At 71.0% G+C, this 113,481-nt stretch carries 103 protein-coding genes and 1 pseudogene (2 of these 104 only partly in view); 47 read left to right on the forward strand and 57 right to left on the reverse strand.

Annotated features, from left to right (window positions below):
- Positions 1–552, forward strand: the 3' end of a protein-coding gene (locus tag PKF00_RS08910) for a tetratricopeptide repeat protein (protein ID WP_271216903.1). 1,254 nt of this gene lie to the left of the window's left edge; the window shows 552 of its 1,806 coding nt (coding positions 1,255–1,806); its start codon lies beyond the left edge, outside the window; its stop codon occupies positions 550–552.
- Positions 553–583: 31 nt separating this feature from the next.
- Here PKF00_RS08910 and PKF00_RS08915 read toward each other — a convergent pair whose 3' ends face one another.
- The 5 genes from PKF00_RS08915 to PKF00_RS08935 all read right to left on the reverse strand — a co-directional run bounded on the left by PKF00_RS08915 (position 584) and on the right by PKF00_RS08935 (position 3,176).
- Complete coding sequence (locus PKF00_RS08915) at positions 584–796, reverse strand: DUF397 domain-containing protein (RefSeq protein ID WP_271216904.1); 213 nt, start codon at positions 794–796, stop codon at positions 584–586.
- A 33-nt stretch (positions 797–829) separates the two neighbouring features.
- The gene (locus PKF00_RS08920) at positions 830–1,042 is read right to left on the reverse strand and encodes a DUF397 domain-containing protein (protein ID WP_271216905.1); all 213 of its coding nucleotides are present in this window, start codon (positions 1,040–1,042) and stop codon (positions 830–832) included.
- Positions 1,030–1,866, reverse strand: a complete 837-nt coding sequence (locus PKF00_RS08925) for a helix-turn-helix domain-containing protein (RefSeq protein WP_271216906.1) — start codon at positions 1,864–1,866, stop codon at positions 1,030–1,032. The genes PKF00_RS08920 and PKF00_RS08925 overlap by 13 nt, the downstream gene beginning before the upstream one ends.
- Before the next feature lie 166 nt (positions 1,867–2,032).
- Positions 2,033–2,506 carry a DUF1203 domain-containing protein gene (locus PKF00_RS08930; protein WP_271216907.1) on the reverse strand — a complete coding sequence of 158 codons (474 nt, stop codon included), beginning with the start codon at positions 2,504–2,506 and terminating at the stop codon, positions 2,033–2,035.
- Positions 2,507–2,609: 103 nt separating this feature from the next.
- Positions 2,610–3,176: a TetR/AcrR family transcriptional regulator gene (locus PKF00_RS08935; protein WP_271216908.1), complete on the reverse strand. Its 567-nt coding sequence runs from the start codon at positions 3,174–3,176 to the stop codon at positions 2,610–2,612.
- Between the two features lie 74 nt (positions 3,177–3,250).
- Between PKF00_RS08935 and PKF00_RS08940 the strand changes: the two genes are divergently transcribed.
- The 8 genes from PKF00_RS08940 (at position 3,251) to PKF00_RS08970 (ending at position 8,514) form a co-directional block, all read left to right on the forward strand.
- Complete coding sequence (locus PKF00_RS08940) at positions 3,251–3,745, forward strand: FBP domain-containing protein (RefSeq protein ID WP_271216909.1); 495 nt, start codon at positions 3,251–3,253, stop codon at positions 3,743–3,745.
- A 157-nt stretch (positions 3,746–3,902) separates the two neighbouring features.
- Entirely contained in the window at positions 3,903–4,172 is a 270-nt protein-coding gene (locus PKF00_RS44635) for a type II toxin-antitoxin system Phd/YefM family antitoxin (RefSeq protein ID WP_369011159.1), read from the forward strand.
- Entirely contained in the window at positions 4,156–4,467 is a 312-nt protein-coding gene (locus PKF00_RS08945; protein ID WP_271216910.1) for a hypothetical protein, read from the forward strand. The genes PKF00_RS44635 and PKF00_RS08945 overlap by 17 nt, the downstream gene beginning before the upstream one ends.
- Positions 4,400–4,912 carry a DUF6879 family protein gene (locus PKF00_RS08950; RefSeq protein WP_271216911.1) on the forward strand — a complete coding sequence of 171 codons (513 nt, stop codon included), beginning with the start codon at positions 4,400–4,402 and terminating at the stop codon, positions 4,910–4,912. Before PKF00_RS08945 ends, PKF00_RS08950 begins: the two co-directional genes overlap by 68 nt.
- 12 nt (positions 4,913–4,924) lie before the next feature.
- Positions 4,925–5,782, forward strand: a complete 858-nt coding sequence (locus tag PKF00_RS08955) for a helix-turn-helix domain-containing protein (protein ID WP_271216912.1) — start codon at positions 4,925–4,927, stop codon at positions 5,780–5,782.
- A 282-nt stretch (positions 5,783–6,064) separates the two neighbouring features.
- Positions 6,065–6,337: a hypothetical protein gene (locus tag PKF00_RS08960; RefSeq protein WP_271216913.1), complete on the forward strand. Its 273-nt coding sequence runs from the start codon at positions 6,065–6,067 to the stop codon at positions 6,335–6,337.
- A 12-nt stretch (positions 6,338–6,349) separates the two neighbouring features.
- Positions 6,350–7,342 carry an ATP-grasp ribosomal peptide maturase gene (gene tgmB / locus PKF00_RS08965; RefSeq protein ID WP_271216914.1) on the forward strand — a complete coding sequence of 331 codons (993 nt, stop codon included), beginning with the start codon at positions 6,350–6,352 and terminating at the stop codon, positions 7,340–7,342.
- Positions 7,339–8,514, forward strand: a complete 1,176-nt coding sequence (locus PKF00_RS08970; protein ID WP_271217041.1) for a protein-L-isoaspartate O-methyltransferase family protein — start codon at positions 7,339–7,341, stop codon at positions 8,512–8,514. Before tgmB ends, PKF00_RS08970 begins: the two co-directional genes overlap by 4 nt.
- A gap of 329 nt (positions 8,515–8,843) precedes the next feature.
- Here PKF00_RS08970 and PKF00_RS08975 read toward each other — a convergent pair whose 3' ends face one another.
- The 9 genes and pseudogenes from PKF00_RS08975 to PKF00_RS09015 form a co-directional block, all read right to left on the reverse strand.
- Entirely contained in the window at positions 8,844–11,438 is a 2,595-nt protein-coding gene (locus PKF00_RS08975) for a bifunctional FO biosynthesis protein CofGH (protein ID WP_271216915.1), read from the reverse strand.
- 337 nt (positions 11,439–11,775) lie between these two features.
- Positions 11,776–12,672 (reverse strand): DNA-3-methyladenine glycosylase family protein, encoded by an 897-nt coding sequence (locus tag PKF00_RS08980; RefSeq protein WP_271216916.1) that lies wholly within the window; start codon positions 12,670–12,672, stop codon positions 11,776–11,778.
- Between the two features lie 50 nt (positions 12,673–12,722).
- The gene (gene manB / locus PKF00_RS08985) at positions 12,723–13,817 is read right to left on the reverse strand and encodes a mannose-1-phosphate guanylyltransferase (RefSeq protein ID WP_271216917.1); all 1,095 of its coding nucleotides are present in this window, start codon (positions 13,815–13,817) and stop codon (positions 12,723–12,725) included.
- A gap of 36 nt (positions 13,818–13,853) precedes the next feature.
- Entirely contained in the window at positions 13,854–14,984 is a 1,131-nt protein-coding gene (locus tag PKF00_RS08990; RefSeq protein WP_271216918.1) for a glycosyltransferase family 4 protein, read from the reverse strand.
- Between the two features lie 89 nt (positions 14,985–15,073).
- Positions 15,074–16,000, reverse strand: coding sequence for a lysylphosphatidylglycerol synthase transmembrane domain-containing protein (locus PKF00_RS08995; RefSeq protein WP_271216919.1), 927 nt, complete (start codon positions 15,998–16,000; stop codon positions 15,074–15,076).
- Positions 16,001–16,034: 34 nt separating this feature from the next.
- Complete coding sequence (locus PKF00_RS09000; RefSeq protein WP_309298384.1) at positions 16,035–16,877, reverse strand: class I SAM-dependent methyltransferase; 843 nt, start codon at positions 16,875–16,877, stop codon at positions 16,035–16,037.
- A gap of 69 nt (positions 16,878–16,946) precedes the next feature.
- Positions 16,947–18,026 (reverse strand): annotated as a pseudogene (locus PKF00_RS09005) (glycosyltransferase family 4 protein); the annotation flags it as partial.
- Positions 18,027–18,956 (reverse strand): glycosyltransferase family 2 protein, encoded by a 930-nt coding sequence (locus tag PKF00_RS09010; protein ID WP_271216920.1) that lies wholly within the window; start codon positions 18,954–18,956, stop codon positions 18,027–18,029.
- Between the two features lie 139 nt (positions 18,957–19,095).
- Entirely contained in the window at positions 19,096–21,252 is a 2,157-nt protein-coding gene (locus PKF00_RS09015; RefSeq protein ID WP_271216921.1) for a hypothetical protein, read from the reverse strand.
- 104 nt (positions 21,253–21,356) lie between these two features.
- Between PKF00_RS09015 and PKF00_RS09020 the strand changes: the two genes are divergently transcribed.
- From PKF00_RS09020 to PKF00_RS09060, 9 genes are all read left to right on the forward strand, one after another.
- On the forward strand, positions 21,357–23,129 hold the full coding sequence (locus PKF00_RS09020) for a hypothetical protein (protein WP_425582268.1): 1,773 nt from the start codon (positions 21,357–21,359) through the stop codon (positions 23,127–23,129).
- Between the two features lie 157 nt (positions 23,130–23,286).
- Positions 23,287–25,032, forward strand: coding sequence for an LCP family protein (locus PKF00_RS09025; protein WP_271216922.1), 1,746 nt, complete (start codon positions 23,287–23,289; stop codon positions 25,030–25,032).
- A 279-nt stretch (positions 25,033–25,311) separates the two neighbouring features.
- Positions 25,312–27,780 carry an acyltransferase family protein gene (locus PKF00_RS09030; protein WP_271216923.1) on the forward strand — a complete coding sequence of 823 codons (2,469 nt, stop codon included), beginning with the start codon at positions 25,312–25,314 and terminating at the stop codon, positions 27,778–27,780.
- A gap of 49 nt (positions 27,781–27,829) precedes the next feature.
- Positions 27,830–28,960 carry a glycosyltransferase family 4 protein gene (locus PKF00_RS09035; protein ID WP_271216924.1) on the forward strand — a complete coding sequence of 377 codons (1,131 nt, stop codon included), beginning with the start codon at positions 27,830–27,832 and terminating at the stop codon, positions 28,958–28,960.
- A complete protein-coding gene (locus PKF00_RS09040) occupies positions 28,945–29,685 on the forward strand; it encodes an acetoacetate decarboxylase family protein (RefSeq protein ID WP_271216925.1) in 741 nt (246 codons plus the stop codon). Before PKF00_RS09035 ends, PKF00_RS09040 begins: the two co-directional genes overlap by 16 nt.
- Positions 29,686–30,057: 372 nt before the next feature.
- Entirely contained in the window at positions 30,058–31,026 is a 969-nt protein-coding gene (locus tag PKF00_RS09045) for an LLM class flavin-dependent oxidoreductase (protein WP_271216926.1), read from the forward strand.
- Between the two features lie 105 nt (positions 31,027–31,131).
- Complete coding sequence (locus tag PKF00_RS09050) at positions 31,132–31,716, forward strand: hypothetical protein (RefSeq protein WP_271216927.1); 585 nt, start codon at positions 31,132–31,134, stop codon at positions 31,714–31,716.
- 135 nt (positions 31,717–31,851) lie between these two features.
- On the forward strand, positions 31,852–32,235 hold the full coding sequence (locus tag PKF00_RS09055) for a hypothetical protein (protein ID WP_271216928.1): 384 nt from the start codon (positions 31,852–31,854) through the stop codon (positions 32,233–32,235).
- A 151-nt stretch (positions 32,236–32,386) separates the two neighbouring features.
- Positions 32,387–32,953, forward strand: coding sequence for a DUF4291 domain-containing protein (locus tag PKF00_RS09060; RefSeq protein ID WP_271216929.1), 567 nt, complete (start codon positions 32,387–32,389; stop codon positions 32,951–32,953).
- A gap of 64 nt (positions 32,954–33,017) precedes the next feature.
- Here the strand turns inward: PKF00_RS09060 and PKF00_RS09065 are convergent, their stop codons facing one another.
- On the reverse strand, positions 33,018–33,893 hold the full coding sequence (locus PKF00_RS09065) for a sugar kinase (protein ID WP_271216930.1): 876 nt from the start codon (positions 33,891–33,893) through the stop codon (positions 33,018–33,020).
- Between the two features lie 389 nt (positions 33,894–34,282).
- Between PKF00_RS09065 and PKF00_RS09070 the strand changes: the two genes are divergently transcribed.
- The 3 genes from PKF00_RS09070 (at position 34,283) to PKF00_RS09080 (ending at position 36,936) form a co-directional block, all read left to right on the forward strand.
- Positions 34,283–34,987 carry a FadR/GntR family transcriptional regulator gene (locus tag PKF00_RS09070; RefSeq protein ID WP_271216931.1) on the forward strand — a complete coding sequence of 235 codons (705 nt, stop codon included), beginning with the start codon at positions 34,283–34,285 and terminating at the stop codon, positions 34,985–34,987.
- A 122-nt stretch (positions 34,988–35,109) separates the two neighbouring features.
- A complete protein-coding gene (locus tag PKF00_RS09075) occupies positions 35,110–35,904 on the forward strand; it encodes an ABC transporter ATP-binding protein (protein ID WP_271217044.1) in 795 nt (264 codons plus the stop codon).
- A gap of 198 nt (positions 35,905–36,102) precedes the next feature.
- Positions 36,103–36,936: an aldo/keto reductase gene (locus PKF00_RS09080; protein ID WP_271216932.1), complete on the forward strand. Its 834-nt coding sequence runs from the start codon at positions 36,103–36,105 to the stop codon at positions 36,934–36,936.
- Between the two features lie 54 nt (positions 36,937–36,990).
- On the opposite strand, the gene PKF00_RS09085 is transcribed toward PKF00_RS09080, so the two are convergent.
- The 7 genes from PKF00_RS09085 to PKF00_RS09115 form a co-directional block, all read right to left on the reverse strand.
- Positions 36,991–37,254, reverse strand: coding sequence for a hypothetical protein (locus tag PKF00_RS09085; protein ID WP_271216933.1), 264 nt, complete (start codon positions 37,252–37,254; stop codon positions 36,991–36,993).
- A 397-nt stretch (positions 37,255–37,651) separates the two neighbouring features.
- Positions 37,652–38,533 carry a glycosyltransferase family 2 protein gene (locus PKF00_RS09090; protein ID WP_271217045.1) on the reverse strand — a complete coding sequence of 294 codons (882 nt, stop codon included), beginning with the start codon at positions 38,531–38,533 and terminating at the stop codon, positions 37,652–37,654.
- Positions 38,534–38,729: 196 nt separating this feature from the next.
- The gene (locus PKF00_RS09095) at positions 38,730–39,497 is read right to left on the reverse strand and encodes a CDP-alcohol phosphatidyltransferase family protein (RefSeq protein WP_271216934.1); all 768 of its coding nucleotides are present in this window, start codon (positions 39,495–39,497) and stop codon (positions 38,730–38,732) included.
- Positions 39,475–40,515, reverse strand: coding sequence for an iron-containing alcohol dehydrogenase family protein (locus PKF00_RS09100; protein WP_271217046.1), 1,041 nt, complete (start codon positions 40,513–40,515; stop codon positions 39,475–39,477). The genes PKF00_RS09095 and PKF00_RS09100 overlap by 23 nt, the downstream gene beginning before the upstream one ends.
- Before the next feature lie 5 nt (positions 40,516–40,520).
- On the reverse strand, positions 40,521–41,255 hold the full coding sequence (locus PKF00_RS09105; RefSeq protein WP_271216935.1) for a phosphocholine cytidylyltransferase family protein: 735 nt from the start codon (positions 41,253–41,255) through the stop codon (positions 40,521–40,523).
- A 103-nt stretch (positions 41,256–41,358) separates the two neighbouring features.
- A complete protein-coding gene (locus PKF00_RS09110) occupies positions 41,359–41,982 on the reverse strand; it encodes a DUF5941 domain-containing protein (protein ID WP_271216936.1) in 624 nt (207 codons plus the stop codon).
- Positions 41,983–42,085: 103 nt separating this feature from the next.
- On the reverse strand, positions 42,086–43,810 hold the full coding sequence (locus PKF00_RS09115; RefSeq protein ID WP_271216937.1) for a CDP-alcohol phosphatidyltransferase family protein: 1,725 nt from the start codon (positions 43,808–43,810) through the stop codon (positions 42,086–42,088).
- A gap of 194 nt (positions 43,811–44,004) precedes the next feature.
- Here PKF00_RS09115 and PKF00_RS09120 point away from each other — a divergent pair, with 194 nt between their 5' ends.
- Entirely contained in the window at positions 44,005–45,417 is a 1,413-nt protein-coding gene (locus tag PKF00_RS09120) for a bifunctional cytidylyltransferase/SDR family oxidoreductase (protein WP_271216938.1), read from the forward strand.
- 71 nt (positions 45,418–45,488) lie between these two features.
- A complete protein-coding gene (locus PKF00_RS09125; RefSeq protein ID WP_271216939.1) occupies positions 45,489–47,285 on the forward strand; it encodes a hypothetical protein in 1,797 nt (598 codons plus the stop codon).
- A gap of 146 nt (positions 47,286–47,431) precedes the next feature.
- On the opposite strand, the gene PKF00_RS09130 is transcribed toward PKF00_RS09125, so the two are convergent.
- Entirely contained in the window at positions 47,432–48,472 is a 1,041-nt protein-coding gene (locus tag PKF00_RS09130) for a glycosyltransferase family 2 protein (protein WP_271217047.1), read from the reverse strand.
- A 65-nt stretch (positions 48,473–48,537) separates the two neighbouring features.
- Between PKF00_RS09130 and PKF00_RS09135 the strand changes: the two genes are divergently transcribed.
- The 6 genes from PKF00_RS09135 to PKF00_RS09160 all read left to right on the forward strand — a co-directional run bounded on the left by PKF00_RS09135 (position 48,538) and on the right by PKF00_RS09160 (position 54,268).
- Complete coding sequence (locus PKF00_RS09135; RefSeq protein ID WP_271216940.1) at positions 48,538–50,058, forward strand: LCP family protein; 1,521 nt, start codon at positions 48,538–48,540, stop codon at positions 50,056–50,058.
- Between the two features lie 64 nt (positions 50,059–50,122).
- Complete coding sequence (locus PKF00_RS09140) at positions 50,123–50,464, forward strand: STAS domain-containing protein (RefSeq protein WP_271216941.1); 342 nt, start codon at positions 50,123–50,125, stop codon at positions 50,462–50,464.
- A gap of 58 nt (positions 50,465–50,522) precedes the next feature.
- Positions 50,523–51,671: a sensor histidine kinase gene (locus PKF00_RS09145; RefSeq protein WP_271216942.1), complete on the forward strand. Its 1,149-nt coding sequence runs from the start codon at positions 50,523–50,525 to the stop codon at positions 51,669–51,671.
- Entirely contained in the window at positions 51,668–52,546 is an 879-nt protein-coding gene (locus PKF00_RS09150) for a response regulator transcription factor (RefSeq protein WP_271216943.1), read from the forward strand. Before PKF00_RS09145 ends, PKF00_RS09150 begins: the two co-directional genes overlap by 4 nt.
- 110 nt (positions 52,547–52,656) lie before the next feature.
- Positions 52,657–53,265, forward strand: a complete 609-nt coding sequence (locus tag PKF00_RS09155; RefSeq protein WP_271216944.1) for a hypothetical protein — start codon at positions 52,657–52,659, stop codon at positions 53,263–53,265.
- Between the two features lie 154 nt (positions 53,266–53,419).
- Complete coding sequence (locus PKF00_RS09160) at positions 53,420–54,268, forward strand: glycerophosphodiester phosphodiesterase (protein ID WP_271216945.1); 849 nt, start codon at positions 53,420–53,422, stop codon at positions 54,266–54,268.
- Between the two features lie 160 nt (positions 54,269–54,428).
- Here the strand turns inward: PKF00_RS09160 and PKF00_RS09165 are convergent, their stop codons facing one another.
- The 7 genes from PKF00_RS09165 to PKF00_RS09195 all read right to left on the reverse strand — a co-directional run bounded on the left by PKF00_RS09165 (position 54,429) and on the right by PKF00_RS09195 (position 64,714).
- The gene (locus PKF00_RS09165) at positions 54,429–55,580 is read right to left on the reverse strand and encodes a hypothetical protein (RefSeq protein ID WP_271216946.1); all 1,152 of its coding nucleotides are present in this window, start codon (positions 55,578–55,580) and stop codon (positions 54,429–54,431) included.
- A 113-nt stretch (positions 55,581–55,693) separates the two neighbouring features.
- The gene (locus PKF00_RS09170) at positions 55,694–58,864 is read right to left on the reverse strand and encodes an amidohydrolase family protein (protein ID WP_271216947.1); all 3,171 of its coding nucleotides are present in this window, start codon (positions 58,862–58,864) and stop codon (positions 55,694–55,696) included.
- 410 nt (positions 58,865–59,274) lie between these two features.
- Complete coding sequence (locus tag PKF00_RS09175; protein WP_271216948.1) at positions 59,275–60,891, reverse strand: alpha/beta hydrolase; 1,617 nt, start codon at positions 60,889–60,891, stop codon at positions 59,275–59,277.
- Between the two features lie 318 nt (positions 60,892–61,209).
- Entirely contained in the window at positions 61,210–61,587 is a 378-nt protein-coding gene (locus tag PKF00_RS09180; protein WP_271216949.1) for a GntR family transcriptional regulator, read from the reverse strand.
- Positions 61,584–62,399 (reverse strand): hypothetical protein, encoded by an 816-nt coding sequence (locus PKF00_RS09185; RefSeq protein WP_271216950.1) that lies wholly within the window; start codon positions 62,397–62,399, stop codon positions 61,584–61,586. The genes PKF00_RS09180 and PKF00_RS09185 overlap by 4 nt, the downstream gene beginning before the upstream one ends.
- A gap of 308 nt (positions 62,400–62,707) precedes the next feature.
- Positions 62,708–63,313 carry a hypothetical protein gene (locus tag PKF00_RS09190; RefSeq protein ID WP_271216951.1) on the reverse strand — a complete coding sequence of 202 codons (606 nt, stop codon included), beginning with the start codon at positions 63,311–63,313 and terminating at the stop codon, positions 62,708–62,710.
- Between the two features lie 237 nt (positions 63,314–63,550).
- A complete protein-coding gene (locus PKF00_RS09195) occupies positions 63,551–64,714 on the reverse strand; it encodes an acyl-CoA dehydrogenase family protein (protein WP_271216952.1) in 1,164 nt (387 codons plus the stop codon).
- Positions 64,715–64,883: 169 nt separating this feature from the next.
- Here PKF00_RS09195 and PKF00_RS09200 point away from each other — a divergent pair, with 169 nt between their 5' ends.
- Positions 64,884–66,185, forward strand: a complete 1,302-nt coding sequence (locus PKF00_RS09200; protein WP_271217048.1) for a UDP-glucose dehydrogenase family protein — start codon at positions 64,884–64,886, stop codon at positions 66,183–66,185.
- Positions 66,186–66,263: 78 nt separating this feature from the next.
- On the opposite strand, the gene PKF00_RS09205 is transcribed toward PKF00_RS09200, so the two are convergent.
- The 4 genes from PKF00_RS09205 to PKF00_RS09220 form a co-directional block, all read right to left on the reverse strand.
- Positions 66,264–66,500, reverse strand: coding sequence for a DUF397 domain-containing protein (locus PKF00_RS09205; protein ID WP_271216953.1), 237 nt, complete (start codon positions 66,498–66,500; stop codon positions 66,264–66,266).
- Positions 66,485–67,312 (reverse strand): helix-turn-helix domain-containing protein, encoded by an 828-nt coding sequence (locus tag PKF00_RS09210; protein ID WP_271216954.1) that lies wholly within the window; start codon positions 67,310–67,312, stop codon positions 66,485–66,487. The genes PKF00_RS09205 and PKF00_RS09210 overlap by 16 nt, the downstream gene beginning before the upstream one ends.
- 336 nt (positions 67,313–67,648) lie before the next feature.
- Positions 67,649–69,154, reverse strand: coding sequence for an alpha/beta fold hydrolase (locus PKF00_RS09215; protein ID WP_271216955.1), 1,506 nt, complete (start codon positions 69,152–69,154; stop codon positions 67,649–67,651).
- A gap of 104 nt (positions 69,155–69,258) precedes the next feature.
- Positions 69,259–69,495 (reverse strand): DUF397 domain-containing protein, encoded by a 237-nt coding sequence (locus PKF00_RS09220; protein ID WP_271216956.1) that lies wholly within the window; start codon positions 69,493–69,495, stop codon positions 69,259–69,261.
- Between the two features lie 514 nt (positions 69,496–70,009).
- Between PKF00_RS09220 and PKF00_RS09225 the strand changes: the two genes are divergently transcribed.
- Both PKF00_RS09225 and PKF00_RS09230 read left to right on the forward strand, forming a co-directional pair.
- Positions 70,010–71,347, forward strand: coding sequence for an MFS transporter (locus PKF00_RS09225; protein ID WP_271216957.1), 1,338 nt, complete (start codon positions 70,010–70,012; stop codon positions 71,345–71,347).
- 239 nt (positions 71,348–71,586) lie between these two features.
- Positions 71,587–72,591 carry a hypothetical protein gene (locus tag PKF00_RS09230; RefSeq protein ID WP_271216958.1) on the forward strand — a complete coding sequence of 335 codons (1,005 nt, stop codon included), beginning with the start codon at positions 71,587–71,589 and terminating at the stop codon, positions 72,589–72,591.
- A 26-nt stretch (positions 72,592–72,617) separates the two neighbouring features.
- On the opposite strand, the gene purE is transcribed toward PKF00_RS09230, so the two are convergent.
- Both purE and PKF00_RS09240 read right to left on the reverse strand, forming a co-directional pair.
- On the reverse strand, positions 72,618–73,121 hold the full coding sequence (gene purE, locus PKF00_RS09235) for a 5-(carboxyamino)imidazole ribonucleotide mutase (protein WP_271216959.1): 504 nt from the start codon (positions 73,119–73,121) through the stop codon (positions 72,618–72,620).
- Between the two features lie 100 nt (positions 73,122–73,221).
- On the reverse strand, positions 73,222–74,379 hold the full coding sequence (locus PKF00_RS09240) for a 5-(carboxyamino)imidazole ribonucleotide synthase (protein WP_271216960.1): 1,158 nt from the start codon (positions 74,377–74,379) through the stop codon (positions 73,222–73,224).
- Positions 74,380–74,693: 314 nt separating this feature from the next.
- Between PKF00_RS09240 and PKF00_RS09245 the strand changes: the two genes are divergently transcribed.
- Complete coding sequence (locus tag PKF00_RS09245; RefSeq protein WP_271216961.1) at positions 74,694–75,185, forward strand: GtrA family protein; 492 nt, start codon at positions 74,694–74,696, stop codon at positions 75,183–75,185.
- Between the two features lie 159 nt (positions 75,186–75,344).
- Here the strand turns inward: PKF00_RS09245 and PKF00_RS09250 are convergent, their stop codons facing one another.
- The 10 genes from PKF00_RS09250 to ngcE all read right to left on the reverse strand — a co-directional run bounded on the left by PKF00_RS09250 (position 75,345) and on the right by ngcE (position 84,614).
- Positions 75,345–76,622, reverse strand: coding sequence for an ATP-binding protein (locus PKF00_RS09250; RefSeq protein ID WP_271216962.1), 1,278 nt, complete (start codon positions 76,620–76,622; stop codon positions 75,345–75,347).
- A gap of 3 nt (positions 76,623–76,625) precedes the next feature.
- Complete coding sequence (locus PKF00_RS09255; protein WP_012888073.1) at positions 76,626–77,294, reverse strand: response regulator transcription factor; 669 nt, start codon at positions 77,292–77,294, stop codon at positions 76,626–76,628.
- Positions 77,295–77,555: 261 nt separating this feature from the next.
- Positions 77,556–78,038, reverse strand: a complete 483-nt coding sequence (gene bfr, locus PKF00_RS09260; RefSeq protein WP_271216963.1) for a bacterioferritin — start codon at positions 78,036–78,038, stop codon at positions 77,556–77,558.
- Positions 78,039–78,053: 15 nt separating this feature from the next.
- Positions 78,054–78,287, reverse strand: a complete 234-nt coding sequence (locus PKF00_RS09265) for a (2Fe-2S)-binding protein (RefSeq protein WP_309298381.1) — start codon at positions 78,285–78,287, stop codon at positions 78,054–78,056.
- A 118-nt stretch (positions 78,288–78,405) separates the two neighbouring features.
- Positions 78,406–79,023, reverse strand: coding sequence for an MBL fold metallo-hydrolase (locus PKF00_RS09270; protein WP_271216964.1), 618 nt, complete (start codon positions 79,021–79,023; stop codon positions 78,406–78,408).
- Positions 79,020–80,105 carry an S-(hydroxymethyl)mycothiol dehydrogenase gene (locus PKF00_RS09275; protein ID WP_271216965.1) on the reverse strand — a complete coding sequence of 362 codons (1,086 nt, stop codon included), beginning with the start codon at positions 80,103–80,105 and terminating at the stop codon, positions 79,020–79,022. Before PKF00_RS09275 ends, PKF00_RS09270 begins: the two co-directional genes overlap by 4 nt.
- A 173-nt stretch (positions 80,106–80,278) precedes the next feature.
- Positions 80,279–81,256 (reverse strand): adenylate/guanylate cyclase domain-containing protein, encoded by a 978-nt coding sequence (locus PKF00_RS09280; protein WP_271216966.1) that lies wholly within the window; start codon positions 81,254–81,256, stop codon positions 80,279–80,281.
- A gap of 139 nt (positions 81,257–81,395) precedes the next feature.
- Positions 81,396–82,301 (reverse strand): carbohydrate ABC transporter permease, encoded by a 906-nt coding sequence (locus PKF00_RS09285; RefSeq protein ID WP_271216967.1) that lies wholly within the window; start codon positions 82,299–82,301, stop codon positions 81,396–81,398.
- Positions 82,301–83,212, reverse strand: coding sequence for a carbohydrate ABC transporter permease (locus PKF00_RS09290; protein WP_271216968.1), 912 nt, complete (start codon positions 83,210–83,212; stop codon positions 82,301–82,303). The genes PKF00_RS09285 and PKF00_RS09290 overlap by 1 nt, the downstream gene beginning before the upstream one ends.
- 10 nt (positions 83,213–83,222) lie before the next feature.
- A complete protein-coding gene (gene ngcE / locus PKF00_RS09295; protein WP_271216969.1) occupies positions 83,223–84,614 on the reverse strand; it encodes an N-acetylglucosamine/diacetylchitobiose ABC transporter substrate-binding protein in 1,392 nt (463 codons plus the stop codon).
- Between the two features lie 64 nt (positions 84,615–84,678).
- Between ngcE and PKF00_RS09300 the strand changes: the two genes are divergently transcribed.
- The 6 genes from PKF00_RS09300 (at position 84,679) to PKF00_RS09325 (ending at position 93,221) form a co-directional block, all read left to right on the forward strand.
- Positions 84,679–85,713, forward strand: a complete 1,035-nt coding sequence (locus tag PKF00_RS09300) for an SIS domain-containing protein (RefSeq protein ID WP_271216970.1) — start codon at positions 84,679–84,681, stop codon at positions 85,711–85,713.
- Positions 85,710–86,645: a BadF/BadG/BcrA/BcrD ATPase family protein gene (locus PKF00_RS09305; RefSeq protein WP_271216971.1), complete on the forward strand. Its 936-nt coding sequence runs from the start codon at positions 85,710–85,712 to the stop codon at positions 86,643–86,645. Before PKF00_RS09300 ends, PKF00_RS09305 begins: the two co-directional genes overlap by 4 nt.
- Positions 86,642–88,108, forward strand: a complete 1,467-nt coding sequence (locus PKF00_RS09310; RefSeq protein WP_271216972.1) for a glycoside hydrolase family 3 protein — start codon at positions 86,642–86,644, stop codon at positions 88,106–88,108. Before PKF00_RS09305 ends, PKF00_RS09310 begins: the two co-directional genes overlap by 4 nt.
- A gap of 6 nt (positions 88,109–88,114) precedes the next feature.
- Positions 88,115–89,368, forward strand: a complete 1,254-nt coding sequence (locus tag PKF00_RS09315; protein WP_271216973.1) for an ROK family transcriptional regulator — start codon at positions 88,115–88,117, stop codon at positions 89,366–89,368.
- A 433-nt stretch (positions 89,369–89,801) separates the two neighbouring features.
- On the forward strand, positions 89,802–91,508 hold the full coding sequence (locus PKF00_RS09320) for a carboxylesterase/lipase family protein (protein ID WP_271216974.1): 1,707 nt from the start codon (positions 89,802–89,804) through the stop codon (positions 91,506–91,508).
- Between the two features lie 66 nt (positions 91,509–91,574).
- Positions 91,575–93,221: an outer membrane protein assembly factor BamB family protein gene (locus tag PKF00_RS09325; RefSeq protein WP_271216975.1), complete on the forward strand. Its 1,647-nt coding sequence runs from the start codon at positions 91,575–91,577 to the stop codon at positions 93,219–93,221.
- A gap of 313 nt (positions 93,222–93,534) precedes the next feature.
- On the opposite strand, the gene PKF00_RS09330 is transcribed toward PKF00_RS09325, so the two are convergent.
- From PKF00_RS09330 to PKF00_RS09340, 3 genes are all read right to left on the reverse strand, one after another.
- Positions 93,535–94,674, reverse strand: coding sequence for a methyltransferase domain-containing protein (locus tag PKF00_RS09330; RefSeq protein ID WP_271216976.1), 1,140 nt, complete (start codon positions 94,672–94,674; stop codon positions 93,535–93,537).
- Between the two features lie 2 nt (positions 94,675–94,676).
- Positions 94,677–95,594, reverse strand: a complete 918-nt coding sequence (locus PKF00_RS09335; protein WP_271216977.1) for a radical SAM/SPASM domain-containing protein — start codon at positions 95,592–95,594, stop codon at positions 94,677–94,679.
- Positions 95,595–95,939: 345 nt separating this feature from the next.
- Entirely contained in the window at positions 95,940–96,215 is a 276-nt protein-coding gene (locus PKF00_RS09340) for an ATP-binding protein (protein ID WP_309298382.1), read from the reverse strand.
- Positions 96,216–96,795: 580 nt separating this feature from the next.
- Here PKF00_RS09340 and PKF00_RS09345 point away from each other — a divergent pair.
- On the forward strand, positions 96,796–97,689 hold the full coding sequence (locus PKF00_RS09345; RefSeq protein WP_271216978.1) for a helix-turn-helix domain-containing protein: 894 nt from the start codon (positions 96,796–96,798) through the stop codon (positions 97,687–97,689).
- A 13-nt stretch (positions 97,690–97,702) separates the two neighbouring features.
- Positions 97,703–97,918: a DUF397 domain-containing protein gene (locus tag PKF00_RS09350; protein ID WP_271216979.1), complete on the forward strand. Its 216-nt coding sequence runs from the start codon at positions 97,703–97,705 to the stop codon at positions 97,916–97,918.
- 665 nt (positions 97,919–98,583) lie between these two features.
- Here the strand turns inward: PKF00_RS09350 and PKF00_RS09355 are convergent.
- From PKF00_RS09355 to PKF00_RS09370, 4 genes are all read right to left on the reverse strand, one after another.
- Entirely contained in the window at positions 98,584–99,006 is a 423-nt protein-coding gene (locus PKF00_RS09355; protein WP_271216980.1) for a type II toxin-antitoxin system VapC family toxin, read from the reverse strand.
- On the reverse strand, positions 99,003–99,233 hold the full coding sequence (locus tag PKF00_RS09360; protein ID WP_271216981.1) for a hypothetical protein: 231 nt from the start codon (positions 99,231–99,233) through the stop codon (positions 99,003–99,005). The genes PKF00_RS09355 and PKF00_RS09360 overlap by 4 nt, the downstream gene beginning before the upstream one ends.
- A 165-nt stretch (positions 99,234–99,398) precedes the next feature.
- The gene (locus PKF00_RS09365) at positions 99,399–99,926 is read right to left on the reverse strand and encodes a PH domain-containing protein (RefSeq protein WP_271216982.1); all 528 of its coding nucleotides are present in this window, start codon (positions 99,924–99,926) and stop codon (positions 99,399–99,401) included.
- Between the two features lie 54 nt (positions 99,927–99,980).
- Complete coding sequence (locus tag PKF00_RS09370; protein ID WP_271216983.1) at positions 99,981–100,805, reverse strand: biotin--[acetyl-CoA-carboxylase] ligase; 825 nt, start codon at positions 100,803–100,805, stop codon at positions 99,981–99,983.
- Between the two features lie 132 nt (positions 100,806–100,937).
- Here PKF00_RS09370 and fdhD point away from each other — a divergent pair, with 132 nt between their 5' ends.
- Positions 100,938–101,828, forward strand: coding sequence for a formate dehydrogenase accessory sulfurtransferase FdhD (gene fdhD / locus PKF00_RS09375; RefSeq protein ID WP_271216984.1), 891 nt, complete (start codon positions 100,938–100,940; stop codon positions 101,826–101,828).
- 55 nt (positions 101,829–101,883) lie between these two features.
- Here fdhD and PKF00_RS09380 read toward each other — a convergent pair whose 3' ends face one another.
- The 3 genes from PKF00_RS09380 to PKF00_RS09390 form a co-directional block, all read right to left on the reverse strand.
- Positions 101,884–104,523: a phosphoenolpyruvate carboxylase gene (locus tag PKF00_RS09380; RefSeq protein ID WP_271216985.1), complete on the reverse strand. Its 2,640-nt coding sequence runs from the start codon at positions 104,521–104,523 to the stop codon at positions 101,884–101,886.
- Positions 104,524–104,588: 65 nt separating this feature from the next.
- Positions 104,589–106,298 carry a hypothetical protein gene (locus tag PKF00_RS09385; RefSeq protein WP_271216986.1) on the reverse strand — a complete coding sequence of 570 codons (1,710 nt, stop codon included), beginning with the start codon at positions 106,296–106,298 and terminating at the stop codon, positions 104,589–104,591.
- Positions 106,274–107,062 carry an ABC transporter ATP-binding protein gene (locus PKF00_RS09390; protein WP_271216987.1) on the reverse strand — a complete coding sequence of 263 codons (789 nt, stop codon included), beginning with the start codon at positions 107,060–107,062 and terminating at the stop codon, positions 106,274–106,276. The genes PKF00_RS09385 and PKF00_RS09390 overlap by 25 nt, the downstream gene beginning before the upstream one ends.
- A gap of 306 nt (positions 107,063–107,368) precedes the next feature.
- Between PKF00_RS09390 and PKF00_RS09395 the strand changes: the two genes are divergently transcribed.
- The 5 genes from PKF00_RS09395 (at position 107,369) to PKF00_RS09415 (ending at position 112,357) form a co-directional block, all read left to right on the forward strand.
- Entirely contained in the window at positions 107,369–108,961 is a 1,593-nt protein-coding gene (locus PKF00_RS09395) for an acyl-CoA carboxylase subunit beta (RefSeq protein WP_271217050.1), read from the forward strand.
- On the forward strand, positions 108,958–109,155 hold the full coding sequence (locus tag PKF00_RS09400; RefSeq protein ID WP_271216988.1) for an acyl-CoA carboxylase subunit epsilon: 198 nt from the start codon (positions 108,958–108,960) through the stop codon (positions 109,153–109,155). Before PKF00_RS09395 ends, PKF00_RS09400 begins: the two co-directional genes overlap by 4 nt.
- A gap of 102 nt (positions 109,156–109,257) precedes the next feature.
- Positions 109,258–110,205 (forward strand): NYN domain-containing protein, encoded by a 948-nt coding sequence (locus PKF00_RS09405; RefSeq protein WP_271216989.1) that lies wholly within the window; start codon positions 109,258–109,260, stop codon positions 110,203–110,205.
- Positions 110,206–110,393: 188 nt separating this feature from the next.
- On the forward strand, positions 110,394–111,797 hold the full coding sequence (locus tag PKF00_RS09410) for a DNA-3-methyladenine glycosylase 2 family protein (protein ID WP_271216990.1): 1,404 nt from the start codon (positions 110,394–110,396) through the stop codon (positions 111,795–111,797).
- Positions 111,794–112,357 (forward strand): methylated-DNA--[protein]-cysteine S-methyltransferase, encoded by a 564-nt coding sequence (locus tag PKF00_RS09415; protein WP_271216991.1) that lies wholly within the window; start codon positions 111,794–111,796, stop codon positions 112,355–112,357. The genes PKF00_RS09410 and PKF00_RS09415 overlap by 4 nt, the downstream gene beginning before the upstream one ends.
- Before the next feature lie 146 nt (positions 112,358–112,503).
- Here PKF00_RS09415 and PKF00_RS09420 read toward each other — a convergent pair whose 3' ends face one another.
- Positions 112,504–113,481 carry the 3' portion of an MFS transporter gene (locus tag PKF00_RS09420; RefSeq protein ID WP_271216992.1) on the reverse strand. The gene runs 192 nt beyond the window's last position, so the window shows 978 of its 1,170 coding nt (coding positions 193–1,170); its start codon lies beyond the right edge, outside the window; the stop codon is at positions 112,504–112,506.

Raw genomic sequence — 113,481 nt, forward strand, 5'->3', positions numbered from 1 at the left:
ATGGAGGCCAGGCGGGTGGAGCAGGCCATCCCCCTGCTCGAACGGATACTGGCCGATCGGCAACGAACACTGGGCGCCGACCACCCGGACACCCTGATCAGCCGCAACGACCTCGCCCTCGGCTACCAGGCGAGCGGACGGCTGGAGCAGGCCGTCCCCCTCCTCGAACAGATACTGGCCGACAACGAGCGGATACAGGGAGACGATCACCCCAACACCCTGACCTACCGCCACAACCTCGCGACCGCTTACCTGACGGTCGAGCGGGCGGAGCAGGCCATCCCCCTGTTCGAGCGGTTGCTGGCCGACAACGAGCGGGTCCAGAGAGTCGATCCCCCCGACACCTTGGTCAGCCGCTCCAACCTCGCCTACGCGTACTGGATGGCGGGACGAGCGGAGGAGGCCGTCGCCTTGTACGAGCAGGTGCTGCCAGATCTCGAGCAAGCACTGGGCAGCGACCATCCGGTCACGCGAAAAGCGCAGGAGAACCTCAGAGACGCCCAGGCCGCTGGACGTCGGAAGAGTTCGTGGTGGCGTCGGCTGATCGACTGACGTCCGCGCCTTTCGCCTCCTCCTGCCGAGGTCAGCCGAGCCGTTCGGCCTTGATGGCCGCGCTGAAAGCGGCCCAGGCCTCGGCGGTGAGGACGAGCGCCGGGCCGGTGCGGTCCTTCGTGTCCCGGACGGCACGGCAGCCGCCGGAAAGGGCTGCGACCTCCACACAGTCGCCCCCGTCGTGACCGGACAGGCTGGACTTGCGCCACCGAGCGGCGGCCAGCTCCCGGCTCAGGTCGTCCATCTGCGCATCCTCTCCTTGGTCGAGCCCGCCCCCTCAGGCCAGGTGACCGGTCTTGATGACGGCGGTGAGCGCGGACCAGGCGTCGGCGCTGAGGACGAGCGCCGGGCCGGTGCGGTCCTTCGTGTCCCGAACGGCACGACGCCCACCGGAAAGCGCGGCGACCTCGACGCAATCACTTCCGTCGCCGCCGGACAGGCTGGACTTACGCCACCGAGCGGCGAGAAGCTCGCGGGTCAGGTCGTCCATCTGCGCATCGTCTCCTTGATGAGGCCGAGTGACTCGCGCCGGGACAGGGCGTCGGCCCTGATCACGCCGTGTCTGCATATTAAGCTTTTTACCTCTTTTGTCCTATCGCTCACTCGGTCTTCGGTGCTCTGGGAATCGATGTAGGCCACGGGCGGAGCCTCATGCGGCATCTCCGCGACGACGAAGCTGCCGAGCAGCCCGACGGTGCCGTAAGCGGCATAGGGAAGCATCTGCAGTGAGATGTGCGGCCTTTCGGCGAGCTCCAGCAATTGCCGCATCTGTTCCTTCATCACCTCCGGGCCGCCCACGGGGCGGTGCAGAACGCTTTCGTCCAGCACCACCCACATCATCGGCGGCCTGGCCCGGTCGAGGAGGCGCTGCCGTTCCAACCGGGCCGCCAGTCGCTCCTCCGCCTGCTCCGGGGTGGTGCCGGGCTCGTTGGCGATCAGCGCCCGCGCGTAGCCCTCGACCTGGAACAGGCCGGGGACCATCGCCAGTTGCCAGACGTGCAGCGACTCCGCCTCGGACTCGAAGTCGAGCCAGGGGCGGAACCAGCGGGGCATCTGGTCGGCCTCCCGGGTCAGGCGGTCGAGCAGGTCGGTCAGCTCCCTGCCCCGGCCCAGGACGGCGTCCACCGTGCGGGCCAGCTCCAGGGTGGGGGATCGGCGGCCGCTCTCGACCATGCTGACCTGGCTGCCCGACAGGTGGATGAGACCGCCGAGCTCCCGCTGACTCAGCCCGGCCAGCAGCCGGATCTTCCGAAGTTCCGCCCCGAATCGAATGCGTGGGGACGCATACGGGTCCGGTTCCGGTGAAGCAGTCATCTCCGGGCTCCTCCCGCCGTTTCCGATCGCGTTCAGGAGATTACTGCGGAGAGTCATCGGAAACGGCGGAATTTCACACGCTGTGAACACGTTGCGAAGCCGTCGGCGCTCTTCTGCGGAGAAACCACCGTGGCCCGGAAAGCGGCCGTTCGAAGACGACGCCGTCTCAGTCGCGCCGCGCCTCGAAATGGAAGCACCCGAACTCGATCGCGCGCACGTGCACCACCGCCACCTCGGGGTCCTCGAACACCTCCCGCAGCGTCGTGTCGGGATCGTCACCGGCGGCCAGGTGGCGTCCCCCCAGGATGTGCCCGTCGGCGGCGTAGGCGCGGAGCATCCGATGCGCCGTGTGCGCCTCGGGCCAGCCCGGCTTCGCGCCGGGGCAGTCCCCCGCGTGCACGAAGACCGGCCCCTGCTCGTCGTAGGCCCCCGGGTCCACTCCCCGCTCGGCCGCCCAGCGACGCAGCGGCGCGTACGACAGCAGCGCGATCCGCTCCCCCGCCTCCGCCTTGCCCAGACAGCAGCGCAACGGAGCCCCGGCTTCCTCGGCGACGAACACGCGCGGCTCCCGGCCCGCGTCGTCCCTGTCCAGCAGCGCCCCCACCGTCTCGGCGTCGATCGCCCGGATCTCATATCCCATGCGCCCATCGTCGTCCGCCCCACTCCCCCGTGCTGGCGGCCCTCGGACCTCGAACTTCTCGCGTCCGCCGCCACCGTGGCCGGGATCTCGGGGCCGGGCGGGGTCAGGGCGACGGCCAGTTTCTGAGGAAGGTGTCGAGGGCGTCCAGGATTCTGGACCACGAGGCCTCCTCCTCGCCCGAGTGCCGGAATCCGCCCGCCGTCTCCAGGCTCACGTATCCGTGGAAGGTGCTGTGCAGCAGCCGTACCGCGTCCGTCTGGGCGGGCTCCGGCAGGTCGTAGCCGCGCAGGATCGCCCGCGTCATCTCCGAGTGCCGACCCGCCGCGCTGGCGGCCGCCGTCTCCGGGTCGAGCTCGGTCTGCATCGCGGCGTATCTCCCCCGATGCTCCTTGGCGTAGTCCCGGTAGGCGTTCGCGAAGGCCACCAGGGCGTCCTTGCCCGCGCGCCCCGCCAGGGCGGCGGCGGCCCTGTCGGCGAGCTCCGCCAGGGCGAGCACCGCCACCCTCACCCTCAGGTCCCGTGCGTTCTTGATGTGGAAGTACAGGCTCGCGTCCGTGACGCCGAACCTGCGGGCGAGCGCCGAGACGGTCACCTTCTCGAAGCCGATCTCGTCGGCCAGGTCCGCCGCCGCCAGGGTCAGGCGTTCGGCGGTCACCCCCGCGCGTGCCATGTGCCACCCTTCTCACGTACTTAGAGGCTTTAAGTGTTTGCTTAATAGTCCTAAGGAAGCTAGCTTCCCCATCTATGAGACCAGTTACCGAAGGCGACATCCGCGCGTCGTTCGTCAATTGCACCAAGGGGGAGGCGAAGCGGCTGGCCGTCCCCAGGGATCTGGCCACGCGCCCCTGGGACGACCTGGACTTCCTCGGGTGGCGGGACCCCGCCTCGCCGGAGCGGGGCTACCTGGTCGCCGAGTCCGGCGACGGGTTCGTGGGGGTTGCGCTGCGGCAGGCCGCACCCCATGCCGGGCACGTACGGCGCAGCATGTGCTCGTTCTGCCTGACCATGCACACGGGAAACGGCGTCTCGCTGATGACCGCGCGCAGAGCGGGGCGCAACGGGCAGCAGGGCAACTCGGTGGGCGCCTACATCTGCACCGACCTGGCCTGCTCGCTCTACCTGCGCGGAAAGAAGGACGTCGGCCCCGGCGGACGGCTCCACGAGTCGCTCACACTGGAGGAGCAGATCGCCAGGACCGCGACCAACCTGGCCGGCTTCCTGGACAAGGTGGTCGGGTGACCCCGCGAAAGACCCGGTGGGCACAGCACCACGCCCACCGGCCCCGCCCCAGAACTCCCGGAGGTCAGCAGGGCAGATCCCGCCTCCGTACGGCATCAACTGTGTTCATGGCCCGATCCTCGGCCGATATTCCGGTTCGGTCGACATCATGGCCGCTATGGAGATCATTCCGATCAGTGAGGCCAAGGACCGGTTGACCGAACTCGCCAACCGAGCCGCTCGCGAACATGACCGCTTCATCCTCACCCGAAACGGACGCCCGCACGCCGTGATCGTGTCCGTGGCCGAATGGAAGTCACTTCAGGAGACGCGGGCAGATCCTGCAGCCGTTCCTTTCAGGCCGCTTGACCCCGGTCGGCATGGCATGCACCCTCAGGGTGGCGATTCGCGCCCCTTGGAGGTGCAGTCTCATGCAATCCCCCGGTAGCGGCGACGGCCTACGGCTTACCTTCTACTGCAAGGACCCCGACTCCAAGACCAAGGACGATTGCCCCAGCTTCTATCGCACCGATCGGGGAAGCTGGGTGGTGCAGGGCAACCGCCAGGGCGAGAGCGTCGCGGTCCAGCTTCACGCCTTGCGGGACGACGAGACATTCGTGGAGATCCCGGAGGCGCTGGCCGAGCGGTTCGTGCATATGTACGTTGAGGAGCGCTATGGAATTGATCTCGGTCAAGCAGCGGTCCGAGTTGCTCAAGGACGTACGCGAGACCCTCAAGCTTGAGCACCGCGACTTCTACGCCGTAGACGCCGATGACCTGGCCCTGTTCGTGGCGGGCGACCTCGACGCCGTGGCCGCTTCTTATCAGGTCTGGGCTGACAGCGTCGCGGAGATGGAGCAGGCCGGAGAGCATCTGCGGCGAGTCCGCGTGATCTCTGAGCCCTTGTCGGACTACCAGCGGATGGCCGTCCAGTTCAGCGGCCCGGCGGTGGACGCGGGCGAGGATCTGCGTTGGCTACCTCGGCGGCTGACCTCCACATTGCCCCTGCCCGGCAATGACTTCTTCGTCCTGGACGGTCACACCGCCTTGTTCAACGTCATGGACGGCAACGGGGACCGCGCCGAGATCCAGCTCTACACCGAGCCCGAGGTGGTCAAGCTGTGCTTGGAGGCCTTCGAGGCCGCGTGGGCGGTGGCCATCCCCCACCGTGAGTACAAGCCGACCTAAGCCGTCCCCGCCGTGCAAGACCAGTCGGCCGAAGCCAGGAAGGCGTTCGGCATCAGGCTGCGGGATCTGCGCCGTGACGCCGGGCTGAACGGCAGGCAACTGGCGGCTCTCACCGGCCTGCACGCCACCAAGATCTCCCGCATCGAGCACGCCCGGCAGAATCCCTCCGAGGAGGACATCCGCGCCTGGTGCGTTGCCTGCGGAGACGAAGGGCTCGTCCCCGAGCTGATCGCTGTTTACCGCGACGTGCAGCGCATGTGGGAGGAGTACCGGGAGGACTTCCGGCGAAAGAGCCAGAAGGCCATCCAAGCGGCCGGAACGCCTCTGTATGAGCGGACCAAGCTCCTGCGCGCCTACGAGGCCATCGTGGTGCCCGGCATCCTGCAGACGCCCGGCTATGTGCGCGGCGTCCTCACCGCCAACGCCACCCTTCACGGCTTGCCGCTCGAAGGCGTGGAGGAGGCCGTCCAAGCCCGGCTGGAGCGCCAACATCTGGTGACCGGCGGCACCGCCCACATGTTCAGCTTCGTCGTGGAGGCCGCCGTCCTGACTTACGCCTTCGGCGACATGGCCGCGATGAACGAGCAGTTCGACTTCCTGGCGCATGTCACTCGTCTGCCCAACGTCGCGTTGGGGATCATCCCTCCTGGCTTCCGCAAGCTCTGGGGCGGCGAGTGCTTCTACATGTTCGACTCCTTCCTTGTGCGCAGCGAGCTGTGGACCGGCCGTTTCCAGACGACGCGGGCCGAGGACATCGCGTTCTTCCTCAAGGCGTTCACGGCCCTTCAGGGGCAAGCCGTCTACGGGGAGGAAGCACGGGCCCTCATCGAGCAAGCACGCGATCTTCTGCAATCTCGTGAAATCTCCTAGCCCTCTGTCCAAGCCCTCGCCACGCTGGGGTCACGACCTCCGCAGCCGCCGAGACCGCCGGCGCGCGGGAGATCACCGAGAGCTGTGTCCCCGGTTCCTGAATCGCCTTATGTCGTGTTCCTGCGCCCGGCAAGACAAGCGTGCACTGCGCTTCCAGCCTTCAAGGGCTACGGCTGGCTCTAGAGGCCGAAGAACGAGATCAGTCGACTGCACAAACGGCCGGCCGACGGCCCGGCGGCCACCTCCGCAAGGTCAGTTGAACCCCCACGAGAAAGGTTCACCATGTCCCAGACCATGACCGAGCTGGACCTGATCACCCACTCCCCGGACGGCGAGTCGCGCGGGCTGATCTTCCGCGTCGGCAACGTCTTCCCGATGCTGCCGACCCGGCACGTCCTGTCCGCTCCGGCCACCCCTGCCGGCGACGCCCGGCCCTGGGGGCTGCGCTTCCTCGTCCTGCCCCCGATCACGGCGGGCGCGCACGAGGGACAGACCCGGGCCACCAGCTCCAGCAATCCGGACGGCACCGCGCCCGAAGAGATCGGCACGGACTGAAGGAGCAGATCCGTGACACACACCGTGCTGATCGTCACCGACGAGACCGATGTGGTGGCCCAACGAGTGGCCGCCGAGCTGGCCGGACGCGGTACGCCCGTTGTCACCATCGACACCGCTGACTTTCCCGGGACGCTGTCCATGGCGGCCACGATCGAGGCGGGCGCCACCTGCTGGGCCGGAACGCTGACCGGCCCGCGCGCCACGTCGCTGAACCTGGCCGAGGTAGGAGCCGTCTACTGGCGCAGGCCCACGCAGTTCGTCATGGACGAGCGCATGTCCAGCCCCGAGTCGGCTTTCGCCTACGGGGAGGCCCGTTACGGCTTCGGCGGCATCCTGATCGCCCTCGGGCAGGGCGGCTGCCTGTGGGTCAACGACCCCATGGCGGCCATGCGTGCCGAGTACAAGCCCGTCCAACTCACCGTGGCCGCCCAGGTCGGCCTGACCGTCCCGCCCAGCATCATCACCAACGACCCGCAAGCCGCCCACACCTGGGCCAAGGAGCGGGACAAGCCGATCATCTACAAGCCCATGTCGGGCGTGTGGCACGCCGACGAGGGACGCATCCGGGCCCTGTACACCTCGCCTGTGGGCGATTTCGACGAGCTCTTGGACCCGGCGTTCGCCAGGACGGCGCAGCTCCTCCAGGAGCAGATGCCCAAGGCGTTCGAGGCCCGCGCGATCGTCGTCGGCACCAAGGTGTTCACCGTCCGCATCGACGCCTCCACCGAGGCGGGCAAGACCGACTGGCGCTCAGACTACGACTCCCTGACCTACACGGCGATCGACCTTCCCGAGGACACCGAGAAGGGGCTCGTGAAGCTGCACGAGCGCCTCGGCCTCGTCTACGGAGCCAGCGATCTGATCTGCACGCCCTCCGGCGAGTGGGTATACCTGGAGACCAACCAGCGGGGAGAGTGGTTCTGGCTGGCCGACGAGACCGGCCTGCCCATCGCCTCGGCCCTGGCCGACATCCTTGAGGAAGGACCTGTGTGGACGAGATGAGCCCACCGGACACGGCCGATGTCCAGGCAATGGCGGGGCGACTGGCCGACGACCTTCGCGGCAGGGGCCTGCTGGGAGATGAGCGGTGGGCGCGAGCACTGGCCGAGGTGCCTCGCGACCTGTTCGCGCCCATGTCGGCCTGGGCCAAGCCGGACCGCTGGAACGAGACGGGCTACCCCATCGACATCGCCACCGACAGCGCGGCCTGGTGGGAGGCCGTCTACTCCGATGCGGCCATCATCATCCAGTCCGACGACGGCGACACCGACCCGGCCGCAGGGAAGGGCCAGTCCAGTTCCTCGGTGTCCGCCCCGGGCGTCGTCTTCCCGTTCCTGGAGCTGCTGGCGCCGCACAAGGGTGACCGGATTCTGGAGATCGGCACCGGATCGGGCTGGACGGCCTCCCTGCTGTCGTGGTGGGCCGGAGCCGACAACGTCACGTCCATAGAGGTTGACCCCGCCGTCGCGGCCGGGGCTGCGGCCAACATCGAAGCGGCCGGGTTCACGCCACACCTCGTGGTGGGCGACGGTCTGAAAGGCTGCCCCGAACGGGCGCCGTTCGACCGCGTCCACGTCACGGCGGGTGTGGCCGACATCCCGGCGGCCTGGATCGAGCAGACCCGGCCCGGAGGCGTGATCGTGCTCCCCTGGCAGCCCGGCGGCGCGACCGGCCACAAACTGCGGCTCACGGTGATCGACGATTCCACGGCCGTTGGGTCCTTCCACGGCCGGGCCAACTACATGATGGTGCGGTCCCAGCGAAGCGACCACGTATGGAACTCCCACCACAGCGAGGATGCCGAGACGAGCGCGACCCGACTGCATCCACGCACCGTCGTCACGGCCGATCTAGGGGCACACCTGGCCGGCGTCGCCCTGGCTCCTGGCGTCGACTGGCTGGTGATCAGCGAACCGGACGGGTACTCGCTGCTGTTGCAGGAGATGGGAAACCCGGAGGGCTCGTGGGCGGCCTGCGACGCGGTACCCGGAGCCGACGACTTCCAGGTCACTCAGTACGGCTCACGCCGTCTGTGGGACGAGGTGGCCGACGCCTACCTCAAGTGGGTCTCGTGGGGCAGCCCCTCAGCCGACCGGTTCGGGCTCACCGTTGAGGCCAAGGGCAATCGGCTGTGGCTGAATCGCCCCGACGGCATGTGGTGGCCACTGCCGTAATTACCGAGGAACTGCCCATCGCCAAGGGTCGACGGACCTAGCACCCGCGATAGCGGCGGGTATCGGCGGCACCCGGGGTTCGTCAGACGCCAGAGTCCGTGTCATCGATCCGGCCCATACTCGTCTCTCCGGAAGACCGGCCGGTGACCGGGGAGCGCGAGGGGTCGGCAGACCCCTCGCCCGGGGTTCGGGGCGAAGCCCCGAGGGGGCACTGCCCGAGCGTGGACCGCGCGAAGCGCGAAGGCTTGCGCGGTCCACGCATGTGAGCCCTTTCCAAAACTGTGAGCCCTTTCCAAAACGGCCCACGTGGACGGGTCCTGATCGGCGGCTCAGACCTGTTCGAGGGGAAGCAGGCCTCGGACGCTGCGGCAGACGCCGTCGCTGGCGGCCGACGCGGCGAGGCGTTCGGCGTCCGGCGTGCCGTAGCCGGTGGTCCGCTGGCGGACGCGCCGCCCGGTGGGGGCGACCATCGCGCCGATCTCGGTGATCGTCTTGAACGAGCCGTTCTCCGAGCCCGCCATCCGGCTGATCGTCTCCTCCATCAGCGTGCCGCCCAGGTCGTTGACCCCGCCCTGGAGCACCTGGCGGCACAGGTCGTCCTGGAGCTTGACCCACGAGCACTGGATGTTGTCGATCGCGCCGTGCAGCAGGACACGGGCCAGCGCGTGCACCGCGCGGTTCTCGCGCGCCGTCGGGCCCGGCCTGGCGATGCCCGCCAGGTAGATGGGGGCGCTGTGGTGGACGAACGGCAACAGCACGAACTCGGAGAAGCCGCCGGTCTCCTCCTGCATGCGGCGGATCAGCCGGATGTGCTGCACCCAGTGGGCGTGGGTGTCGACGTGGCCGTACATCATCGTCGAGGTCGTCGGGATGCCGACCCGGTGCGCGGTCGAGATGACCTCGACCCACTCCCTGGTCGGCAGCTTGCCCTTGGTCAGCACCCAGCGCACGTCGTCGTCGAGGATCTCGGCGGCGGTGCCGGGCAGCGAGTCGACGCCCGCCTCCCTGGCCGCGACCAGCCAGTCCTCGACGGACAGGTTCGTACGGCTGGCGCCGTTGATGACCTCCATCGGGGAGAAGGCGTGGACGTGCATCTCGGGCACCCTGGCCTTGACCGCCCTGGCGATGTCGAAGTAGGCGTCGCCCGGCAGGTCGGGGTGGATGCCGCCCTGCATGCACACCTCGGTCGCCCCCGCCTGCCACCCCTCCCAGGCCCGGTCGGCGACCTGCTCCAGGCTGAGCGTGTAGGCGTCGGCGTCGGTACGGCGCTGCGCGAAGGCGCAGAAGCGGCAGCCGGTGTAGCAGACGTTGGTGAAGTTGATGTTGCGGTTCACCACGTAGGTCACGTCGTCGCCGACCGCCTGCCTGCGGAGGTCGTCGGCGATCCGGCACAGCTCCTCCAGGGCCGCGTCGTCGGCGCCGGCGCCGTTCTGGTCGCCCGCGACGTCGAGGAGGGCGAGCGCCTGCTCGTCTGTCAGCCCCGCCGGGTCGTCGGCGGCCTGCCGCAGCGCCCGCCCGACCTCCCCGACCAGCACGCCGGGCACGGCGGGAGCGGGCAGCCGCTCCTTGAGGGCCTCCCAGTCGCCGTAGACATCGTCGAAGTCGTCGCGGCGGTCGGCGGTGCGGCCCTCGGTGTCGACGGCGGTGTGCAGGTCGACGCGACCGGCGGAGACGAAGCCGCCGTCGGGCTCCTGCCACGGGCGCCCCGCCAGGACGGCGTCCTCGCGCGCCAGGCCCGTCTCGGGGTCGGCGAGGGCGGCGACGTGGGCGCTCAGGCGGGGGTCGAGCCAGGGCTCGCCCGCCAGCACGAACTCGGGGTAGATGGTCAGCCGCTCGCGCAGGGTGAACCCGGAGGCGGCGGTGCGGGCCGCGAGCTCCTCGATCTGCGGCCAGGGGCGCTCGGGGTTGACGTGGTCGGGCGTCAACGGGGAGACGCCGCCCCAGTCATCGATGCCCGCCCTGATCATCAGGTCGTACTCGGAGTCGACCAGGTTCGGCGGGGCCTGCACCCGCATCTTGGGGCCCAGCACCAGCCTGGTCACCGCGATCGTGGCGGCCAGCTCCTGCAGGTCGGCGTCCGGCATGCCGCGCATCGCGGTGTCGGGCTTGGCGCGGAAGTTCTGGACGATGATCTCCTGGAGCCCGCCGTACTCGCGCGCCACCCTGCGCAGCGCGAACAGCGACTCGGCCCGGTCCTCGACGGTCTCGCCGATGCCGATGAGGATGCCGCTGGTGAACGGCACGTTGCTGCGGCCCGCGTCCTCGAGCACGCGCAGCCGTACGGCGGGGTCCTTGTCGGGCGAGCCGTAGTGCGGCATGCCCTTGACCTCGAAGAGCCGCCGCGAGGTCGTCTCGAGCATCATGCCCATCGACGGCGCGACCGGCTTGAGGCGCTGCAGGTCGCGCCAGGTCATGACGCCGGGGTTGAGGTGCGGCAGCAGTCCCGTCTCCTCGAGCACCCGGATCGCCATCGCGCGGACGTAGGACAGCGTGTCGTCGTAGCCGTGCGCGTCCAGCCACTCGCGGGCCTGGGACCAGCGGTCCTCGGGGCGGTCGCCCAGGGTGAACAGCGCTTCCTTGCACCCCATGGCCGCGCCCTGCCTGGCGATCTCCAGCACCTCGTCGGGGCTGAGGAACATGCTCTCCAGTTTGTGCGGGGCGGTGGCGAACGTGCAGTACCCACATCGGTCTCGGCACAGCCGGGACAGGGGGATGAAGACCTTGCGGCTGTAGGTGATGGTTCCCTGCCGCCCTACGGCCTCGAGGCCCGCGTCCCTGACCCGCCCCGCGTGCTGGAGCAGGGTGTCGAGGTGTTCGTCTCTTGCGTGCAGAAGAACGGTGGCCTCTGTGAGGTCGAGAGCTTTTCCGTCACGGGCGCGGGCCAGGGCCCGGCGCATCGCGCTGTCGGTGGGGTTGACGCTCATGACGGCACATTACGACCCGACGCCAGGTGGTCGGGCGGGGGGTGCCTGGTCACGGCCACCGGAGCGCACACGGACACTTCAGAACCTCTTAACCGTACACTCAAGAATATCTAGATAGACGTAAATTAATGCACCTACATATATTTGAGGCGTCCCCCGGAACGTCCCTCGGGAACCCCCGAGACCCGTCAGGAGCCGAAAATGATCTGGTTTCTCCTCGCCCTCGCCGCCGTCTCCGCCCTGGCCCCGCTGATCGGAGCGGACACGCGCGACGGCCGTGACTGGCAGCCCGCCGAGCCCCCGGTAAGGAAGCTCAGAAGCCGGGAGAGAACCCGGGTCAGAACGAGCGATAGTCCCGTGGCGACATCCTCGGCCCGTGGGCGGGCGGCCGCGCACCGCCCAACCTCAGCAGCCTGCTGACCCGGTGGCGGTGCCCCCGGTAGGGGGCCAGCAACCGCAGCATGCCCGCGTCGTCGGCGCGCCGCCCGGTCAGCGCCCAGCCGACCAGCGAGGGCAGGTGATAGTCGCCGACGGAGACCGCGTCCGCGTCGCCGTGCGAGCGCTGCCGCACCTCGGCCGACGTCCACACCCCGATCCCCGGCAGCGCCCGCAGCAGCCGGTCCGCCTCCGCGCTGCCCTCGGTCGCCTCCAGTCTGGCGGCGTACCGGGCGGCGTTCACGATCGTCCTCGCCCGTACGGCCTCCGCCCCCGCCCTGTGCCAGTCCCACGACGGGATCGACCGCCACACCTCGGGCTCGGGGAAGACCCGCATCCCCTCGGGGGCGGGTCCGGGCGCGGGCTCGCCGTAGCGGCGCAGCAGCCACCGCCACGCCCGCCAGGCCTCGTCGGAGACGACCTTCTGCTCCAGCACGGCGGGCACCAGCGACTCGAACACCCTGAAGGTCCTCGCGATCCTGAGCCCCTCGTGGCGCTTGGCCGCGCGCCGTACCGCCTCGTGCTCCGGCGCGAACCCCGAGACGTCGTCCTCCGCGCCGAGCAGCGCGGGCAGCGTCTCCAGCAGCCAGTCGGCCCCGGGACCCCACGCGGCGCCGGTGACCTGCCCGTCCCTGGCCGCCGCCCGCAGTGTGCCGGGTCCCTCAGGCGTCCGGCAGGTGCGCCAGACCGCGCCGTCCGCGGTGCGCCGCCAGGCGGGGTCGCCGCCGCCGTGCCGGAGGGGCTGCAGGGTCAGCCCGAGGTCGAGCGGCCTGTCCGACCGCCACTCCCGCTGTTTCACGAGCGCACTCTCTCACGGACGTCTCACGGGACTCCGCCCGCCCGGGGCGGTCAGACGTCGCTGGAGAAGCGGACCGAGCACTCGGGGAGCACCACGCCCGGCCAGACGCGGCTGCCCGCCAGGAGCTCGTTGCCGGGCCCGACCACGGCGCCGTCGCCGATGACCACGTCGCGCAGGATCGCGCCCGAGGCGATCTCGGCTCCGACGCCGACCACCGAGTCGACCACGGAGGCCCCCGGGTGGACCACGCAGTCGTCGCCGAGCACGCTGCCGGAGATCTGCGCCCCCGACTCGACGACCGCCCTGGCGCCGACGACGGATCCTCCGTCGACCTTCGCCTCCGGGGAGACCCTGGCTCCGGGCAGCGCGAGGAAGTCTCCCGGCGGGCCGGGCAGGGCGGGCGAGGCGAGGCGGCCGAGGACCAGGTCACGGGAGCCCTTGACGAAGGCCGCGGGCGTGCCCACGTCGAGCCAGTAGGAGGCGTCGGCGTAGCCGAGGACCAGGGCGCCGTCCTCGATCAGGCCGGGAAAGGTCTCCCGCTCGACGGAGACGACCTCCCCCTCCGGGATCGTGTCGATCACCGAGCGCGTGAAGACGTAGCATCCGGCGTTGATCCGGTTGGTGACCGGGTTCGGGGTCTTCTCGAGGAAGGCGGTCACCCGGCCGTCCGCGTCGGTCGGCACGCAGCCGAACCGCGAGGGGTCGTCCACCTCGGTCAGGTGCAGCGTGACGGCGGCCCGCCTGGCGACGTGCGTGGCGACCTGGTCGGCGATGTCGTGGCCGGACAGGATGTCGCCGTTGAGCACCAGGACCGGGGCGTCGGGACCGCAGGTCAGCGCCTGCGCGGCGTTCCTGATCGCGCCGCCGGTGCCGAGCGGGGTCTCCTCGGTCATGTACTCGAGCGAGAGCCCGAACGCCGAGCCGTCCCCGAACGCCTCGGAGAACATCTCGGCGCGGTAGGAGGTGGCGAACACGATGCGCCGCACGCCGAACGAACGGGCCCTGGCGAGCTGGTGGGCAAGGAAGGGAACCCCGGCCGTCGGCAGCAACGGCTTGGGCGTGCCGAGCGTCAACGGACGCAGGCGTGTTCCTTGTCCACCGACAAGAAGGATCGCCTCAAGCTCCGGCAAAGCGGTCTCCGTCATCCCGCGAGGTTAACTCACCATTCATCGACGTGACGATTAGCCCAGCTCATCGAGGGCGCGCTGGTAGGAGAGCAGATGCGCCTCCGCGGAGGCCTCCCAGGTGAACTCCCTGGCGCGCGCGGGCCCCGCCTCCGACAGGGCCTGCCTGCGCTCCGGCGAGGACAGCAGCGCGTGCAGCGCCTCGGCGATGCTGGCGTCGTCCGGCTCGGTGTAGGCGACGGCGTCGCCGCCCACCTCGGGCAGCGAGGTGCGGTGCGTGGTGAGCACCGGCGCGCCGCAGGCCATGGCCTCGAGCACGGGCAACCCGAAGCCCTCCCCCGTCGAGGGGAAGGCCGCGACGAGCGCGCCGCCGAGGAAACCGGACAGGTCGGCGAAGGCCAGGTAACCCGGGCGGACCACCCGGACCCCCGAGGGGACCTCGTCGATCGCGGCGTCCACCTCGGCGTCGTGGACGCCGCCCGCCAGCACCAGGACGGGCGGCGAGGGAAGGTCATGGACCGCGCGCGCGAAGCCCCTGATGAGGTTCGGCAGGTTCTTCCTGGGCTCCATCAGGCCGAGGAAGGCGACATACGGCGTGCCGTGCAGGCCGAGCCTGTCGGCCGCGTGCCCGATCTCCCTCGCGGAGGGACGGTGGAACAGCTGCGGGTCCACCCCGTGGTAGGCGACGTCGATCCTGGTCGGGTCGGCGGACAGCACCCTGACCAGCTCGTCCCTCGTCGCCTTCGAGGGGACGACCACCCGCGCGGCGTGGCGGACCGCCGTGCGGGTCGCCGAACGGAAGAAGGAGGCCTTGACCGCGCTGTGCTGGGAGGCGTCGGTGAACCAGGTGACGTCGTGGACGGTCACCACGGTCGGCAGCCCCGAACGCAGCGGCATCGAGTAATAAGGGGCGTGGATCACCTGGGCGCCGACCTGCTGGGCGAGCACCGGCAGCCCGGTCTGCTCCCAGGCGAGCCTGGCGGCGCGGTTGGCGATGCCGAGCGGGCCCGGCAGGATCCTGGCCGAGGGCGCGAGCGCCGCGTAGCGCTCGGCGTCGGCGCGTTGGCACACGATCGCCAGGTCCGCGCCCGCCCGGTCCAGCGCGGCGAGAAGCCCGTCGACGTATCTGATCAGGGCACCGCGATCGGCCGGAACAGCGGCCGCGTCGACGAGCACTCGGGGCGTCAAGGCCGATCACTCCCCTCTGGGTCCACGCGGGATCGTCGTCTCATTTCCCCCTCACTCTATTGCGAGGACCTTCGAAAACGTGGGGCAAATCACACGGGTTTTCCCGTTGTTTGATCGTGCGTGGGATCGACGTCACGACGGGCGGCCAACCCCGCCGTACCAGCGCAGACGAGATCTCCGACGATGATCACGATCCTGGAGCAGAGCGCGACGGCGATCGCCTGCCCCTGGCTCAGGACGGGCGCCAGCACGGCCACCATCGCGACCTCCCTGACCCCCGCCCCGGCGGGGACCACGAACGTCATGATGCCCAGGCACCAGGACAGCGCGAACGCCCCGATCGAGAACACCGCCACCGAGACGCCCGAGGGGCCGAAGTCGCGGATGATCGCCGCCAGGTGCAGGCCGTACGCGGTCCAGCCGAGGAACGCCCAGCCGATCGCGGTGAGCATGCCCTTCCGGGTGAGCGGGCGCTCCAGCGGCTCGCGCTTCAGCTTCCTCAGCCCGAACCCGAGGATCGCGTTGATCACCCGCGGCTCGAAGACCACCGCGAGCACCGGGATCAGCAGGAACACCCAGGCGTACGGCGCGGCGGACCCCGGCAGGGCGGCGAGCAGCGTCACCCCGGAGATCACCAGCCCGCTGCCGAGCTGGACCGGCAGCGTCAGGAAGAACGCCGCCGCGCTGCGCGAGCGGGGCACGCCCAGCTCCCTGCCCATCTCCATCTGGGCGAGCACCGGCCAGAGCGAGCCGGGGATGTACTTGCCGAGCTGGCCGACGAAGAAGACCTTCGCCGCGGGGCGGAACGGCAGCGGCGAGCCGAGGTCGGCCAGCAGCGCCCGCCACGTCATCATCCCGCCGCACAGCGCCGCGACCACCGCGACCAGCGACAGCGCGAGCGACTGCCAGGACAGCAGGGCGAACCCGGCGCGGACGTCGTCCCACTGCCTGGCCACGAACCATCCGCCGAAGCCGAGCGCGACCACCAGGAAGGCGATCCTGACGAAACGTCTCACCGGACCCGCCGTTTCCCGGCGGAGCTCACGCCTCTCACAGCGGGCGGACCTGTTCCGGCGGCTGCGGCAGCGACGCCCCCGCGGGACGGCGGGCGCTCTTGGTGGCCACCCACAGGTAGGTCGGCACCACCGGCAGCAGCGCGCGCAGGACGCCCCTGGGCAGCCGGGACAGCACGCCCTCCGCCACCCTGCCGACCACGCCGGGGAACAGCTCGGACCCGGCGAACTCCGCCGGGGTCGCGAGCACGGGGAAGGTGTAGTCCCACACCCGCAGGCCGCGCACCATCCGGCGCAGGCCCCTGCGGGTCCGGTAGCGCTCGTAGTAGCTGTCGGCCCGGCCGAAGAGCCTGACGTAGCGGTCGGCGAGCGCGGGCGGCAGGTAGGACAGGAACGGCAGCTTGTAGTGCGGCTCCATCACCCCGAGCCGGTTGCCGAGGCCGAGGTAGAGCACGCCGTCGTCGGTCAGCACCCGGCGCATCTCCGCCATGATCGCGTCGGGGTCGACCACGTGCTCGTAGATGTGGTTGAAGACCAGCACGTCGACGGATCCGTCGGGGAAGGGCAGCGCGGTGCCGTCGGCGCACACGAACTCGACCCGCTCGCCGAACCGCGCCGCCGCTTTGCGCAGGCCCGGGACGTCGATGTCGACGCCGAACGTCCTGCTCGCGCCCGCCGCCGCCAGCTCGTCGGCGATGAACCCCGCCGAGCAGCCGATGTCGGCGACCGTCAGCCCCTCCAGGACCCTGTCCTTCCTGCCGAGGAAGTGGCCGAGCACCGCCACGATCTTCGCGGCCTTGCGGCGGCGCTTCTCCTCGTCCAGCATGGCCGACTGGAACTCGGAGTACTCCAGCTGCGCCGCCCGTCCGCCCTCGCCCATCGCCCGTTCACCACTTCTCGTCGACTCCGCCGGGTCACGCCGGACCGTACCGGTCCGCGTCGTCTCGCGCACCAGGGCGTCGAGATAGGCGGCCCAGTAGGGGTCGGGGTCGACGGCCTTGACCCCCGCGCGCAGGCGCTCGGGCTCACCGGGGCGGTAGAACGCGCTCAGCGCGGCCCGCAGGTCCTCGACGGAGCCCGGCTCGACCAGCAGGCCGTCGACGCCGTCGGTGACGTGGTGACCGAGCGTCCCCACCCGGCTGGCGATCACCGGCGTCCCGTGCTCGTGGCCGAGCCACACCTGCTGGCTGGCCGTCCCGCTCCGGTACGGCAGGACCAGCGCGTCCACGTCCTCGAACAGCCCCGGCACCTCGTCGTCGGCCACGTAACCGGGGCGCAGCTCCACCCTGTCGGTCAGCCCGAGCTCGGCGACCAGCGCCTTCGTCTCCTCCAGGCCGCCCCAGAACTCCCCGGCGACCCGGAGCGAGACCCCCTCGGGCAGCGCGCGGATCAGCAGGTCGAGGCCCTTGTAGGGGCGGACGAGGCCGAAGAACAGCAGCCGGTTCGCCACCGCCCTGTCCGCGCCGCCGGTGCTCGCCGCCTCGCCGCGGTCGCGTCCCCCCGCGGGCAGGTGCGGCGCCATCTCGGCGACCGTGACGGGGACGGGTCCGAGCTTCCTGGCCAGCGCGGCCTGCCGTTCCGAGTGGGCGAGCACCCCGTCGACCCGGCGCAGCAGCGCCCTCATCAGCGGCTCGTCGTACGGCTTGCGCTCGTGGGGCAGCACGTTGTGGCACAGGGCGACGACCGGGGTCCTGCGGCGCAGGCCGTACAGGATGCCCAGGTAGGGCGGCACCTGCACCGGGCTGAGCACCGCGAGGATCACCAGGTCGGCGCTCGCGAGGCGGCGGCCCGCGCGCACCCAGCCGTCGGGGCGTCGCCAGTCGAGGTCGCGGCGGACGCCGGGGAACGGGGCGCCGTCCGGGGTGTCGACGGTCTGCTGCCCGGGATAGAGGAAGGAGGGGTACTGCGCCCTCCACGACTCGATCACCACGTCGTGCCCGGCGGCGCGCAGGCGGTGGGCCAGCTCGGTGGTGTGCGCGACCCCGCCGCCCTTGTACGGGTGGGCGGGGCCGACGATCGCGATGCGCATCTACTCGCTCCTGGACCGCACGATGAGGTCGGCCAGCAGCGCCAGCGAGCCGATGAGCAGACCCGACAGGAAGATCACGATGGTGTTGCTGGTCAGGTAGAACCCGTAGCGGACGATGTCGACGACGCCCTTGACCAGGCCGATGCCGACCAGCCAGAGCGCGGGCGGCATGAGGACCTTGAGCGGGTTGAAGTACATCACCATCCGCAGCACCTGCAGGATGTAGCGGTAGGCGTCGGAGATGAAGCTGAACTTGGACTTGCCCGCCCGCTTGCTGTACTCGATCGGCAGGTAGTACACGTCGTGCTGGTTGGACAGGAACGACAGCGTGATCGTGGTGACGCAGGAGAACCCGGGGGGCAGCAGCCGGAGGTAGGGTCTGGCGACCGACTTGCGGAACGCCCGCAGCCCGCTGTTGAGGTCGGGGATCCGCTGACCGGCGAGGCGCTCGGCCACCTTGCGGATGAACCACTTGGCCGGGACCCGCAGAAACTTGTGCGAGCCCTCCTCCGTGGTCCGCGCGCCCACGACCTGGTCGATCGTGTAGTCCTTCTCCAGGATCTCGACCAGCTCGGGGATGCGCTCGTTCGGGTAGGTCATGTCCGCGTCGGTCCACACGACGATCTCGCCGTTGGCCTCCTGCGTGCCGATCCTGCGCACCGTGCCCGAGCCGCCGTTGCGGTGGAAGGCCCGGATGCGCATGTTCGGGAAGCGCGGCGCGGCCTTCTGCAGCCTGGCCAGGGTCTTGTCGGTGGAGAAGTCGTCGACGGCCACGAGCTCGTAGGTGTAGCCACTGCGGTCCATGGCCTCGCAGATGCGCTCGACCTCGTCGATGACATGGTCCTGCTCGTTGTAACAGGGCAGGACGATGGTCACGTACGGCGTTGCGTCCACAGCGGTTCCACTCTTCGGCGTCTCGGGCGTGCTCACGTCGGGCGAGGATACTCTGCCCGGCTCGGGACCGAACGCACTTCGCCTTCTTGCGCGGCCCGCGGGAGCGGACTCGCCCGGCTTTCCTCCTGGCCGGCCCGCGCCCGTGACGCGGGCCTCGCCGGCGCCGGAGCGCCCTTCAGGGGGCCTGCGACCCGGCCGGGACGGCCATCCAGGCGTCGACGGCCATCGACCAGGTGCCGTTCGGCGGGTCGACGAGGGAACGCTCGTCCTGGCGGGCGCGCAGGCTCATCACCTGGACCGGTTCGCCGTACGGGGCGAGCTGGTCGGCTCTGACCGCGAGCAGGACGGGGACGCGGCCGGTGGAGTGGACGCGGCCGACCAGGCGGGTGACGTCGGAGGGGTCGGGGATGTCCGCGTTCTGGCGGAAGGCGACCCTGGCGGTCGGCACGCCGCAGGTGCCCCTGACGACCTGGGTGAGGCGGTCGCCGGTGACCCGTTCGACGATCAGCACGGAGGCGCGGGACGGGATGGCCGCGCACAGCGCCTCGACCGCCGCGCGCTCGCCGCGCTCGACCGGGGTGAAGGCGGTCCCCGCCGAGGTGATCACGGGAGGGACGAGCAGCAGCACCGCGCCGACGGCGACCAGGCCGTTCTGCGCCGCCTGGCCGTACCCCACCCTGCGCGCCTTCTCCCTGACCCAGCGCAGGCCCCAGACCGCGAGCAGGATCAGGCCCGGGAGGACGACGGGGACCAGCCGCCGGGAGGCCCACGGATGGTCGGGGGTGATGGAGGGCAGCAGGAGCGTGGCGGCCGTGGTCCAGCCGACGACGGCCAGCGGCAGCAGCCAGCCGAACCCGCGCCGCCTGACCAGCCTGCGCGTGAGCAGGGCGGCGGCCAGGGTGGCGAGCACGACGACCGGGACGCCGAGGTACCAGATCACCCAGTACAGGGACTCCTCGTAGTAGAGCCTGTACCTGTCGACCGGCAACCCGTTCGACTGCTGGGTGCGCTCGATGAACCCGGCGTTGAGGACGTCCTCCGGGGTGACCGGCAGGCGGGTCACGGTCTGCAGCCACGGCCTGGCCGCGAAGGCGACCACGGCCAGCACGACCAGGCCCGCCGCGACCTCCGGCAGCCACCGGATCCTCGCGGCCCTGCGCAGCGGGGCCGCGAGCCTCGGAGCCAGTACGGCGGCCAGCAGGGTGAGGAGCAGGACCGCTCCGCAGACGGCCAGCAGCGGCCTGACCGAGCCCGACAGGTAGTTCAGGTACGGCCTGGTGAGGAAGTAGGCGGCGGCGAGGCCGAGCCCGGTGCCGAGGGCCAGGCCGCAGAGCAGCGGGACACCGAGCCGTCCGTCCTCACGGCCGCCGATCCGGCGCAGGGCGATCAGCAGCCCGGCGTAGGCGAGCACGGGCAGCACGTCCCGCAGGCCGTCGATCCTGACCAGGACGGCCAGCCCGAACACCAGACCGGCGAGGTCCGCGCCGGCGACGGCGCGGACCGACTGGGCGGAGCGGATCAGCCCCGGCCGCTCGCCCGAGGGGACGGGCGGCAGGTAGCCGAGCCCGGTGATGCCGGAGCGGAGCCTAACCCTGGCGTCGTGCAGCAGGGCGAGGCCGCCGAAGAGCATGATCAGGGACGGCATCTCGCTGAAGGTGGTGCGCGAGGTGTAGAGGACGGGCAGGCTGACCGCGAACACCAGGGCGGCGAGCGGGGCCCAGCGGGCGCCGACGAGCCTGGCGACGACCCCCGACAGGACGAGCACCGCCATGGCGCCCAGCAGCGCGGGGACCAGCAGCAGGCCGGGCAGGCCGCCCAGCCAGTGGCCCAGCGCCTGGATCATCGGCGGGCCCGGCATGAACTGCGGCACGATCGCGCCGCCGTGGTCGTAGAAGCCCATGCTGTCGAAGCGCAGCGCCGGGTCGGGGCCGCCGAAGGCCGCCTCCTGGTAGGGGATGGGAAGCGAGCCGTGCTCGGCCAGCCAGACGGCGTACTGCGCGTAGGTGGCGGGGTCGCGGCGGATGATCAGCTGCTCGCTGCCGAGCAGGCCGTTGAAGACCGCGGAGGCCAGGACGACGGCGATCACCGCGCCTGTCTGCCAGGCGGTCGCCTCGACCGTCTCCGGCAGGCGGCGCAGGCCGTACCGGCACAGGAGGACGGCGGCCAGCAGGCCGAGGGGCAGCACGGCGACCGGCCTGAACCAGCCGAGCAGCAGCAGCGGCAGCCCGGCGAGCAACCAGCCCGCGAGCGCGAGCGCGGGCACGGCCGACAGCACGGCGAGCACCCTGCCCGCCGAGGGTCTGCGCGTGTGATCCGGCCAGCCGATCCTCATGACTGGCCCCGAGCGTAGCGGCAGCGTCCCGGTGCGGCGACGGGGACGCGCGACGGCCCCGCGGGAGCCGGTAGCGTACGCGCAGCGCGCGAAGGGGGCGAACAGTGGGCGGGTGGGCGCGAGGACGACGGCGTTCTCCCAGGCTGCCGGGGGACGGTTCTCCCGGGCTGCCGGGGGACGAGGGCGGCCGACGGCGTCGGCCTTCTCCCGGCCCGCCGGAGACCGGCTGGGCCGGGCGGATCCTGGGGACGCGGGCGGGCGGCCCGGTCCTGCGGCTGCTGGGCAGGAGAGGCGCCGGCCCGGCCCGCCCGGGGACGACGCCGGGGGGTGCGGGGGCCGGTCTGGCTCGGCGGCACCGGTGGTTCCTGGCGGTGCTGGGCGTCGGGGTCGCGCTGCGGGCGGTCGCCATGCTGGGCTACCGGCCCGCGCTCTGGTTCCCCGACTCCTACACCTACGTCGTCACCGCGATGCGGCCCAGGCCCGACCTGGTCCGCCCCGCCGGATACTCGATGTTCCTGCGACTGCTCGAACCGTTCCACAGCTTCGCCCTCGTCGCGCTGGTCCAGCACCTGCTGGGGCTCATGGTCGGCGTGCTGGTCTACGTCACCGCCCGCAGGCTCCGCGCCCCCGGCTGGGCCGCGGTGCTCGCCTGTGTCCCCTCCCTTCTGGACGCGTACCAGGTCGAGTTGGAGCACCTGCTGATCTCCGACACGCTGTTCGCGGCGCTGGTGATGTCGGCGGCCTGCCTCGCCGTCACGGGAGCCCCCGGGGAGGGCCCGGGAGAGGGCACAGGAAAGGGCGCCGCGCGGGCGGTGGCCGCGGAGACGTCGGCGGTCGCGGAGGCGTCGGCGGCGCGGGGCGGGGCGGCAGGGCGGATCCCGAGGGCGGCTCTGGGCAGAGCGGCTCTGGGCAGGGCGGCCGGGATCGGCCTGCTGCTGGCGGCGGCGACGCTGACCAGGACCGTCGGACTGCCGCTTGTCGCGATCTTCGCGGCCTGGTCGCTCTACCGGGCGCGGGGACGGGTGGCGGCCGCCTCGGTGATGCTGGCCGCGGCGGCGCTGCCGATCCTGGGGTACGGGGCCTGGTTCTACGCGACCTACCACCGTGTCGGCCTCGTGGGCGCGAACGGCGCCTTCCTCTACGCCAGGACGATGACCTTCGCCGACTGCGCGGTGATGAAGCCGCCCCCCGACCTGGCCGTGCTCTGCGACCCCCGCCCCGCGCGGCTGCGGCCCCCCTCGCAGGAGTACATCTGGAGCCAGGACTCCCCGCTGGTCAGCCTGCCGGGCATCACCTTCACCCGGGAGAGCGACGCTTTGGCCGGGCGGTTCGCCTCGCTGGCCATCCGCAGCCAGCCGCTCGACTATCTCGGCTCGACCCTCTCCGAGCTGGGCCGCTCCTTCACCCTGGACCGCCCGGTCTATCCCGACCAGGAGATATACGACTACTACCAGTTCCCCGCGACGCCACCGCCGCCGCCGGGGCGCTACCCGGCCATGGTGGGCGCCGAGTACGCCCAGCGCTACGAGCAGGGGCCGATCGGCACCCGCATCGTCGAGCCGTACGCGGGCTGGATGCGGGCCTACCAGCGCGTCGCCGGGCTGCCCGGCGCGGCGGTGCTGGTGGTCCTGCTCGTCCCGCCGGTCGCGGCGGTCGTCAGGAGAACGCGTCCCGTACAGGTCAGGCGGGTGCGTCCGGCCTCGACGGCGTGGGTGCTGCCCTGGGCGACCGCGGTGGCGCTGCTGGTCATGCCCGCGGCGGTCGCGGAGTTCGACTACCGGTATGTCCTGCCCGCCGTGCCCGCCGCTTTTCTCGCCGCCGCTCTCTCCCTGACTAAACCTTCTTTCACTAACATTCCAATAAATGTCCGTATTTGAGTATGCTGGGCGGCCGGATCATCACGGAGGCTGCGGGGGGCGGTCATGACCAAGTTCGCATCATCACGACTCCCCGCGCTGACCTCGTGACCTACTCTTTGGGCGCAATGAGCGAGCTGAAACAGCCCCGGACGTTGCCGCTGAGCGAGGAGATCGCATGAGCGACCACCGGCACGTCGCCGCGAGCGATCGCACCGCCGAACCCACCCAGCCCGGGCGCAGGGCCTCCCGGCGCGCGGGACGGGACGGCGGAACGCCGCAGGGCGCATCCCACGAGTACGGCCCCCGCTACGACGAGCCCCCGAGGGGGCCCGCGGGCCCGGGAGGGCCAGGAGGGTCGAGAGGCTCGGGAGCCTCCGGCGGGGCCAAGCGGCTGGGCGTCGGCGCGTGGGTCAGCATCGCGCTGACGGGCGTCATGGTGGTCGGCACCCTCACCGGCTACAAGTTCTACCGCGACATCGCGGGGAACATCGCCCGCGAGGACGTCGAGGACAAGCTCGGCGCGGACCGCCCGCCGGAGACCGGCGCGCTCAACGTCCTGGTCGTCGGCTCCGACACCCGCGACGGCGCGGGCAACAAGAAGTACGGTCAGCACCTGCAGGGTCAGGGCGAGCGGACCGACACCATCATCCTCCTGCACATCTCCCCGAACCGCGACAAGGCGACCCTGGTCAGCTTCCCCCGCGACTCCATGGTGCAGGCCCCCGACTGCCAGAACCCCAAGACCAAGGCGACCATCCCGGCGGGCCTGCGGCAGATCAACGCGACCTTCAACGACGGCGGCATCGCCTGCACGTGGAAGACGATCGAGGCGTTGACCGACATCCGCATCAACCACTTCGTCAAGGTCGACTTCTCCGGGTTCAAGGGCATCGTCGACGCCCTCGGCGGCATCGAGATCTGCCTGCCCCAGGACGTGATGGACAAGAAGGCCAAGCTCAACCTGACCAAGGGCAAGCACACGGTGAAGGGCGAGACCGCGCTGGCCTACGTCCGCGCCCGCTACTCCCTCGGCGACGGCAGCGACATCAGCCGGATCAAGCGCCAGCAGGTGTTCATCACCCAGGTCATGAAGAAGGCGACCAGCTCCGACCTGCTGACCGACCTGCCCAAGCTGACCGACTTCCTCACCGCGGCGACCTCCTCGGTGACGATGGACCGCAACCTCACCACCGGACGCCTGCTGGAGATCGCGCAGAGCGCGAAGTCGCTGACCGCCAAGGGCCTGAAGTCCGTCACCGTGCCGTGGAAGCCGTACGCGCCCGACCCCGGACGGGTCGAGTGGGCCCAGCCGAAGGCCGACCAGCTGTTCGCCGCGATCCGCAGCGACATCGAGGTCCAGCCGACCGCGACGCCCAAGCCGTCGAGCAGCGGCACCGGCGGCCCGACCGCGGCCCCCGCCAAGCCCGCGATCAAGCCCTCCCAGATCAGGATCCAGGTGCTCAACGGCACCAACACCTCCGGCAAGGCCCAGGAGGTCGCGGACGCGCTGACCGCGCAGGGCTTCGTCGTGACCGAGCTCGGCGACGCGCGGTTGTCCAACGGCGCCGACCAGCCGCAGACGAAGCTGTTGTACGCCAAGAACGCCCAGGACGGCGCCGACTACGCCGCTCCGGTGGCCGCCAAGCTTCTCAACAAGGAGAAGGTCAAGCCCGCCTCGGGCAAGGTCAAGCCCGGCAGCACCAAGCCGTACGTCCCCTCGGGCACGCCGACGCCGGGCACGACGACCGCCGCCGACACCACGGGGACCGCGAAAACCACCGACGCGGCGGTCGCGGACCCCCAGGGCCCGGTGATCCAGCTGGTCATCGGCGCCGACTGGAAGGGCGTCGCCTCCCCCATCAAGATCCCGGACAGCATCAAGGGCGACGTCGTCGACGCCAACACCAATCCCTGCCTCTGACCGCCGGTCCGCCCCTCTCCTGCGGCCCGGCCGTGGGAGAGGGCGAGTCCGGGCGGCGACGGCGCGTCTGACATCCACGGTTCACCTGACGGTCACGATTCGCCGGGAACCCAGCGAAACGCGGTGTGCTCGTGCGACATCGAATGCACGAACGTTTATGGTGGTCGGGTCGGCGAGGTGACCCCCGCCACTTGGCCGCGCCCCCGGCGACCCCTGGGTGGTTTCGCCGGCGTGTCCGACCCTTTCCCCGTCTCCGACAGATAGCTGAGCGTTTTCCTCGTGAGCGACACCCGATCCCCCTCCCAGGTACCGACCCCCCGGGACGACGCCGCCTCCGGCGCCGGAACCGGCAGGTCCGCCGACGGACAGGACCGGAAACCCGCCCCGTGGCCGACGTCGGAGCACGCGCGGCCGTCCGCGGCGTCACAGCAGGCCTCGTGGCCGCAGCCGCCGGGACCGAGCGCCTGGGGAACGGCGGCCCACGAGAACCCCCCGCCGAACGGCCAGGAGGACCAGGGCTCGGACGAAGGCCCCGGGGAGATCACCCTGTGGGGCTACCAGGCCTACCGGGATCCAGAGCCGTCCTCGCCCCCCGGGGCGGGCGCTCCGCCCTCGTCCTCTCCTCCCGGGACGGGCGCCCCATACGCGGCGTCCTCGCCCCCCGGGACGGGCGCTCCACACGCGTCCTCGCCCCCCGGGACGGGCACTCCACACGCGTCCTCGCCCCCCGGGGTGGGCGGGCCGTACGCGGACGACCGCCCCTTCTCCTCACCCGGGACGGGCACGCCGTACGGGGACGACCGGTGGCCCTCCTCCGCGTCGGGAACGGGCGCGCCGTACGCGGACAGCCCTGCGTCTCCCGCCCCCCGGGCGGACACGCCGTACCCCGGCCCCTCCTTCCCGAACGCCTTCGGCTCTCCGGACGAGCGCCAGGTCGACGCCCACCGGCCCGCCACCCGGGAAACGCGTCCGCCCTACCAGGACATGCGCGGGCCCGGCTCCGGCGGGTTCCCCGGCACGGCCTCCGGGCCCGTTCCCGGGGGCGTCCCCAAGGACCCGCTGGATCCGGCCTGGTCTCCCGCCCCGCAGGAGCGGGGAGCGGGTCAGGGGTGGTCGCAGGAGCACGAGGCCGCGCGGGCCCAGGCGTGGACGCCCGCCACTCCCGCCGCTCCCCCCTCGGAGCCTCGCCCCGCGGAACCCCGGGACGTCCCCGAAAGACCCTTCTCCTACTGGGAGAATCCCAGCCGGGAAACCTGGGAGAGCGCCGAGCGCGAGGCCGCGCCCCCCGTCTCCCCCCACGACCACGCCCCGTGGGCGGCCTCGCCTCCCGCCGACGACCGCGCCCGCCACGCGGCTCCCTCCGCTCCAGGCGACCACAGCCGCCACGCGGCCCCGGCCCCGCCGGACGGCGTCGCCCGTCACACGGCCCCGGCCCCGCTCGACGACCGCGCCCGCCACGCGGCCCCCTCCCCGCTGGACGGTCCCGCCCGTCAGGCCCCTCCGGAGGACCCCGCCCTGCGGACCCCGGACGACCACGCCCTGCGGACCGCCCCGTCCCTCCCTGACACCCGCGCCCGACAGGCCGCGCCCCCGCCCTTCGGGGAGCACGTCCCCTCACAGTGGGGCCGCCCCCAGGAGACGGAGCGCGAGCCCGGGCCGCGTCCGGAGGAGGAGCCGTCCGCGCCTCCCGCCAGGAGGAAGCGCGAGCCGTACCTCGACAACGTGAAGTTCGTCCTGATCGCCCTGGTGGTCACCGGGCACTCGCTGGTGCCCACCCTGGCGGCGCACTCGGCCAAGTCGGCCTACCTGTTCATCTACACCTTCCACATGCCGGCGTTCGTGCTGCTCAGCGGCTACCTGGGGCGCAACTTCTGGAACTCGAACGCGAAGATCAACAAGCTGGTCGACACCATGCTGGTCCCCTACGCGTTCGTGGAGATCGGCTACGCCCTGCTGCGCTACGCGCTGGGCCAGAAGTGGACCCTGACGATCATCGACCCGGCCTGGCTGAACTGGTATCTGGTCGCCCTGGTGCTGTGGCGGATCTCCACGCCCATCTGGACGCGGATGCGACAGCCGCTGCTGGTCGCGGTGACCATCTACATGTTGGCGGGCTTCTCCGAGATCTCCGGCGACTTCAGCCTCGACCGCTTCTTCGGCCTGCTCCCGTTCTACGTGTGCGGCCTGCTGCTCAAGCCTGAGCACTTCGACCTGCTCAAGCCGCTCTGGGTGAGGATCGCGGCCGGCGTCGTGGTCGTCGCCGCCGTCGCGACGGCCGTCTACATCGCCCCCCGCGTCGGCCTCGACCCCGTCTACTACCGCTACAGCTTCAAGTCCATGGACACCACCTGGTGGATGGGCCTGATCGTGCGCGCCGGCATGCTGGTCGCGGGGCTGGTGCTGTCGGTCGCGCTGCTCGCGCTCGTGCCGAGACGCGAGACCTGGTTCTCCGACCTGGGCACCCGGACGCTCTACGCCTACCTGCTGCACGGCGTCGTGGTGCTCATCGCCAAGGAGCTGGGCTGGCTGAGCTACCCCTGGCTGTACGGCCCGCTGGGCGTGCTGGCCATCGCCTCCAGCGCGCTCGTCCTGGCGATCGTCCTGTGCCTGCCGCAGACCCGCACGCTGTTCAAATGGCTGCTGGAGCCCCGCCTGGTCTGGTTGTATCGCCGACCCGCGGAGGCCGTCCCTGACAGACCCGCCGAGGCCACCCCTGACAGGGAGAGTTCAATCGCAGTTCCCCGGTAGTTAACTCAACACATCCGGTGAGGACGGAACCGACACTCAGCATCGGCATATGCGGGTATGTGTCGGGACGATTGTCCATCACCCCGAAGACGCTCGGATCATGCATCGGCAGATCCGGGCGCTCCTCGACGCCGGGCACGACGTCACCTATGTCGCGCCCTTCACCGACTGCAACGTCACCCCTGATCCCCGGATCAGGGCGGTGGACGTTCCCCGCGCGGTCGGCCGCCGTCGCAGACGCGCGCTGAAGGCGGCCCGCCGGGCCCTGAAGCGCGGGGTCGAGGGCGCCGACCTGCTCGTCGTCCACGACGTCGAGCTGCTGTTCCGGCTGCCGAGACGCCGCCCCGCCACCGTCTGGGACGTGCACGAGGACACGGCCGCCGCGGTGGAGGCCAAGCGGTACCTTCCCGAGACGCTGCGCCGGACCCTGCCGGCGGTGATCCGCAGGATCGAGGCGGGCGCGGAACGCCGCCTGCACCTCATCCTGGCGGAGGAGGCCTACCAGGAGCGGTTCACCCGGCCCCACCCCGTGGTGCTCAACACCACCTACGTGCCCCGGCGGCCCCCGGCGCCGCCCGGCGGGAACAGGGTGGTCTACGTCGGTCACCTGTCCGAGGCCAGGGGCGCGGCCGAGTTGATCGAGCTGGCCAGGCGACTGCTGCCGCACGGGATCAGGACGGACCTGATCGGCGCCGCCGACCAGGAGGTCCGCCCGCTGCTGCGCGACGCGCAGCGGGAGGGCGTGCTCGACTGGTACGGCTACGTGCCCAACCAGCACGCGCTGCGGATGGCCGAGGGGGCGATCGCGGGCCTGTCGCTCCTGCACGACGAGCCCAACTACCGGCAGTCGATGCCGACCAAGGTCGTCGAGTACATGGCCAGGGGGATTCCCGTGGTGACCACGCCGCTGCCGGCGGCGGCCTCGATGGTCGACCGGGTCGGCTGCGGCGCCGTCGTGCCGTTCGGGGACGTGGAGGCGGCGCTGCACGCCGTGCTCGGGCTGCGGGACGCCCCCGGCGAAGCCTCGGCGATGGGCAGACGCGGCTACGAGGAGGCCCTGTCCCACCACCACTGGCCCGACCACGCGGGCGAGTTCGTCGGGTGGCTCGAGGAATGGGCGGGCAAACCGGTGACGTCGGACGTGGAGATTGGTGTACTGGAGGCATGGCACGCCATCTGATCCAGGGCCGTGAGATCGCCACACCGGTGCGCGTCAGGGACGCCTCGGTATGCAGCGTTTCGTACCTGGTCCGGGCGGACGCCGCCCGAGCAGTGATCGCCTACTCGGGGCTCGACGTCGCCGAGGTGCTGCCGGGCAAGGCCCTGTGCACCCTGATGTTCGCCGACTACACGGACGGCGACCTGGACGCCTATCGGGAGTTCGGCGTCGCCTTCCTGATCAGGCCTCCGGACGCGGGGCCCGCACCCCGCCGCCTGAGCCTGCGCGCGGGCCTGGCGGAGCTGCACAGGGCGGGGACCGGGGCGTTCGTGCACTGGCTCCCCGTCGACCGGGACTTCACCCTGGAGGCGGGTCGCACGATCTGGGGCTTCCCCAAGGAACTCGCCGACATCGACCTTCGCCTGTCGTCCCCCTACAAGCGGTGCGTCGTCCGCAAGGACGGCCGCCTGGTGCTGGACCTCCTCGTCAGGCCCGGCGTCCCGATGCCGGTGGGCGGCACGATCGCGCCCACGGACGTCTACAGCCACCTGGACGGCGTCACCCGTCGCATCCCGTGGTCGACGACCCCCCGAGGCGTCCGCGCGCGTCCCGGCGGCGCGCTGATCCGCCTCGGCAACCACCCGATCGCCAAGGAGCTCAGCGAGCTGGGCCTGCCCAAACACGCCCTGCTGAGCAGCACGATCTCCCGCGTCCCCATGGTCTTCGGCGAGGCGAAGCAGCTCTAGGGCCTGTTTTGTGGATCTTCGCCGTAGCGAGGATCGGCCAGGCGGATGCACCGCAAGGCGGAGGAGGAGCTCATAACGGAGTTATGGGCGACGACGACAACGCGGCGGGGCGCCGTCTGGCCGACCGCAGTAGGCGGAAAGATCCACAAAACAGGCCCTAGGGCCTCGCCGCCCCGTCTGTCTCCTGTCTCCCGTCCGCCCCGCGGAACGGCATGCAGAAATCGGCAACAAGCGTGCAGGCAGGGGCAACGACTTTCCGGCTCCCGCTCATTAGGTTCATGAACCGAGGGAAGCCGGAGCACCGGTGGTGCGGCGCGTCTCCGATGCGACCTCGGGGATCTCGGAAGCCACTGGACGCACACGGAAGCCACCATGGACAAACGCCTGTCGATCATGCTCCCTCTCATGGCCGCCACGCCCGAACAGCTGCGGCCGTTTCTCACCCTGGTGTCGGAGACGCCCGCGACCAGGCTGTGGACCGGCCAGTCGCTGACCATCGACCATCTGATGGCGCTGGCGTTCCTCGCAGGCCGCGGACTGCGCGTTCCCATCGGCACCGGCGTGAACGTGATGCCGTTGAAGCATCCGTACCAGACGGCCGTGGACTTCCGGACGCTGGCGCTGCTCCTCGGCCAGCCCGTCACCGCCGGACTGGGCCTGGGGCACAGGCAGGTGCAGCGGGCGCTGACCGGGCGGACGTACGCCGGTCAGCTCGACGCGGCCCGCGAGTACCTCAGAGTGCTGCGTTCCCTGCTGTCCGGCTCCCCCGTCGACGCCGACGGACGGTATTTCCCGATGACGGGGAGGATGACGCGGCTCCAGCACCCTCCCGTCGAGATCGGAGCGGGCGTGCTGCGTCCCGGCATGGCCCAGGTGGCGGCGGAGACCGCGGACGCGGCCATCACCTGGCTCGTCCCCCTGGAGTACCTCTCCGAGGAGATCCTCCCCGTGCTGACCGCGAAGGCGGCCGAGGCCGGACGTCCGAGACCGCGGGTCGTGGCCATCGTCCCGCTGGTCCTGGACAGGCCCGGGCGGGACACGGTGGAGATCGCCGGGTTGGCGACGGCGAGCCGCGTCCGGGCGGACCACTACGCCGACATGCTGCGGAAGGCGGGGATCGCGGCCGGTCCGCACGAGTCGGCGCAGCTCGTCAAGGAGCTGATGGCGCGCAACGTGGTCCTCTCCGGCGGCGCGCGGGACGTCCGCGGGACATTGGAGTCCTACTGGCGGGCGGGCGTGGACGAGGTGGTCCTGGACACCACCGGCGTCGTCAGGAAACACGGGATCAGACAGGCCAGGAACGACCTTGAGGAAGTCGTCCTCACGCACTTCGGGAAGTGAGGGCGGATCAGCCCTCCCGTGGTCACCGCGACCAGGCCGTGCATCGAAAGCGGATCAATAGGGTTGGGCCGTGATGGGTGTCGCGCCAGGGCTGAGGAGGTCGCCGTGTTGTTCGGGTCGCGGACCGGATTCGGTTTGGAGTTCCACGTCGAACAGGACCCGGGGCTGCTGTGCGTCGACGTCTTCGTCGGAGGGCTCCATGTGAACACGTGGGACAACGCGTTCTATCCGCCACTGCTGGTCAAGAAGCTCAAGGACGAGCTCAGCCGCTTTCGCACGCCGACCGCGCCGCCGGTGGGGTTCGCCTCGCCGTCCGAGTCCTTTCGCGTCGCCGAGAGCTGGATGTACGACGACACCGGTAGCGGAGCCGTACCTGGGGCCGAGGCGGCACTCGCGCGGTGTGCGTTCCTGGAGTGGGGGGAGTGCACCGACGAGGTGACGGCGTTCGCGTTCCCTGACGGGGACCGGGTGCACCTCGCTTGTCGGGTACGCGATGGAGGCGGTCCCGCCTGGGGCACCGAGGCCCGGCGTGAGCCGACGGTGGTGTCGGTGAGCCGGACGGTGCTCGTCGAGACGCTGGAGGGCGGCCTCGTCATCGCCGAACGCGAGTGGTCCGCCCGGCTCGCCGCCGTCAAGGCCCGCAGTGACGCAGGTGACGGTGAGGACGTGTCCGGCGTGCGTTCTCCGTAGTACTTCAGCCGTAGATCGTGATCATGTTGGGGCCGCCGTCGGCCGGTTGTCGTGGTTTTCTTGGGAGCGGTGCTGGTGGGAGTGGCTGTGCCGCCGCTTGTCAGGGCCGCCGGAGTCTGTTGGGAGGGGTGCAGGGTGGCGGGGTCGGTTTCGAGGCCGGCGGCGGCGACGCCGGACGATGTGACGCGGGCGCGGGCCGAGACGGCGATGAGCCTTCCAGTTCCGCTGGTGGCACTGTGGAGCGTGAGGGACGGCCTTCACACAGAATCCGGTGTCACGGTGTACTCGGCAGGGGACATCGGTGAACGCAACGCCGCTTACGAAGTCGCGCGGTATGCACCAGGATTCCTCCTCGTCGGCGATGACAGTGGTGGCCGCGGATTCCTCCTGCGTGCCGATGACCCGGACTCCGCCGTGTTCTCCTCCGGTCTGGGCGATCTGGAGCCTGCGGACTTCGACGTCGTGGCCGTGGACTTCGCGTCCTGGATCGAATCGCTTGGCCCTGCCCCTTCCTGCTGACAAAGGGCATTCTCGGGTTCGCTCACCGGCGTGGGCTGAACGAGTCAGCGTGTGTCGAAGAACGAGTGACTATGACCAGCGCATTCGCTTCGGCCGAGGGCGGGGAAAAAAGCTTCGCGATGCGAGTGCGCCGGATGGCAGGGTGCAACGCATGGCACCCCAGTACCAGATTCGCGCGGACTACGACGCTGACACGATCGTGGTCTACCAGGCATACGCGCCTGCCATAGCCGACGCGGCGCTGCGAGCGGGCCGCTTCGTCGCGCCGTTCTCATTCCACAGGATGACATGGATCAAGCCCTCGTTCCTGTGGCTCATGCATCGCAGCAACTGGGCCCGCAAACCCGGTCAGGAGCGCGTTCTCGCAGTGCGGATGACCCGGCAGGGCTGGGAGGAGGCTCTGTCCCAGGCCGTGCTCACGACCGCGGACCCGGCAGCCGTGACCCAGGCAGCCGTACATGTCCAGTGGGACCCGGAACGCTCGTTGCGCGGAGCGGCACTGAACCACTACAGCATCCAGGTCGGCATCGGCCGCAATCTGATCCGCGCGTTCACCGACGACTGGATCGTCAGCCTCACCGACCTCACCCCCCAGGTCCGCAAGGCCGCGGTGTTGACACAGACCGGGCACGCCACCAAAGCCCAGCGGCTGTTCCCCGCAGAGCGGGTGTATCCACTGCCACGGACGCTGGAAAGCCTCCTTTCCCCGGGCAGATGACGGCCGACCGGCGAGGGACAGGTCGCCCGCGCCCGAGACACTACGAGTCCTTTCGCAACAAGCTTCAGACCTCGAGGTCGAGCATCGGCAGTTCGGCCCTCGTGGGGAGGCCCTGCCAGTCGCTGGGCCCCGAGGCGGCGAAGGCCGCCAGCTGCGCGCCCCTGCGCAGCCTGTCCGCGGGGTGCAGCCGTTCCAGCAGCGCGCTGAGATAACCGGCGACGAAGGCGTCGTGCGAGCCGCCGGGGTCGACCACCGGGGCGGCGAGACCGGGCGCGTCGTGGCGGACGCCGTCGACCCTGACGCTCGCGCCCCTGGCGCCCCGCATCACGACGACCTGCCGGCCGCCGCCGAGCGCCGGCTTGACCAGGTCGAGCTCGCTCTGCCTGACGAACAGCAGGTCCGCGGAGGAGGCCAGCGCGCCGAGGATCTCCTCGGCCTCGCGCAGGTCGGGCCAGAGCTGGTCGCGGTAGTCGACGGCCACCGAGACGACGGCTCCCGCGTTCTGCGCGGCCCGTACCGCGGCGTGCATGGCGTCGCGCGCGCTCAGCGCGGCGGTGATCCCGCTGACGTGCAGGATGCGGGCGGTCGCGATCCGGTCCACGGGAACGTTCCCCTGCGCCAGCCGCGCGGCCGTACGGTAGTAGGTGACCCTGCCCGCCTGCCCCAGCCTGGTCTCCCGCAGCACCATCCCGGTCGCGGACCCGTCCTCGGCCCGGGCGTCGGAGACGTCCACCCCCTCTCCGCGCAGCGCGGTGAGGATCCGGACGCCGACCTCGTCCGCGCCCACCTTGCCCAGCCACGCCACCTTGTGCCCGAGCCTGGCCAGCCCGACCGCGACGGTGAACTCGGCCCCCGCGACATCCAGTCTGGCCTCGTGCTCGTGACGGAGCCGGCCGCTGGTGACGACGCCGAAGGCCTCGCCGAGGGTGTAGACGTCCACGCCGGAACCTTTCGCGGCGTCGTGCGACGCCGATGGAGCCATCGTTCGGATCCGGCCCGAGACCCGCTTTTACAGGCCGGAATCCGAACTCTAGCGACATATCGCGTACGGCATTCGCCAAGCATCGGAACAGAGATCCAGCGGTGACATCGACGGCACGGGGACGACGCGGGGACGGCACGGAGAGGACACGGAGAGGACACGGACGGCCGTGCCCGCGACGGCGGCGGGGTCGTCGCCGGGGACGGGTCACGGGCGGCCCGGGGCCTCGAAGCCGTGACGACAGAGGTGAGACCTCAGAGGTCTGAGGACCTGCTATCGTCCTTGTCGAGGCGGCCAGGACGACGGCCGGGCGGTCCTCGACGCCGCGAACGACGGTGAGGTGAGCGATGACGGAGCCATCAGGCCTGCGGCACGGGCCTGTCGTGCCGCAGCTGGAGAGCCTGCTGCGCGAGCTGCTCAGGGAGAAGCGCTGGAAGGCCGGTGAGCGGCTGCCGAGCGAGGTGCGGCTCGCCGAGGAGCTCGGCGTCGGCCGGTCGTCCGTCCGGGAGGCGATCCGCCTGCTGGCGCGTGACGGCCTGGTGGACGTACGGCACGGCTCCGGCACCTTCGTCACCGACCTGTCGCCGGTCACCGAGGAGGAGCCCGACGTGCGCCGGCTCCTGCGCAGGGCCCGGCTGCTCGAGGCGTACGAGGTGCGCAGGGCGCTCGAGGTCGAGGCCGCCAGGCTGGCCGCGCAGCGCATCCGCCCCGAGGACGTCGAGCGGCTGAGAGCGAGGTTGCGCGACCGTCAGGAGCGGTCCTGCGGCGAGCCGTCCGCCTTCGTCGACGCCGACCTCGAGTTCCACCGCGCGATCGTGGAGCTGTCCGGCAACGACGTCCTGGTCGGCCTGTTCACCCTGGTGCGCCCCGTGTTGCGCGAGGCGCTGATCGAGATGGTCGCGCACGAGACCGCCCTGCCCGACGTCTCGTGCGCCCACGCCGACGTGCTGGAGGCGCTGGCGCGCGGCGACGCCGAGGCCGCGATCGCCGCCACGGTCGACAACCTCGAGAGCACCATGGCGTTCATCCGGGCGGAGGCGGCGGATCGGTGACGAGCGGAGAGGGCTCATCCCCGGTGAACGGAGGCGGCTCCCGGGAGAGCGGAGACGGCGGAGCGGTGACAGGCGGGAGCGGCAGGCCGGTCGTCGTCTCGCACCCCTCAGAGGCCGGGCCCGTGCTGCGCGTGCACGAGGTCGACGTCGTCCGCGACGGCGACCACCTGCTGCGGTCGATCTCCCTGACGGTGCGCAGAGGCGAACACTGGGCACTGCTCGGCGCCAACGGCGCGGGGAAGACCACGCTGCTCAACCTGCTCGGCGCGGTCGCCCACCCCACGCGCGGCGTGGTCGAGGTCCTGGGGCGCAGGCTCGGACGGGTCGACATGCGGGAGCTGCGCTCCTACCTGGGCCACGTCGACCCGCGCCACTCGCCCGACTCGCCGCTGCGGGTCGAAGAGGTCGTCCTGACCGGCCTGACGAACACGATCGCGCTCGTGCCCCGCTGGACGCCCACGGCCGAGGAGTCCGAGCGCGCAAGACACCTGATCGAGATGCTCGGCATGGGCGCCAGGAGCGACGCGCGCTGGCCCACCCTGTCCCAGGGCGAACGCGGCCGAGCGCTGATCGCCAGGGCGCTCATGCCTCAGCCCCGGCTGCTGCTGTTCGACGAACCGGCGACGGGCCTGGACCTGGCCGCCCGCGAGCAGCTCCTCAGCAGCGTCGACGTCCTCAGGAGCGAGCATCCCTCGCTGGCCACGGTCCTGGTGACCCACCACCTGGAGGAGCTCCCCGCGAGCACCACGCACGCGATGCTGCTGCGGCGGGGCCGCTGTCTGGCCTCGGGGCACGTCGCCGACGTCCTGACCACGGACCGGATCAGCGCCTGCTTCGACCACCCCGTCCGGATCACCCAAGACGACGGGCGGTGGAGCGCCAGAGCGGACCGGGTCATGGCTCTCGACGCCCCATGACGAACGGCGAACGGCACGCCGCCCCACGGCCGCGCCGCCCCGCCCGTGCCGCCTCCCGCCCCCGAAGGCCGTCCACGGGCCGCCGACCGGATCCGGTCGGCGGGTGGCACGGGACACACCGTCAGATCTGTTGAACGACACCAGGACGGGTACCTGCACACTTGGGGCTCAACACACCAGAACACCAAGGGGGATTTGATGACCTCGGTACCCACCATCAGGTTGAACAACGGTGTCGAAATCCCGCAGTTGGGCTTCGGGACCTACCAGGTCAAGCCGGACGAGACGAAGGAGACGGTTCTCTCCGCGCTCGAGGTCGGCTTCCGGCACATCGACACCGCCGAGATGTACGGCAACGAGAAGCAGGTCGGCGAGGCGGTCCGCGCGTCCGGTCTCGACCGGGGCGACGTGTTCGTCACGAGCAAGCTGAACAACGGCTTCCACGCCTACGACGACGCCCTGAAGGCGTTCGACCGGTCGCTGGAGGACCTGGGGTTCGACTACCTGGACCTGTTCCTCATCCACTGGCCGCTGCCCGACGTCGGCGACTTCGTGGAGACCTGGAGGGCGATGGAGAAGATCGCCCGCTCCGGCCGCGCCAGGGCGGTCGGCGTCTCCAACTTCCAGCCGCACCACCTGCGGCGGCTGCTCGAGGAGACCGAGATCGTGCCCGCGGCCAACCAGATCGAGGCGCACCCCTACCTGACGCAGGACGAGCTGCGCGCCTTCGACGCCGATCACGGCATCGCCACGGAGGCGTGGTCCCCGATCGCACAGGGCAAGGTGCTCGGCGACCCGACGATCACGCGGATCGCCGAGCGGCACGGCAGGACGCCCGCCCAGGTGACGCTGCGCTGGCACCTCCAGCGCGGCGACATCGTCTTCCCCAAGTCGCTCAGGCGCGCCCGGATGGAGGAGAACTTCGACCTCTTCGACTTCGAGCTCAGCGACGACGAGATCGGGGAGATCTCCCGGCTCAACCGCGACGAGCGGGTGGGCCCCGACCCGGACACGTTCAACTGGATCCCGTGATCCCGTGTCCCGCGGGGACGGCCTCCACGGCCCCGCGGCGGCCGTCCCAGCGGCTCAGTCGAGAAGGGTGTGAAGCCCGACGACCGTGAGACCGCAGGCGCTCAGGCCCGCGACGACGGCGAGCGGGGGCGCGACGCCGCCCATGAAGGACAGGACGCCGATCACAAGCCCGACGACGACCGCCGTGGAAAGGACCAGAAGAGTGCGGAGGGTGAACAGCGGAGGCTTCGCCGACGGTGAGCCGTCGCGGGGCGGGACGCCGGGCTGAGGGTCCAGCGGCGGGCCGTCGCCGCCCTGCGGCGAGATGCCGTGAGACATGAGGACCTCTCCGTGACGTCGAGCGTCTGACGGCTCACGTCCGCTCACGGGAGGCCTTCACCTGCCGCGACGGCCGAGCCGACAGCGGATCTTCCCCGGCCACCCCCTGGCCGGGGTCCCGCCCCCGATGGAGGGCTTGTGCTCTGGTGTTCCCACTCTGGGCAGGCCTGCTCGTCCGCCGCTCCTCCTTGGTCACGAACACCTTCAATCGTCACCAATCGAACATGGGTTCGATAGAGATCCCCCGGCGGGGATTGCCCGGGGCGTGCCCGCGCTTTACCGGAGAGCGGGGCGGCACGACGCCGCCCCGGCGTGCTCTCGCTTCACCGGAGAGCGAGGCGGCACGACGCCGCCCCGCGTGTCCGCGCGAGCCGGGCCTCCGGAGGGATGCGCCGGGTCAGACGATCGGCGGGCGGCCCAGGCGGAGCATGCGCCAGGCGGTCTTCCAGCCCATCGGGCGGCGCTCTCCCGCGGGTTCGCGCAGCCCTTCGGTGAAGCCCTTGAACCAGGCGCGCAGCGCGGCCCGGGAGCGCTCTCGGAGCAGGGTGAGGACGATCCAGTTGAGGAGGTAGAAGGCCGCCAGCGGCCAGGGGAGGTTGCGGCGGGCCAGCCAGACCCGGTTACGGGCGTTGAGGCGGTAGAAGTCCGCGTGACGGGTCGGCGGGACCTGCGGGTGGTACATGACGGTTTTGGCGTCGTACTCGATGCGGTAGCCCTCGCCGAGCAGCCGCCAGGCCAGGTCGGTCTCCTCGTGCGCGTAGAAGAAGCGCTCGGGAAGGCCGCCGACCTGGAGGAAGGCGGAGCGGCGGATGGCGCACGCGCCGCCCAGGAAGGTGGTGACCGGGGAGGACCTCTCGGGGTCGCCCGCGCGCAGACGCGGGACGTGGCGGCGCTGGCCCGCGCCGCCCTCCGGGTCCATCACGCGGAAGGAGACGACCGCGAGGTCGTGCTCGGTCGAGAAGCGCTCCCGCAGGTGGGAGACGAGGTCCGTCGCGCCGTACCAGCCGTCGTCGTCGAGGAAGAGGACGACGTCGCCGGAGCACTCCTCGACGCCGCGGTTGCGGCCCGCCGGGATGCCGGTGTTGTGGCTGAGCCTGACGGTCCTGATCGAGGCGGACGAGCCCGCGGGCACGCCGACCGACAGCTCGGGGACGTCCGCGCCGTTGCCGACGATGACGACCTCGACGTCGCCGTCGGTCTGGTTGAGCGCGGACTCGACGGCCCGGGCCAGCTCAGGGACCCGGTTGCCCATGGTGAGAATGACGCACGAGATCTTCAACGGGTCATCGCCTTGACGCGTCGAGAGCACGTGCGGAGCATACTTTCATGATCACCGAGTCTGCTGAGTGGGGCAATTCTGGCTTCAGTACAGCTTTCTGATTTACCGGGAAATAAGCGTATCGGAACCGCAGGCGAACACCCACCAAACAGGAAGGTGTCCGCACCTACGACGCACCGCGACGCCATCCGGTTCCTCATGAAAGCCGCCTGGAGGCCAGGATGCTCACCAGGTGCAGGGCCGTCTGCAGCACGGCGACCACGACGCACGCGACCACGAGCACCCTCGTGGCGGCCAGGCCGCCGCTGAGGGCGTCCCAGAGCGCCGCGAGCACCACGATGAGGGACAGCTCGACCGCCTGGACCAGCCGGTGGAACTTCAGGGCGGCCGCGGCCCTGCGGGCCATGCCCAGGCCCCGCGACCGGAACTGCTCGGCCGAGCTCTCGGTCGCCGCGACCAGGCCCGACCGGGCGCGGGCCACGTCGACCAGGTCGGTCTCCGCCTTGATCAGGATGGCGCCGAGCGCGGCGGCGAAGCCCATCACGGTGTACCAGTCGGGCAGGACCTCCGAGGCCCTGAAGCCGAGCCCGATGAGGATGGCGGCCTCGGCGAAGTAGTGGCCGACCCGGTCGAGGTAGACGCCCGTGATGGAGGTGCGTCCCGTCCACCGCGCCAGCTCGCCGTCCGAGCAGTCGAGCAGCAGGTAGAGCTGGACCAGCAGGGCGGCGACGACCGCCGCCCACAGCCCCGGCAGCGCGAGGACCGCGCCGGCCAGCAGCCCGGACAGGATCATCAGCCAGGTGGTCTGGTTGGGGGTGATCGGCGTCTTGGCGAGGAACCAGGTGACGTAGATCGACAGCTTGCGCATGTAGAGCGAGCCCGCCCAGTGCTCGCCGCTGTTGCGGCCCATGGTCGACTGCGGCTGGGCGACCGCGCGGAACTCAGCGACCGACGGCCCGGACATAGTCCCCCACCCGATCGCGAATCTCCGACTCCGACAGGCGCAGGTGCTCCAGGATCGTGTAACGCCCCGGGCGGGTCGAGGGCGCCAGCATGACCGCCTCGGTGAACTGGTCGCCGGTCAGCCCGGCGTCCGCCGGGGTGACCGGCAGCTCGTGCGCGCGCAGGCAGTCGACGACCTGGGACAGCCTCCGCGAGTCCTCGCGGAGGAAGAAACAGAAGGCGGCACCGATCCCGGCGAGCTCGCCGTGATTGGAGGTGCCGGGAAAAAGCTGATCCACGGCATGCAGGATCTCATGGTCTCCGCCGCTGGAGGGACGGGAGGAGCCTGCGATGACCATCGACATCCCCGAGAGGATGAGCGCCTCCGCCAGCACGGTCAGGAAGGCGTCCGACTCGATCGAGTCGGTCCTGCCGATCACCGCCTCCGCCGCGGTGCGGGCCATCGCGCAGGCCAGGCCGTCGATCGGCTCGCCCCGCTCGGCGTTGCCCAGCTGCCAGTCCTCGATCGCCGACAGGTTGCTGACCACGTCGCCGACCCCGGAGCGGACCAGCGAGGAGGGCGCGTCGTGGACGAAGTCGAGGTCGACCACGATCGCCAGCGGCATGGGCACGCCGAAGGAGCCCTTGCCCCCGTCGTGCGTCAGCGACGCCACCGGCGAGCAGATGCCGTCGTGCGACAGGTTGGTGGCGACCGCGACCATCGGGATCCCGGCGAGCGACGCGGCGTACTTGGTCGCGTCGATGGTCTTGCCGCCGCCGATGCCGACGAGCGCCTCGTAGGCGCCCTTGCGCAGGTCGGCGCCCAGCGAGACCGCCGCGTCGACCGAGCCGTCAGCCACCCGGAAGACCTGGGCCTCGTCGAGCGAGGGGGCGATCACCGAGGCGATCCTGTCTCCCTGGCCCGCGCCCACGGCCACCGCGACCCGTCCCGAGGTCGCCACCCGGCTGTCGGCCAGCAGCGTGCCGAGCTGGGCGATCGCGCCCCGCCGTACCTCCATGGTCAGCGGGGCGGGCAGCATCCTGGCTAGTATCGGCACGCGATCTCCCGCGCCTTGGCGAGGTCGTCGTGGTTGTCGACCTCGACCCACGAGACCTCACCGATCGGGGCGACCGCGATCTTCTCGCCGCGGGCGACCAGCTCCTGGTAGCCGTCCTCGTAGTACAGCTGCGGGTCGCGCTCGAAGGTGGCCTGGAGCGCGTCGGCGAGGCGCTCGCCGACGCCGGGGCGGATCAGCGTCGCGCCGATGTACTCACCGGCGGCGTCCGAGGGGTCCATCAGCTTGGTGATCAGCCTCAGGTGGCCCTCGCCGTCGAGGGTGACCTTCATCTCCTCGTCGGCGAGCTTCTTGACGTTGTCGACCGCGAGCAGGATGTCGCTGGTCGCGGGCGCGGACAGCAGCGTCTCCTCGACGGAGACCGGGTGCACGGTGTCGCCGTTGACCAGGAGCACGCCCTGGTCGAAGTAGTCGCGCGCGCACCACAGGGAGTAGGCGTTGTTCCACTCCTCGGCCTTGTCGTTGTGCACGAGGGTGAGCTTCACACCGTGCCGCCGCTCCAGCTCGGCCTTCCGCTCGTGTACGGCCTGCGCCTGGTATCCGACGATGACCACGACGTCACGGAGGTCGGCCGCCGCGAGGTTCCGCAGCGAGATGTCCATGATCGTGGTGTCACCGTCGACCGGCACGAGCGCCTTGGGCAGCGTGTCCGTGTACGGCCGCAGGCGTCGTCCGGCCCCGGCGGCCAGCACCATTCCCAGCAACGTGCACTCCTCATCCAAGTGAGCCCCTCGACGGGCACTCCTGGCCCCAAAGGTTAGTTGCCTTCAGGCCCTGATCGTGTAATCGGAGGTTTGCCAGGCGTTCTCAATCGTGTGCCTCGAGATCCACCGCGTCCACCCCCGATCTCGGCACGGCCAGCCAGCAGGTGATGCTCTCCCACCCGAACAGGCCCCACAGATACAGCGAGAGCAGGACGAAGACCAGCGTGACCTGCCCGGCGAGACCACCGAGCGCGATCAGCAGCATCCTGCCGTCCCAGCCGAGTCCGAAAGTGGCCAGCCACTGCGGCGGGTAGACCCGCTGGCGCAGACGGTAGACAAGATCATAGTGGTGGAAGGCCATCGCGCCGAGCAGGACCAGGATCAGCCACGGCGGCACGTCGTGCGCGAACCCCACCGAGGCCGTGAACCCGTACTCGGTCAGGCGCAGGATCGGCGGGACCAGCCAGTCGAACCGGCCGTCGTGCGGGTGGGAGCTGCCGGGGCCCGCCAGCAGGAGCGCGACCGCGGGGGCGAACACCGCCAGGCCGTCGGTGCCCGCGACCCCGACCATCAGCAGCACCCCGGTCACGAACGTCCCGACCAGCGCGGGCGGCAGCGGGGGCAGTTGCCCGGCGACCATCGTGCCCATGGCCTGGGCGGGCACCCCGTCGTCCCGGTAGGCCACCACGTTGCCGCGCGGCACCGGCGTCATGTGGACGGTGACCATGGTCGCGCCCCTCTCCTCAGTCGCCTCGCGGGCACTCGCCCCGCCTCGTCGGTCCTCCCCGCTCCCCCGCCCGCTCCCCCGCGGCGCGTCGCGCGTTCGCCCGTCACGACCGCCGACCCGCCGATCTGGCGATCCTGCCCGCGAGGGTGTACAGGGCCGCGACGCAGCCCCAGGTCAGCAGCGCGACGAAGGTCACCCGCGCGTTGAAGAGCGCCGCCGTCACCGCGATCAGGGCCATCCGCTCCCCGATGGGAAGCACGATGATCTTCTTGAGCCAGCGGGTGAAGGAGTCCTCCTCCAGGCGGCGCGAAAGCCGTACGACCCAGTTGCCGCTCTTCGTCCTCCTGCCCGTCTCGTCCGCGGGCCCGCCGACGGGCTCGTCCGCGAGCCCCGCGCCGGGAGCGGCGGCGGCAGCGACGTCCGGACCCGTGCCGGGAGCGCCGTCGGAGCCGCCGCCGAGGACCGCGTGGACGGAGGTCGGGGCGTACGGATCACGCCCCCGCCTCCCCGTGGGCACGGCCCTGCGCCGTGGCGAGGGGCCGGCGGCCATGTCGTCCAGCGCGGCCGGCGAGCCCACGTCCCCGGCCCTGGCCCGCCGCGCCCGCTCCGTGTCCGCGCGGGCGCCCGCGTAGGAGAAGTCGATCATGTGACGGAGCATCTGCAGGATCATCGCCGCGACCGCCAGCGCCCAGATGCCGTCGGGGCCGCCGCCCGAGTCGTCGAGCCCGGCGGCGTAGCCGAAGGCGAGGCCCACGTAGACGACGTACTCCTTGACCCGGTCGAAGGTGGCGTCGAGCCACGCGCCCAGCGGGGAGAAGGCCCGGGTGTAGCGGGCGAGCTGGCCGTCGACGCAGTCGAGCACGAACGACAGGTACAGCAGCACCGCCCCGGCGACCTGCGCGGAGCGGGTGCCGTCGGAGAACCAGACGGCGGCCAGCACGGCCAGGCCGACGGAGATCCCGGTGACCGCGTTCGGCGTCAGGCCGAGCATGGCGGCCAGCCTGACCACGTGCTTGGACCAGGAGCTCACGAAGTAGGTGGCGAAGAAGCCGTCGTCGGTCTTGACGACCGCGTCCAGCCTGGCCCGGCTCTCGTCCACCTCGCCGAGGCGCGACACGGCCTCGTCTGCCTCGGCCTGGATCGTCACCCGGTCGCAGCGCAGCCGTCCGAGCCTGACCGCCCGCACCGTGACGCCGGAGCGGAGCAGGCCCGCCAGGAGCAGCTCACCGGTCTCCGCGCCGTCCGCGGGGCCGAACCTGCCGACCTCGGCCAGGTCGGCCAGCGTCTCCGCGGTCGCGGCCAGGGTCAGCAGGTCGTCCGCGCCCACCTGGAACGCGCCCCTGAAGGTGCCGTTCGGCTCGGCCACGTCGTGGAAGGCGGTCCCCGCCGCGACGACCAGGCCCCTGTCGATCCGGACCGGCGGGCGCGAGGGGCCCGGTTCCTCTCCCCCCTTGGCCACCAGCGCGGCCGTCCCGGCGTCAGGACGCCGCATGAGCAGCGCCAGGGCCTCGGTGTGGACCACGAGGTTCCCCGCGACCACGGCGACGGGGCCGGTGGCCGTGCGGGCGACGCCCGCGACCCTGCGCAGGTCCTCGGCGAGGCCGTGCGACCCCTCCGAGCCGATCATGTAGGCGCCGCCGGGGGCGTGGATGACGCCGCTCGAGCGGGCGATCACGTGCACGTCTCCCGTGGAGAACGTGGAGAGCTGGTCGATCAGCCGGTCGAGTAGCGTGCCGTCGGCGCGGCGCAGAGCGGCCGCCGGGGTGGTGGCGAGCACGACGACGACCGTCCGCGAGACGGCGGGCGGCGTGGGATCACCGGAGGGCACTGGGGCATCGGAGGGGACAGAAGCATCGGAATCCTGCAAATCGGGCTCCTTCGTATCCGACGGGGTCACCGTACGAATCGGGGAGTGCGCACTTAGCGTAGCGAGATCTTGACTGCATAGCACGGGACCGCGACCCGGGATCGGGTACTCAACCGTTACGCTCGCCGTATCCGGACCGTTGAAGGAAGCTGACCTTGGCCGCTCTTGAACCACGCCTTCGTACCGTCGGGGTCGTCCTTGCCGGCGGGGTCGGCCAGCGGGTCGGCCTCAACACCCCGAAACAGCTCATCAAGATCGCCGGAAGGACGATCCTGGAGCACACCCTGGCCGTGTTCGACGGCGCGCCGGAGATCGACGAGATCGTCGTGCTGATGACGCCGGGCTTCACCGAGGACGTGGAGCAGGTCGTGGCCCGCAACGGCTTCAGGAAGGTCACCAAGGTCCTGGAGGGCGGCGCCAGCCGTACCGAGACCACCTGGCGGGCGCTGAGGGCCCTGGGCTCGCAGGAGTGCGACGTGCTCCTGCACGACGCCGTGCGGCCGCTGCTGGAGCCCCGGATCATCACCGAGTGCGTCGAGGCCCTGAAGGTCTACTCGGCCGTCGACGTGGCGATCCCGAGCTCGGACACGATCGTGGTGGCCGCCCCCGGACCGCGCGGGGAGGTGATCCGCGACATCCCGGAGAGGTCGAGGCTGCGGCGCGGCCAGACCCCGCAGTGCTTCCGCCTGTCGGTGATCCGCGAGGCCTACGAAAGGGCGTTCGCCGACCCCGACTTCGACAGCATGCCGCCGACGGACGACTGCGGCGTGGTGCTGCGCTACCTGCCGGACGTGCCGATCTACATCGTGCCGGGCAGCGAGCACAACATGAAGGTCACCCACCCGGTCGACGTGTTCATCGCCGACAAGCTCTTCCAGCTCGCGGCGAGCACCGCTCCCGAGCATCCCCCCTTCGCCTACCGGCAGGCGCTCCAGGGCAGGACCGTGGTGGTCTTCGGCGGCAGCTACGGCATCGGCGCGGGCGTGGTCGACCTGGCCGAACGCCACGGCGCGGAGGTGTTCTCCTTCTCCAGGTCGCTGAACGGGGTGCGCGTCGAGGACCCCCAGGCGGTCGAGGACGCCCTCGCCCACGCGGCCAAGGAGACCGGCAGGATCGACTACGTGGTCAACACGGCCGGAGTGCTGCACATGGGCAAGCTCGGCGAGGTCGACGACGCCACGGTCGCCGAGACCGTCGGCGTGAACTACCTCGGCCCCGTCAACGTCGCCAGGGCCGCCATCCGCCACCTCCGCGAGACCCGGGGCCACCTGCTGCTCTACACCTCCTCCTCCTACACCAGGGGCAGGGCCGACTACAGCCTCTACTCCTCGACGAAGGCCGCCGTGGTCAACCTGACCCAGGCGCTCGCCGACGAGTGGGCCGAGTACGGCGTGCGGGTCAACTGCGTCAACCCGGAGCGGACCAGCACTCCGATGCGGACCCGCGCCTTCGGGGAGGAGCCCGCGCACACCCTCCTGTCCCCGCGCGCCGTCGCCCAGACCTCACTGGACGTGCTCATCTCCCCCCTGACCGGACAGGTGGTCGACGTCCGCCTCGACGGGGCCTGACAGGGCGAACCGGACATGTGACACAGCGCGCCTACCAGGGGAAACACCCATACGCAGGTTAGCGTCAGAGGATGAAGCGTGACCTTCGTGACCTTGTGGTGTGCGCTGCCGTGCTCGGCCCGTACCCGCTGCTGATCGTCACCGCCCTGTGGCCCCGGCCGTGGCCGTTCCTGGCGTGCTGCGCCGCGTCCTACGCGACGGAGATCGCCGCCAGACGCCGCGCCCGCCCGCTGGTCGACCTGCTGGCCAGGATCCACCTGGGGGTCACGATGCGCTTCGTGCTGCGTGAGACGGCCGCGGTCGTCCTGGTCGCCAGGACGGCGGGCGCCGACTCCCCCTGGTTCGCGGCCCTGGTCCTGGGACTGGTGGCGCTGCACGGCGTGCGGGCCCTGCAGACCTGGATGGCGCTGTGCTACAACCGGACCCTGAACCAGCTGCCGGTGCTGACCCGCAACCTCGGCACGGCCCCTCTCCCCGCGCCGCCGCCGGGCGTCCTGGTCGACCACAGGAGCATGCGCCTGCTCTGTCTCGACGCGCTGCCGATCGGCGGCGCGGGCCTGGACGCGGCGCTCGGCGCGGACCGCCTGGGCGTGGCCGGAGCGGGGGTCGCGCTGCTCCTGTGCGCGGCGGGCGTGGCGGGCCTGCTTCCCCACCTGTCCCGGGTGCGGCCGTTGCGCGACAGGCGCGCTCTGCTGCGGGAGGCCGAGGAGCGCCTCGCCGAGTACGGCCCCGAGGTGGTCCTCTACTTCTCCGGGCCGAACGACTCGGCCTACCAGGCGGCCATGTGGCTGCGACCGCTGGAACGGATGGACCGGCGGGCCGCGGTGGTGCTCAGGGAACGCGACATGCTCGGGACCCTCCCCGAGACCTCGCTGCCGGTGGTGTGCGTCCCGTCCGCGGCCGACCTGATGAGCTTCGGGGCCCTCGGCCTCGCGAGGCTGTGCCTGTACCCCTCCAACGTCGGCAAGAACATCCACATGCTCCGCATCCAGGGGATGAGGAGCGTCTTCGTCGGCCACGGGGACAGCGACAAGGAAGCGTCCTTCAACCCGTTCACCAAGGTCTACGACGAGGTCTGGGTCGCGGGCCAGGCGGGCCGCGACCGCTATCTCCGCGCCAGGGTCGGCGTGCGCGACGAGGACATCCACGAGGTGGGCCGCCCGCAGCTGTCCGGGATCCACACCGAGGGCCCCGGCCTGCCCTACCGCACGGTGCTCTACGCGCCCACCTGGGAGGGGTGGACCGACGACCTGTTCCACACCTCGATCATCGCCATGGGGCCCGGCATCGTCTCCGCCCTGCTCGCCCACACGCCGCCGGTGCGGATCATCTACAAGCCGCATCCGCTGACCGGCTACCGCAACCCCGAGGCGCGCGAGGCGCACCGGCGGATCAGCGCGATGCTGGAGGCCGCGGAACTGTCGGGGTCGATCGCCCGCCATCCCGCGGGCCGCCGCGACGCGGGACCCGTCAGGCACCTGGTCGTCACCGGCAGGAAGCCGACCCTCTACGGCTGTTTCAACCAGACCGACCTGCTGGTCACCGACATCTCCAGCGTGGTGGCCGACTTCGTCGCCAGCGGCAAGCCGTACATGGTGACCAACGTGGCGGGGATGCCCGAGGAGGCCTTCCGTGAGCGGTATCCGAGCGCGGAGGCCGGTTACACGCTCACCGAGGACCTGGACGAGCTGTCCGCCGTGCTGCGGGCCCTCGACGAGGGCGGCGAGGACGTCCTCGCCGCCGCGCGGCGCAAGCTCAGGACCTACCTGCTGGGCCCCGACCACCCGAACGCCATGACCCGCTTCAACGACGCGGTGAACGGCGCCTACGAACGCGCGGGGACGCTGAAGGACACCGCGGACCGTTGAGGGACACCGCGGACCGCTGAAGGACACCGCGGGACGTTGAGGGACACCGCGGGCGCCGCCGTACGGCCGCCCCGTGGAGACGCCGGGCGTCCCCGCACGGCGGGCTCCGCAGCCCGCGTGGCGCGCCCCGCCCGCGGCGGGCCGGGTCAGCCCGCCGGCCTGCCGGGCCCCGCGGGCTTGCCGAGGCGGCGCGGGCTCGTCAGGAACCCCCACCCCCACGACATGTGCATGGTCATGTAGACCAGCGGCAGCCGCAGCAGCGACGCCGTGGGCAGGCCGCTGCCGGTGACCGCGGAGCCCGCGAGGATCGCCGCGAGGTAGCCGCCGGGGATCAGCAGGCCCGGCCAGAAGAACGGCGAGACGAGCAGACCCGCGATGATGGCCGCCACCGCCGCGGGAGGCGCGAGGTAGCGCAGGTTGATCGTGCCCTCGTGGGTGCGGGCGACCACCCTCCGCCAGCGGCCGTAGTGGAAGTACTGCTTGGCGAGGGCCTTGACGGTCGGCCTCGGCCGGTAGGAGACGCGCATGCGGGGCTGGAACCACACCAGGCCGCCCGTCTCGCGGATGCGGTGGTTCATCTCCCAGTCCTGCGCCCGCTGGAAGTGCTCGTCGTAGCCGCCGACGCGCTCCAGCGCCTCGCGGCGGAACACCCCGAGGTAGACGGTGTCCGCGGGGCCCGCGGTGCCGCCGGTGTGGAACCTGGCCCCGCCGACGCCGATCTTGGAGGTCATGGCGCGGGCCACCGCCTGCTCGAACGGCGTGATCCCCTCGGCGGCCATGACACCGCCGACGTTGTCGGCTCCGGTCTCCTCGAGCGTCTCGACCGCGACCCTGAGGTAGTCCTCGGGAAGCATCGCGTGACCGTCCACCCTGGCGACGATCGCGTTGCTGGAGGCGGCGATGGCGGCGTTGAGGGCGTTCGGCGTGCGCCCCGTCGGGTTCGGCACCACGACCACCCGCGGATCCTCCGCGGCTATCGCGTCCGCGACCTCCTGGGTGCGGTCCTTCGAGGGACCGATGGCGAGCACGACCTCGATCGGTCCCGCGTACTGCTGCGACAGGACCTGACGCACCGCCTCCCGAAGATGGCGCTCCTCGTTCAGCACCGGGATGACGATGGAGATGGGGGGCCAGACACGTGTCTCGGGAGACGACGCCGGCGCGGGCGAGTCGGGGAACTGCTTCATGGCGTCGCTCACGCTACTGTACGGACGGGTACCTCATCGACCCAGCCGCACCTAGGGGGCCACGCATGCGCGACCCGGAAGACGAGGACTCGGCCGTGCGGGTGGGCGGTGACGCCTACGGCAAGGTCCGGGTGACCCCTCGGCGTGACCGCAGGTCCGCCAGAGGCGCTCGGTCCCGGCGGCGCGGCCTGATCCTCGCGGGAGCGCTCTCCTGCCTGGTGCTGGGCGGTTCGGGGACGACATGGGCGTTCACGAACTACGTGGGGAGCACCATCAAGTCGGTCGACGCGGGCGTGCCGGGATCGCACTCGACCGGGGCCATGAACATCCTCGTCGTCGGCGTCGACAAGCGCGACAACCTCAGCCGTCAGCAGCAGAACCAGCTCAAGCTGGGCCGCGAGAGCGGCCAGCGCACCGACACCATGATGCTCCTGCACCTGTCGGAGGACCACACCAGGATCACCGTGGTCAGCCTCCCCCGCGACACCTGGACGACGATCCCCGGCAAGGGCGACCACAAGATCAACGCGGCCTACCAGCTGGGCGGCCCGAAGCTCGCCGTACGCGCCGTGCAGAACGCCACCGGCCTGACCGTCAACCACTACGTCGAGGTCAACGTCCTCGGCTTCATCGAGGTGGTCGACTCCCTCGGCGGCGTCGACGTCTGCACCCCCGTCCCCATCGACGACCCGAAGACCGGCCTCAAGCTCCAGCCGGGCAGTTACTCCCTCGACGGGGCCAAGGCCCTGTCCTACGCCCGCACCCGCGCGACCGCCCGCTCCGACCTCGACCGCATCGACCGTCAGCAGCAGGTCATCTCGGCGCTGCTGCACCGGGCGCTGAGCGGCGGCACGCTCACCAACCCCGTCAAGCTCACCTCGTTCGTCAACAGCACCCTCGGCACGCTCAGCGTGGACGACGCGCTCCGCAAGGACCTGCTCGGCCTGGCCAACCAGCTCAAGAACGTCTCGACCGACGACGTGGCCTTCGCCACGGTCCCGCTCGCCGACGTCGACTACAAGACGCCGACCGGCGAGTCGGCCGTGCTCTGGGACAAGAAGGCCGCCGCCGACCTGTTCCGCAGGATCGCCGCCGACGAGCCGCTCACCAAGCCCGCGAAACCCACGGCGAGCCCGACGGCGAGCGCCGCGGTGAGCCCCACCGCGAAGCCGTCCCCCTCCGCGACCCCGCTGACCGTGCCGCCCTCGCGCATCTCCGTCAAGGTGCTCAACGGCACCCTGATCAGGGGTCTCGGCGCGCGGACGAGGACCGACCTGCTGCGGGCCGGGTTCCTGGTCCCCGAGCCCGCGGGCGACACCAGGGAAAGAGACCACGACAAGACCCTCATCCGGTACGGCCCCGGCCGCGAGGACTCGGCGCGCACCCTGTCGGCCGCGCTGCCGGGGGCCGACGTGCGCCTTGTCGACGACCTCGGCGACCGGATCGAGGTGGTCGTCGGCCAGCGGTATCCAGGGGCCAAGAAGGTCACCGTCAAGGAGACTCCCGAGCCTGCTCCGACGGCCACGGCCACGCCGAGCGCCGCCCCGACCGCCAGGACCGCGACCCAGAACATCTGCAAGAGGTAGCCGAGCGCATAACCGTCGCCTGTCAGGGCAGTTAACCTGCACGGAGGTGATGATCGTGATACCGATGTTCGAGGTTCAGCGGTGGCGTAGGGGACCGTGCGTGGTGGTGCGGGCGGAGGGCGAACTGGACATGGCGGTCGCGCCGCGACTGCGCGCCGAGCTCGACCGCGCCCTTGAGCTCCCCGGCCATCCGTGCGTGGTGGTCGACCTGACGGCGGTGCCGTTCTGCGACTCGGTCGGCCTGGGCATCCTGGTGGGCGCGCTGACGCGGGTCAGGGACACGCGCGGCCGTCTCATCCTGGTGGTGCGCCCCGGCATGATCACCCACCTGCTGACCATCACCAATCTCGACAGGCACTTCGAGACGTGCGGCAGCCTGCACGAGGCGCTGAGCGCCGCGGCCTGAGCGGTAACGATCAGGGCACACGGTAACCCCGGCGTGGGCCCAGACACGTCCGCTAGTCGTGGAATTGCTACGGCACGACGTCGAGGCCGCCACCGAACGGCGGATGGCCAGAATGATCGTTTACGCCAGGGCGGGCACCACGGCCTTCCTCGTGGTCCCCCTGGCCGCCTGGGACCGCCTCTCGGCGCCGTGGGCGGCGGTGACCGTGGCGACCGTGGCCGCCGTCGAGGCCGGATGGTTCGCGCGCAGGGCCTGGCGGACCGGCACCCTGCACGACCCCCTCCTGGTCTGGACCGACGTGCTCGTGAGTCTCATCGTGATGGTCGTGGGCTCACGCGCCGCCTTTCCCCACGAACGCAACGTCGTCATGACCTCCCTGCTGCCCTTCTCGCTGGCCACCTCCGCGGTGCTCGGTTTCGGGCTCGGCTGGAGCCGCCGCGCGATGGCTGCGGTGGCCGTTCTCGCCGCCGTCTGGACCGCTTCGATCCACCCCAACCTCACCCAGAAACTGCTGTCCGACCTGCTGGGCTTCACGCTGTGGTTCCTGATCGCGGTGCTGATCGGCAGGGAGCTGCGCGACCTGGCGGGCCAGACGGTGCTGGCGCAGCGGCTGGCGGAGGAGCGCCAGGAACTGCTCGCCGACTACAAACGCCGCCAGGAGGCGATGCGCCAGCGCGAGTCGGCCCATCGGGCGATCCACGACGACCTGCTGCCGATCGTGGAACGGGTCGCGGGCAGCCCGACACTGGACCCGCCGACCGCACGCGCCGCCCGCCGCGCCGCGCAGCGGGCCAGGCGGTTCATCACCGGCGAGCAGGCGACGGCGTTCGCCGACCTGATGGCCGAGGTCGTCGAGAGCGCCGCCGACCTCGGCCTGGAGCTCACCCACGTGCTGCGCGTCTACGACGACCCGCCGCCGGAGGTCGGCGAGGTGCTCGCCTCCGCGGCCCGCGAGGCGCTGAACAACGTCGCCAGGCACGCGGGCAACCCGCTGGGCGTGCACCTCTACGTGACGGCGGCCGGCGACGGCGTGACCATCGTCGTACGCGACAGGGGACGGGGCTTCTCCCCCGACCTGGCCCCGCGCGGCGGCGGGATGTCGCACAGCTTCGCCGCCGTCGAACGGCACGGCGGGCACTGGGAGATCGACTCCCCCGCCGGCGGCGGCGCCAAGATCGTCCTGCGCTGGCCGGGAGAGCGGCGGTGAGCGGACCGACTCCACCGGCGGGGAGAGAACCGGCCTCGCCCACGGGAGGGGAACCGGCTCCGTCGGCGGGCGGAGCCGCGCACGGCGGACTCGTCGGCGTCGTCGACGACCACCCGATCGTCTCCTATCCGCTGGCCGACGCGCTGCGTCTCGCCGGGCACCGGGTGCTGGAACCGGTGACCGCCGTCGAGGCGCTCCCCGCGGGGCGTCCCGGCGACGTGGTGGTCTGCGACTACTCGCTGCCGGAGGGACGCGCGGGCGGCGAGGCGGTCGCCTACCTCGCCGCCCGCGGCTGGCGGGTGCTGGCCACCTCGGGAGTCGCGGGCGGCGAACAGGTGCTCGGCGTGATCGCGGCCGGGGCGTGGGGATACGTGGAGAAGCGCTTCACCACCCACAGGGAGTACGTCCACGCGGTCGGCGTCGTCGGCTCCGCCCGCCGCTACGTCTCGCCGCTGCTGGCCGCCCTGCTCCTGGAGGACGCGAGGACGCGGCCGCTCACCGGAGCCGACCTGTCCCCGGGCCAGCGTACGGCGCTGCGCGCGCTGGCCGAGGGCGACAGCGAGCAGGAGGTCCGCGTCGCCCTGGGAACGGACGCGGCCGGGCTGGAGGCCGCGCTGGCCGGAGCCTTCGCCCTGACCGTCCGCCGCCGCAGGATGAACCGCCTGTCGCCGCGCGAGCTCGACGTGGTCGCCGTGGTCGGCTGCCGGGGCCTCGGCCTGAAGGAGACGGCCAGGGAGCTGGGGATCAGACCAGGTACCGTCGCCGACCACCTTGAGGCGATCAAACGAAAGTACCTGGCCTCCCACCCCGGGGAGAAGGATCTCTCCCCCCGCGCCGCAGCCCTGCGTTGGGCCATGGAGCTGCGTCTGTGCTGATCCTGCCGTGCCCGGACCGCCCGCGGCCATCCCCACGATTGGGGATGGCCGCGGGCGGCGGATCGTTCCAAACTCGGCCGGGGGCCCGCCCTTTCCGTCAGGAGCAGCACATGCGCACACGCACGATCCTGTCCACCCTCGCCGGCGCGGCGCTGGTCGTCGCAGCGCTCCCGGCCTCCGCCCAGGCGAACACGACCCACGACACGACCCGCGACACGGCGGGCAACGCGAGCGCGGCCCGCGGCTCGGTCAGCTACAGCGTCACCATCTCGGGCGGCGTCAGCGGCAGAGGCTTCCGCCGCTCCGGCACCGTCGTCCTGCGCAGCACCGTCACGCGGGTCACCACCAACGGGGTCAACCCCGTGGACGTCTGCCTCAAGTCGGGCTTCCCCGCCGGATCCCCGGACGTCGGCGCCATCTGGTACGGCAGCAACTCGGCCTGCGTCAGGAGCACCGCCTCCCTCGACATGGCCTACGTCAGGGTCAACGGCAACACCGTCACGGTGTCGCCCGACTCGAGGATCAGCGCCACCTTCACCAACAACTTCACCGCGAACAGCAGCATCGCCAGTTGCATCTACCACCCGACGGAGGGCGGCGCCACCTACACCTTCCACGACAACGGCACCGTCTCCGGGCGGATCTCGATGCGTGGATTCGGCGGCTACCCCTGCGGCAACTCCACCTACACCGCGACCCTGTCGGGCCGCCGCAACTGACCCGGCGCGCCATCCCGGGCCGCCCCAGGGCGCCCAGGGCCGGTCGCGTCTGCTCATCTGTCCGGCACCGGCGGGTTACTTGTTCATCAACTCGCCGTCACCGAGTCTCGTCAGCTTGGAATCGTAGGCCGTCGATCCAAGCCCGAGGAGACCCATGTTCCGACGACTCGGCCTCATCATCACGACCACCACGGCGGTTCTGGCGGCGGTCGTCCCCGCGTCGGCCGCCGCGCCCTCGCAGACGACCGTCGTCGCCCACCGCGGGGCGTCCGCGCACGCGCCGGAGAACACTGTCGCGGCCTTCGAACTGGCCCGAGAACAGCGCGCCGACATGTTCGAACTCGACATCCAGGAGACCAGCGACCACGAACTGGTCCTGGTGCACGACACGACACTGGCCCGCACCACCGACGTCGAAAAAGTCTTCCCCGGCCGGGCTCCCTGGAAGGTCGGCGACCTCACGCTCGCGGAGATCAGGAAACTGGACGCGGGCTCGTGGTTCTCCTGGAAGTACCGGGACGAACCGGTGCCGACGCTCGGAGAGACGCTTCGCGCGATGAGCGGAAGCGGGCTCGGTCTCCTGCTGGAGATCAAGGCTCCGCGGCTCTACCCGGGCATCGAGGCCCGCGTCGCCGACGAACTGCGACGCAACCCCTCCTGGCTGACTCCGGGCAGGCTCGTCGTGCAGTCGTTCGACTGGGACTCGATGCGAACCTTCCACCAGGTCATGCCCCAGGTTCCGATCGGTCTGCTCGGCACGCCGACGGCCGCGCAACTCCCGGACCTGGCCGAGTTCGCCAGCCAGATCAACCCGCCGCACGGCGACCTCACCGCCGAGTACGTCCGTCGCGTCCACGGTCACCGCATGGACGTCCTCGCCTGGACCGTGGACGACCCGGACACCATGCGCCGCCTGATCTCCTACCGGGTGGACGGCGTCATCACCAACAGGCCCGACGTGGCACGCGGGGTCATCCGGCCCGCAAGGCAGCGCGCCACCTGACGGAGGAACGACAGGCCGCCCCACTCCGGTGAGACGGCCCTTCGGACGGCTTCCCTCGGATCTCCGCGGCGGCGGGCACTCCCTGCCCGCCGCCACGGCGGCGGACACTCCCCGCCTGTCTCGGTGGCGACGGACGCTCCCGCCAGGCTCCGCCCCGTCCTCAGCCGTCCTGCCGGCCGTCCGTCGCCCCGTCCTCACCCCACACCGCCTCGGCGCAGAGGAGTCTGGCGGCCTCGGCCGGTTCCGCGTCGCGGACCTCGTACTCTTTGCCGCCCCTTCCCCCGCCCAGGACCGTCACGATGCCGGTGACCAGCACCTGCCCGCTCATGACGTCGTGGTGGACGACGCGCCTGCCGACGCCGAACGTCTCATGGGCGGGGCGGTCGGCGTGGTCCCACCGCCAGCCCCGGTAGGTGCCGCCCACCCACGGCGAGTAGGCCTGGATGTCGGCGGTGAAGGTGTGCCTGCCGTCCGGGTTCAGGATCTCCTCGGCGCGGCTGCTCTCGGCCAGGGCCCGCGCCGTCTCCTCACGCCGGTCGGGAGCCCACTCCCGGTCCGTCCCCGACACGCGGTGCCATTGATCGACGATATCCGGATATCTCCCGACAAGTTCCACCCACCACTCAGGCCACCCCTCACGTTCGGCCACGGCGGCCAGCTCCCGCTGCGCCAACGCCGCCGTCATCCGGTCGAACGGCGTGTCCGGAGCCAGCCCCGCGCTGGCCAGGAAGTCGGCCACGGTCGTCCCATTGCTCGCGCACCACTTCTCGAAGGCCTCCTGACGCCTCCCCGGCCGTGCCGCGGGCCAGTCCGCCGCCTGGGAGACCGGCGCCTCGACCGGAAGCGGCACCCGGCCCGCCGCCCGGTCGGGGCGTGCGTGCCTGACGGGGTCGAAGACATCCCTGATCGGCCAGAACCTGATCAGCCACCGTTCGGGCTCGCGCTCCTCCCACTCACGCTCGAACTGCTCGTCCGAGACGAACTCCGGCATCTCCCCACCGGGCTGGGTGTGCACGGTCACGCCGTACAGGAAGTGGGGCGGGCCGACGCACAGCCTCTCGACGGCCGCCTCACCCATCGACCCCACGCTGACGAACCCGCTGCCGCCCTTGACGGTGGTGTCCTCGACGAAGATCCACGGATCGCCCGGGGCGGGCGGCCGCGCGTCCCACGCCTCCAGCCGCACCCGCGCGAGGTGGTCGCCGGAGCTCTCCAGGTTGACGACGTCATCGCCGTCCTCCTCGACGAAGACCCCCAGCGCCCCGAAGTCCGCGTACACCTCGTCGTCACGACCGCGAATCAGGCGCGCCACGAGACCACCCCCTCCATCGCCGAAAACCCGACCAACGGCTTCGGAGCCTAGAGAAGGGCACCGACACGACGAGGAGGCCGACTCCTCGCCGCCCCGCCCACGGGCGAGGTGTCCTAGTGGTCGTGGCCGCAGGAGAGGCGGGCCTTCTCCAGTTCGACGGGGTGGTTCCACCAGAACGCCGCAGTGCTCGGGTGGACGGGGACACGGGCCCTGACCTTGCCGCCCGCCGCCAGGGCGACGCGCGCGGGCTGGTCGGTGGTCGTGGAGGACGGGTACGGCGCGAGCAGCTGCTCGACCGTGTGGTGCCTCCCGCCGACGACGACGGCGACGACGTTCGCGGCGTCCTCGATCCGGGACAGCGGATCGCCGTCGACGATGGCCAGATCGGCGTACACGCCCTTGCCGATCCTGCCCAGCGGCAGGCCGAGGTGGGCCCCGGACGCACTGGTCGCGCTGGTCAGCGCCTCCAGCGGGGTCAGGCCGTACCTGACCATGGCCCGCAGGTTCATGTGCAGGCTGACGGCGAGGTGGTCGATCGGCGCGTCGGTGCCGGTGGTGACGACGCCCCCGCCGCGGATCATCGCCGTGAGCTGCGCCACCTGGTTGGCCAGGTTCGTCCGCACCACCGTCTGGTCGGTGGTCTGCGCGGTGGTGACGGTCGCCTGCAGCTTCGCCATCCGCCAGTCCGGGTAGAGCCTGCGGACCCGCTCGTCGGTGACCAGCGAGGTGTCCTCCCTGTACAGGGTGCTGGAGCCGAACAGGGTTGGGGTCCTGGCCATCTTCGACGCGTTGAACATGGAGATGACGTCCGAGTAGGCGGAGCCGACGTTGGTGACGGTGCGCGAGTAGCCGAACCTGTTGGTCGCGCCGACGTGCTCGGTGCCGTCTCCCCCCATCGCGATCGCCGGGTAGTGGTAGTGGGACGTCACCGGTTTGCCGTTGCGGTGGGCCCAGGCGATGACCTCCCTGTGCCAGACGACGGGCAGCCGCACGTAACACTTCATCAGGTCGTAGTCGAGGCGGGCCGCCCGTTCGAGCTCGAGGCGCAGCTGCCGGTGGGAGAACGTCGGGCGCATGAAGTTGTAGTAGATGCGCGGCCCGTCGACGGCCTCACCGGTGCCCAGGTAGCGCGGTGCGAGCCGGACGCCCGACTGGACCGACTCCCGCTCCTCGACCATGTGGTACGCGGGTGAGCCGGGCGAGCGGGTCGTCGTGACGCCGAGCGCGAGCCACAGCGGCCCCTGCCTGGACCCGTAGGCGTACCCCTGCATCTCGCGGTGGTGGTGGATGTCGATCAGGCCCGGCATGACGAACCTGTCACTGGCGTCGATGACGGTGCCTGGCCGTCGGTCCCGGTGCGGCTCGATCGCGACGACGCGCTGGCCGCGCACGACGATGTCGACGTCGCGGGCCACGGTCGCGGAGACGCCGTCCCACATGCGGCCCGCGTGGATGACGACCTGGTCGGCGCCCGGGTGGTTGCGCCAGGAGAGCCGGACCGGGACGGTCCGGCCGGACCCGCCGTCGACGCGGACGGTCCTCAGCCGCCCGCCGTTGAGGTAGAGCAGGGTGGCGGAGTCGCCGGCCCAGGCCGGGGCGTCGGACACCTCCCGGGTGACCTGACGGGCAGGGCCCGTGGGCCGTCCGGTCCTGTCGACCGGAAGCACCCACAGGAGCGACTCCATCGCGAAGGCGAGCATGGTGCCGTCCGGCGACCACACCGGACCGTCGTCACCGCGGGTCTGCAGGGATCGGTGCGGCGCCGGGTCGACGTACGTGCCGGCGCCTGTCGCCCGGTCGACAAGGAGGATCTTGGACAGCCCCTCACGGTAACGCCGCGAGTACGGCACGACCGCCGCCAACGCGATCGTTCTCCCGTCGGGCGACCAGGTCGGCCTGCCCGGTTCGAAGGTCGCGTCGAAGACCTTCTGGACGTCGCCGGTGGCGACGTCCAGAACCCACAGCGCGCCGTCCTGGTCCAGGTAGGCGATCTCCTTGCCGTCCGGTGACCAGCGGACCGACACGGCGGCGGAGTCCGACAGTCGGGTCAGCTGCCGATCGGCGCCGGTGGCGAGGTCGCGGACCCAGATGTTGAGGGTGCCGGTGCGGTCGGTGACGAACGCCAGCCGCCGCCCGTCCGGGGAGAAGTCCGGGTCGGCCTTCCACCACCGGTCGCGGAACAGCGGTACCGGTTCACGGCCGATCCGCATCAGGTAGATGTCGTTGAGGGCGCGGAAGGCGACGGTGGAGCCGTCCGGGGACACGGTCGGGCTGCCGATGCCGTTGACCGGAAACGATCCGGGCGCGTCGAACACGCGGACGTTCTTCGGGTACTTCGGGGTCCTCACGGTGAGCGCGGCGGTGAAGCCGACGGTCCCTGAGGTCGTGGAGCCGAGGCGGCGGGTCCGGACGGCGCCCGCGGAGGTGTAGAAGAAGCGCCCGTCCGGGGTGAATCCCGCCCTGAACGGGAAGACCTCCTCACCCGTGACGAGTGGGCCGGCGGTGCCGACCAGGTCGTTGGCGCCGTCATGGAAGAGGTGGTAGGCGATGTCGGTCCCGTTCGGCATCCAGGACGGCTGGTGGATGACGTGCCCGGCGGGGACGGTGACCACGGTGTCGCGGACGCCGGTGGCCACGTCCACGACGTCCACCCTGGTGTCGGCCACGACGAACGCGATCTTGCTTCCGTCGGGCGACCAGGCGGGCTCGTACTCCTCGGCGGACGTGTCGACCAGCACCCGCGTCACACCGGTGGCGACGTCGAGCAGGTGGATGCCGTAGCTGCCACCGGCGTCGGACGAGTAGGCGACGGTGCGCCCGTCCGGGCTGTACCGGGGCTCTCGATGGTCGAACGGCCCCGTGGTCAGCTGCCTGATCGCGGACCCGTCGGGCCGGATCGTCCACAGGTTGAAGACACCGTCACGGTAGGACTGGAACACGATGGCGGACCCGTCCGGGGACCAGTCGGGCTGGGCGATGTCGTACAGGTCGCTGGTGAGCCTGCGGGCGGCGCCGCCGGAGGCGGAGCAGACCCACAGGACGCCGAGCATGTCGAGCGCGAGCATGCGGCCGTCGGGCGAGACCGCGACGGCGAAGTCGGTGCCGGACCCGACGGAGACGTCGCCACCGTCATCGGCGGCGGTCTGGGCCCGCACGGCGGCGGTGGGGACGAACGTGGCGGCGAGAGCCGCTCCGGCCCCGGCCAGAACCGCCCGGCGGGACGGGCGGAACGGCGGCACAGGGGTGGCGAGGGATTCGTCGGGGCAGGCGGGGGTGGGGCTCATCCGCGGCTTTCCTCCTACGTTGCACGTCTCGGCGGAACGCGATGATCCCTTGAATCATGACCTTGAAACCGGCGTACCGCAGGACTAAACGGCACTTTGTGCGGTGAACGGACGCCGGTCGCCGCCCAGCGGCACAGAGAGCGCATCGAACAGCCGCCGCACAAGGCGTCCATCAGCTCCACCTCGCGTGCCGTTCGGCCCGGTCATCGCCCGCAGGACCCTCCGGAGACGAGGGTCGCCCACCTGTTCCGTCCCCCGCCCGCCTCTCACGGGACGGGGGGCGGAACAGCGGCATCCGTCAGCGCCTCCGGGCGTCCACCACCGTCTCAGGGCGCTGCCGGCGCCCGCGTCGGCGAGGTCCCGTCCCGCTCGCCGATCTGCGGGCAGACGGCGGTCCACGGGCAACGGCCCTACAGCGGCCCCGCAGAGGGTATGTACGGCAGGGGCGTGGAGCGGGCGGCGGCGTCGGCCGGTGACGGAGCCGGGCAGAAGCGGTCCCGCCCGGGCAGTGCCCCGGTGGCGAGGAAGGAGTTCATCGCCTCGTCGGCGCAGCTGCCGAGGCCGACGACGCCGTGGCCCCCCTGGTCGACCGTGATCATGACGGCCCGCCGCCCGAGCGCGGCGCGCAGGCCACGCGCGCCCACCAGGGGCGTGACCGAATCGCGGGTGTTCTGCAGGATCAGCACGTTCCGCGGCCCGTGACCGGTGACCGTCACCGGCGGCTCCACGGGCCGGGTGGGCCAGGCCGCGCACGGCCAGAGGTTCGAGGGCATGCCGGCCGTCGCCGGCCACGCCCGCCGGTCGGCCGCGACCTGCCGGGCGTACAACGCCACGCTGCGCGGCCAGGCGACGTCGTCGCAGACCACCGCGTAGAGAGCGGCGACGTGGTTGTCCGCCGGTATCTCCGCCGTCCCGGTGCCACTGCCACCGATGACACCGCCGACGGAGAGCAGCCGGTCCAGTCGCCTCAGGACGGCGGTGTCCACGGTGGATCCCGAGACGGCGACCGCAATCTCCTGCCAGAACTCGGCCATGACGGGGAAGAAGCCGTCGAAGTAGAGCCCCACTCGGGTGATCTCGCGCAGTGCGTTGCCGTCGAGCACGGGACCGCCGGGGTTCGGCAAGGGTTGCCGGTCAAGGGCCGAGGTCAGCCGGTCATACGTACGCCTGACCTCGTCCGGCGTCGTGCCGAGGTGGTAGACGGCGTCCCGCTCGGCTGCGAAGGCCAGGAGGTCGGGCAGGCGCGTCGCGACCGCCTGGTTCCAGGTCCGCCACGTGTCCCGCCACACCAGGCCCGGGTCGACGGCGCTGTCCAGCACGATCCGGTCGCCGCGTCCCGGGAACATCGAGATGTAGACGGCTCCCAGGTAGGTGCCGTAGGAGAGGCCGAAGTAGGACAGTTTCGGCTCACCGAGCGCGGCTCGGATGCGGTCCATGTCCCGGGCCGTGTTGGCCGTGGTGACGAACGGAAGCAGATCGCCGGAATGCTCGGCGCAGGCGGCCGCGGTGTCCCGCGCGAAGGCGAGGTTGCGCTCGATGCCGCCGTCCGGCGCCGGGTAGGGCAACATCAGCGTGAACTGCCGCATGAGATCGAGGCCACAGGTGACCGGGGTGCTGTGGCCGACCCCGCGCGGATCGAAGCCGATCAGGTCGTACCGGTCCAGGACCTCGCGCGGCAGTACGGTCGCCAGCTGGCTGGGCAGGTCCAGGCCGCTGCCGCCCGGGCCGCCCGGGTTGGACAGCAGGATCCCGCGGCGCGACCCGGGTCGCGCCGTGCCGATCCGGGAGATCGCGATCTCGATGCTCCGCCCGTGCGGGGCGCGGTAGTCCAGCGGCACCCGCAACGTCGCGCACCGCTGGCGCGGGTCACGCGGGGGGCCGTCGGGCGCCGCCGGCGGGCATTCGCCCCAGGCCGGAGTCGTCTGCCCGGCTTGGGCCACCGCCGGCTCCGGGGTGCCGATCCGGGCCCCGGCCGACGTGGGCGCGCCCGCCGTCACGGTGGCCGCTGTCGCTGTGGCGATGAACAATGTCAGGATTGATCGCAGACTTAATCGCACTGATACCCCTTTGCGAATTTGCGAAAGGAACAGATGTTTTCTCGATTGCCATGAGATGGGCGCCGCCGGGTACGCGAGCCTCTTCGCTTGATCGCGCGGAGAAACAGGGGCCGCGGTTCACGGTGGGGAGTCGGGCAGGCGGGCGCCGCCGGTGACGCCCTCCGTCCAGCGATGCAGGCCGAAGCGGGCGGAGCCGCCGGCAGCCGACGCGGCGGCTCGGACGCCGCCTGATCGGCCGCTCCGCCGGCGTCGTGCGCCCGGCGACGTGACCCCGCGGCCGGGGCGCGGTCATGACGAGGCCGGTGCCGCCGCGCCGGATGTCAGTGCCGCCTGTACGATGCGGATCGCCTCGCCCGCGTCGATGCCGACGCTGGCGATCACGGCCGCGTAGTCGGCGGCGGCCCGGCGGGCCCGCTCCCGGCCCTCCTCGCCGGCGGACGACACGAACGAGCCCGCCCGCCCGCGCGTCTCGATCAGCCCCGCCTCCTCCAGCTCCCGGTAGGCCCGGCCGACCGTGTTGACGGCCAGGCCGAGGTCGGCCGCGAGGTGGCGGATGGTCGGCAGCCGGGCGCCCACGGCCAGCGTGCGATCCTGGATCTGCCGGGCGAGCTGGGCCCGCAGCTGTTCGAACGGCGGCACCGGCGAGGCCGCGTCGATGACGATCATCGGGTGCTCATGACCCGCCGGGCCACCGTCGCGCTCGACGGTGTCCTGAAACGGAGCGCGATGCACGCGACCATGCCCAGGACCACGTTGGCGACCGCGGCGGCGCCCCACCAGCCGGGCGCGGTGCCGAACAGCAGCACCATGGGCAGCGACCACTGCACGCTCGGCGTGGTGAGCTCGCGGGCGTCCTCGACGCGCATGATGACGTCGGCGGTCAGCGACTCCTCGTCCTGCGCCACGACCGGGTGCCTGAGCAGGTGGCGCAGCTGCACGGCGGAGATGGCCGTCACGCCGAGCAGGGCGATCAGCAGGATGACGGCCAGCTGCCGCACGGTGGGGTCGGGAACGGCCAGGGCGCTGCCGGCCAGCGCCATCGCGCCGGCGAACGTGGCGGCCACGAAGGCGGCGTACGGCCGGCCGAGCACGGCCCGCCAGCCTGGCTGGATCAGGTGGGCGGCCCTGCGCGACAGCGTCGCGCCCGCCCGCTGGTCGACGCGTCGCACCCACCGGTCGAGCAGCGACTGTGCCAGCAGCAGCCCGGCCCCCAGCGCGGTCAGGGCCAGTAGCGGCAGCGGGCGATGCGGCGGGGCGTCGCCGAAGGCGGAGACGGCGGCGAGCGCGCTCGCGATGATCAGCACGGCCGGGATGATCTGAGCGGCGAGGCGGGCGCGTCTGCGGACCGCGAGCCGGCTGGCCAGCAGCGGGGTCGGGCGGGTGCCGTCCAGGTCGTGCATGGCCAGCCACTCGCCCGCCATTCGCAGATCGGTCGTGCGCGCCGACGGGTCGGCGTCGGGTAACGGTTCGCGGGTCATGGCGCCTCCTTTGTCGCAAGCTTTGTAGCAACATAGTGCGTCATAACTTGCGACAAAGTCAACGCCCCGTGGACTCGCCGTCCCGGTGGCGCGAGCCCCGCCTCAGCGGCGGCCGTCGCCGTGGACCGTCAAGTGGACGGCGGTCGGCTCCGTCACCGCCTCGGGCATCTCCTCCTCGGCGGCGATGACTCCGAAGATGGGCTGCAGCAGCGTGCGCCCTCACCCGACCGTGGCGTCGGCGGCCTCTTCATCGACCCCGGCCGGCATCGCGCCGCCGTAAGCGCCGATCGCCGCCGTGTCCACGAGCATCACCACAGTTCGGGCCAGGCCCCGTCGGGGATGCGGTAAAGACCGCGGGTTGACGCGAACCATTCCCGATCGAGAAAACGTCCTGTGATCCGGCCTACCGTGCACAACATGAGGTGCAGGTGTCGGTCGAGGTCCAGATCCTCGATGAGCACGAGCCCGTTCGTATGGGACCTGTAGTCGGGCAGGGTCATGAGTCCGCCTTCCTCATACGGCGGGTTGACGTCTCCGAGCTGTACACCGTCGTAGTCGAGGTACAGCCCTTCAAGGTCATATTGGGCGTGGTCGTAACGGATCTCGAAGACCCGCCGCTTTCCTAAACCACGGATGGCGGGGTGGAACAGATAGAGGCCGAAGGCGAGGACATGCGTCCAGCCGGGAGCGTGCGGGCCGATCCAGACGGTGTCCGCCGGTCGCCCCTGATACGCCTCGACCAGCGTTTCGAGGTCACAGTCCAGCCTCGTCTCAGGATCCACGCGGAGCAGCCGGGACACCTCTTCGGGATCGTCGCTCTCGACCCAGAGCCCATGGAAGTAATAGTAAATATTGTGCTCGACCAGCAGATCCCACTGGTCCTCCGCGGGGAGTTCCCGCTCCGGATTCCTCATTTCCCGCCCTCATACCGTGACCTTGCCCAGACAAATGGAGTACGGGACTGCCGGGCGGTCACCCGGCAATCCCGCTGTCCACTCCTGTGATCCCACAGGCGCAGCTTGCTCTTCTTGCCGCCGCAGGCCGTGATCGCGGAAAAGCGGGCCGGAACAGGGACGTTCGGAAGATTGCCCCCAGCCCGGGGAGGACACGGGACGACCTTTCCGAAAACAGGGTTTTCCCTGTTCAGGGGCCTACTTCAGGAGCTGGCGGGCCATGACGAGGCGCTGGATCTGGTTGGTGCCCTCGTAGATCTGGGTGATCTTGGCGTCGCGCATCATGCGCTCGACCGGGTAGTCGCTGGTGTAGCCGTAGCCGCCGAGGAGCTGGACCGCGTCGGTGGTGATCTCCATGGCGGCGTCGGAGGCGGCGCACTTGGCGGCGCTGGAGAAGAAGGTGAGGTCCTTCTGGGGCTCGCCGTGCATCGCCAGCTCGGACTTGGCGGCGGCGGCGTAGGTGAGCTGCCTGGCGGCCTCCAGCTTCATCGCCATGTCGGCGATCATGAACTGGACGCCCTGGAACTCGGCGACGGCCTTGCCGAACTGCTTGCGCTCCTTGACGTAGCCGATCGCGTAGTCCAGCGCCCCCTGGGCGATGCCGAGCGCCTGGGCGGCGATCGTGACGCGGGTGTGGTCCAGGGTGGCCAGGGCGGTCCTGAAGCCGGTGCCCGGTTCGCCGATCATGCGGGAGGCCGGGATGCGGACGTCCTCGAAGATGACCTGCCGGGTCGGGGAGCCCTTGATGCCGAGCTTGCGCTCCTTGGCTCCGAAGCTGACGCCCTCGTCGCCCTTCTCGACGACGAACGCGGAGATCCCCCTGGCGCCCGCGTCGGGCTCGGTCACCGCCATCACCGTGTAGTACTCGGAGACCCCGGCGTTGGTGATCCACATCTTGGCGCCGTTGAGGACGTAGTGGTCGCCGTCGGCCACCGCGCGGGTCTTCATCGCCGCGGCGTCGCTGCCCGCCTCCGCCTCCGACAGGGCGTAGGAGAACATCGCCTCCCCCTGGGCGACCGGCCCGAGATAGCGCTGCTTGAGCTCCTCGGAGGCCGACAGCAGCAGCGGGACGGTGCCCAGCTTGTTGACGGCGGGGATCAGCGAGGACGAGGCGCACGCCCGCGCCACCTCCTCGATGACGATGACGGTCGCGAGCGCGTCGGCCCCGGCCCCGCCGTACTCCTCGGGGACGTGCACGGCGTGCAGGTCGGCCGCGACGAGCGCCTTGTAGACGTCCCAGGGGAACTCCCCCGTCTCGTCGGCCTCGGCGGCGCGAGGGGCGATCTTCTCGTCGGCAAGGGCGCGGACGGTCTCCCGGAGCATCTGGTGCTCTTCGGGCAGCGCGTAGAGAGGGAAGCTCATAGGAAAATACTAGGACGTCCAACAAAATATGGACCGCTCCAACCCCCAGGATCCACAGGGCCAGATGTTTATGCAGGTGGCGACAGAGTGTGGGACGGGTGATGCCGCTACTCTGACGACACAGAATCGGGCAGAACCGAAAGGAATACCAGTGGCCTACCGCCTGACGATGGTGGGAACCGGATACCTGGGTGCGACGACGTCAGCATGCATGGCGGAGCTGGGCTTCGAAGTCCTGGGTGTCGACGTGGATGCGGAGAAGGTCGCCCGCCTGCAGGCCGGGGACCTGCCCATTTACGAACCTGGCCTGGAGGAGATCCTGCGGCGCAACCTCGCCAACGGGCGGCTGCGCTTCACCACCTCCTACGAGGAGGCCGCGGCGTTCGGCGACGTGCACTTCCTGTGTCTGGGCACCCCGCAGAAACCCGGCGAGTACGGCGCGGACGTCTCCTACCTCGACTCCGCGATCGAGTCGCTGGCCCCCCACCTGAAGCGCGAGTGCCTGGTCCTCGGCAAGTCCACGGTCCCGGTGGGCACCGCGCAGCGACTGGCCGAGAAGCTCGCGCGGCTGGCCCCCATCGGCGCCGGGGCCGAGCTGGCGTGGAATCCGGAGTTCCTGCGCGAGGGATTCGCGGTCAAGGACACGCTGTACCCCGACCGGATCGTGCTGGGCGTCGCCTCGGACAGGGCCGAGAAGATCATGCGCGAGGTGTACGCCGCCATGTTGGAGCGGGGCACCCCGATCGTGATCACCGACTACCCGACCGCCGAGCTGGTCAAGGTGGCCGCCAACGCCTTCCTCGCCACCAAGATCTCCTTCATCAACGCGATGGCCGAGGTGTGCGAGGCCTCCCACGCCGACGTCAAGCAGCTGTCGCTGGCGCTGTCCTTCGACGACCGCATCGGCGGCAAGTTCCTCAACCCGGGGCTGGGATTCGGCGGCGGCTGCCTGCCCAAGGACATCCGTGCCTTCATGGCCCGCGCCGGGGAGCTGGGCGCCGACCAGGCGCTGACCTTCCTGCGCGAGGTCGACGCGATCAACAAGCGCCGCCGGGCCCGTATGGTCGACCTGGCCCGCGAGCTTGCGGGCGGTTCCTTCCGGGGGTGCACGGTCACCGTCCTCGGCGCCGCGTTCAAGCCCAACTCCGACGACATCCGTGACTCCCCCGCCCTCGACGTCGCCGTCACGATCGGCCAGCAGGGTGGCCGGGTCACCGTCTACGACCCCGTCGCCCAGGAGAACGCCCGCCGGGCCCATCCCGAGCTCTCCTACGGCGCCTCCGCCCTCGAGGCCGCCCGTGACGCCCACGTCGTGCTGCTGCTGACCGAGTGGCAGGAGTTCATCGACCTCGATCCGGAGGCGCTCGGCTCCGTCGTCGCCGCCCGCAAGATCGTCGACGGTCGCAACGCCCTCGACGCCGAGGTCTGGCGCGCCGCGGGCTGGCACTACCGCGCCCTCGGCCGCCCCTGAGCCGGAGCGGACCGGGCACAAGCCGGAAGCGAACCGTCGCGGGCCGGAGGCGAACGCCTCCGGCCCGCGACGGTGAGATCAGCCGTCGAACTCGCCGAGTTTCACGCCGCCGACGAACGCGTCCCACTCGGAACGTGTGAAGAACAGCTTCGGCCCGTCGGGGTTCTTGGAGTCGCGCAACACGTACAGCGAGCCGAGACCCGCCTTGTGACCGGCGCCGGGGGCGTCGATCACGGCCACCTCCACACAGTCGCCGCCGTTGTCGCTGCTCAGGGACGCCTTGCGCCAGACGGCGCCGTTCAGGCCTGCTTCCATGTCTCCATCACCTTCGTCATGAGGTCGATGCTCGCGCGCGGGGACATGGCCTCGGTGCGAAGCTCTTCGTAACGCATGCGGATCTCCGCCACATCGCGCGGATGGTCGGTCACACGCCCCTCCGCGGCACAGTCCACGTAGGCGGCGTCCGGGGCGCCCTCGACACTGGCTATGACGAACGCCCCGCTCAGCCCGGCCGTGACGGTGACGTCTCCCGGCATGATCTGCACCGAGACGTGACGGTTCTCCATCGCCGCCATGACAGCCGCGATCTGACCGCGCATGATCTCCGGACTGCCGATCCGCCGGTAGAGCATGCTCTCGTCGAGCACCGCCCACAGCAGGGGCGGGTTGACGCCGTGCAGCAGGCTCTGACGCTCGATCCGCGCGGCCACCAGTTCCTCGACCCGCTCCTCGGCGACCGCCCGCCGTCCTCTCAGGAGCGCCCGGGCGTAGTCAGGAGTCTGCAGCAGGCCGGGAAAGACCAGGGGCTGCCAGTTCTTGAGGGTGTGCGCCCTGCGCTCGATCTCCACCCACGAGCGGAACCAGAGGGGATAGGCGGCCTGGCTGAGCAGCGGCCAGACCCGCATGAGCGTCCCGCCCGTGTTGAGCATCCGGTCACAGCGCTCGACGAACTCGCGGGACGGGTTGCGCTTGGCGGTCTCGACCAAGCCGACCAGGGCGGCCGAGTAGGAGATCGCCTCGGCGAGCTGCTCCTGGGTCCAGCCGGCCTGGTCGCGCAGGCGGCGAAGCTCTGCTGCGAGGAACGCCAGCGGGCTGGACCTGCTGTCGAGCTCACGCGACGGGGGCATCCGAACTCCTGTCTGACATCTCACACCGGGATCACATCGCGCCCGCCGAGGGACACGACCGGGCTTTCGGTAACGACTTAATCACGCACGGTAATGTGACGTCGTCTCGTTGGGAAGCGCATCCCCAAAACACGTCAAGATCAGCGACGCGAAACCCGACGATCCCATCGCTCGTTCACGAACCCGCCCACGTCATCGCCCACCAGACGAGCGATGGGCGACGGTTCGAAAAAGGAGGCGAACGAGAAGACGAGGATCACCCCATTACGGAGCGTCACCCCATATCCCGTGGAATGCCCTTTCGAAGCACCCGCCCGCCGGGGCCCGCCCCGGGCGTCACGGCGAGACGACCTTCACGGGCGGGATGGCCGCCAGACACGAGGTGTCGCCTGTCCTGCCCTCGCGGACGAACCCGGTGACGATGCTCGCGACGCAGCCGCTGGGCTCGAACTCGGACACGTGGCCGACGTTGGGCACCGCCACGAAGACCCCGCGGGGGAACTGCGCGGCGGCCTTGCGGCCGTTCGCCTCCGCGGTGATGCCGTCCAGGTCGCCGTTGAGCACCAGAGCCGGGACGTCGGGGAGACGGCCGGTCGAGACGTACGGCCTGCCGGTCCCCTTCGCGGGCCAACGCAGGCAGTAGTCACCCGCGTCCGCCTGGGCGGTGGCGAACCCCCGCGCGCTGAACACGCCGAACTCGCCGGGCCTGGCCCGCTCGACCGCCCGGTCGAAGCGGCGGCGGCGCTCGGCGACCGAGGCCTCGACCGGCCACGGCCGGGGGTAGTCGTTGCACGAGACGGTGGCCGCCATGCCCATGTCCAGGTCCTGGAACGCCGCCAGGTCTCCGGACAGCATCTCCGCCGCCAGGGCGACCAGTTCGCGGTCGTCGCCCCGCGCGGCGCGGTCCAGCGCCCTGGGCAGCCTGCCGAGGGCCGGGGTCTCCGACGGAACCGCGCCGACGGCGAAGCTCGCCGACGAGTAGACCAGTTGCGCGAGCCTGTCCTCGGTGAGGACGACCGTTCTGGTCTCGCCCCCGACCTGGAGGGGAACCCTGAGCGGCACGGCCCGCAGCCTGGCGGCCACCCTGGCCAGGTCCCGCAGGACCCTTTCCCCGTCGCAGGATCCGCCGCGCCCGCAGATCCGCCGCATCGTCGAGGAGACGGCCTGGGCGCTCTCCCTGCCCAGCGGGTCGAGGTCGATCGGATAGGCGGCGGAGAGCACGACGGACTGGACGGTCCTCGGATGCCGCTGGGCGTAGACGGGCAGGAGGTAGGTCCCGTAGGAGATCCCGTACAGCACGACCTTGGGAACGCCCAGGGCCGCCCGGACCGCGTCGAGGTCGTCGGCGGTGGCGGCCGAGGTGTAGCCCTCGGCGCGGGGGCCGAGGGCGCGCCCGCACTGACCCACCAGGCGCAGCAGTTCCTCCCTCGGGGCGGTCACCGCGGCGGCGGCCGGGACGCCGCAGGTCATGGGGGTGGACTGACCGACTCCACGCGGGTCGACGAGCAGCAGGTCGTGGTCGCCGAGCACCCCGTCGAGCAAGGCGGTGAAGGTGGCGTGCTGGGCGATCGCCTGCCCTCCCGGGCCTCCGGGGTTGACCAGGATCGTTCCCTTCGCCGCCCGGGTCTCATCCCGCCGCACGACCCGGGCGTACGCCACGGCGATGTCGCCCAGCTGCGGCTTGCCCCTGACGAGAGGACGGTCGAGCGTCCCGCACTCGACCCGGTGGCCGGCGATCTCGGGACACCAGGAGGGGGTGGCCTGCGCGCTCACCGGGGTGAGCGTGGACAGCGTGGTCGACAGGGCGGTGGACAGCGCGAGAACGATCGAGGTCAGTGTCACGATCCGGATTGTGGATGTTCATCCCAAATCCCACCAGACCCAACTCTCACTTCCGGCAAAGGACCGGACCCGCGTCCGCCTCCTTCACGAGCCCTCGGCGTCGGTCAGTTGTCGAACTCGCCGAGTTTCACGCCGCCGACGAACGCGTCCCACTCGGAACGGGTGAAGAACAACTTCGGCCCGTCGGGGTTCTTGGAGTCGCGCAACACGTACAGCGAGCCGAGACCCGCCTTGTGACCGGCGTCGACGGCGTCGATCACGGCCACCTCCACACAGTCGCCGTCGTCGTCGGCGCCCGTGGTCGCCTTGCGCCAGACGGCCTTGCTCAGGTCTGCTTCCATCTCGCCATCACCTTCGCTGTCAGGTCGGTGCTCGTACGCGTGGGCAGGGCCTTCACCGGAGCTCTTCGCGGCGCGCCCGGATCTCCGCAGTGCCACCGGGATGGTCGGCGACGGCCGCGATCACGGTGGATCTCACGTACACAGTATCCGTCCCGCCCTCGCCGTCGGCCATCGCGAAACCCCGCCCGGACCGGCGACGGGCGACGCAGATCCGGACCGCGCCCACGGGGGACGCCGCCCGGTGACCACGGTCCGCCCGTCGCCCGCGGGAAGCGGCCGAACACCGACACTCTTGACCTGATCAAGGACTGACCAGGGCGGACGCTCCATCTGGCGGGAGCGGTCGCCGGGAGAAAATAGGGAGGCGGGCGTCGGAGGGGCGCTCGTATACTCCCCGCATGACCTGGCGACATTGATGAACCACCAGAGGTCGGCACGAGACGGGATGCCGCGGACCACCGGACGCCACCGAGCGCCCAGAGTCCCCATCCGTCCTGTCCTGTGGAAAGACCTCATGATCACTATGTCTCCGCGGGCGCCCGGCGTCCGCGTGAAGCGGCTGGCCCGAGCGCTCTACGTCTATGCCGCCCTTGAGGACTTCGTCCTGCTCTATCCGGTCTACGCGCTGCTGTTCGCCGAAACCGGCCTGTCGGTGTCCGAGATCTCCTCACTGTTCATCGTCGGCGCCGTCACCGGCATGCTGCTGGAGGTCCCCTCCGGGGCGTGGGCCGACGCCGTCTCCCGCCGCCTGCTGCTGTCGATCGGACCGCTGCTGGCGGCGGCGGGCTTCGCCCTGTGGTTCCTGTTCCCGTCCTACTGGATGTTCGCCCTCGGGTTCGTGCTCTGGAACGCCGGGGCCTCGCTGCGGTCGGGCTCGCTGGAGGCCCTCGTCTACGAGGAACTCGTCCGTCTGGACGCCGCCGAGCGGTACGCCACGATCATGGGACGCGTCCGCGCCGTCGGGCTCGTCTCGGTCGCGGCGGCCACCGCGGCCGCGGCCCCGGTGCTCGCCTTCGGCGGCTACTTCGCGCTCGGCACGGCCAGCGTGCTGACCTGCCTGCTGTGCGCGCTCGCCGGGACGGCGCTGCCCGAGACCCGGGGGGAGGCGGGTGCGGCCGTGCCCGCCTCCCCCGAGGGAGCCGTGTCCTCCCTGCCGGAGCAGCCGGAGCAACCGGAGCAGTCGGAGGAGCGGTCGGAGCGGAGCGTGGCCCCGCGGGCGGCGGAGGCCTCGGACTCCCCGCCCGAGGAGGCCTCGGGCCGTTACGTCGCGGTGCTGCGGGCGGGCCTGGCCGAGGTCAGGGACAACCGGCCGGTACGCGGCGCCCTGCTGCTGGTCTCGGTGGTGACCGCGATCTGGGGCGGGCTCGAGGAGTACGTCCCGCTCCTGGCCGCCGCGACCGGTGTCTCGGAGACGGCCGTGCCGATGCTCGTGCTCGTCGTCTGGGGAGGCGTGGCGGCCGGCGGCCTGCTGGCCGGAGTCGCCGGACGGCTGCCGGTCAGGACCTTCGCCGTGCTGCTCGCCGTGGCCTCCCTCGCCATGGCGGCGGGCGCGTTGACGCGACAGCCGGTGGGGCTGGTGCTGGTGGGAGCAGGCTTCTGCGTCTTCCAGCTGTCGAGTGTGATCGCCGACGCGAGACTGCAGCAGACGATCACCGGGCCGAGCAGGGCCACGGTGACCTCGCTCGCGGGCATCGGCATGGACGGCGGCACGGTGCTGGTCTACGGCGTCTACGCCGCCGTCTCGTCCTTCACCGGACACGGCGTGGTGTTCGCCCTGTTCGCCGTGCCGTACCTCTGCGTCGCCCTCGCCATGGCGTACGGCGGCCGCGGCGGGGCCGCTCCGACGCGCTGACCGCCGTTCGGAGCCCGTCTCCCCCTCCGGGGGGAGACGGGTGGCCCCGGCGCGGGATGCGGCCGTCGTGGGTGACGGGCGACCTTGGGGTGACGACGCGAACCCCGGAGGCCATGATGACTGTTTCCTCGGACCGGCATGCGCCGCCCGGCTCCCGGCCGCCGTCCCGGAGTTCGGGATGGACGGCGCGCCGGCGTCGGTGGCCGTCGTGGGCGCCCTGGGTCGCGGCGGTGTGGGGGGTGCTGTACGCCACGGTCCAGATCGCCTGGCTGGCGACCGGCACGGTCCTGCCGCTGGGGCCGGGTCACGCCTTCCCGCCCGTGGTCCAGGTCGTCCTGGCCGCTCTGGCGGTGCTGGCCGCGGGCGCCTGTCCGGCGAGCACACGTGTCCGCGGCGGGCTCGGCCGGACAGCGGTCGGGGTGTCGCTGGCCGTGGTGACCCCGGTGTTCGTCCTGGGGACGTTCGGCGCGCCGATCGAGTTCGTGTCCCTGGTCGCGGGCTCGGGAACGGGGTCCGGCGGCGCCGGTCCGGCGCATCTCCTGCTGAACGTCGTCGGCGCGGGACTGCTGCTGGTCACCGCCCTGTCCTTCCGGCGACGGCTGCGCGGCCGGTGTCCGCGGTGCGGCGAGGCGCACTCCGGCGACTCCGACGGCCCGCTGGTCCACCCGGCCGCCTCCACCGCGTCGGCGGGAGTGCGCGCGGCCGTCTACGTCGGCATGTGCGGGGTTCTGCCGTGGGCGACCACCAAGACCGTCTGGACGCTGGGCGGCGACGCCCTCGGCGTCACCGCCCAGCAGTGGCGGGAGGCGAACGCGGGCGCGTCGGGGGCGGTGCGGGCGCTGGCGTCGGTGGGCGTCGACTTCACCGTACTGGCCGCCGCGCTCGCGTGGTTCCTGATGCTGGGCCTGGTCCATCCGTGGGGGCAGGTGTTCCCCCGGTGGACCCTGTTCCTGTCCGGACGGCGGGTGCCGCGCCTGCTGCCGCTGATCCCCGCCTGGCTGACCGGTGTCACGCTGGCGCTGTACGGGACGGCGCTCATCGTCATGGGCGTGGCGCTTCTCGTCGGCCCCGAAGCCGACTCCGGGGCCGGCGGCGCCTGGATGGTCGAGTTCGGCGGACTGGCCTTCGGCGGGCTGGGCATGGGCCTCGTCGTCGCCGCGCGCTCCTACGCCGCCCGCACCCGGCCGGTCTGCGCCGTCGCGGGCGCGCGGAAGGCACGCGGGGAAGGCTCCGGGACGGAGTAGGCCGGCCCCGGGCGTCCCCGTACGGCTCAGCCGCCGAGAGCGGCGGCCTCGGCGCGGAGCTTGGCGCCCTTGGCGTGAGCCTGTTCCTTGAGGGACACCTGGAAACGCTCCATCCGCTCCCGCAGCCCCTCGTCGGAGGCGGCGAGGATGCGCACGGCCAGCAGGCCCGCGTTACGGGCGCCGCCGACGGCGACGGTCGCGACCGGGACTCCGGCGGGCATCTGGACGATCGAGAGCAGGGAGTCCATGCCGTCGAGGTACTTCAGCGGCACCGGGACGCCGATCACCGGCAGGGGGGTCACCGAGGCGAGCATGCCCGGCAGGTGGGCGGCTCCCCCCGCGCCCGCGATGATCACTTTCAGGCCCCGGCCCGCCGCCTGCGCGCCGTAGGCGATCATCTCCTCGGGCATGCGGTGCGCGGAGACCACGTCGGCCTCGAACGGCACGTCGAACTCGGCCAGCGCCTCGGCGGCGAGCCGCATCACCGGCCAGTCGGAGTCGCTTCCCATGACGATGCCGACGGTGGTCATGCGTTCTCCTCGTCTCGCGGCCGCAGGGACCGCGTTCGCAGTGATGCCGGTGATGCCGGTGACGACGTGGTGGGTGGTGACTGGGGGGCGGTGGCCCCGCTCACGTGTAGACGCCCTCGGAGAGGTAGACGGCGGCGTGCCGGGCGCGGGCCCTGACCTCGTCGAGGTCGTCGCCGAAGGCCGTGACGTGGCCGATCTTGCGGCCTGGCCGTACTTCCTTGCCGTAGAAGTGAACCTTGATCCCCGGGTCGTGGGCCATCACGTGCTCGTAACGGGAGAAGAGGTCGGGGTCGTCGCCGCCGAGGAGGTTGGCCATCACCACGACGGGGGCCGACATCGAGGGCGATCCGAGCGGAAGGTCCAGCACGGCCCGCAGGTGCTGCTCGAACTGGGAGGTGCGGGCCCCGTCGATGGTCCAGTGACCGCTGTTGTGCGGGCGCATCGCCAGCTCGTTCACCACGAGCCCCGAGGCGGTGGCGAACATCTCCACGGCCAGCAGCCCGGTCACGCCCAGCTCGTGGGCGATCCGCAGGGCGATCCGCTGCGCCTGCGCGGCCTCCTCCGCGTCGAGGCCAGGGGCGGGGGCGAGCACCTCGACGCAGATCCCGTCACGCTGGACGGTCTCGACGACCGGGTAGCTGACGCCCTGTCCGTGCGGCGACCTGGCGACCAGGACGGCCAGCTCGCGCTCGAACGGCACGAACGCCTCGGCCATCAGCGGCACCCCGGTGGCCAGCACCTCGGCCGCCTCCTGCGCCGACCGGCAGACCCAGACGCCGCGCCCGTCGTAGCCGCCGCGCACGGCCTTGAGCACCACGGGCCAGCCGTTCTCGCCCGCGAACTCCTCGACGTCGGCGACCGTGGCGATCCGCCGCCACGGCGGGCACGGGGCCCCGATCGCGGTCAGCCGCTCGCGCATCACGGCCTTGTCCTGGGCGTGCACGAGCGCGTCGGCCCCGGGGTGCACGGCGAAGCCGTCCCCGGCCAGCGCGCGGATGTGCTCGGTGGGCACGTGCTCGTGGTCGAAGGTGATCGCGTCACAGCCCTTGGCGAAGTCGCGCAGGGTCGCGAGGTCGCGGTAGTCGCCCAGGCGCACGTCGGCGATCACCCTGGCCGCGCTCTCGTCCGGAGAGTTGGCCAGGACCCGCAGCTCCACGCCGAGGGCGATGGCCGCCTGCTGGGTCATCCTGGCCAGCTGGCCTGCTCCGATGACGCCGACGACGGGACCGATGGGACCTGCCAAGGAAGAGCTGCTCACGACGGTCGAGTTTACCGGCCCGCCGTACGGGAACGGGCGGGGGCCGGACCCACGCCGCAGGCCGCGTCGCGAGGGACGGAGGAGGGGGATCTCCTGCGGGGCTCGCGTGATTCGATGGACTTAAGAGCCTTAGATTCCTAGATTTATCTCTTGTTATCCGATATTTCTAGAAAGCTCACTAACTGACTGCTGTGCACAACATCTGGTCAACCCGCATACGGAACGGGCGGGCACACCGGTAGCCTGGCAGAACAACCTCCGAGGTCCCCCCGACGGCGGCCCTCAGCCAACCCGGAAAGGACCGTGCGGGAGACGTGAAGTTTCTGCGGCGTGCCTACGAACGGCTCACCGAGCTGATCCACGAGCTGGCGAAGTTCGGGACCGTCGGAGCGATCGCCTTCGTCGTCGACACCGGCGGCCTCAACCTGCTCGTCTACGGCCTGCACTGGGGAACCCTGGCTTCCAAGGTCGTCGCCACGACTGTGGCGGCCACCCTCGCCTATCTCGGCAACCGCTTCTGGACCTTCAGGCACCGGGAGCAGAGCGGCCTCACCAGGGAGTACTTCCTTTTCTTCCTGCTCAACGCCTTCGGGCTGCTGATCGGTCTGCTCTGCCTCGGTTTCACGCAGTCCATCCTGAAGCTGACCGACCCGCTGAGCACGAACATCGCCAACCTGTTCGGCATCGGCCTGGGCACGCTCTTCCGCTTCTGGTCCTACAAGAAGTGGGTCTTCCTGGCCGCCACGGAGATCACCGAAGAGGTGCCGAAGGAGCTCCCCAACGAGAGCACCCGGACCCCCCACTAGCCCTGCTCATTTGCGACGCCTGGCGGCATCGCGGGGCTTGGGCGCTTCCGAGTCGGCGTCTTCCCTCGTCACTCCGTCGCTGCGCTCCTCAGTCCAGACACCGACGCGCCCAAGCCGAAACCCACTCCCCGCCGGCGGAGACAAGCCGGTTCCACCGGGTCACGCGGGTCCGCTGACCACCCTGTTCCTGGTGGTGTCGTCGACCTGCCGCAGGAAGAGCGCGAACGCCGCGGGGCGGGGCCGGACGAGCTCCAGGCGTCCGCCGTCGGAGGCGGCCAGCGCGCGCGCCACGGTCAGCCCAAGACCGGTGCCGCCCGCCCCGCTGACGTTCCGCTCGAAGATCCTCCCCGCCAGCTCGTCGGAGACGCCCTGGCCCTCGTCCATGACCTCGATCACGATGGACCTGTCCTTGTCGCTGGTGGTCACCGTCGTGGTGCCGCCGCCGTGCTCCAGCGAGTTCTCCAGCAGGGTCGAGACCACCTGGCTGATGCCGCCAGCGGTGCCGAGCGCGTGGAGGCCACGCATGCCGGACAGTTTCAGCTTCCGCCCCACCCTGCGGAAGGCCGGACCCCACTCGATGAACTGCTGGTCCAGGATGTCGTCGAGCGCGACCGCGTCGGCCTGGGCCTGCCGCTGCCGCCTGGCCGCCGCCAGCAGCTCGTCGATCACGGCGGTGAGACGCTCCGCCTGCACGATGGCGGCCTCGCCCTCCTCCTTGACGATCCCGGGCTCGTGCGCGGCCGCCACGATCTCCTCCAGCCGCATGGTCAGGCCCGTGAGCGGGGTGCGGAGCTGGTGCGAGGCGTCGGTCGCGAACTCCCGCTCCCTGGCCAGCAGGTCGGAGATGCGGGTCGCGCTGCGGTCCAGCACCTCGGCCACCCGGTCGAGCTCCTGGATGCCGTAGCGGTGCTTGCTCGGCCTGGCGTCGCCCGAACCGAGCCGCTCAGCGATCATCGCCAGGTCGCTGAGCGGGAGGGTGAGGCGGCGTGACTGGACGATGGCGAGCCCGACCGCGACCGCGAGCGCCGCGACCGCGAGCGCCAGGATGAGCAGGAGCCACGCCCTGACCTCCCGCTCCACCTGCGTCTTGTCCCGGCTGACCGCGACGTACACGCCGTTCTCCGACTGGGCGTCCTGGGTCATCTTTCGACTGTCAGGAGGCTCGGTCCCCACCATCGTCACCTGGGGAGGAGTGCCCTTCGCATAGATTTGGACGTATCGATCGGGATATTTGCGCTTTAGCTGCTCCGGATCGACGGGCTGGTCCTGGATCCGGGCATATTCCACCTCCCCCAGCAGGCTTTTGGCCTGGGAGGACAGCTCCTGAGTCGCCTCTTCCTCAATCAGCCGGTTGACCGCGACCCCCAGGGGGATGCCCAGCAGGAGCACCCCGATGACGGCGACGAGCAAGGTCGACGAGAGCAGGCGGCGGCGCATTCCCTACTCGCGTTCGAAGCGGAAGCCAACCCCTCGCACGGTCGTGATGTATCGCGGCTTGGCGGCGTCGTCCCCCAGTTTGCGCCGCAGCCACGAGATGTGCATGTCCAGGGTCTTGGTCGAACCCCACCAGTTGGTGTCCCACACCTCGCGCATGATCTGCTCGCGGGTGACCACCTTCCCCGCGTCACGGACCAGAACCCGGAGCAGGTCGAACTCCTTGGTCGTCAGGTGCAGCTCCTTGTCGCCCATCCACGCGCGACGGGAGTCGGCGTCGATGCGCACGCCCTGCACCACGGGTGTCTCCGAGGTGCCGCGTCGCAACAGCGCGCGGACGCGGGCCAGGAGCTCGGCGAGCCTGAACGGCTTGGTGACGTAGTCGTCCGCCCCGGCGTCGAGGCCGACGACGGTGTCGACCTCGTCGACGCGGGCGGTGAGGATGAGCACGGGTGTGCCGTGCCCTTCTGCGCGTATGCGCCTTGCAACCTCCAGGCCGTCCATCTCTGGCAGGCCCAGGTCAAGAACAATCAAGTCGATGCCACCCGACAGAGCCCGCTCCAGGGCCTGCGGGCCGTCGGGGCTCACCTCGACTTGATAGCCCTCGCGGCGCAGCGCACGCGCCAGCGGCTCGGAGATCGAGGTATCGTCCTCGGCGAGAAGTACACAGGTCATGTTGCGATCGTAGGACCTTAAGGGATCGTTTCCCGGGTACAGCGCGCGGTTTGACTCGTCATTGACCTATCCATTGACCTGGGCAAACACTGATAAATCCCGGATAGTCGTCCCGCAACGGCCAGGGTGTGCGCGGTAGCGCTCCCGCCTCGGAAGTCCATGGAAACGACAGGCTCACCAAAGCCCGCTATCCCTGTTCATGACAAAACAGAACACGCCCGGCCGTAAGGGGCACGACGGGCGTGTTCGGACCAATCAGGCTCAGGAAGCCGACGGCGGCTCGGCGTAGCGAGCCAGGTAGAGCTGCTCGCCAAGGCTGCCGATGAGCCCCAGCTCGGTCTCGAGATAGTCGATGTGGCGCTCCTCGTCCTCCAGGATCTCCTCGAAGAGGCGGGCGGAGGTGGCGTCGCCCTTCTCGCGCATCAGGATGATCGCGGGCTTGAGGCGGGCGACGACCGACAACTCGATGTCCAGGTCGGCGCGGAGCTGCTCCTCGACGGTCTGGCCGATGTGCAGCGTGCCCAGCCTCTGGTAGTTGGGCAGGCCTTCGAGAAAGAGGATCCGGTCAGTCAGCTTCTCCGCGTGGCGCATCTCGTCGATGGACTCTTCGCGGGTGTACTTCGCAAGTCTGGTGTATCCCCAGTTCTCCTGCATCTTCGCGTGCAGGAAGTACTGGTTGATCGCGGTCAGCTCCGCCGTGAGCTGTTCGTTCAGCAATTCGATGATCTTTTTGTCGCCCTGCATGGCGGGCTCCTCGTGCTATGCGGTCGGCATCAAATCTTCAGACCGTTTCAGGATCGCACAGATCTTCCGCACGCAAGATGCACAGTCGCCTCCCGCGCCGGTCGCGTCGCGGACCTGGCGCGCGCTCCTCGCCCCTGCCGTGATGCAGTCGTGCACCTCATTCTCGGTGACGGCGCGGCAGACACAGACATACATGGCGGGGAGAAACCTCTCTCGACGAATCACGATCAGGTAAGGCACACCTAACATAACTCATTCGGTAAGGCTTTCCTATGTGACGTAAGCCACAAAGGAATTTCTCCCCCGCCGTCGTCCCGGGCCTGTCTCCTCTCCCGTCACTTCCGTCACTTCCGTTGAAGAAGCGCGCTCAGTGTCCTCTGTCCAGCCATTCCTGAAGATGCGGGGCCTCGGCGCCGATCGTGGTCGAGTCGCCGTGCCCGGTGTGCACGACCGTCTTCTCCGGCAGGGGCAGCAACCGCGTCCTGATCGACTCGATGATCGTCTCGAACGAGGAGAAGGACCTGCCCGTCGCCCCGGGACCGCCGTTGAACAGCGTGTCGCCGCTGAAGACGGCGCCGAGCTCGGGCGCGTGCAGGCAGACCGCGCCCGGCGCGTGGCCGGGCGTGTGCAGCACGGTCAGCTCGACCCCGCCCGCGGAGACCACCTCTCCGTCGCGCAACGGGGTGTACGGCAGGTCGGGGTAGACCGTCTCCCACAGGACCTGGTCGGCGGGGTGGAGCAGGATCGGCGCGCCGACCAGCGCGGCGAGGTCGGCCGCCGCGTCGATGTGGTCGTTGTGCGCGTGGGTGCAGACGATCGCCCTGACCTCACGGTCGCCGACCCGCTCGGCGATGGCGTTCGCGTCGTGCGCCGCGTCGACGACGACGACCTCCCTGCCCGAGCCGACCAGCCAGACGTTGTTGTCGACCTCCCACGTCCCGCCGTCCAGCGAGAACGTCCCCGAGGTGACGACCCTGTCGATCACAGGACCACCACCGAGCGCAGCACCTCGCCGCGGTGCATCTTGGCGAAGGCCTCCTCGACGTCGCCGAGCCCGATGGTCTCGGAGACGAAGCCGTCCAGGTTCAGCCGCCCCTGACGGTAGAGGTCGATGAGCATGGGGAAGTCGCGGCTGGGCAGGCAGTCGCCGTACCAGGAGGACTTCAGCGCCCCGCCGCGGCCGAAGACGTCCAGCAGCGGCAGCTCGATCGTCATCTCCGGCGTGGGCACGCCGACCAGGACCACGGTCCCGGCCAGGTCGCGGGCGTAGAAGGCCTGCCGGTAGGTCTCGGGGCGGCCGACGGCCTCGATGACCACGTCCGCGCCGTCGCCGCCGGTGAGCTCCCTGATCGCCTCGACCGGGTCGACCTGGCTGGAGTTGACCGTGTGGGTGGCGCCGAACTCCTTGGCCCAGGCGAGCTTGCGGTCGTCGATGTCGACCGCGATGACCTTCGTCGCGCCCGCGAGCCAGGCGCCGTGGACGGCGGCGCCGCCGACGCCGCCGCAGCCGATGACGGCCACGCTGTCGCCCCTGGTCACGCCGCCGGTGTTGACGGCCGCGCCGATGCCCGCCATCACGCCGCAGCCGAGCAGGCCCGCGGCCGTCGGCGGGGCCTCGGGGTCGACCTTGGTGCACTGCCCGGCCGCGACCAGGGTCTTCTCGATGAAGGCGCCGATGCCCAGGGCGGGGCTGAGCGGCGTGCCGTCCTCCAGCGTCATCCTCTGGGTCGCGTTGTGGGTGTTGAAGCAGTACCACGGGCGGCCCCTGCGGCAGGCGCGGCACTGCCCGCAGACCGCCCGCCAGTTCAGGATCACGTAGTCGCCGGGGGCGACCTCGGTGACGCCCTCGCCGACGGCCTCGACCACCCCGGCGGCCTCGTGGCCGAGCAGGAACGGGAACTCGTCGTTGATCCCGCCCTCGCGGTAGTGCAGGTCGGTGTGGCAGACACCGCAGGCCTGGACGTTCACCACCGCCTCACCGGGACCGGGGTCCGGCACGTGGACCGTCTCCAGGGAGACGGCTTCGCCCTTGCCTCGCGCGACCACGCCTTGCACGGTGTACGGCATATCCAGCACCTCGTCTTCGAGTCGTTACCGGTTGGACGGCATTTTTCCCTGACGTCCCCCACATCAATGCTTATCAGGCCCGGGCTCCGCCCATCAGGGCTTATCAGGCCCAGGCTCCGCTCACCAGGCCCACGCCGACCGTCAGGCCTCTGACCGCCAGGCCCGCGCGGCTGTCAGGCCCGGCGCAGCACGTACGGCTGGACCATGCCGAGCCCGCGCGCCGGACGGCGGCGCATGCGGTGGACCATGACCCCGGGAGCCCCGGCGACCGCCTCGGCCAGCTCGCCGTCGGCGATGATCGTGCCGGGGCGGGCGATGGCCGTCAGCCGGGCGGCCAGGTTGACGGTGGTCCCGAAGACGTCGCCCATCATCGGCACGACGGGGCCGTGGGCGAGCCCGACGCGCACCTCGGGGCCGTACGCGCGGATCGCGTCGACGAGACCGAGCGCGATGCTCGCGGCCGTGCGCGGATCCGCGGCGGTGAACAGCACCTCGTCCCCGAGCGTCTTGACCAGCCGTCCGCCGTGCGCGGCGATCACGTCGGAGGCCCGCGACTCGAACCCCTCGACCAGTTCGGCCAGGCCGTGCTCGTCCAGCTCGCGGGAGAGCTGGGTGAAGGAGACCAGATCGGCGAAGCCGACCGCGAGGGTCAGCCGGTTCGACACGATCTCCTCGGTGAGGTCGGTCGTGGCGAGCAGGCGGGTCCCCGCGGCGGCGAGCTGGGCCCGCCAGACGTGGACCAGCACCTGCTCGAAGTCCGGCAGCAGCCTGCGGGAGGCCTCCAGGACCGCGGCGAGGTCGGCGTCCGTCGGCTGCCGCTCCCGGTCGAGCACGGCGCCGATCATGATCTCGGCCTGCCACTGCGCCAGCCTGGCGGTCGTCTGGCCGATCGCCCTGGTCATCCTGATGACCGCCCGCTCGTCCAGCGGCCCGTCCTCCAGCATCGCCTTGACCCGCCTGAGCGCGGCCACGTCGGCGTCGGTGAAGGCCACGGCGTCGTCGGCCAGCGTGGCGAAGCCGAGCGCCCGCCAGATCCGCTCGGTGAGCTCCTGCGGCACCTCGGCGAGCTCGGCCACCTCGATCCGGGTGTAGCGGGGCGAGGTGCCGACGAAAAGGTGTTCGATCTGCTCGGCCGTCGGACGTCTCGCCACGTTCTTCTCCGCCGTCCCCTCCGTCGTTGTCCGGCTCCCGCCAGGAGGTTACGCCACTGCCCGCCTCCCGGCGTCCCACTCGCCGCGGAGGATCCCGGGGACGACGGGCATTCCGGCGAAAAGCCGCGTCGGCGAGCCCTTACTTGAGCGCACCGGCCGTCATCCCCGCCTGGATCCGGCCCTGGAGGAGGGCGTAGACCACCAGGATCGGCACCATGGCGATCGTGAGGCCCGCGAAGAGACCCGACCGGTCGCCGGCGTAGCCCTGTTCGACCGCGAGGTTGGCCAGTCCCTGCGACAGGACGAACTTGCTGTCGTCGCTGACGAGGACGAGCGGGATCAGGTACTGGTTCCACTGGCCGATGAAGTTGAAGATCCCGACGCTGATGAGCCCCGGCCTGGCCATCGGCAGCATGATCTTGAAGAAGATCGCGACCTCGCCGCAGCCGTCGAGCGTGGCGGCTTCGGCGATCTCTCCGGGCAGCGTCCGGAAGAACGCCACCAGGAAGAACATCGAGAACGGCAGCGAGTAGGCGGTGTACACCAGGACGAGACCGGGCAGCGAGTTGCCGAGCCCCAGGTTCTGGACCACGAAGAACAGCGGGACGAGCGCCATGAAGACGGGGAAGGTCATCCCGGCGACGAAGAAGTAGTAGAGCGCTCCCTTCAGGCGGAAGTCGAAGCGGGCGAACACGTAGGCGGCCATGGCCGACAGCAGAAGTGTCAGCGCGACGCCGCCGCCCACCACGAGGACGGTGTTGCCGAAGTACGTCCCGATCGACGCGGCGTCCCAGGCCCGGGCGAAGTTCTCCCATCGCAGAGCCTTCGGCAGCGACCACGGGTCGGCGACGATCTCGGGATCGGACTTGAAAGAGCTGATGACGGCCCACAGCAGCGGCACGGTCGACACGACGGCCCACAGGACCAGGAACGCCTGTGCGACGACGATCGTCGGGCCGGAGGATCCGGCCCGCGCCGAACGCGACCTCCGCGGACCGACGGCGGCCGCCTGCGGGCTCACCCGGTCGTGCGTGGCGGTGGTCATCAGAACTCGATCCTTTCTTTACGGGTCGCGCGAAGCGTGAACGCGGACAGGGCGAGGGTGACGACGAAGAGCACGACGCCCATCGCCGAGGCGTAGCCGAACCGGCCGTAGGAGAACGCGTTCTGGTAGAGGTAGAACGAGCCGACCTGGGTCGAGTCGTTCGGCCCGCCGCCGGTCATGATCTGGACGACGGCGAACGCGTCCAGTGCGGCGATTCCCAGATAGACGGTCGCCGTCCGGATGTTCTCCCAGATCAGCGGGATCGTGATGCGGAAGAAGATCTGGCTCCTGGACGCGCCGTCGAGCACCGCCGCCTCGAGCATCGAGGCGGGGATCGCCTTGATGCCCGCGGTGAAGAGCACGACGTAGAAGCCGACGCCGTTCCAGACCAGCACGGCGAGCACGGCCCAGAAGGCCAGCTTCTCGTCGCCGAGCCACGACGGCTGGATCCCGCCGAGGCCGACGGCGCGCAGCGCGCCGTTGAGCAGGCCGTTGATGGGGTTGTAGATGTTCGTCCACAGCACGCCGATGATCGCGATCGACAGGATGTACGGGAAGAAGTACACGACCCGGTAGAACCCGGCGCCCCGCACCCCCCGGATCTCCCCACTCCGGGGTCCTCCTGCGGCGTTGAGCATGAAGGCGAGGAACAGCGCCACCCCGATGGTGACCACGGGCAGGGTCACCAGCAGGACCAGATTGTTGAGCAGGGCCTTCCAGAACACCGGGTCGCCGGACAGTTCGGCGAAGTTGGCCAAGCCGATGACCTCGACCTCGGCGGACAGGCCTCGCCAGTCGGTGAGGGCGATGTAGAACGCCTGCACGTAGGGCGAGGCCACGAACACCGTGTACAGGATGACGGGCGCGGCGAGGAAGCCGACGATGACGCGGCCCTGTTGCCGGTTGCGCATGGGGCTCGCCTTATCCGCGGGCCGCGTCGGTGAGGCGCTGAGCCTCCGTGGCGAGCTGGTCCGCCTTCACGTCGCCGTTCATGAAGCGGCCCATCACCTTGGCGATGTCGCCCCACAGCTTGCTGTCGCGGGTGTCGACCGTGACCCCGAAGACGTTGTCGCCGGCCTCCGCCAGTGCGGCGTTGATCGACACGAGACCGTGCTTGGCGTCCGCGGGCAGCTTCGCGTTGCGGTTGGAGGACAGCGTGCCCGCCTGGGCGATGAAGTTCGCGGCGCCCTCGTCGGAGAGCATCGCGCGCAGGAACTCCAGGCCGCCCGCGGTGTTGGCCGCCTTGCTCGGGACGATGTACGGCTCGCCCGCCTTGGCGCACAGGGCTCCGAACGGCCGGTCGTCGGCGGCGGTGATCGACGGGACGCGGCAGATCGACATGTCGAAGCCCGCCGGGACGCTGTCCCCCATCTCCTTCTCCAGCCAGGAACCGCCCGGAACGAAACCGGCCTTGCCCGTCAGGAACTGCATCTGCGCGTCGGTGTGGTTCAGCCCGGAGCTCCCCTTGAGCACCCAGCCGTTGGCGGGGATCGCCTCGAACGCCCGCAGGGCGGTGACGGCCCGCTCGTCGGTCCAGGCGTTCTTGTCGAGGTTGTTGATCTTGTCGACGACCTCCTTGCCGGCCACCTTGTAGATCATCGAGGTCAGCCACCAGAACATGTAGTACGGGAACTGGCCGGGGTAGGTCCAGGGAGCGATGCCCGCGGTGGCCATCTTTTCGCACAGCTCGAGGTAGGCGTCCCACGTCTGGGGATAGGTCCACCCCTTCTCCTTGAACAGCGAGGAGCTGTACCACGCGCCGTAGGCGCCGTAGGAGTAGTTCAGGACCGTGAACTGACCCTCGCGCGTGCCCACCTCGACCACGCCGGGTCGCAGGGTCTCGCGCACGGTGGCCGCCGGGTCGCTCCACGAGGGGGCGTCCAGCAGCGGCAGGAGCGGCAGCAGCGCCCCGTCCTTGACGAGCGCGCCGTAGTCGATGGCGTTGGAGCCGGAGTTGTTCACCACGTCCGGCGGGTTTCCGGCGACGAAGCGAGGCTGGAGGGTCTGCTGGATCTTCTGGGTCGCCGACTGGGTGACCCGGGCCTTGGGGTGCTTGCCCTGGTACAGCTCGATGGGCAGCTTGATGTAGGCCTGGCCGTAGCCGCCGTCGAAGACGACGACCTCGACGGGCGCGTCCGCGGCCACTCCGAACGGGTTGCCTGCGGCGGCGGGCCCCGTCGGGGTCTTGACGGGGGCGGGAGACTGCCGGGCGCCGGTGGCGCAGCCGGCCAGCGCGCCCGCGACGGGCGACAGGGCGAGAAGCGCCAGGACCGAGCGGCGGGTCGGCTGGGGCGAAGACTGACGGTCGTTCATCGAAATACCTCCACAGGATCCGTGAGCTTTGACGATCCTGAGTAAGGGAAGCTACCTTACTAACATGGTTACAGCAACGGGCAATCATCCGAGCCCTCCGTGGAACTCGTTCGACCAGGCCTTCAGCAGCCAGCCCGAGGCGCTGACGCGACTCGCCGCGACGCTGCCGGACCTGCTCCGCCGGCACGCCGGGACGGACACGCGTCGCCTGGTCGTGTTCGCGATCGGGGCGAGCCACGCCGCGGCCCACGTGCTGACGGCGGGGCTCACCGCGCGGGGGGTTTCGTGCGAGCTGCTGACCGGGGCCGACTTCACCGCGGCCCAGGTGCGGCCGGGGACGACGTATCTGGGGATCTCCCAGTCCGGACGCAGCGTCGAGATCGTGCGCGCGCTGTCGGCGGCCCCGGCGGAGTCACGGATGAGCGTCGTCAACCGGACGCCGTCGCCGGTGGCCGACCTGACGCCGCGGCAGCTCTGGCTGGGCGACGTCGCGGACTCCCGGGTGTCGACCGTCGGCTACACCGCGACCGCGCTGGCCCTGGCCCTGTTGGCGGAGCACCTCACCGGCGGTGTCGACGAGGAACGCTGGCGCGCCTTCGGCGAACGGCTGCCCGCGGTGATGCGGCTGCGCGAGGCCGCGGGCCGCCTGGCGGCGGACCTCCTGGGCGCCGGTCACATCGACCTGGTCTCGTCGCGGGCGGGGATGGCCGCGGCCGAGGGAGGCTCGCTGTTGTTCCGCGAAGGCCTCGGGGTGCCCGCCTCCGCCTTCGACACCCGGTCGTACCTGCACGGCTTCATGGACAGCGCCAGGCCCGGCACCGTCCACCTGATCGTGAACTGCGGGACCGAGGCGCTGCTCGCCCGGCAGCTGGCCGACCACGGCGCCACGGTGCACCTCATCGGAGCCGAGCCGATCGAGTACGGCGGAACCGGTCCCCTGCACCAGATCCACCTGCCCGGGATGACCGAGGCCGAGCTGTCCGTCGCGGCGAGCGTGATCTGCCAGATGGTCGTCCAGGAGGCCTGCGCGACCACCGGCCGTCGCCCCGAGGACCCGGTGTTCACCCGCATCGACACGAAGGTCGGGGCGGCCGCGTGAGCACGCTCGATCAGCCGCGCCGCGGCGTCGCGGGCCTCGACATCGGCGGCTCGTACCTGAGGGTCCGCGTCGAGGACGCGGCCACCGGCGAGCCGCTCGCCGCGGAGACGAGACCCAACGCGGGCTGGAACGACCTGTCGCCGACGGGACGGGCCCGGCTGATCCGCGGTGTGCTGCGCCGGGTCACGCCGGCGGGCCACGTCCTGGCCGCGGTGGGCGTGGGCGCCCGGGGGTGCGACTCCGAGGCGCTGACCCGGGAGCTGGAGGCCGCCGTCTCCGCCGAGCTGGGGCCCGGCGTGACCGTCCAGGTCTGCAACGACGCCCTGCTGGTCGGCCTGGCCGGCGGGCGGGAGCACGCGCTGTCGGTGATCGCCGGAACCGGCGCCGTGGTCGGCGGCCGGACCGCGGACGGCGTCATGGTGCTCACCGACGGCTGGGGCTGGCTCCTCGGCGACCACGGGAGCGCGCCGCGCATCGTGGTCGACGCGCTCCGGCTCTACACCGCGTGCCTCGACCGTGGCGAGAGCGACCCGGTGTTCGGCCCGTTCGTGGCCGGGGCGTTCGCCGTCACCGAGGACCGCCGTCTCCCCGGAGCCCTGAAGCGCTCGCGGGAGACCCTCGGCGATTTCGCGGCGGGCGTCTTCGAGTGCGCGGAGGCCGGCTCGCACTGCGCCCGGCAGGCCATCGCCGACAACGCCTGGCGGCTCGCCGGCAACGTCGTGACGGCGCTGCGCCTCGGGGTCCGGGCCGACTCCGTGGTCGGCGCCGGTGCGATCATGGTCAAGCAGCCCGCGTTCCGGTCCGCGTTCGCCTCGGGGCTGGTCGCCCAGGAAGTGTCGCTGCCGCTTTCGGTCCTCGACACGGAGCCGGTCCTCGGGGCCGTCCGGCTCGCCCGCCTCGCACTGCGCAACGATGAGGAGCAACTGGCATGACAACCCACCTGCGTCACCTCGCCCTCGGCACCGTGCTGCCCGCGTTCGAGGGAACCACAGCCCCGGCGTGGCTGCTCGACCTGCTGCGGGAAGGGCTGGGCGGCGTCGTCCTGTTCGGACGCAACATCGTCTCACCTCAGCAGGTGGCGACGCTGGTACGGCAGATCCTGGACGCGCGCCCGACCGCCGTCGTGGCGATCGACGAGGAGGGCGGCGACGTCACCCGGATCCACCACGACGAGGGAAGCCCCTACCCCGGCAACCGCGTGCTGAGCGAGAACGGCGACCTCGACGCCACCCGGGCGGTGGGCCGGGGCATCGGCGCCGAGCTCGCGCAGCTCGGCGTCAACTTCAACCTCGCGCCGATCGGCGACTACGCGACCGACCCGCTCAGCCCGCTCACCACGCGCTCGTTCGGCCGTACCTCGCAGGTCAACGCCGAACACGCCACGGCCTGGGTCGAGGGCCTGCAGAGCGCGGGCGTGGCGGCGTGCCTGAAACACTATCCGGGACTCGGCGGGTCACTGCTGGACTCGCACCTGTCGCTCGGCCGGGTCGTCGCCGGGCGCGCCGAGTTCGAGTCGGAGCACCTGAGGACCTTCGCACGGGCCGCGGACGCGAACGTGGCGAGCATGATGACCGCCCATGTCGTGGTTGACTGTCTCGACCCCGGCGTCCCCACGACCTTGAGCGAGACTGTGATCGGCCACCTGCTCCGTGACGAGATCGGCTACGACGGCGTCGTCATCTCCGACGCGCTGGAGATGCGCGGCGTCCTGGACCACGCCTCATCGCTGCCCGCCGCCGCGGTCGGCGCGCTGCGCGCCGGTGTCGACGCGTTGTGCCTCGGCGCCGAGCAGTTCGAGGAGGCGACCCGGTCCGTCGTCGACGCGATCGTCGCGGCGGCGGAGTCCGGTGAGCTGACGGTCGACCGGCTGGAGGAGGCCAACCGGCGGATTCGGGCGATGGCCCGTGCCTATCCCGGCACGCCGGGCGTGCCCGGCTCGGCCGACACGACGGCCGAACGTTCGATCGGCCTGGCGGCGGCGTGGGGGGCGACCGTCTCCGACGGTGACGTGTCGATCGCCGGCGGCGGCGTGCACGTCCTGACGTTCGACGACCGGACGTCCATCGCGGCGGGGCCGGTCCCGTGGGGCATAGGCCCGGAGTTGCGCGCGGCCGGCGTCACGTTCACCGATCTGGTCCTGAGCCCGCCGATCCATGACCTTCCAGACCTGTCGGGCGTCGCGCCGTCCGACGTCGTGGTCGCGGTGGTACGGGACCTGCCGCGGCACCCCGGCAGCGCGGAGGTCTTCGAAAGGCTGAGGGCGCCACGCCTGATCGTCGTCGACATGGGATATCCGGGGACGGAGTATCCCCACGCCACCGGCGTGGTACGGACCTTCGGCGCGTCCCGGGCGAGCGCGGCCGCCGCCGTGCGCGCCCTGACCGGGATGGCGTGACCTCGATTGCATGACGACGCGCGTTCCGCGGAACTGCCTCCCACCCAGCGGCACGTCCTGAGCCACACGCTGGGGCACGGGTCGACCACCCGGCCCCGGCTGCTCGCGGCGACGGGTCTGTCGAAGCCGAGCGTCAACGACGCCGTCAGCTCGCTGGAGGGCGCCGGATACGTCCGCCGCAACGGCAGGCACGTCCCGGCGACCGGCAAGCCCGCCGTGCTGTTCGAGGCGGCCGACGAGGTCGGCTGGGCGCTCGGCATCGATCTGGGCAGCTCCCACATCGAGCTGATGGCCGTCGATCTCGCCGGGGTGGACAGCACGCACGTGTCCGTCACCGAACCCGGCCGGCCCGACGCCCCGCGCCGGCGCGAGCCGTCCACGTCGGTCATGGACCGGGCGGTCGAGCAGCTCGCCGAGTGGTGCCGCAGGCCGGACCGTCTGCGGAGGCTGCGGGCGGTGACGATCGCCGTCCCGCAGATCGTCGACGCGGGGCGGCGTCAGGTGTCGACCGCCGACGCCGACCGGGAGCGGGGCGCCGTCGCGGCTCTGCTCCGCGCGCTCGCGGCCCACTACGACGGCCCGGTCAGGCTGGAGAACAACGTCAACTGCTCGGCGGTGGCCGAGATGCGGATCGGGGTCGGCTCGGCGGTGCCGAGTCTGGCCTACCTGCAGCTCGGCGTCGGCGTCGGCGCCGGGATCATCACCGAGGGCCGCCTCGTCCGCGGCGCCCACGGCGCGGCGGGCGAGCTGTCGCGGCTGCCGTTCCCCTGGGCCGACGGCGCCGAGCAGGCCTCGCGGTACGCGATGGAGGATCGTCTGGCGGCGTCCCGCCTGGTCGACTCCTACCGATCGGGCAACCCCGGCGTCCCGGGCTCGTCCATCGGTGACGTGGTCAGGTCGATCCTGGCCGATGTCGCGGCAGGCTCGGCCGAGGCGAAGGCCCTCCTCGACGAGTACGTGCGAGACGTCGCCAGAGCGTGCGTCGCGCTCGCGGCCGTCGTCGATCCCGACATCGTGGTGATCGGCGGAGAGATCGGCGACGCCCCCGAGGTCGTCGAGGCGGTCCAGGCCGCGGCCCGGCCGCTGCACGAGTTCCTGGTGGTCTCCGGCAGCGTCGTCGGAGAGCTGGCCACCGTCCTCGGCGCGGTCGTCCTCAGCCTCGAGGAGGCGCACGCCCAGCTCCTCGGGGAGCACGCCGTCCACGCCACGGCCGCCGTCGACCGGCTGGGCACGACGCTGCCGCCCCAGCCCCGGAAGTAGCGGCCGGAGCCCCGGAAGCAGCGGCCGGGCGCCCGTCACCCCGCGGTCACCCCGTCCTGGCCGTCACCCCGCGGTCACCCCGTCCCGGCCGCCGCCCCGCGATCACCCCGTCCCGGCTCCCACCCCGCGATCACCCCGTCCCGGCCGCCGCCCGGCGTGTCCGATCACGTCACCGACGGTTACCGATAATGTCAGGACGCAGTCAGGATCGGGCTGACCGCTGATCGAGGTGATTCGACCGCTCACCGACGCGACGGGACCGGTGAGCGCTCTGGGAACACCGCTCGTCCACCCCGGCGCAGTGTGCCTGTTCCGCACCATCGGCCCGCCCTATGGTCAAGTTGCCCTTTCGTGTTCATTTGCCCGGCAGATCGAAGTCGGCCGACCGGCCGATCCCCCCAGTTCTGTTGTCGGTCCCAAAAGGAAATCCAGCATGAAGACGAAGAAACGGCACTTCGCGTTCACCGTGGGTGTGTCACTCGTCGCGGCGGCGATGGCGCTCACCTCCTCGGCTCCGGCGGCCGTCGCCGTAACCGGACGGCAGGCCGCGGTGACGGCGCCGACCGCCGCGCCCCCGTGGACGGCCGCCGCGTCCCCGCGGACGGCCGCCGCGTCCCCGCGGACGGCCGCCCCCGCGTGCGCGCCCGACACCACGGTGCAGACCGACCGCGGCCCGCTGTGCGGCCTGGTCACCAACAATGTCAGGTCCTGGCTCGGGGTCCCCTACGCCGCACCGCCCGTCGACAAGCTGCGCTGGGCGCCGCCCGAGCAGCACGCCCCGTGGACGACGACCCTGGAGGCGACGCAACGCGGCCTCCCCTGCCCCCAGCCCGCCTTCCTCGGCCCCGAGTCCTACGACGAGGACTGCCTGAGGCTGAACGTCGCCGCGCCGGTGAACGCGGGCGCCGAGCCGCTGGCCGTGATGGTGGAGTTCCACGGCGGCGGGTTCCGGCTCGGCTCCTCCACCGACGGGACGTACATGGCGGGCGCCGGGCGCGTGGTCCACGTCAGCGTCGACTACCGGCTCGGCATCCTCGGCTTCCTGGCGCACAAGGCGCTGGGCGCCCGCTCGGGGAACTGGGCGCTGCGCGACCAGCAGGAGGCGCTGCGCTGGGTCCAGCGCAACATCTCCCGGTTCGGCGGCGACCCGAACAACGTGACCATCTACGGCGCGTCCGCCGGAGGGTCCAGCGTGTGCGCCCACACCACCTCGCCGCTGTCGAAGGGGCTGTTCCAGAAGGGCATCTCGCAGAGCGGCGAGTACAACTCGCTGCGCGGCCACGAGACCATGTGGCAGACCCAGGACTGCAAGTCCGACCTGCCGACCGAGGCCGAGGCGCAGCAGGCGGGCGACCGCTTCGCCGCCGCCGTCGGCTGCGGGAACGCCGCGGACGTGGCCGCCTGCCTGCGCGCGGTGCCGGCCAAGACGCTGCTGGAGAAGGCCGGGGACGGGCTCGGCCCCGACAAGGGCACGCTGGCCCCGATCGTCGACGGCACGATCCTGCCTCTGTCGCCCGCCGAGGCGTTCGCGACCGGCCGCATCAACAAGGTCTCCCTCATGCACGGCGTGGACCGCGACGAGACCCAGCTCATGGGGGCCAACACCCCCGAGGAGTACGAGGCGCTGGTCAAGGAGCAGTACGACACCCTCGCCCCCGAGGTGTTCAAGCGGTACCCGCTGAAGCGCTTCCCCGCCCCCGCGGCGTTCATCGCCTACCGCACCATCGTGGCCGACTCCAACTCCGTCTGCCCCGCCATCCTCAACGACGAGCGGCTGGCCCGGCACATCCCGGTCTACGCCTTCCAGGTGGAGAACTCCGACGCTCCGCCGCTGTTCTTCCTGGACAAGACCAAGCCGAACGGCTCCTACCACATCAACGAGGTGCCGTACCTGATCTTCCCCAGGACCGACCTGAGCGCCAACCAGCAGACCTTCGGGAGCCAGCTGGTCGCCCAGTGGACCGGGTTCGCCAGGACCGGCGACCCGACGGTCGACGGCACGCCGTACTGGTCCAGGTTCACCCGCTCGCACCCCACGGTCATGTCCCTCGTGCCCGCGGGTGACAGCCAGCTGACGGAGGAGATCTCCAAGCAGCACCACTGCGGCTTCTGGAAGAAGTACATGGCGTTCAACCGCTGAACGGCTTCCGCCCGGCACCCCGCGTTGCCGGGCGCTCCCCCCGACCTGAAGAGGATCAAGTCTGCGATGCAGCCGAAACGACGCACGAGATTCCTGAGGACGGCCGCGGTGCTGACCGCGTCATGTCTGGCCGTGCTGGCCAACACCCCGATCGCGTCCGCCGCGCCCCCCGGAGGGGACGCCGCCGCGGAGGCGAGCGCGCTCACCCCGCCCCGCCTGCCCGGAGGCGACTGGCCCTCCTGGCAGAAGGACCTGAGCGGCTCCCGCTCCAACCACCTCGAACGCCAGATCACCCCGGCCAACGTGGGCGGCCTGAAGCTGAAGTGGGCCTTCGCCTACCCCAAGGACGCGGGCACGCCGCACAGTCAGCCCGCCGTCGTGGGCGACACCATCTACTTCGGCGCGCCCGACGGCCACTTCTACGCCCGTGACGCGCGGACCGGCGCCGCCAAGTGGGACTTCGACCTGAGCACCGTCGGCCCCCAGGGCCGCGCCGTGGTGCAGGACGGGGCCGCCGTCTCCGGCGGCAAGGTGTACTTCGGCGACGGCCGGGGTTACTTCTACGCGCTCGACCAGCGCACCGGCAAACTGGTCTGGGCGCGGCAGATCGACACCGAGGTGGCCGCGGGCGTCACCAGCTCGCCGATCGTCTACGGCGGCCGCGTCTACGTCGGCGTCTCCAGCGGCCAGAACATCCTCGGCAAGACCTTCCCCTGCTGCACCTTCCGCGGTCACATCGACGCCCTGGACGCCAGGACGGGCGAGCAGGTCTGGCGCTACTACACCGTGCCCGAGCCCAAGCAGAACGGCACCTGGCCGAACGGCGTGCCGAAGTACGAGCCGTCCGGCGCGGGCGTGTGGAGCACTCCGGCCATCGACCCGGTCACCCGCACCCTGTTCGTCGGGACCGGGCAGAACTACACCGGGAGCGGCGGCAACTACGACTCGATCCTGGCGCTGGACATCACGACCGGCAAGGCCCGCTGGACCAGGAAGATGACCGACGTCGACACCTGGCGGATCGAGTGCTCCTTCCCCACCCCCGAGGACAAGCAGTACTGCCCGAACCTGCCCGACGGCACCGCGCTGGACTACGACCTGGGCGCCGCCCCCAACCTCTTCAGCGCGGGCGGCAAGCGCCTCATCGGCATCGGCCAGAAGGCCGGCGTCTACCACGTGCTCGACGCCAGGACCGGCAGGATCGTCTGGCAGCGCCAGCTGTCCACGCCGATGCCCAGCGGCGGCCTGTCCGGCATCCAGTGGGGCACCAGCTTCGACGGTGAGCGCCTGTACGTCTCGACGTACATGGCCAGGCCCGGCACGCTGTTCGCGATCAACCCGGCCGACGGCCACATCCTCTGGAAGACCCCCAACCCCGAGGACGGCTGCACCACCGGCGGCGCGGCGCAGTACCCCAACGTCTGCCAGCTCGGCCACGGCCCCGCGGTGACCACGACGCCCGGCCTCGTCTGGCTGGGCAGCATGGACGGCAAGATGCGGGCCTACTCCTCGCGCACCGGCGAGGTCCTGTGGACCTACGACACCATCACCCCGGTCGACGGCGTCAACGGCCTGCCGGGCCGCGGCGGCGCGCTGTCGGGCGCGGGCGGCGCGGTCGTCTCGCACGGAATGGTCTACGTGCACTCCGGTTACATGTTCACCCCCTACCCCAACCCCGACCGCGGCTCGGTCCTGCTGGCCTTCGGCCTGTAGCGCCCCGCCGGGCCCCGGCCCTCGCGAGCCGGGGCCCACGGCGCGACCACCGCGGCCCCCCTTCTCCCCTCGGGGCAACGGCTCTCCCCGAGGGGTCCGGGCCGAGGGCGGCCAACCCCCGCCCCCGGCCCGCCCCGGAAAACGTCCCTCCGGAAAGCTTCACCGCACACCGTGGAGCGGCTCGTCGTCTACCTGGCGGACCTGGTCGGGGAGGGCGAGCTGTCGCGGTTGATGTCGTGCGCGGCCCGGTCGGTGACCGGGGGCGCTGGGGTTGTAAAGCGGCCTGAACACTCCCAAGCAGGACCGCTCGTGGTCATCCGATGGTGGCTTTCCACCGGCCGCGCCGCAAACAGATCGTCCCGTCCGGAGTGATGCGTGCGTAGGCACCACGTATCGGCAGCTCGCCGTGCTGAAGCCAGTAGTGCCGTACCTCGTCCAGCACGTCCCACAGGCGGCGTGGCCCGCCCTGGTGGACGGTGGGCGGCCCGTCTGCCTGGGCGCTGGCTCTGGCCCACGACCCGTCAGCGTGAACCATCCGCGCTGTGCGTCGCCCGTCGTCCGTCTCCTCGTAGTGGTGTTCGATGCCGGGGCAGACGACTTCCAGCATGGCGGGCAGATCCCAGTTGTAGGTGACGTTCAGCACCGGGTATCGGCATTGTGTGACCTCTTCTCCTTCGGCGTCCCAGAGCGTGTCGAACATGCCGCGCGCCCCGGGTGGGTAGTCTCCGCCGGAACGGGTCGGCATGAACATGGCCCGATCCCACTCGATACAGCCTTCGGCGCCGCCGTCGCTGCTTTTGCCCGCGGTGACGATCAGCGACGTGTTCGCGATGACCGTGGCGAACCGCCCGCCGGGCCGTAGCGCCGCCAGCCAACTCGCCGGGATCGGCTTCACCGACACCATGGAAACGATACGGTCGTACTCCCCCGGCAGGGGGCCTGTCGCATCGACGGGGAGAACCTTCGGGTGCAGGCCGAGGGTGTCCAGCCGTGAGGCAGCGGCCTCGACGAGATAGGGGTCGACGTCGATGCTTGTCACCCGGTCATCGCCGAGTTGCTGCGCCAGCAGGGCCGCACTGTAGCCCGACCCGGTGGCGACATCGAGTACGTCCGCCCCGTCGTAAATCTCAGCATGGCGGAACATCTGCGTCACCAGGCTCGGCAAGGTGGAAGACGACGTAGGCCGTCCGTCGACGGTGGCCCCCACATCGGCGTGGTCGGCGTGGACCCCGGCAACCTGAGTGACGACCGTTTGATCGTCGTAGGCCACACCCATCCACGCCTCAACGTCACTTGGGCCGTCATGCAATTCCCAGGTTCGGCTGTAGGCGCCGGCAGGCGTGTCCCACCAGCGCGGCAGGTGCCGGGGAGTGGCAGCGACCGGCTCGCGCCACCGCGACCCACGGGAGGTGGCGGCAGCGGCGAGCCGGGCAGCGCGGGGTTGCCAGTTCATGGTCACTTTTTACCGGGCGGGCTGAGCTCTGGGCTGCAGAAGCGTGGATCACAAGCCGAATTCTCCGAAGGCGGGCAGTCATTGCCGTCCTGCTCGGTGGGGCGGCAGCTGTTCTTGTCCGGCTGACACTCCCTGCCCGCCCGAGGAGCGGGAACCATGTCGAGGACCTGACTCCATGTGACACCGGCCAGGAGGTCAGCCAACGGCGAGGCCAGCACATTACCGGCGCTCATGGTCCGCGACATGGGGCACGGGGTGAGGCTGCCATCCGGCAGCACTGCGGCCGTCCCCCGACCGCATGCACCGCACAGCTCAGCGGGGTCCAGGGCTCCGCGGGAGGGACGGCCCAGCAGCCGCACCCGGTCGACGCCGATCTGCGTGACGCCGAGCCCCGTCAGCAGCGCCTTGCCCTCTTCGACACGCTGGCTTTCGGTGACATGGACTATGCCGACCCGCAGCGGGATCCCCCGCTCCAGCGCCGTGGTGATGTTCTTCTGGGTGCGGGGCAGGGTGTTGCGTCCGGTGATCAGCATGTGCTCGCGGGCGTCGTCGGTGTAGAAGCTCGTGGCGAGCCGTACCCCAGGCCGGGACAGCATCTCCCACAGCGGGTCCGGAACGTACACCAGGTTGGAGTACACCTCGACCTCGACCTTGGAGGCCAGAGCGTGGTCGATCAGATCCGGCAACGCCTTGTGAAGGGTCGGCTCGCCCCCGATGAACTGCACATGCGAGATGCCGAGCGCGGCAGCCTGGTCGATCACCCTCTTCCAGTCAGGGATGGTCATGGTGCCGTCCGTCCCGGCCGGCGAGCTGGAGGCGTAACAGTGAACGCATTCAAGCTGGCACTTGCCGGTCGGCTCCAGCCACAGAAACCGCAGTTCGGTGCTGGTAAACGGGGTCTGGTGTTGTAGAGCGGTCATCGGTGTCCCCTTTCGCGAAAGGAGGTCGTGACGGCGCGATCGTTACTGGCTGGAGGTAGGTGGTGCAGGCCAACCGGGTGCCACTCCTGACTGGTCCGCACCATGGGCTTCGAGTCACCCCATCTCTTGTGACCGTCATGCCGTCGAGGGAGGACTTGGATGCTTGAGCATGTCCATTACCGCAGGTCCCGCACTCCGATAGTGCGGGACTCCAGCGGCGCGGGTCAGCCGAACGGCCGATTCACCACCCCGTACCTGGAGTCCATGCATTGCGCATGGCGGGAGATGACGTACGAAGGACGCGACAGTTCAGGGGCTCCAGGTCCTCAGATCGTCGCACCGGTCTCATTCCGCCGCCTCGGTCGCGAGGTCGGTGAACACGGCGGAAGAACCGGGCCAAGCACTCTCCGCCGGAAGCGCCGGTGAAGCCACCAGCGTGCACCACACGATCTTTCCCCCGCCCTTCGGCCGGCAGTAACCCCAGCTGCTCGCGAGCAGGTCCACGAGGTAGAGGCCGCGCCCGCCCTCGTCGTCCGGGCCGGGATCCCTGAGAACGGGCGAGGTACGGCCGGCGTCCCAGACGCGCAGCACGACCGTCTCCTCGGCCTGGTACAGGTCCATCCAGATGCGGGTCCGGACTCGCCAGGGCGGCCGTCTCCAGCGCGGCGAGGGACGCGGTGTGCGCCTTGATCGCGTTGGAGACCAGTTCGGAGACGACGAGCCGGGCCGTCTCGACCAGCTCGTCCCGTCGCCCGCCCTCCAGCACGCGCTGGACGTGCACGCGGGCGTAGTAGGGCGAGGTGGGGAAGACGGAGAGTTCCAGGTAGTGCGCTCTGCGGCTGACACCGGTCATTTCTCTCTCGATCCTGCTCGGCATGTCGGGCACAGGACCGGCACCGCTCGCAGCCGGGGGACCGCTCCCTCATGGGTGGCGAGGGCGCGGTGCCGGTCCTGTGGGGGCACGACCGGGAGCGGCAGGGGGCTGCCGCCGGTCGTGCCGCTTGCGCCGGGCGGACACCTGACAGGGGTGGGCCGCGTCGGGAGGGAAGGTCGTCCGCCCGGCCGCTTGGGGAAATCACACGTTCCGCCTTCCAGGGAGGAACCGGCCTGGAAGGCTTTACGGTGAGAGCATGCACCATCACACTGAGTAAATGCAATGCAGGCTTTTACACTGCCCGCATAGTCCAGAAGAGCGTTAAAGATGCAGGAGAAAGGCAGGATGGGCGAAATTGCACCCCTGTCACCAGCCAGACGTCAGCCGCCCACGGTGCGTCTGCGTCGTCTAGCGGCAGAGCTACGCCGCCTTCGCGAGGAGGCCGGGCTCTCCCAGGCCGAGGTGAGCGAGAAGACCGACATCAACCTCGCCACGCTTCACCGGATGGAGACGGCCAAGACCAAGCCGCAACTCCGGACGCTCAATGCCCTGCTCGACGTCTACGGCGCCACCGGCAGCCGCCGGACCGCCCTGGTGAAACTCCAGAAGGAAGCCAAACAGCGAGGCTGGCTCCACGGCTTCGAGGCCGATCTTCCCGGGCAGTACAGCGCCTACATCGGCCTGGAAGCCGAAGCGCAGCAGGCCGTCAATTACGAGTCGCTGTTCATCCCCGGCCTGCTGCAGACCGAGGACTACGCGCGGGCGGTGATCCGGGGAGTACGGCCGACCGTCACCGACGACGAAGCCGAGACCCGCGTCGCCGCCCGGCTACAGCGGCAGGCCCTCCTGGAAGGCGACACACCCCTCCGGCTGTGGACGATCCTGGACCAGGCAGCCCTGTCACGAACGGTCGGCAGCGACACCATCATGCGTGACCAGCTCACACATCTCGTCCAGCAGGCCAAGCGCCCGCACATCACCCTTCAGATCATCCCGTTCTCCGCCGGAGCTCACTCGGGTATGCCCGGCAGCTTCATCGTCCTGAAATTCGGCACGGATGGCCCCGACGTAATCCACATTGACAGCATGGCCGGCGGTCTGTTTCTTGAGAAAGAAGCAGATATCCAGCGATACAACCACATTTGCGAGCATCTTCGCGCGGTGGCGCTCAGCCCGAACGACTCGGCCGCACTCATCGTCTCCCTACGCGAAGACCGCTAGCGGGAGGAGCAGAATGCAGCAGCCCCACCCCTCCGACGGGCACTGGCGCAAGAGCAGTCTCAGCGCCGACGGCCCGAGCTGCGTCGAAGTGGCCTTCATCGACGACTCGGTCGCCGTCCGCGACACCAAGAACCGCCAAGGCGGCACCCTCACGTTCCGCCACGACACCTGGACGGCCTTCGTCAGCGGCATCAAGCAGGGCGGCTTCGACGATCTCGTACTCCGGTGACGGCATCGCCGGTGTGATCGATGCGGGACCTCCCGCACTCGGTGGCCCGGAAAGAACGAGTACGGCAGGCGACTGGATCGTCAGGCTGGCTTGACGTCAGGCCAGCCTGACGGAACACTCGGTGCCATGGCGACTCCCGAGCATCTCGAACGTCGATTCACGTTGCTCACCGCGGTCGCGCGCTATGACGCGCTACGCACTCGCGACGTCCTCGCATCACCGGCCGAGGAGGACACCCCCGAATCCGTACCGATCGATCAGGGCATGAGACCTCTGACCCGGGAGGAGACGCTGGAGCTCCTCGCGCCGGGGGAGGTGATCGCGCGCAAGGCGGGCCACGGACGTCAGCTCACGGTGCGATCGGCCCGCGAAGCCGGTGCCTCGTGGTCGCAGATCGGTGCCGCGCTGGGAACCACCAAGCAGGCCGCCTGGGAGACGCACAACAGGTGGATCGACGAGCAGGCCAGGCAGCACCGGGACGAAGGCCACTGGGGCTGGGAGGGCGACGAGGTGGCGGCGGCGCGCGCTCGCCGGCGAGTCCGAAGCCGAGGAGAGCGAAGCCTGAGGGTCCGGGCCGAGGGCGGCCGACCACCGCCCCGGCCCGCTCCAACACCCCCGGAAAAGCCTCACACCACCGCTCCAGACGTAGCCGGTGACATGAGAAGTCAGCCAGGAATCAGCGTAAGGGCGGCGACATGGGCGGGACGAACCACAGAGAAGTCTCTGGTGTCGATGGTGAACACCTCGGTGATCCCAAAACGCTCGGCGACTGCGACCACCGAGGCATCAGCCGATCCGAGCGGAAGATCTGAATAACGCTCCACCAGGTCGGCGATACGGTCAACGTCCTCGTCCGTGAGATCGACCAGCTGAAAGACTCCGGCCCTCAGAGAGCGTAGAAAACCCGCCTCCGCCTTGGCTCCACCGAGCTTGCCAAGCATGTAGGCGACCTCACCGGCCACAAAACCCGGCACAAGGAGCTTTCGCCGTTCTCGGCGCAACCTGGTGAACACCTCGACACAGACATCGTGCTTACGGTCGTTTCGGATGGCAGCGGCAACGATGGGGCCGGTGTCAACGACGATCACACTTCGTGACCATACTCCTGACGCAAGATCTCTTCAGTGCGTTCGGCGATGTCGTCCTGCTCAGTGGTCACCGACCCGAACCAGGCAGGCGGCCACTCCTGGTCTGACTCGCCCTCAGTGGAGTGAACGAGACGCAGAGTGTGCGCACGCACCTCATGAAGCTGGTCCGGCGTCAGCCGGTCAACCAGCCGATGCATGTCCTCGTACTCTTCGGGAGCAGCGGTCATACCCGGAGTCTATGCCAGCCGATCCGGAAAGCATCGCTCATCGGCGCCGATCCGCCCCACCTCGGCACTCGCCGTACCGGTGCCGGGAATGTCACGGGCACGGCGAGAGCAAGAGCCTTCGCACCGACGGCGTTCACGCCTCCGTGCCGGTGATGTTCACACGGGTCAGCGTTGGGCGGGCTGGGGGCCTCGGGGTTCCTCGTCGTCGGTCGCCTCGTCGACGGCGCGGAACAGGTCGGCCCGCACCTCTTGAATTCTGGGGATGTCGCGCAGCGTGACGTGGCCGTGCTCGCCCGCCGACTCGACGTTGAGCGTGCCGCTGCCGAACATCCGCTCCAGCAGGGTCTGGTCGGCGCTGACCGTGTTGACCTTGCTCATCGGAATGTCCTCGGTGGACTTGTTCAGCACCCCGGTGCTGATCGTGAGCCGGTGCGAGGTGAGCACGTACGCGGTGTTCTTCCACTGCACGTACGGCACGAAGGACCACACGGTCATCAGCCCGACGGCGATCACCGCCACCGCGATGCGCGCGTAGGAGTCGTATTCGAAGGCGGGCATGATGAAGATCGCGATGCTCGATCCCACGATGATGACGACCAGCGCGAAGAGCGGTGCGACGAGGCGCTTCCAGTGGGGGTGGAACGCGCGGATGCGCAGCTCCCCCTCCGCCAGTTGATGATCAGGCAGACCCATGGGGCAAATCGTGGCACGCCCGGGCCCTCCGCGCCACGAGACGTGCGGATGAAGTCACGAAACGTGCGGACGAACGTGCACGACGTCACCGACGCTCAGGGTGTGCCTGCGCCCGTCGGACTCGACGAGCAGGTGGCCCGACTCGTCGATGCCGGTCGCGAGACCGGTGAGGACCCGCTCACCCGGCAGCTCGACCCGAACCTCACGGCCGACCGTCGCGCTCAACCCCAGGTAGGCGGCCCGCAGCCCGCACGCGTCGGCGTCGCCGTCGGTCTCCGACCATTCGCGGTAGTGGGTCTCGATCTCGCGCAGAATCGCCCTGAGGAGCGGGTCGCGGTCGACGCAGGCGGCGTTCTCGACGGCCAGCGAGGTGGCGGTCCCGACGGGCAGCTCGTCGGGACGGACGCTCACGTTGAGCCCGACGCCCACGATCACCGCGCTGTCGACCCGCTCGGCGAGCACCCCGGCGAGCTTGCGCTCCCCGACCAGCAGGTCGTTCGGCCATTTCAGGCGGGCGTCCACCTCGGCGACCCGGCGCACCGCCGACGCGACGGCCAGGCCGACGAGCAGCGAGAGCCAGCCCTGCCGCGCGGGGGCGGGGTCGGGGCGCAGGAGCACCGAGAACGTCAGCCCCGAACGAGGGGGCACGCTCCAGACGCGGCCGAGCCTGCCGCGACCGGCGAACTGCGCCTCCGCGACGACCACGGCTCCCTGCCTGGCGCCGTCGCGCACCGCCTGGGCGAGGTCGGCGTTGGTCGAACCGGTCCTGCCGACGACGGTGATGTCCGACCACAGGCCGCCGGGGCGGACCAGGGCACGGGTGAGCGCCGCCTGGGAGAGCGGCGGGCGGTCGAGATCGGTGAAGGGCGAGTCGAACACTTATCCATCTTCCCGCCCCAGGCGACCGCCTGTTACCGAATTAGGGCAATGAGCAGGGAATACTGTGAAGGTAGGTGACAGTCGCCACGGGGCGGTGGTGTCGACAGGCACGTCAGGCACCAGGATGGGGACATGAGCAGAGCTCTCGATCCGCGCGATCTGGCAGGCAGCGGCCCCTCCGAGGCCGTCAGGCGCCCGGGGCCCAGCACCGTGACCCGGGTCAGGGAGGTGGCGGGCGGGGTCGTCAGGGACAGACGCGACGACCTGGCGACGGAGGAGCCGCTGGAGATCAGGATCCAGTCGGGCGAGGCGCGCAGAACGGTCGCGATCACCATGCGGACCCCCGGCGCGGACTTCGAGCTCGCGGCCGGTTTCCTGCACGGCGAGGGACTGGCCTCCGCCGGGGAGATCGTCTCCATCGCCTACTGCTCGGACGACGACGTGGCGCCCGAGGCGCGCTACAACACGGTGACCGTACGGCTGCGCGGCCCCCTGCCGGAGCTGCCCGCCCTCGACCGGCACTTCGTGACGTCCAGCGCCTGCGGCGTCTGCGGGTCCGCCAGCCTCGACGCCCTGCGGGACCGGTGCCTCCCGCTTCCTCCCGGCGACGGCCCCCTGCTGTCCCCCGAGGTCCTGTACGGCCTGCCGCACCGACTCAGGCGGGCTCAGGGCGTGTTCGGCAAGACCGGGGGGCTGCACGCCGCGGGGCTGTTCACCTCGGGCGGCGAGCTGGTGGCGCTCCGCGAGGACGTGGGGCGGCACAACGCGCTGGACAAGCTGGTCGGCTGGGCCCTGACGAACGGGACGCCGTCGCTGGGCGAGCACGTCCTGATGGTCAGCGGGCGCGCCAGCTACGAGATCATGCAGAAGGCCCTGAGCGCCGGGATCCCGGTCGTCTGCGCCGTCTCCGCCCCCTCCTCCCTGGCCGTGGACCTGGCCAGGGAGTTCGGGATGACGTTGGTCGGCTTCCTGCGCGAGGAGCGCTTCAACCTCTACTCGGGCGCGGAGCGGGTCGCCGTCTGACCTGTCGGCAGGCCTGACGGCGACCCGGCCGTGCGGTGTTCCGGCCGGTGGGGGGTCAGCCGGTGTTCTGCAGGCCCGCGGCGACGCCGTTGACCGACAGCAGCAGCAGCGTCGACAGGCGCTCGCGCTCCTCCTCGGACAGGGCGTCGTCGGAGCGCAGGGCGGACAGGGCGCGCAGCTGCAGGTGCGACAGCGCGTCCACGTACGGGTCGCGGAGCTGGACCGCGCGCGAGAGCACCCTGCGGTTCTCCAGCAGGCGGCTGTGGCCGGTGATCTCCAGGGCCAGGCGGCGGGTGCGGTCGTACTCCCCGAGCACCTGCTCGACGAAGTCGTCCCGCCCGCCCAGCGCGAGGTAGCGGGCCGCGATGTCCCTGTCGGTCTTGGCCAGCGACATCTCCACGTTGTCCAGCAGCGAGGCGAAGAGCGGCCACTCGCGGTAGGCGGCGCGCAGCTCGTCGATGCCCGACTCGGAGATCACCGCCTCCAGGCCGCTGCCCAGGCCGTACCACCCCGGCAGGTTGACCCGGGTCTGCGCCCAGGCGAACACCCACGGGATGGCCCGCAGGTCGTCCAGGGACCTGGGTGCGCCGAGACCCCGCCTGGCGGGGCGGGAGCCGAGACGGAGCGAGCCGATCTCCTCAAGCGGGCTGACCAGCGAGAACCACTCGGGGAAGCCGGGCGCCTCGGTCAGCGACCGGTAGGCCTTCTCCGAGGCGGAGGCCACCTGCTCGGCCACGCCGCGGAAGCGCCCCGCCGCCTCGGCCGTACGGGCCTCGATGGTCGGCGTCGAGGCCAGCAGCACCGCGGAGGTGACCTGCTCCATGTGGCGGCGGGCGATGGCGGCGTGACCGTAGCGGGCGAAGATGACCTCACCCTGCTCGGTGACCTTGAACCTGCCGCCGACCGAGCCCGGGGCCTGCGCGAGCACGGCCCGGTTGGCCGGTCCGCCGCCTCGGCCCAGCGCGCCGCCCCTGCCGTGGAAGAGCGTCAGCCGCACGTCGTGCGCGGCGGCCCAGGCGGTCAGGGCCTCCTGCGCCTCGTACAGCTTCAGCGTCGCCGCGGCGGGGCCGAGCTCCTTGGCCGAGTCGGAGTAGCCGAGCATGACCTCCAGGCGACGGCCGTTGGCCGCGAGCCTCTCCTGGATGCCCGGGATGGCCAGCATGCCGGTCAGCACGGCCGGGGCGTTGGCCAGGTCGGCGCCCGACTCGAACAGCGGGACCACGTCGAGCCTGGGCGCCCTGTCGCCGAGCGCGTGCGCGGCCAGCGCGTAGACCGCGGCGATGTCGTCGGCCGAGCGGGTGAAGGAGACGACGTAGCGGGAGCAGGCGGTCGTGCCGAAGCGCTCCTGGATCCAGCCGATCGTGCGGATGGTCGCCAGGACCTCGTCCGTGCGCTCGGAGGTCCGCCCATCGGCCAGCTCGGCCAGCGCCTCGGCGTGGACCTGCGAGTGCTGGCGCACCTCCAGTTCCGCCAGGTGGAAGCCGAACGTCTCCACCTGCCAGATGAGGTGCTGCACCTCGCCGTACGCCTGCCGGGGCGCGTCGGCCGCCACCAGGGACTCCTGGACGGTCCGCAGGTCGGCCAGGAGCTCCTCCGGCGAGCGGTAGGCCAGGTCGAGGCCGCGCTGCCGGGTCGCCCTGATCCTGGCGGCGACGAACAGCAGCCACTGCCGGTGCGGTTCCTGCGGCGAGCGGGTGGCCATCTCGGAGACCAGCTCGGGGTGGTCGTTCTCCGCGGAGGCGAGCGCCGCGGCGAGCTCCGGCGAGGCGGGCGTGTAGGAGGCGGTGAGCGTGAGGGCCCTGCCGATCCTGAGCGCGGCGTTCTCCAGCGCGATCAGCACGTGCTCCGACTGGATGAGCACGGCGTCCCTGGTCACCTTCGCGGTGACGTTGGGGTTGCCGTCACGGTCGCCGCCGATCCAGCTGCCGTAGCGGATGAAGGCGCGGGCCAGCGGCTCGCGGACGCCGGTGCCCTCGCCGAGCGCGGCGTCCAGCGAGCGGTAGACCAGCGGGATCACCCGGAACAAGGTCTCGTCGAAGGCGGCCATGGCGGTGCGGACCTCGTCGAGCGGGTCGAGCTTGGTCGACCTGAGCTGCGCGGTCCGCCACAGGAGGTCGACCTCCTCCAGCAGCCGCCGCCTGGTCTCCGCCCGCTCGGCGGCTCCCCGCTCGGGGCTGTTGTAGGCGGCGAGCCTGCCGCTGATCCGCTGGATCGCGGTGACCACCGCGCGCCTGCGGGCCTCGGTCGGGTGCGCGGTCAGCACGGGGTGCAGCCGCAGCCCCTCGACCAGCTCGGCGACGCGCTCGCCGCCCAGCTCCTGGACGGCCTGCGCGATGGACTCCGGCAGCGGCTCCTCACCGGTGTCGCGGACGCGGAGGGTACGGATCCTGAAATGCTCCTCGGCGAGGTTCGCCAGATGGAAGTAGCACGTGAACGCGCGGGCGATCTGCACCGCCCTCTCGATCGGCCACTCGGCGACCATGGCGGTGATCTCGTCGCCCGAGACCTTCCCGCGACGGGCCGCGATGACGGCCTTTCTGAGGCGTTCGACATCGGCGAGCAGGTCGTCGCCGCCGTGCTCGGCTATCACCTGCCCCAAGAGCCCTCCGAGCAGCCGCACATCCGCGCGCAGCTCGTCGGGCATCTCGGTGACAGCGGATGAACGTTCTGCCTGGGTGTTCGCGATGGCGGACATATTCGTCAGCGTAGTCAGTCCGAATTCCCGGGCGGAGACCGGTCTCACTTATTGGACTAGACCAATCAGCCGCTCTGGGAGACGGCCCCCACGAGCTCGGGATACCTGCGGAAACCGAGGTCTCCGGCCAATCTGCGACCCGCCCAGGAGAGCAGCAGGCCGTACGGCACCGCGAGCGCGCTGACCCAGGTGAGGCCCAGCAGGACCGGCAGCGTCACGGGCAGCGAGAGCAGGCCGCCGCCGATCATCGCGCCGAACGAGGCGACGAAGGCGATGCCGCCCTGCCCCGGCACGGCCCCGGTGAAGGCGTTGAGCCGGTCGGGCACCGAGTACGGCACGAGCACGCTCGTCACGGCCCCGATCCCGAGGCCGACGCCGAGGACCCCCCACGCGGTGAGCGCGGCGGGGACGGCCCACGCCAGGTTCCCCGCGAGGAGGGCGGCCACGACCGAGAGCAGGCCGAGCAGCGGCGCCGCGATCGTCGCGACGGCCAGGTGCCGCCCCGCCAGGTCGGTCCGCCAGTCGCGTCCCGTGCCGTAGGCGACGGCGTTCATCCACAGCGAGCGGCCGTCGATGCCGAAGGAGTTGGCCGACTGCAGGCCGATCATCACCGCGCCGAGGCAGGCGGGGCCGACCGCCAGGCCGATGCCTCCCGCCCCCTCGCCCTGGCTCAGGGAGAAGGCCAGGACGCCGGTGACCGCGACGGAGGAGAACCAGCCGACCCTGCCGCGCGGGTCGCGGCGGGCGTACTTCAGCTCCTTGGTCGCGACCGCCGCGAGCGGGCCGTCCGGCAGGATCCTGGCGAGCAGGCCCCTGGAGTTGCGCACCGAGGAGGCGCCGCCCTCCGTCGAGCCGTCCGGCGTGACCAGCGCCCTGCGGAGCGCGGCGATCCACAGGCGGCCGACCACGAGGACGAGGACGGCGAGGAAGGCCAGCTCGGCCACCGCGACCAGGCCGCCGTCCGTGACGGCGTGCGCGGCCATGCCCGGCGGGGTCCAGCGCAGCACGGAGGCCAGGCTGCGCAGCGCCGCCGCGGGGTCGGCGGAGAAGCCGCCGTTGAGCAGCAGGTTCGGCAGCTGCGCCGCCAGGACGAAGAAGAGCACCGAGACGGCGAGCACGTCGCGGCCCCTGCGGGTGCGCAGGACGCCGGAAAGGGACGTGGTGACCAGCCGTGAGGTGACGATGCAGAGCGCGAACTGCAGGAGCACCGCGACGACGCCGAGCAGCGCGCCGCCCGCCCCCGCGGCCAGGCCCACGACCGCGCCGAACATGACGACCAGCGTGGCGGCGGGCCAGACGCCGGTGACCGACGCGGCGAACATGCCCGCCGCCAGCTGGCCGGTCCGCAGCGGGAACAGCGACAGGCGCGACGGGTCGAGGGTGTCGTCGAGGCCGAACGCCAGCAACGGTCCGACGGCCCAGACCAGCAGGAATCCGCTGAACAGCACGATCCCGACGTCCGCCGCGACGTCGTCGGGCGCGAACCTCAGCGCGGCGAGGCCGAGGAAGCCCAGGCCCGCGACGAGGAGGGCGGCGATCACGGTGAAGACGAACCCGGCAAGGCGCACGCCGTTGCCGCGCAGGTTCCCGGCGACCAGCCTGAGCTTGAGCCGTACGAAGATCCACGGGCTCACCCTGCCGGCGCCGGAGCTCGAAGCGCCCGCGGCGGGGGCAGGGGCGGGGGTCGAACCGCTTGCGGCGGGGCCGTCCGCGCCGGGGCCCCTGGCGTCCTCGCCGAAGCCGGAGTCGTTCACGCCGAGGTCGCGCCCAGCCATGACAGGCCCTCCTCTCCGCCGGGGCCCTGTCCGTCGCCCCTGGCCCCGACCAGGCCGAGGAAGGCCTCGTTGAGGCTCCGTCCCGCGCGGACCCGGTCGAGCGGGCCCTGTGCGACGATCTGGCCCCTGCTCATCACGGAGACCCAGTCGCACAGGCGCTCGACGAGGTCCATGACGTGGCTGGAGAAGACGACGGTCGCACCCGAGGCGGTGTAGCGGCGCAGCACCTCGGTCAGCGTGTTGGCGCTGACCGGGTCGACGCCCTCGAAGGGCTCGTCGAGGAAGAGCACTCTGGGGTTGTGCAGCAGCGCGGCCGCCAGGCCTATCTTCTTGCGCATGCCGGTCGAGTAGTCGACGACGAGCTTGTCCGCCGAGTCCGCCAGGTCCATGACCCGCAGCAGCTCCTCGGCCCGCTGCTCGACCTCGGCCTTGGGGATGCCCCTGAGCTGGCCGTTGTAGGACAGCAGCTCACGCCCGGACAGGCGCTCGAACAGGCGCAGCCCCTCGGGGAGCACGCCGATGCGGGCCTTGACCGCCACCGGGTCGCGCCAGACGTCCAGCCCGTCGATGTGGATCGCGCCCTCGTCGGGGCGGAGCAGGCCGGTGACCATGCTGAGCGTGGTCGTCTTGCCCGCGCCGTTCGGGCCGACCAGCCCGGCGAAGCTGCCCCTCGGCACGACGAGGTCGACCCCGCCGACGGCCACCTGCTGCCCGAACCTCTTCACCAGCCGCTGTGTTCGTACCGCTTCAGCGATGTCCGTCATGACTCCCACTTTGTCAGAATTGCCCCTTCAACGAGCGGGCCATCGCGACCCGTTCCCGGCCGGACACCCCCGTGGATCAGGGGTTCCAGGGGGGTTCCTGCCAGATGGGACCCAGCTGGGTTTTCTCATCGCGGGACGGTTACCCTGCTGAAAACGAGCGGGGAGCGCCCCCTTGTGCCCGGGGCGTGTTCCGTGGACCTTCGCCCTGGGCGGAGCGGACCGCGAGAGCGGTGGACGCGCCTGGGCGCGCCCGACCTGTACGCAGTGTGAGCCGCGTGAAGCGAGCGAGGAGTGGTGAACGACCCGATGAGCGCCGAGCCGACAGCCCCCGGGGTTGACATTCACACCACAGCGGGCAAGCTCGCCGATCTGGAGCGCCGCCTGGACGAGGCGGCGCACGCCGGTTCGGCGCGTGCGGTGGAGAAGCAGCACGCCAAGGGCAAGATGACGGCCAGGGAGCGGGTTCTCGCCTTCCTGGACGAGGGCAGCTTCGTGGAGTTCGACGAGCTGGCCAGGCACCGGTCGACGAACTTCGGCCTTGAGCGCGAGCGCCCGTACGGCGACGGCGTGGTGACCGGCTACGGCACGGTCGACGACAGGCCGGTCGCGGTGTTCGCCCAGGACTTCACCGTGTTCGGCGGGTCGCTGGGCGAGGTCTTCGGCGAGAAGATCGTCAAGGTGATGGACCACGCGCTGAAGACCGGCTGCCCCGTGGTCGGCATCAACGACTCCGGCGGGGCCCGCATCCAGGAGGGCGTCGTCTCCCTCGGCCTGTACGCCGAGATCTTCAAGCGCAACGTGCACGCCTCGGGGGTGATCCCGCAGATCTCCCTGATCATGGGCCCGTGCGCGGGCGGCGCGGTCTACTCCCCCGCCCTCACCGACTTCGTGCTGATGGTCTCCGAGAAGTCGCACATGTTCATCACCGGGCCCGACGTCATCAAGACGGTCACCGGCGAGGAGGTGACGTTCGAGGAGCTCGGCGGCGCGCACACGCACAACTCCAGGTCGGGCGTGGCGCACTACGAGGCTGCCGACGAGGCCGACTGCCTGGAGTTCGCCAGGGCGCTGCTGTCCTACCTCCCGTCCAACAACATGGACGAGGCCCCGGTCCTCGACGCCGACCCGGCGCTGGAGACCGGGGAGGAGGACCTGGAGCTGGACACGCTGATCCCCGACTCGGCGAACCAGCCCTACGACATGCACACGGTGCTCGAGCACGTGCTGGACGACGGCGAGTTCCTCGAGGTGCACGCGCAGTTCGCGCCGAACATCCTCGTGGGCTTCGGCCGGGTCGAGGGACGTTCCGTGGGGATCGTCGCCAACCAGCCGATGAGTTTCGCGGGGACGCTGGACATCGCGGCTTCGGAGAAAGCCGCAAGATTTGTCCGTACTTGCGATGCCTTTAACATTCCTGTTCTGACATTTGTAGATGTGCCGGGATTCTTGCCTGGAACCGACCAGGAATGGAACGGGATCATCCGCCGCGGCGCCAAGCTGCTGTACGCCTACGCGGAGGCGACGGTGCCGCTGGTGACGGTGATCACCCGTAAGGCGTACGGCGGGGCCTACGACGTCATGGGCTCCAAGCACCTGGGCGCGGACATCAACCTGGCCTGGCCGACCGCGCAGATCGCGGTGATGGGCGCGCAGGGCGCGGTCAACATCCTCTACCGCCGCGAGCTCGCCTCGGCCGACGACCCCGACACCGCCCGTGCCCGGTTCGTCGCCGAATACGAGGACACCCTCGCCAACCCGTATCTCGCCGCCGAACGGGGGTATGTAGATGCCGTGATCCGCCCCTCCGACACCCGGGTACAGATCGTCAGGGCGCTGCGCGCCCTGCGTAACAAGCGCACGAGCCTGCCCCCCAAGAAGCATGGGAACATCCCGCTATGACACACCTGAAGATCGTCCATGGGGACGCGACCCCGGAGGAGATCGCCGCGCTGGTGGTCGCACTCGCCTCGCGGGCGGTTCCGGCGGTGAAAGCTCCACCAAAGCGTGAAAATTGGCGTGATCCCGCACACCGCATGCGAAAACATCTTCCGACAGGACAAGGAGCGTGGAGATCGAGCGGCCTGCCTCGATAGATCCCCGGAACGGGGTGTCAAGTTGCACGAGACTTGGGACTATCTAAGAAATGGGCGCATATAGTCAGCCCGATCAGTGAGTTCCGAGGCCTGGAGGACGACATGACCATCCTGGACCTCACAACCCATCCCGTTGCCGCGAAGTACGCCGTCCTGGTGGACGTCGGATACCTCTACGCGGCAGCGGGTGAGGTGCTCCTCGGCGCCAAGGAGCGCAAGGAGTACCGCGTCGCGGCCGACGAGCTCATTCAGGCGCTGCAGAAACACGCCGAAGCCCGCATCCACGGCGAGCTGCTGAGGATCTACTGGTACGACGCGGCCCGCGACCGGGTGCCGACCGTGGACCAGCGCGTCATCGCCCAGCTCCCCTGGGTCAAGGTGCGCCTGGGCAACCTCAACGCCAGAGGGCAGCAGAAGGGCGTCGACGCGCAGATCAGGAGCGACCTCGAGGCGCTGGCCAGGCACCACGCGGTGAGCGACACGATCCTGCTGGCCGGAGACGAGGACATGGTCCCCGCGGTCGAGGCGGCCCAGGCGTACGGCGTGCGCATCCACCTGTGGGGCGTCGAGCCGCCCTACGGCACCAACCAGGCCGAGCGCCTCGTCTGGGAGTCGGACACCGTCGAGATCATCAGCGCCGACTTCCTCCGCTCCTACTTCAGCCGCGCCCCCGCTCCCGTCCCCGTCCCGGTCCCGCCCGCGGCCCCCTCCCCCGCGCAGGTCTTCGCCGGGCGCTCGCCCGCGGCGGCCAAGCCGAAGGCGCCCGTCGGCCAGGTCACCAAGCTCGGCCCGAGCCGTCCCAGGGTCGAGGAGGTCGGCGAGCACGTGGCCCAGAAGTGGATCCTCACCCGGGGCCGCGACAACATCCGCGACCTGCTGCCCGGGCCGATCCTTCCCACGGTCATCGACACCGAGCTGCTGATCGAGGCGGAGAAGGAGCTCGGCCACTCCCTGCGCCCCTACCCGGAGGCCAGGGTCTGGTTGCGCGACGGGTTCTGGGCCCGCGTCTACCGCGAGTTCGAGATCGGAGTGGGCGTCTCCTCCAAATGAGGCGCAGACCTGCGCGCGCGGCTCCGGCCCAGACGAGGCGCAGGCGTGCGCGCGGGCCTGCGGCCCAGACGAGGCCTCGGGCCGCGCCGGAGGCCGCGCCCCCCGGGTGAGGTCGGCGGGAGCCCGTCTCACGATCAGGTCCGATTCCCGCCAGCCGTACGACCTGCGCTGGACATACCGTTGTCGACGTGTCCGCTGTGGAACTTGACTTCGACTCCTGTTACCGCGCGGTGACCGCCAGAGACGCCCGGTTCGACGGACGCTTCTACACCGCGGTCACCTCGACCCGCATCTACTGCAGGCCCGTCTGCCCCGCCCGCACGCCCGCCTCCCGCAATGTGCGCTTCTACCGGCACGCCGCCTCGGCGGAGGCGGCCGGGTTCCGGCCGTGCAAGCGGTGCCGCCCCGAACTCAGCCCGGGAGACCCCGGCTGGAACCACCGCGGCGACCTGATCGGCCGGGCCCTGAGACTGATCGACGAGGGCGCCGCGGACGACGGCGGGATCACCGGGCTGGCGCGGCGCCTGCACATCACCGAGCGCCACCTGCACCGCCTCTTCACCGCCGAGATCGGCGTCGGACCGCTGGCCGTCGCCAGGACCAAACGACTGCTGCTGGCCAAGCAGCTGCTGACCGAGACCGGACTGCCGATCACCGACGTGGCGTTCGCCTCGGGTTTCGGGAGCGTCCGGCAGTTCAACACGACCATGAAGGACACCTACGGCTTCACCCCCGGCGAGCTGCGGGCGACGGCGGGCAGGGCCTCGACCGACACCTCGCTGACGCTGCGGCTGCACCGGCGCGAGCCGTACGACTCGGCGACGCTGCTCGGGTTCCTGCGGGCCAGGGCGATTCCCGGGCTCGAACACGTCGGCGAGGAGTCCTACAGCCGCGCCGTCCGGGGCGGGACGGTCACCCTCACGCCCAGGCCCGGCCACGTCCGCCTCGAAGTGGATCTCGACGACACCCGCAACCTGGCCCGTGTCGTCGCCCGCTGCCGCCGCCTGCTCGACCTCGACGCCGACCCCGAGGCCATCGCCGCCGTGCTCGGGGAGACCTCCCTCGAAGCGCTCGTCGCCAAGCGCCCCGGGCTGCGGGTTCCCGGCGCGTGGGACGGTTTCGAGATCGCGGTGCGCGCCGTGGTCGGCCAGCAGATCTCCGTGGCGGGCGCCCGTACGCTCCTGGGCAGGATCGTCGCCCGCGCGGGCCGCCCGACAGGGGGCGAGGGGTTGAGCCACCTGTTCCCCACCCCGGGCGACCTGCTGGAGGCCGACCTCGACGGGCTGGGGTTGACGGGCCGGCGGGTCGCCACGCTGAGGGCGCTCGCCACCCGGGTCGCCGGCGGCGACATCGACCTCGACGGGGCGCAGGAACCGTCGAAGGTCGTGGCCCGGCTGCTCGAGGTCCCGGGCGTCGGGCCGTGGACGGCGAGCTACGTCGCGCTCAGGGCGCTGCGCGACCCGGACGCCTGGCCCGAGGGGGACCTCGGGCTGCGACGGGCCATGGCGTGCCTGGGCATTCCGGAAGAACACATCGAGCGGTGGCGCCCCTGGCGGGCCTACGCCGCCCTGCACCTCTGGAGTTCCGAATGACCGACAGACCAGCGGATCCCGGTACGAAGTCCCCGGGCGGCACACGCGTGGAGGCGCAGACGCTGCCCACCCCCGTCGGCCCGCTCGCGCTGCTCTCGCACGAGGGGGTCCTCGTCGCGGCGGGTTTCACCGCCGACCCGCAGGAGATGTTCGTACGGCTGCCGCCGCGCCTGCGCGCCCTCGGCCTCGTCACGACCGGCGACCTGGGCCACCCGGCGCGGGCCGTACGGGACTATCTGGACGGTGACCTGAAGGCTCTCGACGAGGTCGAGCTGTCACAGCCCGGCACGCCCAAGCGGCAGCGGCTGCTGGAGGCTCTGCGGGCGGTGCCTGCGGGCGTCACGATCAGCTACGCCGAGCTCGCCGTACGGGCGGGGCTGCCGAGGACGGCGGCCAGGGCCGCGGGGGCCGCGTGCGCGCAGAACCTGATCGCGCCGTTCGTGCCGTGCCACCGCATCCTGCCGTCGGCGGGCGGCTTCGGCGGCTACTACTACGGCACCCCGGTCAAGCAGTGGCTGCTCACCCACGAGCGGGCCCTGCCGCAGACCGGCCTGCTCTGACCCTCGAGAGCGCCTTCTCCACCCCGTGGGGCCCGCCGCCCCGCGGCCCGCGGTGAACCGCCGGGTCCCGCGAATCCGCCGGATTCGCGGGACGGCACGGAGCCCTCGGGAAGCGCGGGAGGCACAGCCCCCTCCCGGGCGTCTCGTCAGGCGGACGCGGCCGCGAGGGCCCGTTCGCGGCTGATCATGTGACCGGAGAGCGCCACGGTGACCAGGCCGAGCAGGCCGAGCAGGACGGCCACCCAGGCGGGGGCGACGTAGCCGAGGCCCGCCTGGATGGCGAGACCGGCCAGGAAGGCCCCCAGGGCGTTGCCGAGGTTGAAGGCGCCGATGTTGGCGGCCGAGGCGAGGGTGGGGGCGCCCGCGGCGGCGTCCAGGACCCGGATCTGCAGCGGGGGAACGGTGGCGAAGCCCGCGACGCCGAAGAGGACGACGGCGGCGAACAGCGCGATCGGCGAGTGGGTGGTGAGGGCGATCAGCGCCGCCAGGACGGTGAGCCCGCCGACCGAGAGGTAGAGGCTGGGGATCAGCGCCCGGTCGGCCAGCTTCCCGCCGAGCAGGTTGCCGACCACGACGCCCACGCCGAACAGGCCCATCAGCAGCGGCACCGTGCTCGCGGGGAGTCCCGCGACCTCGGTGACGATGGGCGCGACGAACGTGACGACGGCGAAGACCGGCGCGAATCCCAGGATCGTCATGAGCAGGGCCAGCCAGACCCTGCCCTCTCGGAAGACGGCGAGCTCGCCGCGCAGGCCCTGCCCCTCGGGGCGCGGCTGGGCGGGCACGAGCGCGGCGACCCCGGCCAGCGCGACCAGGCCGACCACGGTGACGCCCCAGAAGGTGGCGCGCCAGCCGAAGGCCTGGCCGACGGCGGTGCCGAGCGGCACGCCCAGGACGTTGGCCAGGGTGAGACCGGTGAACATCATGGCGATCGCGCCGGCCCGCCGCTCCGGCGCGACCAGACCTGCCGCGACGACCGAGCCGATGCCGAAGTAGGCGCCGTGCGCGAACGAGGTGACCACCCTGCCGGCCATCAGCGCGCCGTAGTTCGGGGCCAGCGCGCACAGCAGGTTGCCCACGATGAAGACGACCATCAGGGCCAGCAGCATGGTCTTCCTGGAGAA

It is taken from the genome of Streptosporangium carneum (assembly GCF_027922005.1).
In the GTDB taxonomy this organism is placed as follows: domain Bacteria; phylum Actinomycetota; class Actinomycetes; order Streptosporangiales; family Streptosporangiaceae; genus Streptosporangium; species Streptosporangium carneum.

Excerpts from the sequence above, each read along its gene's own strand:
- PKF00_RS08915 (WP_271216904.1), bottom strand. The coding sequence starts at position 796 with ATGGACGACCTGAGCCGGGAGCTGGCCGCCGCTCGGTGGCGCAAGTCC.
- PKF00_RS08920 (WP_271216905.1), bottom strand. The coding sequence starts at position 1,042 with ATGGACGACCTGACCCGCGAGCTTCTCGCCGCTCGGTGGCGTAAGTCC.
- PKF00_RS08925 (WP_271216906.1), bottom strand. The coding sequence starts at position 1,866 with ATGACTGCTTCACCGGAACCGGACCCGTATGCGTCCCCACGCATTCGA.
- PKF00_RS08930 (WP_271216907.1), bottom strand. The coding sequence starts at position 2,506 with ATGGGATATGAGATCCGGGCGATCGACGCCGAGACGGTGGGGGCGCTG.
- PKF00_RS08935 (WP_271216908.1), bottom strand. The coding sequence starts at position 3,176 with ATGGCACGCGCGGGGGTGACCGCCGAACGCCTGACCCTGGCGGCGGCG.
- PKF00_RS08940 (WP_271216909.1), top strand. The coding sequence starts at position 3,251 with ATGAGACCAGTTACCGAAGGCGACATCCGCGCGTCGTTCGTCAATTGC.
- PKF00_RS44635 (WP_369011159.1), top strand. The coding sequence starts at position 3,903 with ATGGAGATCATTCCGATCAGTGAGGCCAAGGACCGGTTGACCGAACTC.
- PKF00_RS08945 (WP_271216910.1), top strand. The coding sequence starts at position 4,156 with ATGCAATCCCCCGGTAGCGGCGACGGCCTACGGCTTACCTTCTACTGC.
- PKF00_RS08950 (WP_271216911.1), top strand. The coding sequence starts at position 4,400 with ATGGAATTGATCTCGGTCAAGCAGCGGTCCGAGTTGCTCAAGGACGTA.
- PKF00_RS08960 (WP_271216913.1), top strand. The coding sequence starts at position 6,065 with ATGTCCCAGACCATGACCGAGCTGGACCTGATCACCCACTCCCCGGAC.
- PKF00_RS08970 (WP_271217041.1), top strand. The coding sequence starts at position 7,339 with ATGAGCCCACCGGACACGGCCGATGTCCAGGCAATGGCGGGGCGACTG.
- PKF00_RS08975 (WP_271216915.1), bottom strand. The coding sequence starts at position 11,438 with ATGAGCGTCAACCCCACCGACAGCGCGATGCGCCGGGCCCTGGCCCGC.
- manB (WP_271216917.1), bottom strand. The coding sequence starts at position 13,817 with ATGACGGAGACCGCTTTGCCGGAGCTTGAGGCGATCCTTCTTGTCGGT.
- PKF00_RS09000 (WP_309298384.1), bottom strand. The coding sequence starts at position 16,877 with ATGGGCGAGGGCGGACGGGCGGCGCAGCTGGAGTACTCCGAGTTCCAG.
- PKF00_RS09015 (WP_271216921.1), bottom strand. The coding sequence starts at position 21,252 with ATGAGGATCGGCTGGCCGGATCACACGCGCAGACCCTCGGCGGGCAGG.
- PKF00_RS09025 (WP_271216922.1), top strand. The coding sequence starts at position 23,287 with ATGAGCGACCACCGGCACGTCGCCGCGAGCGATCGCACCGCCGAACCC.
- PKF00_RS09035 (WP_271216924.1), top strand. The coding sequence starts at position 27,830 with ATGCGGGTATGTGTCGGGACGATTGTCCATCACCCCGAAGACGCTCGG.
- PKF00_RS09040 (WP_271216925.1), top strand. The coding sequence starts at position 28,945 with ATGGCACGCCATCTGATCCAGGGCCGTGAGATCGCCACACCGGTGCGC.
- PKF00_RS09045 (WP_271216926.1), top strand. The coding sequence starts at position 30,058 with ATGGACAAACGCCTGTCGATCATGCTCCCTCTCATGGCCGCCACGCCC.
- PKF00_RS09060 (WP_271216929.1), top strand. The coding sequence starts at position 32,387 with ATGGCACCCCAGTACCAGATTCGCGCGGACTACGACGCTGACACGATC.
- PKF00_RS09070 (WP_271216931.1), top strand. The coding sequence starts at position 34,283 with ATGACGGAGCCATCAGGCCTGCGGCACGGGCCTGTCGTGCCGCAGCTG.
- PKF00_RS09080 (WP_271216932.1), top strand. The coding sequence starts at position 36,103 with ATGACCTCGGTACCCACCATCAGGTTGAACAACGGTGTCGAAATCCCG.
- PKF00_RS09085 (WP_271216933.1), bottom strand. The coding sequence starts at position 37,254 with ATGTCTCACGGCATCTCGCCGCAGGGCGGCGACGGCCCGCCGCTGGAC.
- PKF00_RS09095 (WP_271216934.1), bottom strand. The coding sequence starts at position 39,497 with ATGTCCGGGCCGTCGGTCGCTGAGTTCCGCGCGGTCGCCCAGCCGCAG.
- PKF00_RS09100 (WP_271217046.1), bottom strand. The coding sequence starts at position 40,515 with ATGCTGCCCGCCCCGCTGACCATGGAGGTACGGCGGGGCGCGATCGCC.
- PKF00_RS09110 (WP_271216936.1), bottom strand. The coding sequence starts at position 41,982 with ATGGTCACCGTCCACATGACGCCGGTGCCGCGCGGCAACGTGGTGGCC.
- PKF00_RS09125 (WP_271216939.1), top strand. The coding sequence starts at position 45,489 with ATGAAGCGTGACCTTCGTGACCTTGTGGTGTGCGCTGCCGTGCTCGGC.
- PKF00_RS09130 (WP_271217047.1), bottom strand. The coding sequence starts at position 48,472 with ATGAAGCAGTTCCCCGACTCGCCCGCGCCGGCGTCGTCTCCCGAGACA.
- PKF00_RS09135 (WP_271216940.1), top strand. The coding sequence starts at position 48,538 with ATGCGCGACCCGGAAGACGAGGACTCGGCCGTGCGGGTGGGCGGTGAC.
- PKF00_RS09140 (WP_271216941.1), top strand. The coding sequence starts at position 50,123 with ATGTTCGAGGTTCAGCGGTGGCGTAGGGGACCGTGCGTGGTGGTGCGG.
- PKF00_RS09155 (WP_271216944.1), top strand. The coding sequence starts at position 52,657 with ATGCGCACACGCACGATCCTGTCCACCCTCGCCGGCGCGGCGCTGGTC.
- PKF00_RS09160 (WP_271216945.1), top strand. The coding sequence starts at position 53,420 with ATGTTCCGACGACTCGGCCTCATCATCACGACCACCACGGCGGTTCTG.
- PKF00_RS09170 (WP_271216947.1), bottom strand. The coding sequence starts at position 58,864 with ATGAGCCCCACCCCCGCCTGCCCCGACGAATCCCTCGCCACCCCTGTG.
- PKF00_RS09180 (WP_271216949.1), bottom strand. The coding sequence starts at position 61,587 with ATGATCGTCATCGACGCGGCCTCGCCGGTGCCGCCGTTCGAACAGCTG.
- PKF00_RS09185 (WP_271216950.1), bottom strand. The coding sequence starts at position 62,399 with ATGACCCGCGAACCGTTACCCGACGCCGACCCGTCGGCGCGCACGACC.
- PKF00_RS09190 (WP_271216951.1), bottom strand. The coding sequence starts at position 63,313 with ATGAGGAATCCGGAGCGGGAACTCCCCGCGGAGGACCAGTGGGATCTG.
- PKF00_RS09195 (WP_271216952.1), bottom strand. The coding sequence starts at position 64,714 with ATGAGCTTCCCTCTCTACGCGCTGCCCGAAGAGCACCAGATGCTCCGG.
- PKF00_RS09200 (WP_271217048.1), top strand. The coding sequence starts at position 64,884 with ATGGTGGGAACCGGATACCTGGGTGCGACGACGTCAGCATGCATGGCG.
- PKF00_RS09205 (WP_271216953.1), bottom strand. The coding sequence starts at position 66,500 with ATGGAAGCAGGCCTGAACGGCGCCGTCTGGCGCAAGGCGTCCCTGAGC.
- PKF00_RS09210 (WP_271216954.1), bottom strand. The coding sequence starts at position 67,312 with ATGCCCCCGTCGCGTGAGCTCGACAGCAGGTCCAGCCCGCTGGCGTTC.
- PKF00_RS09220 (WP_271216956.1), bottom strand. The coding sequence starts at position 69,495 with ATGGAAGCAGACCTGAGCAAGGCCGTCTGGCGCAAGGCGACCACGGGC.
- PKF00_RS09225 (WP_271216957.1), top strand. The coding sequence starts at position 70,010 with ATGATCACTATGTCTCCGCGGGCGCCCGGCGTCCGCGTGAAGCGGCTG.
- purE (WP_271216959.1), bottom strand. The coding sequence starts at position 73,121 with ATGACCACCGTCGGCATCGTCATGGGAAGCGACTCCGACTGGCCGGTG.
- PKF00_RS09250 (WP_271216962.1), bottom strand. The coding sequence starts at position 76,622 with ATGCGCCGCCGCCTGCTCTCGTCGACCTTGCTCGTCGCCGTCATCGGG.
- PKF00_RS09255 (WP_012888073.1), bottom strand. The coding sequence starts at position 77,294 with ATGACCTGTGTACTTCTCGCCGAGGACGATACCTCGATCTCCGAGCCG.
- bfr (WP_271216963.1), bottom strand. The coding sequence starts at position 78,038 with ATGCAGGGCGACAAAAAGATCATCGAATTGCTGAACGAACAGCTCACG.
- PKF00_RS09265 (WP_309298381.1), bottom strand. The coding sequence starts at position 78,287 with ATGTTAGGTGTGCCTTACCTGATCGTGATTCGTCGAGAGAGGTTTCTC.
- PKF00_RS09275 (WP_271216965.1), bottom strand. The coding sequence starts at position 80,105 with ATGCCGTACACCGTGCAAGGCGTGGTCGCGCGAGGCAAGGGCGAAGCC.
- PKF00_RS09285 (WP_271216967.1), bottom strand. The coding sequence starts at position 82,301 with ATGACCACCGCCACGCACGACCGGGTGAGCCCGCAGGCGGCCGCCGTC.
- PKF00_RS09290 (WP_271216968.1), bottom strand. The coding sequence starts at position 83,212 with ATGCGCAACCGGCAACAGGGCCGCGTCATCGTCGGCTTCCTCGCCGCG.
- ngcE (WP_271216969.1), bottom strand. The coding sequence starts at position 84,614 with ATGAACGACCGTCAGTCTTCGCCCCAGCCGACCCGCCGCTCGGTCCTG.
- PKF00_RS09300 (WP_271216970.1), top strand. The coding sequence starts at position 84,679 with ATGGTTACAGCAACGGGCAATCATCCGAGCCCTCCGTGGAACTCGTTC.
- PKF00_RS09310 (WP_271216972.1), top strand. The coding sequence starts at position 86,642 with ATGACAACCCACCTGCGTCACCTCGCCCTCGGCACCGTGCTGCCCGCG.
- PKF00_RS09320 (WP_271216974.1), top strand. The coding sequence starts at position 89,802 with ATGAAGACGAAGAAACGGCACTTCGCGTTCACCGTGGGTGTGTCACTC.
- PKF00_RS09325 (WP_271216975.1), top strand. The coding sequence starts at position 91,575 with ATGCAGCCGAAACGACGCACGAGATTCCTGAGGACGGCCGCGGTGCTG.
- PKF00_RS09330 (WP_271216976.1), bottom strand. The coding sequence starts at position 94,674 with ATGAACTGGCAACCCCGCGCTGCCCGGCTCGCCGCTGCCGCCACCTCC.
- PKF00_RS09335 (WP_271216977.1), bottom strand. The coding sequence starts at position 95,594 with ATGACCGCTCTACAACACCAGACCCCGTTTACCAGCACCGAACTGCGG.
- PKF00_RS09340 (WP_309298382.1), bottom strand. The coding sequence starts at position 96,215 with ATGGACCTGTACCAGGCCGAGGAGACGGTCGTGCTGCGCGTCTGGGAC.
- PKF00_RS09345 (WP_271216978.1), top strand. The coding sequence starts at position 96,796 with ATGCAGGAGAAAGGCAGGATGGGCGAAATTGCACCCCTGTCACCAGCC.
- PKF00_RS09350 (WP_271216979.1), top strand. The coding sequence starts at position 97,703 with ATGCAGCAGCCCCACCCCTCCGACGGGCACTGGCGCAAGAGCAGTCTC.
- PKF00_RS09360 (WP_271216981.1), bottom strand. The coding sequence starts at position 99,233 with ATGACCGCTGCTCCCGAAGAGTACGAGGACATGCATCGGCTGGTTGAC.
- PKF00_RS09365 (WP_271216982.1), bottom strand. The coding sequence starts at position 99,926 with ATGGGTCTGCCTGATCATCAACTGGCGGAGGGGGAGCTGCGCATCCGC.
- fdhD (WP_271216984.1), top strand. The coding sequence starts at position 100,938 with ATGAGCAGAGCTCTCGATCCGCGCGATCTGGCAGGCAGCGGCCCCTCC.
- PKF00_RS09380 (WP_271216985.1), bottom strand. The coding sequence starts at position 104,523 with ATGTCCGCCATCGCGAACACCCAGGCAGAACGTTCATCCGCTGTCACC.
- PKF00_RS09385 (WP_271216986.1), bottom strand. The coding sequence starts at position 106,298 with ATGGCTGGGCGCGACCTCGGCGTGAACGACTCCGGCTTCGGCGAGGAC.
- PKF00_RS09390 (WP_271216987.1), bottom strand. The coding sequence starts at position 107,062 with ATGACGGACATCGCTGAAGCGGTACGAACACAGCGGCTGGTGAAGAGG.
- PKF00_RS09395 (WP_271217050.1), top strand. The coding sequence starts at position 107,369 with ATGAGCGCCGAGCCGACAGCCCCCGGGGTTGACATTCACACCACAGCG.
- PKF00_RS09400 (WP_271216988.1), top strand. The coding sequence starts at position 108,958 with ATGACACACCTGAAGATCGTCCATGGGGACGCGACCCCGGAGGAGATC.
- PKF00_RS09405 (WP_271216989.1), top strand. The coding sequence starts at position 109,258 with ATGACCATCCTGGACCTCACAACCCATCCCGTTGCCGCGAAGTACGCC.
- PKF00_RS09415 (WP_271216991.1), top strand. The coding sequence starts at position 111,794 with ATGACCGACAGACCAGCGGATCCCGGTACGAAGTCCCCGGGCGGCACA.